General features: G+C 61.3%; 104 protein-coding genes and 2 pseudogenes (1 of these 106 cut by a window edge). 61 read left to right on the top strand and 45 right to left on the bottom strand.

The window, feature by feature from the left end:
• Positions 1–517: pseudogene (locus BTE54_RS17305) on the top strand (metallophosphoesterase); it begins 1,158 nt to the left of the window's first position.
• A 32-nt stretch (positions 518–549) separates the two neighbouring features.
• Here the strand turns inward: BTE54_RS17305 and BTE54_RS17300 are convergent.
• From BTE54_RS17300 to BTE54_RS17265, 8 genes are all read right to left on the bottom strand, one after another.
• A complete protein-coding gene (locus BTE54_RS17300) occupies positions 550–1,536 on the bottom strand; it encodes a LacI family DNA-binding transcriptional regulator (RefSeq protein WP_078053310.1) in 987 nt (328 codons plus the stop codon).
• Between the two features lie 92 nt (positions 1,537–1,628).
• Positions 1,629–1,850: a hypothetical protein gene (locus BTE54_RS17295; RefSeq protein WP_078053309.1), complete on the bottom strand. Its 222-nt coding sequence runs from the start codon at positions 1,848–1,850 to the stop codon at positions 1,629–1,631.
• A 54-nt stretch (positions 1,851–1,904) separates the two neighbouring features.
• Positions 1,905–2,990: an ABC transporter ATP-binding protein gene (locus BTE54_RS17290; protein ID WP_078053308.1), complete on the bottom strand. Its 1,086-nt coding sequence runs from the start codon at positions 2,988–2,990 to the stop codon at positions 1,905–1,907.
• Positions 2,987–3,814, bottom strand: a complete 828-nt coding sequence (locus tag BTE54_RS17285; RefSeq protein ID WP_078053307.1) for a carbohydrate ABC transporter permease — start codon at positions 3,812–3,814, stop codon at positions 2,987–2,989. Before BTE54_RS17285 ends, BTE54_RS17290 begins: the two co-directional genes overlap by 4 nt.
• Positions 3,811–4,713 (bottom strand): sugar ABC transporter permease, encoded by a 903-nt coding sequence (locus BTE54_RS17280; RefSeq protein ID WP_078053306.1) that lies wholly within the window; start codon positions 4,711–4,713, stop codon positions 3,811–3,813. Before BTE54_RS17280 ends, BTE54_RS17285 begins: the two co-directional genes overlap by 4 nt.
• A 110-nt stretch (positions 4,714–4,823) precedes the next feature.
• Positions 4,824–6,056 carry a sugar ABC transporter substrate-binding protein gene (locus tag BTE54_RS17275; RefSeq protein WP_078053305.1) on the bottom strand — a complete coding sequence of 411 codons (1,233 nt, stop codon included), beginning with the start codon at positions 6,054–6,056 and terminating at the stop codon, positions 4,824–4,826.
• Between the two features lie 62 nt (positions 6,057–6,118).
• Positions 6,119–7,021: a sugar phosphate isomerase/epimerase gene (locus tag BTE54_RS17270; RefSeq protein ID WP_078053304.1), complete on the bottom strand. Its 903-nt coding sequence runs from the start codon at positions 7,019–7,021 to the stop codon at positions 6,119–6,121.
• 12 nt (positions 7,022–7,033) lie between these two features.
• Entirely contained in the window at positions 7,034–8,068 is a 1,035-nt protein-coding gene (locus BTE54_RS17265; protein ID WP_078053303.1) for a Gfo/Idh/MocA family oxidoreductase, read from the bottom strand.
• 139 nt (positions 8,069–8,207) lie between these two features.
• Here BTE54_RS17265 and BTE54_RS17260 point away from each other — a divergent pair, with 139 nt between their 5' ends.
• The gene (locus tag BTE54_RS17260) at positions 8,208–9,236 is read left to right on the top strand and encodes a LacI family DNA-binding transcriptional regulator (RefSeq protein ID WP_078053302.1); all 1,029 of its coding nucleotides are present in this window, start codon (positions 8,208–8,210) and stop codon (positions 9,234–9,236) included.
• Between the two features lie 15 nt (positions 9,237–9,251).
• Here BTE54_RS17260 and BTE54_RS17255 read toward each other — a convergent pair whose 3' ends face one another.
• Entirely contained in the window at positions 9,252–10,130 is an 879-nt protein-coding gene (locus tag BTE54_RS17255; RefSeq protein ID WP_078053301.1) for a hypothetical protein, read from the bottom strand.
• Between the two features lie 170 nt (positions 10,131–10,300).
• Entirely contained in the window at positions 10,301–10,696 is a 396-nt protein-coding gene (locus BTE54_RS17250; protein WP_078053300.1) for a cupin domain-containing protein, read from the bottom strand.
• A 304-nt stretch (positions 10,697–11,000) separates the two neighbouring features.
• Here BTE54_RS17250 and BTE54_RS17245 point away from each other — a divergent pair, with 304 nt between their 5' ends.
• The 11 genes from BTE54_RS17245 to BTE54_RS17195 all read left to right on the top strand — a co-directional run bounded on the left by BTE54_RS17245 (position 11,001) and on the right by BTE54_RS17195 (position 22,666).
• Positions 11,001–12,023 carry a substrate-binding domain-containing protein gene (locus BTE54_RS17245; protein ID WP_078053299.1) on the top strand — a complete coding sequence of 341 codons (1,023 nt, stop codon included), beginning with the start codon at positions 11,001–11,003 and terminating at the stop codon, positions 12,021–12,023.
• Positions 12,024–12,126: 103 nt separating this feature from the next.
• Positions 12,127–13,620, top strand: a complete 1,494-nt coding sequence (locus tag BTE54_RS17240; protein ID WP_078053298.1) for a sugar ABC transporter ATP-binding protein — start codon at positions 12,127–12,129, stop codon at positions 13,618–13,620.
• The gene (locus tag BTE54_RS17235; RefSeq protein ID WP_046800969.1) at positions 13,617–14,561 is read left to right on the top strand and encodes an ABC transporter permease; all 945 of its coding nucleotides are present in this window, start codon (positions 13,617–13,619) and stop codon (positions 14,559–14,561) included. Before BTE54_RS17240 ends, BTE54_RS17235 begins: the two co-directional genes overlap by 4 nt.
• Position 14,562: 1 nt before the next feature.
• Positions 14,563–15,531, top strand: coding sequence for an ABC transporter permease (locus BTE54_RS17230; protein ID WP_078053297.1), 969 nt, complete (start codon positions 14,563–14,565; stop codon positions 15,529–15,531).
• Positions 15,532–15,534: 3 nt separating this feature from the next.
• Positions 15,535–16,557 carry a LacI family DNA-binding transcriptional regulator gene (locus BTE54_RS17225; RefSeq protein WP_065655237.1) on the top strand — a complete coding sequence of 341 codons (1,023 nt, stop codon included), beginning with the start codon at positions 15,535–15,537 and terminating at the stop codon, positions 16,555–16,557.
• A 33-nt stretch (positions 16,558–16,590) separates the two neighbouring features.
• A complete protein-coding gene (locus BTE54_RS17220; RefSeq protein WP_078053296.1) occupies positions 16,591–17,640 on the top strand; it encodes a sugar phosphate isomerase/epimerase in 1,050 nt (349 codons plus the stop codon).
• Positions 17,641–17,651: 11 nt separating this feature from the next.
• Positions 17,652–18,821 carry a Gfo/Idh/MocA family oxidoreductase gene (locus BTE54_RS17215; protein ID WP_078053295.1) on the top strand — a complete coding sequence of 390 codons (1,170 nt, stop codon included), beginning with the start codon at positions 17,652–17,654 and terminating at the stop codon, positions 18,819–18,821.
• Positions 18,822–18,950: 129 nt separating this feature from the next.
• Positions 18,951–19,805, top strand: coding sequence for a sugar phosphate isomerase/epimerase (locus tag BTE54_RS17210; RefSeq protein ID WP_198939177.1), 855 nt, complete (start codon positions 18,951–18,953; stop codon positions 19,803–19,805).
• A gap of 150 nt (positions 19,806–19,955) precedes the next feature.
• Positions 19,956–21,641 (top strand): GMC family oxidoreductase, encoded by a 1,686-nt coding sequence (locus tag BTE54_RS17205; protein ID WP_078053293.1) that lies wholly within the window; start codon positions 19,956–19,958, stop codon positions 21,639–21,641.
• Entirely contained in the window at positions 21,641–22,201 is a 561-nt protein-coding gene (locus tag BTE54_RS17200) for a gluconate 2-dehydrogenase subunit 3 family protein (protein ID WP_078053292.1), read from the top strand. Before BTE54_RS17205 ends, BTE54_RS17200 begins: the two co-directional genes overlap by 1 nt.
• Positions 22,202–22,270: 69 nt before the next feature.
• The gene (locus BTE54_RS17195; RefSeq protein ID WP_078053291.1) at positions 22,271–22,666 is read left to right on the top strand and encodes a cytochrome c family protein; all 396 of its coding nucleotides are present in this window, start codon (positions 22,271–22,273) and stop codon (positions 22,664–22,666) included.
• A gap of 58 nt (positions 22,667–22,724) precedes the next feature.
• Here the strand turns inward: BTE54_RS17195 and BTE54_RS17190 are convergent, their stop codons facing one another.
• The 3 genes from BTE54_RS17190 to nirK all read right to left on the bottom strand — a co-directional run bounded on the left by BTE54_RS17190 (position 22,725) and on the right by nirK (position 25,742).
• Positions 22,725–23,426, bottom strand: coding sequence for a Crp/Fnr family transcriptional regulator (locus BTE54_RS17190; protein ID WP_078053290.1), 702 nt, complete (start codon positions 23,424–23,426; stop codon positions 22,725–22,727).
• Between the two features lie 149 nt (positions 23,427–23,575).
• The gene (locus BTE54_RS17185; RefSeq protein WP_078053289.1) at positions 23,576–24,493 is read right to left on the bottom strand and encodes a formylglycine-generating enzyme family protein; all 918 of its coding nucleotides are present in this window, start codon (positions 24,491–24,493) and stop codon (positions 23,576–23,578) included.
• A gap of 106 nt (positions 24,494–24,599) precedes the next feature.
• Positions 24,600–25,742 carry a copper-containing nitrite reductase gene (nirK, locus tag BTE54_RS17180; protein WP_078053325.1) on the bottom strand — a complete coding sequence of 381 codons (1,143 nt, stop codon included), beginning with the start codon at positions 25,740–25,742 and terminating at the stop codon, positions 24,600–24,602.
• 236 nt (positions 25,743–25,978) lie between these two features.
• Between nirK and BTE54_RS17175 the strand changes: the two genes are divergently transcribed.
• A complete protein-coding gene (locus BTE54_RS17175; RefSeq protein ID WP_078053288.1) occupies positions 25,979–27,211 on the top strand; it encodes an NnrS family protein in 1,233 nt (410 codons plus the stop codon).
• A gap of 81 nt (positions 27,212–27,292) precedes the next feature.
• On the opposite strand, the gene BTE54_RS17170 is transcribed toward BTE54_RS17175, so the two are convergent.
• The 8 genes from BTE54_RS17170 to BTE54_RS17135 all read right to left on the bottom strand — a co-directional run bounded on the left by BTE54_RS17170 (position 27,293) and on the right by BTE54_RS17135 (position 34,024).
• Positions 27,293–27,826, bottom strand: a complete 534-nt coding sequence (locus BTE54_RS17170) for a DUF2249 domain-containing protein (RefSeq protein WP_078053287.1) — start codon at positions 27,824–27,826, stop codon at positions 27,293–27,295.
• A gap of 78 nt (positions 27,827–27,904) precedes the next feature.
• Positions 27,905–28,210, bottom strand: a complete 306-nt coding sequence (locus tag BTE54_RS17165) for a DUF2249 domain-containing protein (RefSeq protein ID WP_035257647.1) — start codon at positions 28,208–28,210, stop codon at positions 27,905–27,907.
• Between the two features lie 146 nt (positions 28,211–28,356).
• Positions 28,357–30,255, bottom strand: a complete 1,899-nt coding sequence (locus tag BTE54_RS17160; protein ID WP_078053285.1) for a nitric oxide reductase activation protein NorD — start codon at positions 30,253–30,255, stop codon at positions 28,357–28,359.
• 72 nt (positions 30,256–30,327) lie between these two features.
• Positions 30,328–31,140, bottom strand: a complete 813-nt coding sequence (locus BTE54_RS17155) for a MoxR family ATPase (RefSeq protein WP_078053324.1) — start codon at positions 31,138–31,140, stop codon at positions 30,328–30,330.
• A 64-nt stretch (positions 31,141–31,204) separates the two neighbouring features.
• Positions 31,205–32,551, bottom strand: coding sequence for a nitric-oxide reductase large subunit (locus BTE54_RS17150; protein ID WP_020811069.1), 1,347 nt, complete (start codon positions 32,549–32,551; stop codon positions 31,205–31,207).
• A 24-nt stretch (positions 32,552–32,575) separates the two neighbouring features.
• The gene (locus tag BTE54_RS17145; RefSeq protein WP_003520968.1) at positions 32,576–33,028 is read right to left on the bottom strand and encodes a cytochrome c; all 453 of its coding nucleotides are present in this window, start codon (positions 33,026–33,028) and stop codon (positions 32,576–32,578) included.
• A gap of 166 nt (positions 33,029–33,194) precedes the next feature.
• Positions 33,195–33,485: a hypothetical protein gene (locus BTE54_RS17140; protein ID WP_104679871.1), complete on the bottom strand. Its 291-nt coding sequence runs from the start codon at positions 33,483–33,485 to the stop codon at positions 33,195–33,197.
• Between the two features lie 5 nt (positions 33,486–33,490).
• Positions 33,491–34,024, bottom strand: coding sequence for a cytochrome c oxidase subunit 3 (locus tag BTE54_RS17135; protein WP_078053283.1), 534 nt, complete (start codon positions 34,022–34,024; stop codon positions 33,491–33,493).
• A gap of 138 nt (positions 34,025–34,162) precedes the next feature.
• Between BTE54_RS17135 and BTE54_RS17130 the strand changes: the two genes are divergently transcribed.
• The gene (locus tag BTE54_RS17130; RefSeq protein ID WP_003520964.1) at positions 34,163–34,318 is read left to right on the top strand and encodes a hypothetical protein; all 156 of its coding nucleotides are present in this window, start codon (positions 34,163–34,165) and stop codon (positions 34,316–34,318) included.
• 12 nt (positions 34,319–34,330) lie between these two features.
• Positions 34,331–35,008 (top strand): NnrU family protein, encoded by a 678-nt coding sequence (locus BTE54_RS17125; protein WP_078053282.1) that lies wholly within the window; start codon positions 34,331–34,333, stop codon positions 35,006–35,008.
• Positions 35,009–35,030: 22 nt separating this feature from the next.
• On the opposite strand, the gene BTE54_RS17120 is transcribed toward BTE54_RS17125, so the two are convergent.
• Genes BTE54_RS17120 through BTE54_RS17110 form a run of 3 tightly spaced genes read right to left on the bottom strand, consistent with a single transcriptional unit; the run spans position 35,031 to position 37,521 of the window.
• Positions 35,031–35,603, bottom strand: coding sequence for a UbiX family flavin prenyltransferase (locus tag BTE54_RS17120; RefSeq protein WP_078053281.1), 573 nt, complete (start codon positions 35,601–35,603; stop codon positions 35,031–35,033).
• Positions 35,600–37,114, bottom strand: coding sequence for a UbiD family decarboxylase (locus BTE54_RS17115; protein WP_198939176.1), 1,515 nt, complete (start codon positions 37,112–37,114; stop codon positions 35,600–35,602). Before BTE54_RS17115 ends, BTE54_RS17120 begins: the two co-directional genes overlap by 4 nt.
• 56 nt (positions 37,115–37,170) lie before the next feature.
• Positions 37,171–37,521, bottom strand: a complete 351-nt coding sequence (locus tag BTE54_RS17110; protein WP_078053280.1) for a DUF488 domain-containing protein — start codon at positions 37,519–37,521, stop codon at positions 37,171–37,173.
• 149 nt (positions 37,522–37,670) lie between these two features.
• On the opposite strand from BTE54_RS17110, the gene BTE54_RS17105 reads away from it, so the two are divergent.
• The 14 genes from BTE54_RS17105 (at position 37,671) to BTE54_RS17040 (ending at position 49,170) form a co-directional block, all read left to right on the top strand.
• On the top strand, positions 37,671–38,186 hold the full coding sequence (locus BTE54_RS17105; protein ID WP_078053279.1) for an SCP2 domain-containing protein: 516 nt from the start codon (positions 37,671–37,673) through the stop codon (positions 38,184–38,186).
• On the top strand, positions 38,177–39,154 hold the full coding sequence (locus BTE54_RS17100; protein ID WP_078053278.1) for a peptidase U32 family protein: 978 nt from the start codon (positions 38,177–38,179) through the stop codon (positions 39,152–39,154). The genes BTE54_RS17105 and BTE54_RS17100 overlap by 10 nt, the downstream gene beginning before the upstream one ends.
• Before the next feature lie 5 nt (positions 39,155–39,159).
• On the top strand, positions 39,160–40,098 hold the full coding sequence (locus tag BTE54_RS17095) for a U32 family peptidase (protein ID WP_078053322.1): 939 nt from the start codon (positions 39,160–39,162) through the stop codon (positions 40,096–40,098).
• The gene (locus BTE54_RS17090) at positions 40,095–40,478 is read left to right on the top strand and encodes a hypothetical protein (protein WP_078053277.1); all 384 of its coding nucleotides are present in this window, start codon (positions 40,095–40,097) and stop codon (positions 40,476–40,478) included. Before BTE54_RS17095 ends, BTE54_RS17090 begins: the two co-directional genes overlap by 4 nt.
• Before the next feature lie 147 nt (positions 40,479–40,625).
• On the top strand, positions 40,626–41,609 hold the full coding sequence (locus tag BTE54_RS17085; RefSeq protein ID WP_078053276.1) for an ABC transporter substrate-binding protein: 984 nt from the start codon (positions 40,626–40,628) through the stop codon (positions 41,607–41,609).
• A 5-nt stretch (positions 41,610–41,614) separates the two neighbouring features.
• Entirely contained in the window at positions 41,615–42,424 is an 810-nt protein-coding gene (locus BTE54_RS17080; protein WP_078053275.1) for an ABC transporter permease, read from the top strand.
• Positions 42,421–43,173: an ATP-binding cassette domain-containing protein gene (locus BTE54_RS17075; RefSeq protein WP_078053274.1), complete on the top strand. Its 753-nt coding sequence runs from the start codon at positions 42,421–42,423 to the stop codon at positions 43,171–43,173. The genes BTE54_RS17080 and BTE54_RS17075 overlap by 4 nt, the downstream gene beginning before the upstream one ends.
• Entirely contained in the window at positions 43,170–44,357 is a 1,188-nt protein-coding gene (locus tag BTE54_RS17070; RefSeq protein WP_078053273.1) for an NnrS family protein, read from the top strand. Before BTE54_RS17075 ends, BTE54_RS17070 begins: the two co-directional genes overlap by 4 nt.
• Positions 44,358–44,558: 201 nt before the next feature.
• Positions 44,559–44,744, top strand: a complete 186-nt coding sequence (gene napE, locus BTE54_RS17065; protein WP_003585411.1) for a periplasmic nitrate reductase, NapE protein — start codon at positions 44,559–44,561, stop codon at positions 44,742–44,744.
• A gap of 7 nt (positions 44,745–44,751) precedes the next feature.
• A complete protein-coding gene (locus tag BTE54_RS17060) occupies positions 44,752–45,252 on the top strand; it encodes a ferredoxin-type protein NapF (protein WP_078053272.1) in 501 nt (166 codons plus the stop codon).
• Positions 45,245–45,532, top strand: coding sequence for a chaperone NapD (locus BTE54_RS17055; protein ID WP_003520944.1), 288 nt, complete (start codon positions 45,245–45,247; stop codon positions 45,530–45,532). Before BTE54_RS17060 ends, BTE54_RS17055 begins: the two co-directional genes overlap by 8 nt.
• The gene (gene napA, locus BTE54_RS17050) at positions 45,507–48,011 is read left to right on the top strand and encodes a periplasmic nitrate reductase subunit alpha (RefSeq protein ID WP_078053271.1); all 2,505 of its coding nucleotides are present in this window, start codon (positions 45,507–45,509) and stop codon (positions 48,009–48,011) included. The genes BTE54_RS17055 and napA overlap by 26 nt, the downstream gene beginning before the upstream one ends.
• The gene (locus tag BTE54_RS17045; RefSeq protein ID WP_078053270.1) at positions 47,981–48,472 is read left to right on the top strand and encodes a nitrate reductase cytochrome c-type subunit; all 492 of its coding nucleotides are present in this window, start codon (positions 47,981–47,983) and stop codon (positions 48,470–48,472) included. The genes napA and BTE54_RS17045 overlap by 31 nt, the downstream gene beginning before the upstream one ends.
• Positions 48,473–48,474: 2 nt before the next feature.
• Entirely contained in the window at positions 48,475–49,170 is a 696-nt protein-coding gene (locus BTE54_RS17040) for a cytochrome c3 family protein (protein WP_269313700.1), read from the top strand.
• Positions 49,171–49,273: 103 nt separating this feature from the next.
• Here BTE54_RS17040 and BTE54_RS17035 read toward each other — a convergent pair whose 3' ends face one another.
• From BTE54_RS17035 to BTE54_RS17010, 6 genes are all read right to left on the bottom strand, one after another.
• Entirely contained in the window at positions 49,274–51,187 is a 1,914-nt protein-coding gene (locus tag BTE54_RS17035; RefSeq protein WP_078053268.1) for a PhoX family phosphatase, read from the bottom strand.
• A 127-nt stretch (positions 51,188–51,314) separates the two neighbouring features.
• A complete protein-coding gene (locus BTE54_RS17030; protein ID WP_078053321.1) occupies positions 51,315–52,025 on the bottom strand; it encodes a 4'-phosphopantetheinyl transferase in 711 nt (236 codons plus the stop codon).
• A 63-nt stretch (positions 52,026–52,088) separates the two neighbouring features.
• Positions 52,089–52,844, bottom strand: coding sequence for a 2,3-dihydro-2,3-dihydroxybenzoate dehydrogenase (gene dhbA, locus BTE54_RS17025; protein ID WP_078053267.1), 756 nt, complete (start codon positions 52,842–52,844; stop codon positions 52,089–52,091).
• A 13-nt stretch (positions 52,845–52,857) separates the two neighbouring features.
• On the bottom strand, positions 52,858–53,727 hold the full coding sequence (locus tag BTE54_RS17020; RefSeq protein WP_078053266.1) for an isochorismatase: 870 nt from the start codon (positions 53,725–53,727) through the stop codon (positions 52,858–52,860).
• A gap of 96 nt (positions 53,728–53,823) precedes the next feature.
• Positions 53,824–55,449, bottom strand: coding sequence for a (2,3-dihydroxybenzoyl)adenylate synthase (locus BTE54_RS17015; protein ID WP_078053265.1), 1,626 nt, complete (start codon positions 55,447–55,449; stop codon positions 53,824–53,826).
• Between the two features lie 18 nt (positions 55,450–55,467).
• Positions 55,468–56,643, bottom strand: coding sequence for an isochorismate synthase MenF (locus BTE54_RS17010; RefSeq protein ID WP_078053264.1), 1,176 nt, complete (start codon positions 56,641–56,643; stop codon positions 55,468–55,470).
• Between the two features lie 81 nt (positions 56,644–56,724).
• Between BTE54_RS17010 and BTE54_RS17005 the strand changes: the two genes are divergently transcribed.
• Entirely contained in the window at positions 56,725–61,173 is a 4,449-nt protein-coding gene (locus BTE54_RS17005) for an amino acid adenylation domain-containing protein (protein WP_078053263.1), read from the top strand.
• Between the two features lie 60 nt (positions 61,174–61,233).
• Positions 61,234–62,580, top strand: a complete 1,347-nt coding sequence (locus tag BTE54_RS17000; protein WP_078053262.1) for a condensation domain-containing protein — start codon at positions 61,234–61,236, stop codon at positions 62,578–62,580.
• Between the two features lie 308 nt (positions 62,581–62,888).
• On the opposite strand, the gene BTE54_RS16995 is transcribed toward BTE54_RS17000, so the two are convergent.
• The 7 genes from BTE54_RS16995 to BTE54_RS16965 form a co-directional block, all read right to left on the bottom strand.
• The gene (locus BTE54_RS16995; protein WP_078053261.1) at positions 62,889–65,726 is read right to left on the bottom strand and encodes a condensation domain-containing protein; all 2,838 of its coding nucleotides are present in this window, start codon (positions 65,724–65,726) and stop codon (positions 62,889–62,891) included.
• Between the two features lie 62 nt (positions 65,727–65,788).
• A complete protein-coding gene (locus BTE54_RS16990) occupies positions 65,789–66,067 on the bottom strand; it encodes a phosphopantetheine-binding protein (RefSeq protein ID WP_078053260.1) in 279 nt (92 codons plus the stop codon).
• Complete coding sequence (locus BTE54_RS16985) at positions 66,060–66,899, bottom strand: siderophore-interacting protein (RefSeq protein ID WP_078053259.1); 840 nt, start codon at positions 66,897–66,899, stop codon at positions 66,060–66,062. Before BTE54_RS16985 ends, BTE54_RS16990 begins: the two co-directional genes overlap by 8 nt.
• Positions 66,900–67,133: 234 nt before the next feature.
• Positions 67,134–68,087 (bottom strand): ABC transporter substrate-binding protein, encoded by a 954-nt coding sequence (locus BTE54_RS16980; RefSeq protein ID WP_078053258.1) that lies wholly within the window; start codon positions 68,085–68,087, stop codon positions 67,134–67,136.
• A gap of 23 nt (positions 68,088–68,110) precedes the next feature.
• Positions 68,111–69,175 (bottom strand): iron ABC transporter permease, encoded by a 1,065-nt coding sequence (locus tag BTE54_RS16975; protein ID WP_078053320.1) that lies wholly within the window; start codon positions 69,173–69,175, stop codon positions 68,111–68,113.
• A gap of 11 nt (positions 69,176–69,186) precedes the next feature.
• Positions 69,187–70,200 (bottom strand): iron ABC transporter permease, encoded by a 1,014-nt coding sequence (locus BTE54_RS16970; RefSeq protein WP_078053257.1) that lies wholly within the window; start codon positions 70,198–70,200, stop codon positions 69,187–69,189.
• A complete protein-coding gene (locus BTE54_RS16965) occupies positions 70,197–70,997 on the bottom strand; it encodes an ABC transporter ATP-binding protein (protein ID WP_078053256.1) in 801 nt (266 codons plus the stop codon). Before BTE54_RS16965 ends, BTE54_RS16970 begins: the two co-directional genes overlap by 4 nt.
• Before the next feature lie 214 nt (positions 70,998–71,211).
• Between BTE54_RS16965 and BTE54_RS16960 the strand changes: the two genes are divergently transcribed.
• Positions 71,212–72,513 (top strand): NtaA/DmoA family FMN-dependent monooxygenase, encoded by a 1,302-nt coding sequence (locus BTE54_RS16960; RefSeq protein WP_078053255.1) that lies wholly within the window; start codon positions 71,212–71,214, stop codon positions 72,511–72,513.
• A 2-nt stretch (positions 72,514–72,515) separates the two neighbouring features.
• Here the strand turns inward: BTE54_RS16960 and BTE54_RS16955 are convergent, their stop codons facing one another.
• The gene (locus BTE54_RS16955; protein WP_078053254.1) at positions 72,516–73,292 is read right to left on the bottom strand and encodes an IclR family transcriptional regulator; all 777 of its coding nucleotides are present in this window, start codon (positions 73,290–73,292) and stop codon (positions 72,516–72,518) included.
• 297 nt (positions 73,293–73,589) lie between these two features.
• Here BTE54_RS16955 and BTE54_RS16950 point away from each other — a divergent pair, with 297 nt between their 5' ends.
• A complete protein-coding gene (locus BTE54_RS16950) occupies positions 73,590–75,656 on the top strand; it encodes a TonB-dependent receptor (protein WP_078053253.1) in 2,067 nt (688 codons plus the stop codon).
• An 80-nt stretch (positions 75,657–75,736) separates the two neighbouring features.
• Here BTE54_RS16950 and BTE54_RS16945 read toward each other — a convergent pair whose 3' ends face one another.
• Positions 75,737–76,924, bottom strand: coding sequence for an acyl-CoA dehydrogenase (locus BTE54_RS16945; protein ID WP_078053252.1), 1,188 nt, complete (start codon positions 76,922–76,924; stop codon positions 75,737–75,739).
• A 96-nt stretch (positions 76,925–77,020) separates the two neighbouring features.
• Between BTE54_RS16945 and BTE54_RS16940 the strand changes: the two genes are divergently transcribed.
• The 8 genes from BTE54_RS16940 (at position 77,021) to BTE54_RS16905 (ending at position 85,659) form a co-directional block, all read left to right on the top strand.
• Positions 77,021–77,941: a LysR family transcriptional regulator gene (locus tag BTE54_RS16940; RefSeq protein ID WP_078053251.1), complete on the top strand. Its 921-nt coding sequence runs from the start codon at positions 77,021–77,023 to the stop codon at positions 77,939–77,941.
• Positions 77,942–78,076: 135 nt separating this feature from the next.
• Positions 78,077–79,138 carry a LacI family DNA-binding transcriptional regulator gene (locus BTE54_RS16935; protein WP_078053250.1) on the top strand — a complete coding sequence of 354 codons (1,062 nt, stop codon included), beginning with the start codon at positions 78,077–78,079 and terminating at the stop codon, positions 79,136–79,138.
• Complete coding sequence (locus tag BTE54_RS16930; RefSeq protein WP_078053249.1) at positions 79,135–80,157, top strand: ABC transporter substrate-binding protein; 1,023 nt, start codon at positions 79,135–79,137, stop codon at positions 80,155–80,157. Before BTE54_RS16935 ends, BTE54_RS16930 begins: the two co-directional genes overlap by 4 nt.
• Positions 80,158–80,324: 167 nt before the next feature.
• Positions 80,325–81,152, top strand: a complete 828-nt coding sequence (locus tag BTE54_RS16925; RefSeq protein ID WP_078053248.1) for an ABC transporter permease — start codon at positions 80,325–80,327, stop codon at positions 81,150–81,152.
• Positions 81,149–81,928: an ABC transporter permease gene (locus BTE54_RS16920; RefSeq protein ID WP_065655279.1), complete on the top strand. Its 780-nt coding sequence runs from the start codon at positions 81,149–81,151 to the stop codon at positions 81,926–81,928. Before BTE54_RS16925 ends, BTE54_RS16920 begins: the two co-directional genes overlap by 4 nt.
• On the top strand, positions 81,921–82,946 hold the full coding sequence (locus BTE54_RS16915; RefSeq protein ID WP_078053247.1) for an ABC transporter ATP-binding protein: 1,026 nt from the start codon (positions 81,921–81,923) through the stop codon (positions 82,944–82,946). Before BTE54_RS16920 ends, BTE54_RS16915 begins: the two co-directional genes overlap by 8 nt.
• A 2-nt stretch (positions 82,947–82,948) precedes the next feature.
• Positions 82,949–83,869, top strand: a complete 921-nt coding sequence (locus tag BTE54_RS16910; protein WP_078053246.1) for a nucleoside hydrolase — start codon at positions 82,949–82,951, stop codon at positions 83,867–83,869.
• Positions 83,866–85,659, top strand: a complete 1,794-nt coding sequence (locus BTE54_RS16905; protein WP_078053245.1) for an adenine deaminase — start codon at positions 83,866–83,868, stop codon at positions 85,657–85,659. The genes BTE54_RS16910 and BTE54_RS16905 overlap by 4 nt, the downstream gene beginning before the upstream one ends.
• Positions 85,660–85,719: 60 nt before the next feature.
• Here BTE54_RS16905 and BTE54_RS16900 read toward each other — a convergent pair whose 3' ends face one another.
• The 3 genes from BTE54_RS16900 to BTE54_RS16890 all read right to left on the bottom strand — a co-directional run bounded on the left by BTE54_RS16900 (position 85,720) and on the right by BTE54_RS16890 (position 88,761).
• Entirely contained in the window at positions 85,720–86,913 is a 1,194-nt protein-coding gene (locus BTE54_RS16900; protein WP_078053244.1) for a hypothetical protein, read from the bottom strand.
• Between the two features lie 6 nt (positions 86,914–86,919).
• Positions 86,920–87,378 (bottom strand): hypothetical protein, encoded by a 459-nt coding sequence (locus BTE54_RS16895; protein ID WP_078053243.1) that lies wholly within the window; start codon positions 87,376–87,378, stop codon positions 86,920–86,922.
• Between the two features lie 210 nt (positions 87,379–87,588).
• Positions 87,589–88,761 carry a M20 aminoacylase family protein gene (locus BTE54_RS16890; RefSeq protein ID WP_198939175.1) on the bottom strand — a complete coding sequence of 391 codons (1,173 nt, stop codon included), beginning with the start codon at positions 88,759–88,761 and terminating at the stop codon, positions 87,589–87,591.
• Between the two features lie 209 nt (positions 88,762–88,970).
• Between BTE54_RS16890 and BTE54_RS16885 the strand changes: the two genes are divergently transcribed.
• The 14 genes from BTE54_RS16885 (at position 88,971) to BTE54_RS16820 (ending at position 103,526) form a co-directional block, all read left to right on the top strand.
• Positions 88,971–89,681: a phosphoribosyltransferase gene (locus BTE54_RS16885; RefSeq protein WP_078053241.1), complete on the top strand. Its 711-nt coding sequence runs from the start codon at positions 88,971–88,973 to the stop codon at positions 89,679–89,681.
• A gap of 207 nt (positions 89,682–89,888) precedes the next feature.
• A complete protein-coding gene (locus tag BTE54_RS16880; RefSeq protein ID WP_065655284.1) occupies positions 89,889–90,944 on the top strand; it encodes a dipeptidase in 1,056 nt (351 codons plus the stop codon).
• Between the two features lie 49 nt (positions 90,945–90,993).
• Positions 90,994–92,634, top strand: a complete 1,641-nt coding sequence (locus tag BTE54_RS16875; protein ID WP_065655285.1) for an ABC transporter substrate-binding protein — start codon at positions 90,994–90,996, stop codon at positions 92,632–92,634.
• A gap of 18 nt (positions 92,635–92,652) precedes the next feature.
• A complete protein-coding gene (locus BTE54_RS16870) occupies positions 92,653–93,720 on the top strand; it encodes an ABC transporter permease (protein WP_065655286.1) in 1,068 nt (355 codons plus the stop codon).
• Positions 93,717–94,649, top strand: a complete 933-nt coding sequence (locus tag BTE54_RS16865; protein WP_078053240.1) for an ABC transporter permease — start codon at positions 93,717–93,719, stop codon at positions 94,647–94,649. Before BTE54_RS16870 ends, BTE54_RS16865 begins: the two co-directional genes overlap by 4 nt.
• Positions 94,646–95,482, top strand: a complete 837-nt coding sequence (locus tag BTE54_RS16860) for an ABC transporter ATP-binding protein (protein WP_078053239.1) — start codon at positions 94,646–94,648, stop codon at positions 95,480–95,482. The genes BTE54_RS16865 and BTE54_RS16860 overlap by 4 nt, the downstream gene beginning before the upstream one ends.
• Positions 95,479–96,228, top strand: coding sequence for an ABC transporter ATP-binding protein (locus tag BTE54_RS16855; protein ID WP_078053238.1), 750 nt, complete (start codon positions 95,479–95,481; stop codon positions 96,226–96,228). The genes BTE54_RS16860 and BTE54_RS16855 overlap by 4 nt, the downstream gene beginning before the upstream one ends.
• A gap of 177 nt (positions 96,229–96,405) precedes the next feature.
• Positions 96,406–97,308 carry a LysR family transcriptional regulator gene (locus tag BTE54_RS16850; protein ID WP_078053237.1) on the top strand — a complete coding sequence of 301 codons (903 nt, stop codon included), beginning with the start codon at positions 96,406–96,408 and terminating at the stop codon, positions 97,306–97,308.
• Positions 97,309–97,491: 183 nt separating this feature from the next.
• Positions 97,492–99,027 (top strand): ABC transporter substrate-binding protein, encoded by a 1,536-nt coding sequence (locus BTE54_RS16845; RefSeq protein ID WP_078053319.1) that lies wholly within the window; start codon positions 97,492–97,494, stop codon positions 99,025–99,027.
• A gap of 194 nt (positions 99,028–99,221) precedes the next feature.
• The gene (locus tag BTE54_RS16840) at positions 99,222–100,172 is read left to right on the top strand and encodes an ABC transporter permease (protein WP_059760891.1); all 951 of its coding nucleotides are present in this window, start codon (positions 99,222–99,224) and stop codon (positions 100,170–100,172) included.
• Positions 100,169–100,990, top strand: a complete 822-nt coding sequence (locus BTE54_RS16835; protein WP_198939174.1) for an ABC transporter permease — start codon at positions 100,169–100,171, stop codon at positions 100,988–100,990. Before BTE54_RS16840 ends, BTE54_RS16835 begins: the two co-directional genes overlap by 4 nt.
• A 53-nt stretch (positions 100,991–101,043) precedes the next feature.
• Positions 101,044–102,441, top strand: a complete 1,398-nt coding sequence (locus BTE54_RS16830) for an amidase (protein WP_078053236.1) — start codon at positions 101,044–101,046, stop codon at positions 102,439–102,441.
• A 97-nt stretch (positions 102,442–102,538) separates the two neighbouring features.
• Entirely contained in the window at positions 102,539–103,105 is a 567-nt protein-coding gene (locus tag BTE54_RS16825) for a DJ-1/PfpI family protein (protein ID WP_003523156.1), read from the top strand.
• A 70-nt stretch (positions 103,106–103,175) separates the two neighbouring features.
• A complete protein-coding gene (locus tag BTE54_RS16820) occupies positions 103,176–103,526 on the top strand; it encodes a ribbon-helix-helix domain-containing protein (protein ID WP_078053235.1) in 351 nt (116 codons plus the stop codon).
• 164 nt (positions 103,527–103,690) lie between these two features.
• Here BTE54_RS16820 and BTE54_RS16815 read toward each other — a convergent pair whose 3' ends face one another.
• The 3 genes from BTE54_RS16815 to BTE54_RS16805 form a co-directional block, all read right to left on the bottom strand.
• Entirely contained in the window at positions 103,691–104,611 is a 921-nt protein-coding gene (locus tag BTE54_RS16815) for an ABC transporter permease (RefSeq protein ID WP_078053234.1), read from the bottom strand.
• Complete coding sequence (locus BTE54_RS16810) at positions 104,604–105,614, bottom strand: ABC transporter permease (RefSeq protein ID WP_020813216.1); 1,011 nt, start codon at positions 105,612–105,614, stop codon at positions 104,604–104,606. Before BTE54_RS16810 ends, BTE54_RS16815 begins: the two co-directional genes overlap by 8 nt.
• 143 nt (positions 105,615–105,757) lie before the next feature.
• Positions 105,758–107,467, bottom strand: a complete 1,710-nt coding sequence (locus tag BTE54_RS16805) for a peptide ABC transporter substrate-binding protein (RefSeq protein WP_065655297.1) — start codon at positions 107,465–107,467, stop codon at positions 105,758–105,760.
• A gap of 305 nt (positions 107,468–107,772) precedes the next feature.
• On the opposite strand from BTE54_RS16805, the gene BTE54_RS16800 reads away from it, so the two are divergent.
• From BTE54_RS16800 to BTE54_RS16780, 5 genes and pseudogenes are all read left to right on the top strand, one after another.
• Positions 107,773–108,936 carry a M20 aminoacylase family protein gene (locus tag BTE54_RS16800; RefSeq protein ID WP_078053233.1) on the top strand — a complete coding sequence of 388 codons (1,164 nt, stop codon included), beginning with the start codon at positions 107,773–107,775 and terminating at the stop codon, positions 108,934–108,936.
• 48 nt (positions 108,937–108,984) lie between these two features.
• On the top strand, positions 108,985–110,835 hold the full coding sequence (locus BTE54_RS16795; RefSeq protein ID WP_059760882.1) for an ABC transporter ATP-binding protein: 1,851 nt from the start codon (positions 108,985–108,987) through the stop codon (positions 110,833–110,835).
• A 297-nt stretch (positions 110,836–111,132) separates the two neighbouring features.
• On the top strand, positions 111,133–112,086 hold the full coding sequence (locus tag BTE54_RS16790) for a sugar-binding transcriptional regulator (RefSeq protein WP_078053232.1): 954 nt from the start codon (positions 111,133–111,135) through the stop codon (positions 112,084–112,086).
• Between the two features lie 144 nt (positions 112,087–112,230).
• Complete coding sequence (locus BTE54_RS16785; RefSeq protein ID WP_065655300.1) at positions 112,231–113,544, top strand: sugar ABC transporter substrate-binding protein; 1,314 nt, start codon at positions 112,231–112,233, stop codon at positions 113,542–113,544.
• 174 nt (positions 113,545–113,718) lie between these two features.
• Positions 113,719–114,040 (top strand): annotated as a pseudogene (locus tag BTE54_RS16780) (sugar ABC transporter permease); the annotation flags it as partial.

Here is a 114,040-nt window from a genome sequence, read left to right as displayed (position 1 = left end):
CCGGTCAATGGCCGCATTTGCGATGGCTATGCACAGGAAACCGCACTGGCGGGCGAGGCAAACGACCGGGCTTTTGCCGCCGGCAATTACGGTGAATTTCTGCTGGGCCACAAGCGGGCGCTGATCAGGTATCGTTATTTCCCCAAGGAATGGCCGGTCGAGGTCGTCACGGCAATCGCCGATAAAAGCGTTCGGGAGGTTCTCGATCTGCTTGGAGGTGAAGGCCGATCTTCGTCTGATGCTGCTGTCCTCTCCTTGGACTTGCCGATGTTCGAGCTGATTGCCGACTGGTATTGCCTGCGCCAGGGCGCAGGCCTGGCGCTGCCGCACATCGCGCCGCAACGGCTTTCCCTTTATCGAACGCTGGCGGAGCGCTTCGGCAGGGAGCCGGATCGTCACGATGGTTCGGTCGAAAGCTTTCTCGAAATCTTCTTCGGAGCCCTCGGCCCGTTTCTCGAGCGTGCCGCGCGATCTGGAGCTTGGGCTTGTGCCGCAGCGTAAACGGGTTGCGGTTTGATCTGAAGATTTTTGCCCGGAAGGACATTTGGTCTAGCGTGCGGTGATGCGCTCTACCATGGAAACGGGCACGACGTGAAGCCGGGTTTCCGGCTCATCGCTGTCGAGTGCGGTCAAAACCTTCTCGGTCAGCGCGTCGAAAGACTGGGCAACGGTCGTCAGCTGGTAGCTTTTCCAGCTGGCCTGCGGAATATCGTCGAAACCGACAATCGAGATATCTCCCGGCACCCGGCGGCCCATTTCCAGCCGGGCGGCGTCCATGAAACCAAGTGCCAGCAGATCAGTGACACAGAAGGCGCCGTCGATGGTCCTGTCCGCGAGCAATTCTCGGCCGGCCTGATAGCCACTGTCATAGCTGGTGGGGCCGCCGCACCATGGAATTACCTGGATACCCTCCATGGTCATGCGCTCGGTGAAAGCGTTGACGCGGCGCAACTGCGCGGGCGTCTGGCTGCCGCTGGAGACAACCGCAACCTTTCTGCACCTGGCAGCTACAAGCCGCATGGCGGCCAGGTTGGCGCCGTGAGAATCGTCGCTCAGCACCATATTCGTATCGGTGCGGTCCAGATGCTGGTTGATGAGGATGAGGCGCACGCCATTGGCGATGCATTCGTCGATAATAGAGGCCGGAGGTTCACCGGAAAGAACGATGATGGCCTGCGCGCGGAATTCGAAGAGACGCTCGATGAGCGGCGCGATGTCCTTGCGCGCATCTGCCGCATTCAGCAGCAGGCATTGCAGGCCACGGCGCAGGAGACCGATGCTGAGGAAATCGAGCTGTTTCGAAATGAAGGGAGAACTGAGATTGGCCCCGACAACACCAACGAGGTTGGAGCGGTCGTTATTGAGGCCCTGCGCCAGACGGTTGACGCGATAGCCAAGTTCCTGCGCAGCTTTCAACACCCTGCGTCGGACGGCCTTGGATACGCTGCCGCCGGGAGTGAAGGTGCGTGAAACGGCGGAACGTGAGACACCCGCCTTTTTTGCTACTTCTTCGGCCGTTACGAACCCTTTCGCCATTCAGTCCCCCGTTGCGAATCCACCTGTCTGATAGCACAGGTCAGATTGCAGCGACTATTCCAATCGAAATATTTCGGGTGCTGTGGTCGCGGTCAGTTTTGCGGTTCCAGCGCGCCTGCCGCGGCCTCGGCACGCGCGGCGGCCTCTTTTGCTTCCCGCTCGGCGCGGGAGGCCGCTTCCGGGTTGCTCGAACTGTCATAACCTCCCATGGCGCGTTCCCCGATGGCGATGTGGACATCCTTGAGCTGGACTATGACGAGGCCGGCGAGGATGGCTGCGCCGATAAGGAATACTGTTTTCCCGCTTATGGTCATTCGACTCCACGCTTCGTGTTTGCCGGCGGAGGAAACAGCCGGCAAAACCGCCGCTCAGCGGGTCAGGAGGCCGACGCCTGTTTCCGCATCGAACAAATGCATATCGGACGGGTCGATGTCGAGGCCGATCGTTTCACCTGCTTTGACTGCGCTGCGTCCCTGCACCGCGATGACCAGTTCGGTGGTGGTTCCCGTGGTGAGGAAAGTGGCCGAGCCGGTCGTTTCCACCGCGGAAACCGGCAGCGTCAATGCCGCCCCGGCTGCTGCGGCCGGCCGGATATGTTCCGGCCTGATGCCGACGATCACATCCTTGCCGGGCGGCAGGGAGGCCGGATTCCTGATCGATTGCTGCGGTTCGCCTTCGCCGAAGCTGAGCTGAAGGGATGCGCCATCCGGGCTGACGGTCGCCGGAATGAAATTCATGGCCGGCGAGCCGATGAAGCCGGCCACGAAACGATTGACCGGGCGGTCGTATAGTTCCAGTGGCGTGCCCTGCTGCTCGATCACGCCGTCACGCATGACGACGACATGATCGGCCATGGTCATCGCTTCGATCTGGTCATGGGTGACATAGACCGAAGTGGCATGCAGGCGATCGTGCAGTGCGCGGATTTCCTTGCGCATGTGGACGCGTAGCGCCGCATCGAGATTGGAAAGCGGCTCATCGAACAGAAACGCCTGCGGGTTGCGGATGATCGCCCGGCTCATGGCCACGCGCTGGCGCTGGCCGCCGGAGAGTTCGCGGGGATAGCGCTTCATAAGTTTTGAAAGTCCCGTCGTGGCCGCAACTTCTTCCGCCGCCTTGCGGGCCTCGGCCTTGGCGACGCCGCGCATACGCAGCGAATAGGTGAGATTTTCCTCCACGGTCATATGCGGGTAGAGTGCATAGGACTGGAACACCATGGCCACATCGCGCTTGCGCGGCGGCACGCCGTTCATGAGCGTGCCGGCAATGCGCATGTCGCCGGCCGATATGGTTTCCAGCCCGGCGAGCGAGCGCAGAAGGGTGGATTTGCCGCAGCCCGACGGGCCGACAAGTGCGACGAAAGTGCCCTTCTCGATGGAGAGGTTGATGTTCTTCAGCGCATGAAAGGCGCCGTAATATTTGTTGACGCCGGAAAGTTCGATCTGAAGGGTCATTTGAGCGCTCCTGAGGTCAGGCCGGATACGATACGGCGCTGCAAGAGAATGAAGAGGGCGAGAATGGGCGTCACATACATGGTTGCATAGGCCATGATGTTGTTCCATTCGCTGGTGTTGGGGCCCATGAAGGAATTGAGGCCGACGCTCGCCGGCTGCAATTCGGCCGCCTGGATCATCGATTTCGAATAGACGAACTCGCCGAAGGCCTGCATGAAAATGAGGATGGCGCTGACGAGAATGCCGTTTCGGGCAAGCGGCAGAACGATGTTGAAGAAAGCGCCGACCCGGGAATTGCCATCCACAAGTGCGGCCTCTTCCAGTTCCTGCGGCACGGCCATGAAGGTGGCGCGCACAAGCACCACGAAAAAGGGCATGCTTTTCGCCGCAATGGCGAGGATGACCGACAGGCGCGGATAATCCAGAAGCCCGAATTGCGAGAAGCCGACGAAGATTGGCGTGATCATCAGCGATGCCGGCAGAACCTGCAGCATGAGGATGAGGAACAGGCCGATATCCACCCAGACATTGCGATAGCGCGCCAGCACATAGGCACAGCCGACGCCGAGAATGGTGATCAGCAGCACCGCGCTCGAAGCGATCAGTACCGAGTTCCACAGGTATCTGCCCATGTTGCGGCTGTTCCAGACATAGGCATAGGTCTGCCATTGCGGATCGCTGGGCCAGAAGGCGGGCGGATTGGCGAACATTTCCGAGCCGCTTTTGAGCGAGGTCAGATACATCCAGTAAAGCGGGAAGAGGTAGATGATGGCGAGCAGGATGGCGATGGCCAGCATCAGACGGTTGCGGGTCGTGATGCTCATCCGCGCACCTCATGCCGTGTGGAGCGCACATAAACGATGGAGGCCAGCATGACGAAAACGATCATGATGACGGAGATCGTGGCGCCCTTGCCGAAATCATATTGCCGGAAGGACAGGTCCCACGCCCAGTATTGCGCCACGTTGGAGCTGTTGTTCGGTCCGCCATCGGTAATGGCGGCGAAAAGATCGAATTGCTGCAGCGTAAAGATCAGCCCGAGCGAGACGATTGCACCGATGGTGGAGCGCATCATCGGCAGGGTGATGGTGTGGAAGCGCTGCCAGGCATTGGCGCCGTCCAGCTCCGCGGCTTCATAGAGATCGCCGGGGATGGAGGCGAGGCCGACGGAAAGCAGGATCATGTTGAAGGACGTGCCGAGCCAGATATTGGCGATGACGACGGCCCAGAGCGAAAAATTCGCATCGGAGCGCCAGAAGATATTGCCCGATATCAGGCCGCTTTCCCGCAGGAAGAAATTCAACACGCCGAAATCGCCCGAGAGGATCCAGTTCCAGATCGCGCCCACCACGAGGCCGGGCATGACCCAGGACACGAGAAAAAGACCGCGCAGCCAGGTGGCGCCGGGAAAATTGACCCAGAAGAACAGCGCCAGACCGAAGCCGATAGCGAATTGCCCGGCAATCGAGGCCACGACAAAGGTGACGGTGTTGAAAAGGATCGGCAATGTTTCCGGCTGCCGGAACAGATCGATGTAGTTCTTGAAGCCGACGAAGGGGCGCACGAAGGTGCCCAGGCTGAACATGTCGACTTCCTGAAAACTCATGACGATGTTGTAGATGAGCGGCAGCCCCGCCATGACGAACAGGAAGCCCAAAGGAAAGGCGACAAGGACGATATCGAAACCGCGACCGTCACTGACGCTGGAAAACAGTTTTTTCATGAAACATCCTCGCAAGCTCCAGTCGGGGCCGCCGCCGCTTGTCGCGGCAGGCAGCCCCACCGGGAGGAACTCCTTGGGTGGAGGCCGGAGAACCCGGCCGCCCGCCCGGATCAGCCTTCGACCAGCTTTATCTTTTCAGCGGCCTGATCGAGCGCGGCTTTCGGCGTCATCTGGCCCGAAAGCGCACCCTGAATGGCATCCTGAATCGCCTTGGAAATCTTCGGCCATTCGGGCGAGGGGCCGCGCGGCTGCGCATATTTCAGCTGTTCCACGAAGGTCTTCAGCGCCTCATCCTTCAACGCATTGCCCGTGGGCGGAACCGGAATATCCGAGCGCGCTGGCAACTGGCCGAAGTTCTTGAACATGTCCTTGTCCTTTGAGGCGAAGAACTCGATTGCCTTGAAGGCCTCTTCCGGATGTTTCGTCTTGGAGAAGATCGCCCAGTTATAGTCGCCCATGGCCGAAGATCGCGGGGCGTCGGGTGTGGGCACCGGCAGCAAAGCGACACCCCAGTCAAACTTGGCGTCCTTCAGCATGCGGTCGATTTCCCATGGGCCGGAAATGACCATGGCGGCGTTGCCGGCGTTGAAGGTAGCGGTGGAATCCCACTGGCTGCGCGTCAGCGTATCCGGCGATGCCAGCTTTTCATCCAGCATCAGCTTCCACGTTTCGAGTGCTTTGACGGCACCCTCGGTATTGATGTTCTTGTAGGTCGCGCCCGCCATCTGCGCCCAGGGCAGGAACTGGAAGGTGCCTTCTTCATTCGCCTTGGCGCTGAAGCTGATGCCGTAAATATTCTTCGAGGGGTCGGTCAGCTTGCGCGCCGCTTCCACCAGCTCATCCCAGGTCTGCGGCGGTTTTGCCGCATCGAGCCCTGCGGCCTTGAACAGGTCCTTGTTGTAATAAAGCGCAATCGTGTTCGTGGCCTTCGGCACGCCGAAATATTTGCCGTCCCACATCACCGATTTCAGCGGTCCCGGAAAATAATTCTCCGTCTTGATGACATCCGACTTGGCGATCATGTCGGTCACATCGAGAAAGGCGCCGCGTGCGGCGAACATGGCGTGGTTGGGGTTGTCGATGGCGATGATGTCGGGCGCATTGCCGGTGGAATAGGCGCGCATGGATTCGCTCACCACATCATCGAACTGCAATTGCCGGTATTCGATCTTGATGCCGTTATTCAGCGCGTTGAACTCCTTGATGAGGTTCGGCGCCGGCTGGATATCGCGATCCAGCGACCAGAGGGTCAACGTCACATCTTCTGCCTGCGCCGCAATAGCGCCGGCGGATACGCCCGCCAGCAGAAATGCGCCGGCCATCATGCATTTCGCGATACCCATAATCTCCTCCTCTTGGTTATCGTCTCTGCAATTTTCGAAAACCTTCTCCCAAAAGGCTTCCGTTATGTCGGATCGACGACGAAATCGCCGCCGCGGCATTTTTTCAGATAGTTCAGGCCATGCACCTGGCCCGTCATTTCCAGCGCATCGCGATAGACGGGGTCATGCCAGCCCTCGATATCAATGGAGCCGGACCAGCCGGCGAGGCGCAGTTCGGAAATAATGTCCGTCCAGTTGCTGTCGCCGAAGCCCGGCGTGCGCATGAAGACGAATTTTTCCTTGCCGAAAATGCCGTGCTCGCGAATGACGTCCCAGCGGATGGTCGCGTCCTTGCCGTGCACATGAAAAATCTTGTCCGCCCATTTGCGGATCTGCGGCAGCGGATCGATCAGATAGACCATCTGATGGCAGGGTTCCCACTCGATGCCGATATGCTCGTCCGGCGTTTCGTTGAAGATCAGTTCCCATGCGTCGGGATTGTGCGCGATGTTCCAGTCGCCGGTCTGCCAGTTGCCATCCATGGCGCAGTTTTCAAAGGCGATCTTCACGCCCTTGTCGGCGGCGCGTTTTGCAAGCTCGCTCCAGATTTGCCGGTATCGGGGAAGGCTTTCCGGCAGCGGCCTGCCACGAAGCCGGCCCGTGAAACCGGCAACGCAGGTCGCGCCGAAATGGTGGGCATTGTCGATGCAGTCTTTCCAGCCCTGCAATGTCTCAAGGTCGATGTCGGTCTCCTCCAGCGGATTGCCGAACATGCCGAGCGTGCTGATGGTGATGTCGCGCTCGCCGATCGCCTCGCGGCAGCGCTTGCCGAGTTCGGCAAGGTCCTGGCCGTTGGTCGTTTGCCAGAAGAACGGCTCGAAGCTTTCAAAGCCGAGATCGGCGATCTGGCCGATGCGTTCGGCCGCCTGTCCCTTGGTGGCGCTGACCATGGTGCCGATGCGGATGGATGTTGCCGGATTGCTCACGTCTTTCAGTCCTTATGCTGCAATGGAAACACGCTGGCCGAGGCGGGCGCTTTCAATCGCGCCGATCACCATGGCAAGGCTGTTGATGTTGTCGAAGGAGGCCGTTTCCGGCATCTCGCCCGTGCGGATGGACTCAAGAAACGAGAGAATGACGCTGGCATGGCCGCGCGTATCCTTCTCGGAAACGTCTTCGGAAACGTTTACGGTCTTAAATCCACGCAGAAGCCCCTGGTCGTCACCGGCCACGGAGGCGGAGAAATTGTCTTCGCCGTCCCAGACGATCATGCCCTTGGAGCCGATCAGTCGCCAGCGCGCTTCCCAGCTGGTCCGCTCGCCTTCGGCGCACCAGGAGCCGCGATAGGTGAAGACGACATCATTCGAGAACTCGAAAATGGCGTTGGCGCTTGCGCCATGGGCATACCATGAGCCGGCCGGGTTCTTCTCCACGCAGAAGACGGAGAGGGGTTTTTCATTGGCGACAAAACGGGCCGCGTCGAAAGTGTGGATCGCCATGTCGAGAAGCAGGACGTTCTTCATCTCCTCGCGGAAGCCGCCGAAATGCGGGCCGAGGAAGAAATCGCAATGGATGGCCGTCAGATCGCCGACGATGCCGTCTTCCAGTGCACGGCGCAGGCGCCGGATACCGGCGATAAACCGCCGGTTTTGTACCACGGCATGAATTTTACCGGCTTTTTTCGCCAGTTCGACCAGCGTGGCGGCTTCCTCCATCGAGGCGGCAAGCGGCTTTTCGCTGAGCACATGGCACCCGGCCTCCAGACCGGCCTCAACCACGGCGAAGCGCGCCTGCGGGATGACGATATCAAAAAGGATGTCGGCTTTCGTTTTAGCGAGAACCTCGCGCAGATCCGTGCCGATGACCGCATCGGTAAGGGCGAATTCCTCGGCAAGCGCGCGTGCCGTGTTCTCGTTCAGATCGACCAGCCCGGCGATCCTGATCGCGCCGGCGATTTCCGGCGTGGATTGAATGGCGCGCAGCCAGCCTTTGGCCATGGCTCCGCACCCGCATAAAACGGCATTGAATGTCATCTCATCTCCCCGGACTCTTTCGCAAACTCCTCTTTGCGCAGAGTGTCGTAAACGTTTACGAGACTATGCCGATGATGTTAGATATGTCAAGACCGTTAAGGGGCGCGTCGATTGCGCGCCGGGCCTGGGAGGGGAGTGCATGAAAGGAATTCGTCAGCTTGCCGATTATCTGGAGATATCGATAGGCACTGTTTCCCGTGCCCTGAACGGCAAGCCGGATGTGAACGAAGAAACGCGGCGGCGTGTTCTGGAAGCGGCGGAAAAGCTGGGTTATGTCGCCAACCAGTCCGGCCGTAGCCTCAGGCAGGGAACCACCAATGTCATCGGCCTCATGACCGGCAGCGATGCGCAGACCGTGGAGAACTCCGACAACTTCTTCCTCGGTGTGACCGACGGTCTGCAAAGCGTGTTTTCCGGGCATAATCTCGATCTCATCGTTCTGCCCTGTCCGGGGGAAGAGGATCCGGATGAATATCTGAAGCGCATGGTGGCGCGCCGGATGGTGGATGCGATGATCATTTCCGCGACGCGGCGGATAGACAAACGTGTGGATTTCCTGAAGCAGACCCGGCTGCCTTTCGTGGCGCTCGGACGGACCGCTTCCAGCGACACTCACGCCTGGATAGACCTCGATTTCGAGGGCGTCGCGAAAAACGCGGTCGATCGCCTTGCCGCTGCCGGGCATCGTTCGATTGCGGTGGCGGTGCCAGACAGCGATATCAATCTCGGTTACGTTTTTCTCGAAGGATACAGGCGCGCGCTGGAAGACAATGGCATCGTCTACGATTCCTCGCTGGTCATCCGCGCGAAATCGAGCGAGCAGGGTGGTTATCACGCCGCCAGCGAGTGGCTGCAGATGCGGCCCCGGCCAACGGCGATCGTGCTGATCTACGAATTGATGGCGGTCGGGCTTTATCGCCGGCTTGCGGAAGTGGGGCTGAAACCGGGGCGCGATCTCGCCGTCATCGGCTTCCGCGATGGCCCGCGCGGCCAGTTTCTGGAACCTCGGCTGACCAGTTTCCGCATGTCCCTGCATGATCTCGGCGTGACGGTGGCCCAGACGCTGCTATCGACCATGCCGGCCTACGCGCCCTTTTACCCCAATCAGGCCCGCCATTGCGTGTGGCCCATGCTTCTGGTGGCCGGCGAGAGCGATCCTGCCCCATAAGGCCGCAGGCGGGCGTTAAAGCTTGAGGCCATCAACGCTCACGACGCCGAAAGGATTGAATTTATATTCGTCCTCCTCATACCGTGTGTCGTCGGCGAGGGAGGCGCGACGGCCCTTCAGAGTGGCTTCAACGCCTTCACGCGCCATTTGCTCGGCGATATCGTCTATCAAGGCGGCTATCTTCAGTTGTTGGGCGTTCGTCGATGGCTGGTCTTGGTCTTTTTTGGTGAAGCGTATCTGCACATTGGGCAGGCCGATCAGGTGAAACCCAACGCTCGTCATGCCTTCGGCATCGTCTCCTATGGGGCGGCGTGCGAAAGCCAGACGACAGGTTCTGGCAAGCGCCATCCCGTCATCGGCCGCCGCCTCGCCACGCGACTGCTCGTAAAGCTGCTTCCAGCGCCTCGCGCCATGGGCGACGCCCGCACTTTCACCCTTCACGGCGACAGCGCCGTGATCGAGCATGTGCTGTACGAATCCGAGGGCCTTTGCGGATGTCTTCACGGCTGTTTCGGCATCCATGGATGGGCTGAGCACATAAAGAACCGAGCCGTGCGCGGCGACGGCTTCCTCATCCTCCGGCTGGTAGGCATCGGGGTCGACGCGATCCCAGCAGACATTGAACGAACGTTCCATCCGGTCGTCCGCCTCATCCTGTGAATAATCCTCGTCGAGACTGAAATCGGGCGCAAAATCATCGATGGCGGCGCGGGCGCTCTTCTGCAGCGCCGCCAGCCCATTTTCCGTGCCAAGAAAGCAGAGGATATGCCGGGGTTTGTATTCGGAACGGGATTCGGCAAAGGCCGCAGGCTTGCCCGATGCTGCGCCGAGAGACGGCCTTGCCAGCACAAGGCCGCCCAGAAATGCGAGAACGCCACGACGCCCGGAATTCATTCAATACCCCCAAGGTTTCCATCGACAGGACGAGGGGGTTTTACACCGGCATATATCATTCCGGCCATATCGCCGTTGATGTTTTTTAGCGTTCCAGCAGTCGCGGTGCAGGGCAGAGGCACACTCACACTCACGGTCCGCAGGATCAGCCTTCGGACTGCGCTGCCGCGTCAGCCGCCATATTGGTCATCTGTCACCTGTTCCATCCAGTCCACCACCTTGCCATCCTTGACCTCCTGAAGTGCAATATGGGTCATGGCGACATCGGGTGCGGCCCCGTGCCAGTGCCTTTCGCCCGGCGCGAACCAGACGGTATCGCCGGGGCGGATTTCCTCCACCGGGCCGCCTTCGCGCTGCGCCCGGCCGAGGCCGGAAACCACAATCAGGGTCTGGCCGAGGGGATGGGTGTGCCAGGCGGTGCGGGCGCCGGGTTCGAAGGTGACCTGAGCGCCCTGAACCCGCTCGGCATCAAAGGGGTTGAAGAGGGGATCGATGCGGACCTGACCCGTGAACCATGCCTCCGGGCCTTTCGCCGATGCCCGTGTTCCTGCGCGCAATATTTCCATTGGTCGTTTTCCTGATGGCTGACTCGAGGCGATTTGAAGCGCGAATCCTCCCATTGTCTACAGTGAAATGAAAATCGACATGATCTGCCGGGCAAGGACATTTTCCGAATCTCCGTGCTGCGCCCGGCTCGGCGCATGTCTCGATTTTTCAAGCCTTTTCCGCCGGTCGGAACTGTTCATCCGCCGCCGTTCCGCGCCCTCGGATAAAAATCATTCTCGGGATTGACTCACTTATGAAAACGGTTACATTCGCCGATGTAAACGGTTTCATTAGTTAAAAACCGTGCTTGGAGGAGCAAATTTCATGTTTAGACATTTGATGGCTGCTGCCGCGATGGTGCTGGCGGCGGGCACGTCGGCGCATGCCCAGGAGCAGAGCTTCAAGATCGGTCTTTCCAATTCTTTCGTCGGCAGCGAATGGCGCACGCAGATGATCGAAGAGGCTCAGGCTGCCGCCAAAGCCTGGGGCGAAAAGGGCGTCAAGGTTGAGGTTGTCGTTCAGAGCGGCAATGTTGATGTGCAGGGGCAAATCGGCCATATCCGCAATTTCATGAACCAGGGCGTCGATGCGATCCTGATCAACCCCGGCAGCCCGACGGCCTTCGATCCGATCTTCGCGCAGGCCAAGGCGCGCAATATTCTCGTCATCGCCACCGACGCCGAAGTGTCCTCGAAGGATGCGATCTATGTCGGCATCGACCAGAAGGCATGGGCGGCGCAATCCGCGCAATGGCTTGCGGATGCGCTGAAGGGCAAGGGAAGCGTCGTCGCCATCAACGGCATCGCCGGCAACCCCGCCAACGAAGCCCGCGTTGCCGGTTATCGCGAAGTGTTCAAGAAATACCCTGACATCAAGGTACTGAACGAAGCCAATGCGAGCTGGGATCAGGCGCAGGGCCAGCAGGCCATGCAGAACCTTCTCGCCACCTATCCCGATATCAGCGGTGTGTGGGTGCAGGACGGCATGGCGGACGGCGCATGGCGCGCCATCGAAGCCGCCGGCAAGACCAAGGACATTGCCGCGACCGGTGAAATCCGCAAGGACTTCATGACCCGCTGGGAAAAGGAAAAGTTCAATTCCGGCGCTTCGGTCAATCCTCCGGGTGTCATGGCCAGCGCGCTCAACGTCGCTGTCCTGAAGCTGCAGGGCAAGGAATTCAAGGACGGTATTTTCGGCGGCACCTATGGTAACGCCATCTATATTCCGATCCCCTTCGTCAGCAATGACAACCTTGCCGACAACATCAAGGCTGCCGATGGCAAGCCGGGCTACTGGTCCGTCACGGCGACCGTGACGCCGGAGCAGGCTGGCGAGTTCTTCAAGTAAGAGCCGTTTCGGGTCGGCGGCGAACGCCGGCCCGAACCACAATTTCGAGTGCGGACCGGGCCTTGGCCATCCGCCTGTGACAAGCATTATTCGGGGACATGCGATGGCGAACGCTTTGGAAGCGGCCGGCATAACGAAGAATTTTGGCGCGGTGCGCGCGCTTTCCGACGGCAGGCTGACGGTTGGTCGCGGTGAAATTCACGCGCTTCTGGGCGCCAATGGCTGCGGCAAGAGCACGCTCTGCAAGATCGTTGCGGGCGCGGTCGCGCCGACCAGCGGCGCAATCAGGTTCAATGGCGAAGACGTGCGCTTCAAAAGCCCGCGGGACGCCGAAAATGCCGGTATTGCGCTGTTTTATCAGGAACTCAGCCTCGTTCCGCAGCTTTCTGTCGCCGACAATATCTTTCTCGGCCGCGAGCCGAAACGCGGCATCTTTGTCGACGGCAAGGCGCTGAAGGCCGAAGCGGCGAGGCTGATCGCGCTGTTCGACGGCGTGGCTGGCGAAGGCCTGGAGCCGGATGCAATCGTCGGCAATCTGCCGCCAGATCAGCGCCAGCTCGTCGAAATCCTCAAGGTCTTCGCGCAGAATGCAAGCCTGATGATCATGGACGAGGCGACGGCGGCGCTCGATGGCCGCCAGTCCCAGCGTTTTTTCGAGATACTCCGGGCCAAGAAGGCGGACGGTGTCTCCACCATCATGATTTCCCACCGTCTCGACGAGGTTTTCGCCGTCTGCGACCGCATCACCGTGATGCGCAACGGCGCGACGATTTCCGAACTCGATACGGCAGCCACCACCCGTGAGGCCGTCGTCCATGACATGGTCGGCGATGTTCGGGCCGCTCCTGCCCGTCAAAACGGGCGTTCGGCTGCTGCGCCGAGCCTGAAGCTTACGGATGTGGCGGGTGAGGGCGTTCGCGGTGTCACTCTCGAAGCCTATCCGGGCGAAATCGTCGGTCTGGCCGGTCTGCAGGGCCAGGGCCAGTCGGCCTTGCTGAAGGGTCTTTTCGGTGCCAACCCATTTGCCTCAGGCCAAATCCGGTTTGAGGGTCGTGAAATCACCATCGGCAAGCCTTCGCAGGCGGTTCATAGTGGTTTTGCCTATGTTTCCGGTGACCGTGGCCGTGACGCTTCCCTTCAGGGCCGGTCGATCTTCGAAAATCTCGTCGCGGCGCTGATGGTGCGCGAGAAGATGCGGCTGGTCCGTCCCGCGACGCTGAAACCGCGCGTGCAGAAGGTCGCGGATTACATGAAGACGAAGTTCGCCGGCCTCGATATGCCGATCGGCACGCTTTCGGGCGGCAACCAGCAGAAAATCTTTATCTCCCGCTGGCTCGCCACCGCACCGAAACTGCTGCTGCTCGACGATCCGACCAAGGGCATCGATCTCGGCGCGAAGGCCGATCTCTTCGCCCTGATGCGGCAACAGGCCGATGCTGGCGCGACCATCCTTCTTTATTCCTCGGAGGATGCGGAAATCCTCGAATATGCCGACCGCATTCTTGTGTTCAACGGTGGACGCATTTCTGCGGAACTGACCGGAGCCGACATGACATCCGTAAACATGACCCGCGCCGCTTATGGAGATGCCGCATGAGCGCCTCCGGTTTTCTGCGCAGGCAGCCATGGGTCATCACCCTCGTCGTACTGGCGCTTCTCATCGCCGTGAACACGTTTCTGCAACCCTCCTTCGTTCAGCCCTCCGTGCTGCAATCGAACCTGACGACGTTTCTGCCGCTGATCCTGGTCGCCATTGGCCAGACCTATGTCATTCTGGCGGGCGATATCGATTTGTCGGTTGGTAGTATTGTGGCGCTTGCCAATGTCGTCACCGTCAGTGTCATCGCAGCACTCGGCGGCACGACGGGCGCCGTCTTCGCCGGCATGGCGGCGGGTGCGGCTGTCGGGTTGCTTTGTGGGCTGGTCAATGGCCTCTTCATATCCGGCCTGCGCTTCCAGCCAATCGTCACCACCTTCGCCACCGGCATCATCTTCGCCGGGCTGGCGATCTGGGTGCTGCCGCAGGCGGGCCTTCCGGTGCCGGAAGCCTATTGGCAGACCTATTCCGGCAGCTTCATCGGCTTGCCCTTCGTGCTGTGGGTGCTGATTGGGGGTATCGCCTTCACCCTTATCGTGTCGCGTATTCCGTTTCATACGCACCTTCTCGCGGTGGGCGGCAATCGCACCGGCGCCTTCCAGACGGGGCTGCGCCTTTCGGGCATCCGCATCGGCGCATACATGATCTCCGGTTTGTTCTCGGCGCTGGCAGCGCTGTGCCTGACGGGGGAGACGGCCTCGGGCGATCCGCTGCTCGGTGCAAGTCTGGCGCTCTCCTCCATCTCGGCCGTGGTTCTGGGCGGCACCGCACTTTCGGGCGGTTTCGGCAGCTCGACAGGGTCGATTGCCGGCGCGCTGGTGCTCGGCATGATCGGCAATGTGATTTTCTTTGCGGGCCTGCCCTTCGAGTACCAGACACTGGTGCAGGGTTTGATTGTGCTGACGGCGCTGGCCGGCGGTGTTCTGGTGACGAGGCGTTGATATGACCAATCCCCGCTTGCAAATCAAAACCCTCCTTACCGACCCCCTGACCATCGCGATTGGCGCATCGGTCTTCCTGCTGCTGGTCGGGGAATTGTTGTCTCCCGGCTTCGCGCAGGGCTCGCAGATCGTGCGGCTGCTGACGATTGCCGCCATTCTCGGCATTGTCGCGGCGGGCCAGAACCTTGTCATCCTCGGCGGGCGTGAAGGCATCGACCTTTCCGTCGGCGCGATGATCTCGCTGGGCGCCGTTCTTGCCGGCAATATGATGAACGGCCAGAATGCGGGCATTCCGCTTGCCATTCTCGTTGCCGGCGGCATCCCCTTCCTGATCGGCCTCATCAACGGTCTCGGCATCACCTTCGTGCGCATTCCGCCGTTGGTTATGACGCTTGGCATGACGGCGGTTATTCAGGGTGGGCTGGTCGTTTATTCGCAGGGCGTTCCATCAGGTGCGGCCGCACCCTTGCTGGCAGGTTTCATCAACCGGCCGCTCATTTTCGGCATTCCCGGTGTGCTTTTCGTCTGGCTCGGCATTGCCGCGATCATGCTGTTCGTGCTGCGCCGCACGGCCTTCGGTTTCGCCATTTATGCCATCGGCTCGAACGAGCGGGCGGCGACGCTCACCGGATTGCCGGTTTCCCTGATCCGTACGCTGCTTTATGGGCTTTCCGGCCTGTTTGCCGGGCTGACCGGGGTTTGTGTGATCGGTTACACCGGCACGTCCTTCATCTCCGTCGGTGACCAATATGTGCTTCCGTCGATCATCGCGGTCGTCATCGGCGGCACTTCGCTTGCCGGCGGTGCGGGCGGATATGTCGGAACCATGGCCGGGGCTGTTGCGCTCACCATTCTGCAAAGCGTACTGATAACGCTCAACCTCGATGTATGGGCACGGCAGATCATATTCGGTGTCACGTTGCTAGCGCTGATGCTGCTTTATGGCCGCCAAAAGCAGTTGCGTGTGTGACAGATGAGCAAAGACCAAGGTTCGAATATCAGGGAAGTGGCAGCTCTCGCGGGCGTTTCCATCGCGACCGTATCGCGGGCGCTGCAGCAACCCGACAAGGTTCGCCCGGAAACCCGAAAGAAGGTTTTCGACGCCGTCCGGCAAGCGAACTTCGTTCCCAATGCGCAGGCGGCGAGCTTCCGGCGTCAGTCCAACAACACCGTCATCCTTCTCGTTCGCGATATCGGTAACCCGTTTTATCTCGAAATCTACAAGGGCGTTGAGGAAGCGGCGGGCGAAGCGGGCTACAAGGTGCTGATGGGCGACGCCCGCAACGATGAGAACCGCGTGGCGACCCATATCGACATGGTGCGCCAGAAACATGCCGACGGCCTGATCCTGATGACCGGCCAGTTTCCCGCCGAGCTTCTCGAACAGGGCGATGCGCTGCCGCCGATCGTGATCGCGTCGGAAACGGTGCCCGGCCTCGCTCTGCCGACCGTCAAGGTGGACAACCGCGCCGCCTCCAAAAACGCCATGTGCCACCTCATCGACGCTGGACATCAAAGGATCGTGCATCTGGCCGGTCCGGTTCCGGAAAGTCTGGCGCAGGAGCGTTTCGATGGTTATCGCGCGGCACTTGCCGAAGCCGGCATCGCTTATGACGACGAACTTGTCGTGACGGGCGATTACAGCATCGAGGCCGGCCGTCAGGCGATTGCGTCTCTTCTCGAAGGTCGCATCGCCTTCACCGCGATTTTCGCATCGAGCGACCAGATGGCGATTGGCGCGATCAGCGAATTGCGTGCGCGCGGCGTTTCGGTTCCGGCCGATGTCTCCGTCATCGGCTTCGATGACATCATTTTCGCCAATGCGTTTGAGCCGCCGCTGACGACGGTGCGCCAGCCTCGCCAGGAGATGGGCCGCAAGGCCATGGCGCTGATGGTGGACCGGCTGAACGGAAAGCGGACGGCCGAGACCATCGTGCTGGATACGGAACTGGTGGTGCGCGGCTCGGTCGCGCCCTGCCGCCCGCCGCATCGGTAGCGGCCAGACTGTGAATGCAAGGAGTGTAAGGACATGAAGACGATCAAAGGCCCGGCGATTTTCCTCGCGCAATTTGCCGGAGACGAGGCCCCTTTCGACACGCTCGACAATCTCGGCCAATGGGCGGCTTCCCTCGGTTACAAGGGCATTCAGGTGCCGACCGATCCCAGACTCTTCGATCTTGAGAAAGCCGCTGCATCCAAGACCTATTGCGACGATATCAAGGGCCGGCTGGCGCAAATGGGTATCGAGATCACCGAGCTTTCGACCCATATTCAGGGCCAGCTCGTGGCCGTTCACCCGGCCTATGACGAAATGTTCGACGGTTTTGCGCCCGCTGAACTGCGCGGCAAACCGCAGGCGCGGCAGGAATGGGCGGTCAACCAGCTGAAATACGCGGCGAAAGCCTCGCAGCATCTCGGCCTCAAAAGCCACGCCAGTTTCTCCGGCGCGCTTGCCTGGCCGTTCGTTTACCCTTGGCCGCAGCGCCCGGCGGGCCTCGTTGAACTGGCTTTTGCGGAGCTGGGCAAACGCTGGACCCCCATTCTCGATGCCTTCGAGGAGAATGGCGTCGATCTCTGCTATGAGCTGCATCCGGGTGAGGATCTGCACGACGGCGTCACTTTCGAGCGTTTCCTCGAGGCTACCGGCAATCACCCGCGCGCCAACATCCTCTATGATCCCTCCCACTTCGTGCTTCAGGCGATGGATTATCTCGATTTCATCGACATCTACCACGAGCGCATCCGCGCCTTTCACGTCAAGGACGCCGAGTTCAATCCGACTGGCCGTTCCGGCGTTTATGGCGGTTATCAAGGCTGGGTCGACCGGCCGGGGCGGTTCCGCTCGCTTGGCGACGGGCATGTCGATTTCGGCGCGGTTTTTTCCAAGCTCACCCAATATGACTTCGATGGCTGGGCGGTGCTGGAGTGGGAATGCGCGCTGAAGCATCCGGAAGACGGCGCGCGCGAAGGTGCCGGCTTCATTGAAAACCATATCATCCGCGTGACCGAGCGGGCCTTCGACGATTTCGCCAAGAGTGGCATCGATGATGCCGCCAATCGCCGCCTTCTCGGACTTTGAAAGGGATAGCCATGTCCTCCGCTACAAAGAAATTCGATAGCCGCCGTATCCGTCTCGGAATGGTGGGTGGTGGTCAGGGCGCCTTTATCGGTGCGGTGCACCGTATTGCGGCCCGGCTGGATGACCGTTATGAGCTGGTGGCCGGCGCGCTCTCCTCCGATCCCGCGCGTGCAGCCGCTTCGGCGACCCTGCTCGGCATTGCACCGGAGCGGTCCTATGCTTCGTTTGAGGACATGGCGGCGGCCGAGGCTGGACGAGAGGACGGTATCGAGGCGGTCGCCATCGTCACGCCGAACCATCTGCATTTCGCCCCGTCCAAGGCCTTTCTCGACGCCGGTATCCACGTCATCTGCGACAAGCCGGTTACCGCGACGCTGGAGGAAGCGAAGGCACTGGCCGAGATCGTCAGGGCATCCGACAGCCTGTTCATCCTGACGCATAATTACACCGGCTACGCGATGCTGCGGCAGATGCGGGAAATGGTGGCGCGTGGCGACATCGGCAAGCTACGCCACGTTCAGGCCGAATATGCGCAGGACTGGCTGACCGAAGCCGTTGAAAAGACAGGCGCAAAGGGAGCGGAATGGCGCACGGACCCCAGCCGTTCCGGCGCTGGCGGGGCAATCGGCGATATCGGCACGCACGCTTTCAACGCCGCCGCCTTTGTGACGGGTGAAATCCCGACAAGCCTTTATGCCGATCTGACGTCGTTCGTTCCGGGCCGGCAGCTGGATGACAGCGCCAATATTCTGCTTCGTTATGCAAGCGGCGCAAAAGGCATGCTCTGGGCGAGCCAGATCGCGGTCGGCAACGAAAACGCCCTGTCGCTCCGGGTCTATGGCGACAAGGGCGGGCTGGAATGGCACCACCGGGTGCCGGATGAGCTGTGGTTCACACCTTACGGCGAGCCGAAGCGTCTGATCACCCGCAATGGCGCGGGTGCAGGTGCTGCCGCCAACCGTGTCAGCCGTGTGCCGTCAGGGCATCCGGAAGGATATCTCGAGGGTTTTGCGACGATCTACCGCGAAGCCGCAGATGCAATCATCGCAAAGAGGGAGGGAAAAACGGCCGCCGGGGATGTGATTTATCCCGGCATAGAGGACGGCCTTGCGGGTCTCGCATTCATCGATGCGGCCGTCCGGTCCAGTCGGACCTCGTCCTGGGTCGGGATCGACATCTAGCTCGCCCGATATCGGGCACGGACGACGCAGGGCACAGGAGGCGGTGCCCGGCATGACCCGGCCAGGCGGCCGGGAAAGGCGAGGGCACGCGTGTCGTCACATTGATCAAACGGAAAGGGAGTTACGCGTTTGAAAACGTTCAAGTCAAAATTCGCTGGCATGGCATTCGTGGTTGGACTGGCGGCCGGTTTCGCAAATCCGGTTTTTGCCGATGACAGCAAGGTGCTGCCGATAGCCGCGCAGATGTACACGCTGCGCAATTCCGGAACGCTGGAGGAGCAGCTTGCCATTCTCAACCGCGCTGGCGTCTCCGCCGTTGAAACGGTGGATATGCAGAAGGTCAGCGCCGGCGAACTGAACACGCTGCTGGAAAAGCACAAGATCAAGGTCATTTCCTCGCATGTGCCGATCGACAAGCTGCGCGGCAATCTTGATGCGGTCATCACCGAGCAGAAGGCTGTCGGCAACGCGGTCGTTACCGTGCCGTTCCTGAAGCCGGAAGACCGCCCGAAGGACGCCGCCGGCTGGACCGCCTTCGGCAAGGAGCTTGGCGGTTACGCGGACAAGCTTTCCGCAGCAGGCCTCTCCATGGCCTATCACAACCACGACTTCGAGATGGTCAAATTCGATGGCAAGACGGCGCTTGAGCTGCTGCTCGATGCCGCCGGCCCGAAACTGCAGGCCGAAGTCGATGTCGCCTGGGTGGCGCGCAGCGGCAATGATCCGGCCGAATTCCTCGGTACGTTGAAGGGCAAGGTTTTCGCCATCCACGCCAAGGATAATGCACCGGCCGGCACGGCGGAAGACGAGCGCGGCTTCGCCACACTCGGCACCGGCGTTCTCGACTGGAAAACGATCCTGCCGGCGGCCAAACATGCCGGCGCAAAATGGTTCATCCTTGAGCACGACCTTCCGCTCGATGCCGAAGCGGTGGTGACCAAGGGCAACGCGTTCCTCAATGAACGCCTTCCGACCATTCAGTAAACACTGCCAGTAAAAACCAGAACCGCTCCCCGGCGGCCGGTTTCGGCGGGGAGCATGAGGTTCGACAGACGCATGACCATTTTCCGCCGCGTCGCGACGGGAAGCGCTTTGTCCTGTCGTTTTTTCCAAGCTCACATCGGAGGAGTTATCATGGCAAACAATCATTATGATGCGATTGTTGTCGGCTCGGGCATCAGTGGAGGCTGGGCCGCAAAGGAACTTACGCAAAAGGGCCTGAAGGTCCTGATGCTGGAGCGCGGCCGCAATATCGAGCACATCACCGACTATCAGAATGCCGACAAGGAAGCCTGGGATTACCCCCATCGCAACCGCGCCACGCAGGAGATGAAGGCGAAATACCCCGTTCTCAGCCGCGACTACCTGCTGGAAGAGGCGACGCTCGGCATGTGGGCCGATGAGCAGGAAACGCCCTATGTCGAGGAAAAGCGCTTCGACTGGTTCCGTGGTTACCATGTCGGCGGTCGCTCGCTGCTCTGGGGCCGCCAGACCTATCGCTGGTCGCAGACCGATTTCGAGGCCAATGCGAAAGAAGGCATCGCCGTTGATTGGCCAATCCGCTATGAGGACGTCTCTCCCTGGTATGACTATGTCGAGCGCTTCGCAGGCATTTCCGGCAGCCGCGAAGGGCTGGATATTCTCCCTGATGGCGAATTCCTGCCGCCCATTCCGCTCAATTTCGTGGAGCAGGATGTGGCCAGCCGGCTGAAGAAGGCGTTCAAGGGCACGCGCCACCTCATCAATTCGCGCTGCGCCAACATCACCCAGGAACTTCCCGATCAGGAGCGCACGCGCTGTCAGTTCCGCAACAAATGTCGGTTGGGCTGTCCCTTCGGCGGCTATTTCAGCACGCAGGCCTCGACCCTGCCTGCGGCGGTCGCCACCGGCAATCTGACGCTCAGGCCTTTCTCCATCGTCAAGGAAATCCTTTACGACAAGGACAAGAAGAAGGCGCGTGGCGTCGAGATCATCGATGCCGAAACCAACCTGACCTACGAATACACCGCCGACATCATCTTCCTGAACGCCTCGACGCTGAACTCGACATGGGTGCTGATGAACTCGGCCACCGATGTCTGGGAGGGCGGTCTCGGCAGCAGCTCCGGCGAGCTCGGCCATAACGTGATGGACCACCATTTCCGCATGGGCGCCACCGGTCAGGTGGAAGGTTTCGAGGATTTCTATTTCAAGGGCCGCCGTCCGGCGGGCTTCTACATTCCACGTTTCCGCAATACCGGTGACGACAAGCGTAAATATCTGCGCGGTTTCGGGTATCAGGGCTCCGCCAGCCGCTCGCGCTGGGAACGGGAGATCGCCGAACTCAATATCGGCGCCGACTACAAGGAGGCCCTGACCGATCCGGGTGGCTGGATCATCGGCATGACCGCCTTCGGTGAAATGCTTCCCTATCACGACAACCGCGTGAAGCTCGATCATGACAAGAAGGACAAGTGGGGCCTTCCGGTCCTCTCCATGAATGTCGAGATGAAGCAGAACGAACTCGACATGCGCGAAGACATGGTCAATGACGCCGTCGAAATGTTCGAGGCGGTCGGCATCAAGAACGTCAAACCGTCGCGGGGCAGTTATGCCCCCGGCATGGGCATTCACGAAATGGGAACGGCCCGCATGGGGCGCGACCCGAAAACCTCCGTCCTCAACGGCAACAACCAGGTCTGGGATGCGCCCAACGTCTTTGTGACGGACGGCGCCTGCATGACCTCGGCCTCCTGCGTCAACCCGTCTCTGACCTATATGGCGCTGACGGCGCGTGCCGCCGATTTTGCCGTTTCCGAACGCAAGAAGGGGAACCTGTGATGAACAGACGCGAACTGCTGAAACTGATATCCATTGCCACCGGCCTTCCGCTGATCGGCGCGGATGTCCTCACGGCTGCCGAAAACGCCGCCAAGCCCGCCGGCGCTACCCACGTCTTCACCCCGGAGGAAATCCGCTTTCTGGACGAGGTGGCGGAAACCATCATTCCCCGCACCTCCACGCCGGGCGCCAAGGATGCTGAAGTGGGAGCATTCATGGCCGTCTATGCGGCCGATTGTTATACCGACGAACAGCGGACACTTTTCCTCTCGGCGATTTCCGACATCGAAAAGCGTAGTCAGGCCGAACACAAGAAGGGCTTTCTGGAGCTGACGCCGGAACAGCGGCAGGCATTGCTTGCCGCTCTGGACAAGCAGGCCAAGGCGGAACAGACGCCGGCAAAGCCGCACGCCTTCACGCTGGTCAAGCAACTGACGCTGCTTGGTTTCTTCACCTCGAAGATCGGGGCCACGGAAGTTCTCGTCTACGACGAGATTCCCGGCGGTTTCGAAGATCGTGTTCCCTACAAGAAGGGCACGCCCGCCTGGGGCACGACCTGAAGAGAGAACTGTTGGCCCGTCCGCATTTGCAGACGGGCCACACTCAAGCGGCAAGACAAGGATGACACGATGCGCAAGACAGTAATCATCGCGGCGGCTATGCTGACCGCAAGCACCGTTCCCGCTCTTTCGGAGGGCGATGTTGCCAAAGGGGAGGCGGTCTTCAAGCGCTGTTCCGCCTGCCACGCCATCGGCGAGGGCGCGAAAAACAGGGTCGGCCCGCAGCTTAACAGTATCATTGGCCGTGCGGCAGGCGGCGTGCCTGACTATACTTATTCGGCTGCGATGAAAAAAGCGGGCGAGGACGGTCTCGTCTGGACACCGGATGAATTGCGGGATTTCCTGAGCGCGCCGAAAAAGAAAATACCCGGCAACAAGATGGCGCTGGCCGGCATCAGCAAGCCGGAAGATCTGGACAATCTCATCGCCTATATCGAAAGCGCCGCTTCGAAGCCCGCTGAGTGAGAGCAGCACGGCTACGCGGTGGAAGTAAAACTCCTGGCGAAGGTCAGGCGCCTGCGCGCTAGACCTGGCTCACTTCGCCCTCTGCCAGCTGCGCGAGGCCCGGCAGATTGCAGACCAGAAGCTTCTGCCGCCCGCCCTGCACCAGCCCCTTGCTCTCCCAACTGCTGAGGATGCGGGAAACGGTGTGCAGTGTTGTGCCGGTCATTTCGGCTATATCCTGTCGCGAGATTGGAAAGTCGATGCGGATACCGTCCAGCTCCTTGCGGCCCGCCTGTTGGGAGAGGCGCAGCACGGCGTGGGCTACCCGGCGCTCCACTTCCTGCGTCGACATTTCGCGGATACGTGTATGGGCTTCCTCGAGACGCTGGCCGATGGTCTGCATGGCGGAGACGGCGAGGTGCGGGTTCTGTTCGACGAATTGCGGCCATAGATCGGTTTGCCAGGAGAGTATCACGCTTTCGGCAGCCGTCGTGGCGGTGCCGGGATAATCGGACCTTTGCAGCGCCCGGGCAAAACCGAAGAGATCGCCGGGATGCACCACGCGCACGATGATCTGCTGGCCGTCATGGGTCACCTGCGTCACCTTCAGGCGGCCGTGAATGAGCAGGAAAAAATGCGTGGCCGGCTGGCCCTGCTCGAAAATGGCTTCGCCCGGCGGCACCAGCCGGGATGTGGCGTGGGTCAGCAGCCCGTCCAGCTCATCGTCGGCCATCTTGGCAAACAAGGCCAGCGACCGGATGACGCTTCGGTCAATCTTCACTTGCACCCTCTCCGGTGATTGGCCGCCGCCCTGGTTCCCGCAATGGGCACCCGGGTGTCGGCCTCTTCTGTATCCTCACAATACAGCACTATCACGGGCTGAAGAAGATCAAATGATATGAATCAACCGATTGTTTTTATTGACGATTATCAAGAAAATAGAGCGGTTGCGCCAAGCTTTTCGAGAAGCGGCGCATACCAGCGCGTATCCCTCACCAGCCGGAAACCCAGATTATCCGGCGGCACGCCGACGGCGCAGCCGCCGCTCTTCGGGTTCTTGACGAAGGCGCTCATCGCCGCCCGGTGTTTTCCCGAGGCGACGGGAATGCCGCAGGAGGCGACGGTATCGACTACCTCGCCATCCTTGCCGAGTGTCACGCGGCGGCTGCAACTCGAGGTCCATTCCCAGACATTGCCGCCGAAATCAGCAAGGCCATATTCGTTTTCGCCGAAGCTGCCATAGGATTGCGGAACGGGATTGCCCGAGGCCTTGCGGCTGGTCTGCCGCTCGTAATCCGCCAGCCAGCGCAAAGCGGGGTTTTCAGTGTCCGCAGCCACACCGAGCGTCTCATCCGGGAAAAGCGACCCGGCGGCGAAGGCCAGTTCAGCGTCACTCGGCAGGCGCCAGACCTCGCCTGTCCGCTCGCTCAGCCACTTTGCATAGGCGCGGGCGTCATCCTGGCTGATGCCGGTTGCCGGTATCGCGCCACCGACCGGAGCGGCAAAGCCGGGTTCCGGCTGTTGACAGCCGCCGTCTGCGACGCAGCGCGCATAATCCGCGCTCGATACCTGATATTTCATGATCGTCAGATTTTGCCGCATCGTTACGTCAACCATCGGCGCATCGACAGCATACCCATTGCGGAAATATTCGCCCTCCGCCCGGTAGGTGAAATGTCCGGCGGGCACTGTAACGACCTGTGGTGCCGTCATGGCGGCGCGTGGATCGGCGCCGCTGCGGATGATCCCGGACTGGAAACCGATGGCCGTTGCCAGCAGCGTGGCAAGCGAGAGCGGGAGAAGAAGCGAGACGGCATTTGGGAAATGGCTGTTGCCGGGAATGCCCATGGGAACCTGCCTGCGTCGAGAAGACGCCAGAGTTCGGGCCTGCTTTCAGGCCGCAAAGCAGAAGGGGGAGCGCGCCGCACCTGCTCGCGGCGCGCTCCGGTTTGCGTCAGATGCTCGACGGGGCGAGCACCGCCTGCATCAGGTTGTTGTTCCACTCACCCGTCACCTTGAAGTGGGCGGCCGCGCCCAGTTCGAAGGCTTCGATGAGGTTGTGGTTGACATAGGCATAGATGCCGGGCTGCTCAAAGGTATAGAAGGCCGCACCCGCCGTGCCGCCGGGGATGAACCAGGTTTCCTGGTCAAGATCCGGCGGGTTGCGGAACTTGCCCGTCGCCCAGACATAATCGCCATGGCCGCCGATGAGGTGCGGACGGGTATCACGGTTTGCCTGCGAATGGACGATCAGCACCTTCTCGCCAACGGCGGCCTGAAGAGCATGTTCCCCCGTCAGGGCGCCGACTGCGCCGTTGAAGACGATGTGGCTCGGCGTCAGCTTGCGCATCACCTCCAGCGTGTCGGCCATGGCGTCGCCGGCGCTTTCATATTTCTTGAAATTGCCGTTCTCGTCGCGCGGGATGTAGAAGTCCTGCTCGCCGACATAATAAACCTTGTCATAAACAAGTTCCTTGCCGTGGCCGTCCGTCAGGCCCTCTCGCGGCAACACCATGATCGCGCCATTCATGCCCGAGGTGACGTGCCAGGGCACCATGCCGGGAGGTGCGCAGTGATAGACAAAGACGCCGGCCTTGGTGGCCTTGAAGCGCAGGATCGCTTTTTCACCGGGGTTGACGATGGTGAGCCCGCCGCCGCCGAGCGCGCCGGTGGCCGAGTGGAAATCGATATTGTGCTGCAGCTCGTTGCTATCAGGGTTGATGAGGGTCAGTTCGACATAGTCGTCCTGATGCACCACCATCAGAGGCCCGGGAACCGAACCGTTGAAGGTCATAGCGTGGACCTCGGTGCCCTTGTCGTCAAGGACCATCTTCTGCTCTTTGATCGTCAGCGTGAACTCGACGATCTTCGGTCCACCTTCGGCTTTCTGCGTGTGGGCGTGCACGAAGGGCGGTTTGACGAGATCAACCTTTACGCGAGGTAGCGCTGCAATCTCCGCGCTCGTCAATGGCTTGGCTGCGGCCTTCTTTTCCTCTGCCGCGCTCGCTGCCGATGGCATGATGACGGGAGCTATAGCCCCTGCAAATGCTGCGCCTGCGAGAATATTACGCCGTGTGATGTGGAAGGTTTCCGTCATCATTCTTCTCCTATCCCTCTTGGGGCAGAGCATGTTTCGCTCTGTCACCGCATTTGTAGCGGAGGGGCGGAAATACAATTTGAGATGGAGCAAACTTCGCTTTCGGCACCCTGCGACATTTTGGCAGGCGGCTGAAGGCCGGTGAGGAAGCGTCGCACCGCCTCTTTGCCTGTTCGCAAAGAAGCCGGACGGGCTTGCGTCTAGACATATGTCAAGACCAAGCAAGGAGCATTATAATGAGTGGCAGCGAAACCGTTCTCACCCAAGGGCGCAGCCGGCCAAAGGGCGGCATTCCAAGAGGGCTGGCGCGCACCGGCCCGGTTATCTTTTCTTACGGCTTCCGGCCGTTTTTCCTCGGCGGCGCCCTCTGGGCCATCGTGGCGATGGTGTTGTGGATCGCAGCCCTTTCGGGCTTCATCGACCTCGGCGGGGATTATGGCGCACCGAACTGGCATGCCCATGAGATGCTGTTCGGTTTCGCTTCGGCAGTGCTGGCGGGCTTTCTTCTGACCGCTGTGCCGAACTGGACGGGGCGGCTGCCGGTATCGGGCAAACCGCTGGTGTGGCTGTTTGCGCTCTGGTGCGCCGGCCGGCTTTTCCTGCTTGTGCCGGACCAGGTGGGCGTGGTCACCGCCGCAGCCGTGGACGGGCTTTTCCTGCCGGCGCTTCTGGCGATCTGCGCGCGTGAGGTCATTGCCGGGCGCAAATGGAAGGACCTGAAGGTGCTGGGCGGGCTGCTGGCGCTTTCCGTCGCCAACATCGTATTCCACGTTGCAGCGATTGGGGGCGATCATAGCCAGATCGCGACCCGCCTTGCGGTCTCTGCCTATACCGTGCTTGTCATCATCGTCGGCGGCCGCATCGTGCCGAGTTTTACCCGCAACTGGCTGAACCGTTTCGGCCGCACGGATTTTCCAGTCCCCTATAACGGTTTCGACACCGCAGCCATCCTGACCGGTATCGCGGCGCTGGCCGTCTGGACAATAGAGCCAGGGAGCATCGTGGCCGTACCAACGGCGCTTCTGGCGGCTTTCATGCACGCCGTGCGTCTTATCCGCTGGCGCGGCTGGACGACGTGGCCGGAGCAGGTGCTGGTGGTGCTGCATGTCGCCTATGCCTTCATTCCCGCCGGTTTCATCACCATAGCGCTGGCCGCGATTGACGTGATGGATACGCGCTCGGTCCTGCATGTCTTCACCGTAGGCGTTATCGGCTGCATGATGCTTGCGGTGATGACAAGAGCGAGCCTTGGCCATACCGGGCGCAAGCTCGCGGCCAGCAGGGTCACCATCGCCGCTTACGTGGCGCTGATCGCCTGCGCGCTGCTGAGACCGGCAGCCGAGTTCTTCCCTGATGCGATGATGCATCTCTACGCTTGCTCGGCGCTCTTCTGGATCGTGGGTTTCGGTCTCTTCTGCGTTGAATATGGGCCGATCCTGATGCGCGAGCGCAAACCGCTGAAAGCCTAGATTGCTTGCGACGCCGCCAAAACGAAACGCCCCGGAAGCAATTTCCGGGGCGTTTCGTTATCGAGGGATTTGATATCCGGCTTAATGCGCGCCGGCACCGGCGCGGATGAAGATGCGAAACGCCGTGCGCGCCTCGTCGAAATTGCCGGCCCATTGATGACCCCGTGCCAGAAGCTCCGGGTAAAGAAAGGTCGGCTCCTGCGGCATCAGCACGAAGATCACGGCGCCCGGCGGAAGGCGGTCGAGTGCTGTAAGCGTGCGGCTCGCCTGGCCTTCGGCCGTTTCGTCGCTGAGATCGAGATAGATGACCGGGTCTGGCCATATCTGCGGCTCCTCAGCATTGCCCGCAAGCGCCGGTGAAACAGAAATCTGCTCCGCTTCAGTGGATTGTGGTGTGAACAGCACTTCCCAGTCGCCGCCGCCGATTTCCCTCACCTGATGGTCGAAACCGCGCTCTGCCATCACCTTGAACAGCGGAACGGGCCGGAAGGTGGCGTATAATCGCAGCGCCTCACCCGGCGCAAGTCCGGCCACGGCTTCCATGATGGCCGGAAAGGGCTCGCCTCCGCTCAGCAAAAGCGGCCGGACATCGAGTTCCCTGATCATTTCCGTCATTGCATCACCTCATCTGTCGGCTGGCGGCGGCAAGGGCCGGCCGCCAGAGGTCTTTTCACCACACGGCCGGGGCAGGGGTCAATGTTCGGATCCGCAGCAGCATTCGCAGCCGGACATATCGTCCTCGGAACCTTCGGCCTGTTCTTCCAGGCGGCCGATATCGAGGCGCCAGACTTCCGGGCCCTGTTCGAGATATTCCCAGCCGAACTGACCGGGAAAATTGGTGGCCAGCTGGTAAAGCAGCGGACGGGGGTCGTGATCGCTGGTGATCTGCAGCGATTGACCCTCGGTCAACGCGCCGAGCGCACCGAAAATGCGCGGATGACGTTCGCGATGCGGAATGATGCGCACATCTATATTGGTTGCGGTTTGGGCTTCGGACATAGGCTGGCTCCATGGCCGCGGATGGAATGATGTCCGGCGGTGCGGCCGGCCGGCGGACTGGAAAAACCTATCCGCCGTGCCGTCGAGAGACATTGTCGCCGCGCAAACAAACCTGAGATTCGTCAGGTCTGTCTGCGCGACATGCGTCAGCCGGCAAGGCTGCGATAGATTGCCGGCAGCGCCGATGGCAGCTTGGCGATCCTGTTGACGATGGCATAACCGTTCTGGCCGAACATGGCCGGAATATAGGACTGCGCCTTGCTGTCGACCGTTACGCCGAAGACGCTGACGCCCGAGCGTCGCGCTTCGGAGACCGCGCGGCGGCTGTCCTCGATGGCGAAGCGGCCTTCATAGTGGTCGACATCGTTCGGTTTCCCGTCCGTCAGCAGCAGAAGCAGCTTGCGGCGCTCCGGCCTCTCACGCAGCTTGGCGCTGGCATGGCGGATGGCGGGGCCGATGCGGGTGTAGAAGCCGGGCTTCAGCGCCGCAATGCGCCGCTCGACAGCGTGGCCCATCGGCTCATCGAAATCCTTCACCGTTTCCACCCGCACCCAGGAACGGCGGCGGGAGGTGAAGGTCAGGATGGAGTGACTGTCACCACAGGCGGAAAGCCCGTGCGCAAGCACCAGCAGGGCTTCCTTTTCCACATCGAGCACCCGGCGATTGTCGAACCAGGCATCGGTCGAAAGCGATACGTCAACGAGGATCGTTACGGCGAGATCATGCGCCTGCGGGCGGCTGGCCATATGGAGGCGGTCGCTGCCCTGTCCGCCGGCGGCGATATCGCTTCTGGCGCGAACCACGGCGTCAAGATCGAGATCGTTGCCGTCAAGCTGGGCGCGCAGCATCTCGTGGCGTGGCCGCAGCACCTCGAATTGCCGCCTGACCCGGCGGATGAGGCTTTTGGTGTGCGGGTCGGGTTCCGGTACCGTCTCCGCGTCTTTCGCCGGACCGGTGATGACCCGGCAATGATCGGCGAGATAGGTAACGCTGCGATAATCCCATTCGGGATAGGTGAGCTCTGCCGTCAGCGCGGTATGGTTCAGTGCTTCGGGCGGCAGGTCCAGATCGAAGCGGAAGCGGGCGGAAGGCCGCCCTTTTCTTTCACCCAGCGTCATGTCATCCAGCTCGTCGGCTGCACTGCCATCGGCATCGTCGCTGTCGTCCCCGGGACGGTCGACATTGACCATCTCCGCCATGGCTAGGATTTTTTCGAAACGGTTGAGGATGAAGGGGCTGCGTTCGGTCTGGCGGTTCTCTGTCTTTTCGCGCACGGCGATATGACGGGCCGCTTCCGCTCCCTGTGGTGCTGCGCTCACCGCCGGCTGGTCTTCGCTTTGCCTGGCCTCGGATGTTTCGCGCAGCAGCGTGTCCGGCCAGAGCGGAACAGGCAGCATCGGCAGATAACGCGGCGGCGCTTTGGCTAGAAGACCGACGGGCGGCGGATAGCCTTCAATCCCTGCTGCATCGGCCAGCATGGAAAGCACCCGCTGTTCCACCTGCTGTTCCGCCTGCGGCAGCGGCCGCTTCTGCCGCACCGCGAGCATGGCGGCGCAAAGCCGGCGATAGCGGGTCTTCATGCCGGGAAAAGTACGGGTTACGGTCTCGGCCAGTTCCGCGGCGCGGTTGAGCCGGGCAAGATCGTTGCGCAACGGGTCGGCAGCCATGACTGGTTCAAGCGGCATCAACGCCATGGCGGCGGCGAGCCAGAGATAAAGATCGCGATTGAGGTGGCGGTCGGGAAATAGATCGAGCACTGGCGGCAGCATCAGCGTGGCATGATCGCGGCCGGGCTGAGCAAGCTTTTCTTCGCCGAGACCCATGCGCTGGCGAAGCCTCAGCCGGTGTGTGGAGGTGCGGGCGCGCGCCGGGGCGATCTGCACCGCGTGTTCACCGCCAAAACCGCGGAAACATATGGCCAGCACGGTCTGCATGTCTTCCAGCCTGACGGCGTGATCGGGAAAGCGCAGCCATGTGCCGGTTTCGCCGATCAGCCTGTGCCAGGCGCGGCCGACGGTTTCTTCCAGTTCCAGAAAATCCAGCATGGTTTATCCTCATGGCATCGAGCCGGAATGCGCGGGTAATACCGCGCATTCAGATATGGATATAAATGTGCCTTATCGGATGACCGCATCCGCGACTTCATGCAGCGCGGCCTTCACATCCGGCTCGTCGGTCAGCGGTTCGATCATCGCCGCGCGCACGGCCTGACGGGCGGGAAGGCCGGTATCGATGAGGCTGGCGCAATAAACGAGCAGGCGGGTGGAGACGCCTTCTTCCAGATCGTGGCCTTTCAGGCCGCGCAGCCGGTGGGCGAGATCGACGAGCGGCTCGACATCGCGCGCATCCAGCCCGCTTTCATGCGAAACGACGGCAATCTCCTGCTCCTTCGGCAAAAAATCGAATTCAATGGCGACGAAGCGCTGGCGGGTGCTGGGTTTCAGGCTCTTTAAAAGGTTCTGATAGCCGGGATTATAGGACACGACGAGCATGAAGCCGGAGGGCGCTTCCAGAACCTCGCCGGTGCGCTCCAGCGGCAGGATACGGCGGTCGTCGGTGAGCGGATGCAGCACAACGGCCACATCCTTGCGCGCTTCCACAATCTCGTCGAGGTAACATATGCCGCCCTGGCGCACGGATCGTGTCAGCGGGCCGTCCATCCACACGGTTTCGCCGCCTTTCAGCAGGTAACGGCCGGTCAGATCAGCGGCGGCAAGATCGTCGTGGCATGAAACGGTGGAAAGCGGCAGGCCGAGTTTCGCTGCCATATGGCTGACGAAACGGGTCTTGCCGCAACCGGTCGGACCTTTTAGCAGAAGCGGCAATTGCCGCACCCAGGCGCTTTCGAACAGCGTGCATTCATTGCCGAGCGGTGTGTAGAACGGCGCGTCCGGCAAAGGCTGCGGCGCGGGGCGGAAAATCGTATTCATCGTCATCTCCATGGTTGATGGTAAGGACCGGCTCTCCGGGGGAAAAGGAGAGCCGGTCCGTTTCTCATTCGGCGGGCTGCACGAGGCGGGCAACGTCGCCCTGTTTCTGCTTGCCCGGCACCAGGACTGCCCAGATGAACATGATTGCCGAAATGAGAACTGCGAAACCGGAGCCGAGGCGGATCCAGTAGAAGATCGCCAGCTGGTCCTGCACATCCATGAAGCTTTCGCCCATGACCCGCTGAAGCTGGATCTGCACCACGCCGGCAAAGGTCAGCGCGAAGGTCATGACCGACATGGCCGTGCACATGACCCAGAAGCTCGTCATCGAAAGCCACTGATTATACGGCGCACGTTTCTTCATTTCCGGCACGGCATAGGCCATCATGGCAAGGTTCAGCATCACATAAGCGCCGAAGAAGGCGAGGTGGCCGTGGGCGGCGGTGAGCTGCGTGCCGTGGCTGTAATAGTTCACCGAAGACAGCGTGTGCAGGAAACCCCAGACGCCGGCGCCGAAGAAGGCCATGACCGAGCAGCCGATCGACCACAGAAGCGCTGCGCGGTTCTCATGCTTGCGGCCGGCCTTCCAGGTCATGACGAAGGTGAAGATGACCATGGTGAAGAAGGGGGCCACTTCCAGCGTCGAGAACAGCGAGCCGATCCACTGCCAGTAACCCGGCGCGCCGATCCAGTAATAATGGTGGCCGGTGCCGAGAATGCCCGAGAAGAGGGCAAGGCCGACGATGACATAGAGCCATTTTTCCACCACTTCGCGGTCAATGCCGTTGAGCTTGATCATCAGGAAGGCGAGGATCGAGGCCATGATCAGTTCCCACACGCCTTCCACCCACAGATGGATGACGTACCACCAGTACATCTTGTCGAGCGCCAGGTTCATGGGGTTGTAGAAGGCGAAGAGGAAGAAGATCGCCAGACCCCAGAGACCGAAGAGCAGGATATTGATGACGGTGGTCTTGCGGCCCTTCAGCGCCGTCATGGTGATGTTGAACAGGAACATCAGCACGACAAGCACGATGCCGACCTTGATCGCAAAGGGCTGTTCGAGGAATTCGCGGCCTTCGTGGATGCGGAACATATATCCGACCACGGCAACGGCGGCGGCCACCAGGAAGATCCAGAACTGCGCGATGGCGAGTTTCGGGCTGTAAAGCTCGGTTTCCGTTTCTTCCGGCAGAAGATAGAAGGTCGAGCCCATGAAGCCCATCAACAGCCACACGACCAGTGCATTGGTGTGGATCATACGCACGATGTTGAAGGGCAGAAGCTCGGAAAGCGTATTGGGCAGTACGTAGATCGTGGCGGCGACGACGCCGAACAGGATCTGCGCCACGAACAGCCCGATTGCGCCGTAAAAATACAGCATGGCGACTTTTTGCGTCTGGTATTTCATCTCGTCATCTCCTTGCCGTCAGCCTCAACCCGCATCGTTCGGCGGCCAGTTCTGTGTCTTGATCCGGCTCGTCCATTCGAGGAAGTCGACCAGATCATCGAGTTCCTGTTCGGTGAGATTGAACTGCGGCATCTGGCGGCGGCCTTCGATGCCGGTGGGCTGGGCGGCCATCCACGCCTTGATGGAATCGCGCGCCGCCTCCTTGTCTTCCACGCCGCCATAGCGCTTCCAGACATTGCCGAGTTCGGGCGCGAAATAGGCGCCTTCGCCGAGCAGCGTGTGACAGTTGATGCAGGAGTTTTTCTCCCACACATGTTTGCCGCGCGCGACGCTTTCCGTCAGCGTGCTTTCATCCGTCGAGGTGGTGCGCATGTAATAATGGCTATGGGCCGTCAGCCCGACGAATATGGCGAAGAAGAAGATGGAGCCGCCGTAAAAGACGTTTCGCGCTCCTGTTTTGGTCAGGCGTTCTGCCATGCCAATGGTCCTTTCCATCCGGAAGACCGCTTATGCGGACTGGCTTGATCGAACCCTCTTGCCGGGATTTGCCAGCATGCTTCGGGTCTCGCCCCTTTCTAGCCGCTGGCCGCCGGCGTTCTTTGCCATTTGGCAAACAAGTGGAGAGGTGGTGTGGTCCGCCTTTTCAGAGCGACAAAATGCCCTGCAGAAACGCCCGCAACAGGGCTGCGGCGGCAAAGATGGCCGGCCATGCCAGAAGTGCTGTGCGCAGCAGGCCTCGCTCTTCGCCAAAACCCAGAAAATCGTCGATGACGCGTCTGGATTTCAGGAGCGCGAAAAGCAGCATCAGGCAGGCGGCGGCGACCGGCGGCAGAAGCGCCGCTTTCCAAGATGTCACGACGGCCGTACCGGCAAGAACAAGAATGGCGAGTGCTGCAAAACTTCTTGCAAGCTGGCGGGAGGTGCGGTGGATCATGATTGTCAAACCAGATAGACGATGGGAAAAATGACGATCCAGACCAGATCGATCACATGCCACAGCGTCGTCACCAGCGTGACGTTCTCGTTTTTGGGGAAGACTGCGACGAGAAACAGCAGCGCGGCCACGAAGACGACATGCAGCAGGTGGAAGCCGGTGAGCAGAAAATAGAGCTCGAAGAAAGCGCCATAGGCGGGATCGGAGGCGAAGGCGATTTCGGTGGAATATTCATAGAGTTTTACACCGACGAAAGCGAAGCCCAGCAGGCCGGCAAGCACAAGTGCCCGTCTTTTGCCCGCCAGCGCGGTGTAGCGGCTGGCCGCAACGGCCGCCTGCCAGCCGCTCGCCAGCAAAATCAGCGTATTGAGACCGGCAAGCTGCGGCTGCAGATGTTGGCGCGCGGCGGCGAAGGCCTCGGGATTGAGGGCGAAGGCAATGATGAAGGCGCCGGTCAGCGCGCCGAAAGCGGCAAGTTCGCTCCAGACCAGAATCCACAAAAGCAGGTTTCCGCTTTCCTCTTCCGTATTTATCGCCATGGTCTTGTCCGTAATTGTAAAACAGCAAGCCACGCTTAGGCGTCCTCAAACCCCGCTTCTTTGCGGTCGGTCAAAGAAGGGAGCGTGCAAAGCCCTATTGTCATGACAAAGCGCAACTCTCAAAAAATGGAGCTTCCCATGAACGACGCGCAGGTCGGGCTGATTGTCGCAACCCCTATTATCATTGGCTTTGCGGTGCTGTTGTACCGTATGGGAGTATTGCAGCGCATGGGCGCGGTCTCCGCCGTGCTTGCCTCCGTGGCCATTGCTTCTGTGCTGTTCCTGAACCAGTGAGAAGGCAGTCGCATGCTTGAACTTGTCGCCGCTCTTTCGCTTTTCGTGGCGCTGCATTCCATTCCCGCCGTCCCTGCCGTGCGCGGCCGTCTGATCGCGGCACTCGGCAGGCCCGCCTATTTCGGGGCTTATTCCGTGGTCTCGCTTCTGACGCTGGGCTGGGTATTTTATGCCGCGCTGTCGGTCGATTATATTCCGCTTTGGGATGTCGCGCCCTGGCAGGCGCATGTCACCTTTCTGGCGGCGCCGATTGGGCTGTTTTTCGTGCTGGCCGGTCTTCTCAGTGTCAATCCGCTCTCCATTTCCGTGCGGCAGGGAGATAGACCGGGGGCAATCGTGCGCATCACGCGGCACCCGGTACTCGTCGGCTTTCTATGCTGGTCGTTGGGGCATGTCGTGCCGAATGGCGATCTGCGCTCCGTCATCCTGTTCGGCGGCTTTGCACTGTTTTCGCTCGGCGGAATGGCCATGACCGCGAAACGCGCCCGGAAAAGGTTGGGGAATGCGTGGAACTTGGCGGCTGCCGGAAGCGGTACGATTCCCTTCGCGGCGGCTCTCACAGGCAAAACGCGCCTCGCCGTGGACGGGCCGATGCTGTTAGCCGCAGCGCTGACAGGGTTGACGGTGTGGTGGCTGCTGGCCGGCGGCCATGCCGCGCTCTTTGGTGCTGACCCGATGGCCTATCTTTGATGGCTCACGACGTCTTCACCACTTACGGCTGCCATATCGGCGCCTGCGGCGCGGAAGCGATGCCGAGCTGGTCGATGGCGCGGGCGGCGAGCTGGTCGACAATATCGTCGACGCTTTGCGGCCTGTTATAAAAGGCCGGCACCGGCGGCATGACGATCGCACCTGCCTCCGTCACCGTGCACATGTTGCGCAGATGGATGAGATGCAGCGGCGTCTCGCGCGTCATCAGCACAAGTTTCCGACGTTCTTTCAAATGCACATCGGCGGCGCGGGTAAGGAGATTGTCCGAAAGCCCGGTTGCAATGGACGCAAGTGTGCGCATGGAGCAGGGGGCGACGATCATGCCGGCCGTCGGGAAAGAGCCGCTGGCAATCGCAGCGCCGATATCGTCGACGGCATGATTGACGCTGGCGAGCGAAAACATCCGCCCCATGGCTTGCGCCCCTTCCTCGTGGAACACGGTGCGTCTGGCGGATTGCGACAGGACGAGATGGATTTCGACGCTTTTCATCCCGGCAAGGCGCTCGATAATGCGCAGGGCGATGCCGGCACCCGAGGCGCCGGTGACGCCGACCACGACGCGGCACGGGATCATGGCCGTTCTCCAAGGCCGAGATCACGCCACATCAGATCCACCTGTGCGATGACGTCAGGTGTCATGGAGAGCGCGCGGCCCCATTCGCGCTCCGTTTCCGGCGGCAGCTTGCGGGTGGCGTCCAGCCCCATCTTGCCGCCGAGGCCGGTTTTCGGTGAGGCGAAGTCGAGATAATCGATCGGCGTATCGTTGATGATCGTTGCATCGCGCGAGGCGTCGAAGCGGGTCGAAAGCGCCCAGATGACATCCGCCCAGCTGCGTACATTGATGTCGTGATCGACCAGAATGATGAGCTTCACATAGCTGAACTGCGGCAGCATCGACCAGAGCCCCATCATCACCCGCTTTGCCTGACCGGGATAACGCTTGTCGATGGAGGCAACCATGACGCGGTAGGAACAGGCCTCCGGCGGCATCCACAGATCGACGATTTCCGTAAACTGCTTTTTCACGAGCGGCAGGAAAATCTCGAGCATGGCTTCGCCGAGAACCGAAGGCTCATCCGGCGGCCGGCCGGTATAGGTGGAAAGATAGATCGGATCGCGACGCATGGTGATGGCCGAGAGCGTCATGACCGGAAAGGATTCGACCGAATTATAGTAGCCGGTATGGTCGCCATAGGGGCCTTCGAGTGCCGTTTCCGTTGCCGAAACGGTGCCCTCCAGTACGATCTCGGCATTGGCCGGCACCGGCATCGGCACGGTTAAAGCTTTTGCGATGCGGCTTTTCGAGCCGCGCAGCAGGCCGGAGAAGCCAAGCTCGCTGATTTGGTCGGGAAGCGGCATCACGGCGGAAAGAATGGTGGCAGGGTCGGCCCCAATGGCGACGGTAACGGGCATATCCAGCCCGCGCGCCTGCCACAGCCGGTGGTGATGCGCCCCGCCGCGATGCGCCAGCCAGCGCATGATCACCCTGTCCGGCCCCAGCACCTGCATGCGATAGATGCCGACATTGATATCGTCGGGATCGTCAGGCGCACGGGTGATGACCAGCGGCCAGGTGATGAGCGGGGCCGGCTCGCCCGGCCAGCACCATTGCACCGGCAGGCAGGCAAGGTCGATTGAGTCACCCGTCAGTACCCTTTCCTGCACCGGCGCGCGCGAGACGTTTCGTGGCCGCATGGAAAGTGCTGCTCTCAGAAGAGGCAGCTTACCCCACGCTTCGGCCATGGATTTCGGCGGTCGCGGCTCGCGCAATTCGGCGAGCTTTCGTCCAAGTGCGGGCAGGCCGTCGGTCTCAAGCCCCAGCCCCCATTCGATACGTTGACGCGTGCCGAAAAGATTGGCAAGCAGCGGTATCGCCCGCACCTTGCCCTCATGGTCGACGGGTTGCTCGAACAGCAGCGCCGGCCCGCCACCGGCAAGCACGCGGCGGTGGATTTCGGTGATTTCGTGCACCAGCGAGACCGGCTGGCGAATTCGCCGCAGCTGCCCACGTTCTTCCAGCAGCCGGATGAAACCGTGCAGATCGGCGGTGCGGATGGGTCTCGTTTCTGTTTCTTCGTCTCTCATGCCGCCTGTTTGCAGGCGGCAATGCGGCATGTCCTTGCGCTGCCGCAAATGCGGCTTCAGTGCAAACGAAGATAGTCGGCGAGAACGATGGCGTGGTTGTGTTCGGTATCATGGGCGGCATAAAGCAGCGTGACGCGGCCTTTCGCCATCAGCTCCTTCATGCGCGCCACGGCATCGGGATTGGCGGCCAGCTCTTCATGATAGTGTTGGGTGAATTCCGCAAAACGTGACGGCATATGCGAGAAACTCTTGCGCAATACGTTGCTGGGCGCGATTTCCTTCATCCATAGGGAAAGCTGTGCGGTTTCCTTGCGCATGCCGCGTGGCCACAGCCGGTCCACCAGAACGCGCGTGCCGTCATCGTCGCTGGCGGGTTCGTAAATCCGTTTGATCCTTATATCGGACATGGGCGGCCTCCTTCGCTTCGCAAGTGAATGATTTATAGCGGCTTTTGTGAAGCCGCACCCGAAAATCTCTCTGTCTTTGCGTTCGCTCAAACCGGTGCCGGCGTGCTGCGGTTAGGTTCCTGCCCGCAACTGACCTGACAGGACCATCTATGAGACCGTTTCCCGCCGCCATCGCTACCCCCATGAATTTTCTGCCCCTTGCCGTGGTGCAGCGAGCGACGGCGGCGATGCTGGCGCAGATCATGAAACGGCACCCGGATATGTTCGGCCGGCTCGGTGAACATAACGGCAAACGCTATGCCTTTCTGCCGGTCGATCTGCCCTTCGCCTTCATGGTCGAGCCGGCGCGCCCGGCCATCACCGTCAGCAGAAAGGGCCGCCTGCCGAAGGTGGATGCGGCGGTGGAAGGGCCGCTTTTCATGTTGCTGGCGCTGATGGAGGGGCGGCAGGATGCCGATGCGCTGTTCTTCTCGCGTGATCTCATCGTGACCGGCGACATGGAGGCGATGCTGGCGCTGCGCAACGCACTTGATGATAGCGGCATTGATCTGCCGCGCGATCTCGGTGCCTTTGGCGGGCCTTTCGCGCCAATGGTAACGGGCCTTGCGAACCGCCTGCGCGGCCATGTTCTATCCGAAACGCGTGGAGGTGCGGCATGGAACTGATCTGTCCTGCGGGAACGCCCGCCGCCTTCCGAGAGGCCGTGGATGCCGGGGCGGATGCCGTTTATTGCGGCTTTCGTGATGAAACCAATGCCCGCAATTTCCCCGGCCTCAATTTTTCCCGCGAAGAGCTGGCCGACGCCATAGCCTACGCGAAAAAACGCGATGTCCAGACCTTTGTGGCGCTCAACACCTTCATGCGTGCTGGCAATGAGGATATCTGGTATCGCGGTGCGGCCGATGCGGTGAAGGCAGGTGCCGACGCGTTAATCCTTGCCGATTTCGGCCTGATGGCGCATGTGGCGGAACACCATCCGCAGCAGCGCATCCACGTCTCCGTACAGGCCTCTGCCTCCAATGCGGACGCGGTGAATTTCCTCGTCGATGCCTTCGGCGCGAAACGCGTGGTGCTGCCGCGCACCCTGACTATCCCCGACATCGCCCGGCTGGCGCGGCAAATCCGCTGTGAGATCGAAATCTTCGTGTTCGGCGGTCTCTGCGTCATGGCGGAGGGGCGCTGCTCGCTATCTTCCTACGCCACAGGCAAGTCACCCAACATGAACGGCGTCTGCTCGCCGGCAAGCCACGTCCGCTACCGGCAGGACGGGCAGGCGCTGGTGTCGGAACTTGGCGATTACACCATCAACCGTTTTCCGGCCGGCGAGGCGGCGGGTTACCCCACGCTGTGCAAGGGCCGTTTCGAGATCGCCGATGACAGGTCCTATGCCTTCGAGGATCCGGTGTCGCTTGATGTGATGGACCAGATCGATGCCTTGCGCGAGGCAGGGGTCAGCGCGCTGAAGATCGAGGGCCGCCAGCGCGGCAAGGCCTATGTGGCGGAAGTGGTTTCCACCCTGCACCGGGCGCTTGCCGCCGGTGCTGAGGAGCGCGGCAGAATGCTTTCCCGCCTGCGGCTCCTGAGCGAAGGCCAGCGCACTACCGTCGGCGCTTATGAGAAACGCTGGAGATGACGCCGATGGCAAAACCCGCAAAAGCCACATTGGCGCTCGGCCCGGTCCTCTATCTCTGGCAGGGGGAGAAATGGCGCGATTTCTATTTCCGCATCGCCGATGAAGCGCCCGTCAGCCATGTCTATCTCGGTGAAACCGTCTGCTCCAAACGGTTTCATTTCACCGAGCCGCATCTGGCAGAGGTGATCGAGCGGCTGGAAAGTGCGGGAAAACAGGTGATCCTCTCGACGCTTTCGCTGGTGACGCTGGAGCGGGAAAGCCGCCACCTGCGAGGCCTGATCGCCGATAGTCCCTATCCCGTCGAGGCGAACGATCTTTCCGCGCTCGGCATGTTGCACGGCACGCCGCATGTCGTCGGGCCGATGGTGAATGTCTATAATGCCGCGACCGCGCGGTTGCTGTCGTCTCGCGGCGCGAGCGCCATATGCCTGCCGCCGGAACTGCCGATGACCTCGGTGGAGCGCATCGTGGCGCAGACGCCGGATGTGGACTTCGAAATCTTCGCCTTCGGCCGCCTGCCGCTCGCCATTTCGGCGCGCTGCGCCCATGCCCGCGCCAAGGGCAATATCAAGGATAATTGCCAGTTCGTCTGCGGGGACGATCCGGATGGATTGCCGGTACGCACGCTCGACCGGCAGTCGTTTCTGGCGCTGAACGGCGTACAGACGGTGTCGCATACCTGCCAGTCGCTGCTTGGCGAATTGCAGGATCTGGCCGCCGCCGGCATTTCCCGCTTCCGGCTGTCGCCGCAGGACTGCGACATGGTCGCGGTGGCGCAAATCCATGACGATGTCCTGGCCGGCAGGCGGGAGGCGGAAGACGGTCTTGCACGTCTCGGGCACATCTATCCGGACGTGCCCTTTTCCAATGGTTTTCACCACGGGCAGGAGGGGGCGGCCTGGATCGCCCGTGCCCGCAACACGGCGCATGGGGTGAATGCATGACGACGAACGGGCAAAGCGAGCAAAAGCTGCCCGCAGCCGCACCGGGCGGAGCGGATATCGCGGCGGCAATCCATCTGGTGCGCGATATTGTCTTGCAGAGCGCGCTTGATTGCAGCTGCCGCGACAGGGTGCACGAGGCGCTGCGCGAACTCGAAGATTTCGAGCGCCAGCGCAATATCGTCAAGCTTCTGGCCGCCGCCCGCGAGGAGCGTCGCAAGATCGCGCTCTTGACCGAGATGCTCTGCGATTTCGCCGAAGACGACACGGTGGATCAAGGCGTGGTTGAAACCGCAAGCCTGATGTTTCTCGATATCGCCGCCGCCGCTCAGGAGGGCTCGCGGCTCCTGCGGGACGCGCGCTCACTCAAGAAGGGTGAATAATCCCTGTTTTTGGCCCTGTTTGATCCTGCGCAAAGAGCGGGCGCTTGCAAAATGTCATTTCCGGGGTGGTGACGCGCCGGGATCGGAAAACGGTCTGAGCGGGCGTCACGCGCATCATGGCGCTTCCGGCGCGAAAGGATCAGGACCATGGCCCATCTCACCCGTCGTCAGGCTCTTTCGGCCTTTTCCGGGCTCGCGGTCGCGACACTTGCCGCACCGCATGTTGCGAAGGCGGAAGCGCCGCTCACCTTTTATGGCCCTCCGGCCGCACCGTCGGCCGTGCTGGCCCATGCGGTAAAGGGCGGGTTCCTGAAGGATGTCGCACCCGGCGCGGTTTTCAAAGCCTGGAAAACGCCGGACGAAATGCGCGCCGCCGTCGCCTCCGGCTCCATGGGAGCGGTGGTGATGCCGAGCTACGGCGTCGCCAATCTCCATAATCGCGGTCTCGGCCTTGGGCTGTTGAACGTGCTGACCACGGGCCTGCTCTATATCGTTTCGAAAGACGGGACGCTGAACTCCCTGCAGAGCCTTTCCGGCAAGACGCTCGCTTTGCCGTTCAAGAACGACATGCCCGATTTCGTGCTACGCCGCCTTGTTGCCGAAAACGGCCTGAAGCCCGGCGACATCACGCTGGAATATGCCGCCTCGCCGCCGGAAGCCGTGCAATTGCTGCTGACGGGACGGGTGGATGCCGCCCTGCTGAGCGAGCCGGCCGCGACCGCCGTGCTCATCAAGGCGAAGTCTTTTTTCATGACCGTCCATCGCACCATCGATATTCAGCGGGAATGGGCGAAGGTGGCCGGCAAGGCTGAAATTCCGCAGGCTGGCCTCGCCTTGACATCGCCGGTCCAGCAAAAACTCGGCAGGGCCGGCATCGAGGCTTTGCAGGACGCCATGGAGACGGCGCTTGCCAGCGCCATGGCCGATCCGAAGACGGCGGCTGATGCGGCCGCCGATGCCTTGGGTTTCCCGCCGGAAATCATCGCCGCTTCCTTTCCGACAAGTCATCTTTGCGCCCTTAAGGCGAGCGCTGCGCGCGCCGATCTCGAGGCGTTTTACGATGAGCTTGCCAGGGCCGACCCGGCAATTATCGGCGGCCGGCGGCCGGATGACGGGTTTTATCTGGTGTAGCAGGCATGAACCGCATTCTCGAAAGTCTTGGCTGGATGGGCCGCTATCTCTGGGCGGGCTGGGCCGGGCTTTCAGGCATTTTCTGTTTTCTCGCCGCCTGGCAGGCCGGGCATGAGATTTATGGCTCCTTCATCCTGCCTTCGCCGGGAGAGACCTTCGCGGCAATGGGGCTTCTGGCGGCGCGGCCGGATTTCTTCGCCATCCTGTCGCAGAGCGCCGTCAGGGCCCTGACCGGTTTCGCCATCGCCGCCGGCATCGGCACGGTGGCGGGCGTGCTGGCGGGCTATTCCTTCGCGGCCATGCGTTTGATGAAGCCTGTCGTCACCGTTCTGCTCGGCGTGCCGCCCATCGGCTGGATCGTCCTTGCGCTCATCTGGTTCGGCTCGTCGGGGGGCACGGCTGTCATGACCGTCATCATCGCCTCGGCTCCCGTGTCTTTCGCCGGTGCGCTGGAAGGTGTCGCCAAGCGGGACCGTCAGCTGGAGGTGATGGCGCAGGCCTTCGGCGCTCCGTGGTTTTACCGGCTGCGCACCGTCACCATGCCGCATGTGCTCTCCTACCTCTTCCCCGCCTGGACGACGACGGCGGGAAGCGCGTGGAAAGTAACCGTCATGGCCGAGCTCCTTTCGAATTCCGGCGGCATTGGCGGCGAACTGGCCACCGCACGCGCGCTGTTCGATATCGCACAGGTCAGCGCATGGCTCACCATCACCGTCGCGCTGGCGCTGCTGACCGATTACGGCCTGCTGCATCTGCTGCGCGAGGCGCTGGAACGCTGGCGCGCCGCCGGGCTGCCATGGGGTGTCAAACGATGAGCGACCGTTCCATCCTGCGTTTCGAGCATGTTGGCCACGCCTTTCTCGGCCGCAGCCTGTTCGAGAATTTCGATCTCGGCATAGCGCCGGGGGAAACCGTTGCGCTGCTCGGCCCCTCCGGCAGCGGCAAGACGACGATTTTACAGATCGCGGCTGGTATCATCGATCCTGTTCGCGGCCGCGTGCACCGCCATTATCGCCGGCAGGGTCTGGTGTTTCAGGAGCCGAGGCTGCTGCCGTGGATGACATTGATCGACAATATTGCCTACGGCCTTGCGGCGGCCGGCATGCCAAAACGGGAGCGGCGCGAAAGGGCGGGCCTTTTTGCGCTGGAGGTCGGTCTGGAGGCGGCTGATTTCGGCAAATATCCGGTGGAACTCTCCGGCGGCATGCGCCAGCGCGCCGGCGTGGCGCGGGCGCTCGCCGTGGAGCCGGACATGCTGTTTCTGGATGAGCCCTTCAGCGCCGTCGATGTCGGCCTGCGCCGTCATTTGCAGGAGCTTCTGGTGGGCGCCGCCCGTCGGCGCGGTTTTTCCACGCTTCTCGTCACCCATGATCTTCATGAGGCGTTGCTTGTTGCCGACAGGCTGATCGTGCTCTCCGGCGTCGATGGCCGAGTCGTTGCCGCGCATAAGCCCGCGGGTTCGCCGGGCCGGCGCATGGCGCGTGCGGTTTTCGACGAAGCGGAACGCCTGTCCGAGAGCCCGGCCTTCGCCGAACTGTTTTCAGCAAGGGAGCGGGTGCGATGAGGCAGCCCCCCATCCTTTCCGAAGCCCTGCGGCTGTTTTTCCCTCTGGCCGCCCTGCACGGCGCGGGCTGGCCCTTCCTGTGGATCGTCATCGGTGGTTATGCACTGCCTTTCGCCGATACGGTGCCTGCATCGCAATGGCACGCCCATGAAATGATCTTCGGCACCTATGGCATGGCGCTTGCCGGTTTTCTTGGCTCGGCGGTGCCGGAATGGACGGATACGAAGCCCGCGCAGGGACGAACGCTGCTTCATCTCGCCGGTCTCTGGCTGCCGGGCCGCCTTATCGGCCTTCTCGGGATGGAGGCATGGAGCCTGTTTGCAGGTTTTTTCGATCTCGCCTTTCTGCTCGCGCTCTCTGTTCTCATCGGCAGGGCGATGCTGGCGCGGCGCACGATGAAACACCTGGCATTCCTTATCTGGCTTCTTCTGTTTACGGCGGCTGAAGCGGGTGTGCGTTATGCCTGGTGGAGCGGCGATCTCGAACTTGCATCCCGCTTGCTGGAGGCGGCGCTGTGCATTTTCACCGTGCTGTTTTCGCTTTCCGCCGCGCGTATCAATGTGGTTGTCATCAATCTGGCGCTCGATCCGAGCGGCGAGACCACGCCTTACCGGCCCCATCCCGGCCGCCAGCATATGGCGGGCGCCATGGTGACGCTTTACATGGCGGCGAAACTTTTCTTTCCGCAGAGCGATGTCTGCGCCTGGCTTTCGCTTGCGGCCGGCGCCGCCTTTTTCGACCGGCTGGCCGAATGGTTCATCGGGCGTGCCGTCTTTAAGACCGAGGTGCTGTTGCTTGGCCTCGGCAACGCCTTTGCGGGCGCGGGTTTTCTGGCGCTCGGCGCGACACGGCTCGGTTTTTCCGTCACGCCCGCCGCAGGGCTGCATCTGCTGTCGGTCGGGGCGCTGGGATGCGCCATCATGGCCGTCTTCATCATTGCCGGGCTGCGGCATACGGGCCGCAATCTGACGCATCTGCCATGGCAGGCGCATGTGGCCGCCCTTCTGATGGCGATGGCCGGGCTGGTGCGCATCCTGCCGGAATTCGATTTTGCCGCAACATTATCGCCCTATCACCATGGCCTCAGCGCCGCTTTGTGGGCGGCGAGCTTCTGGGTCTGGTTGCAGGGCTTCCTGCCTTTCATGCGCGCGCCAGGCGTCGATGAGGCGGGCGCATGCGGATGAGACAGACCTTGCCCCGCTGCGTCGACATCACTGTTCCGACGATTTTGTTTATTTTTTCGGCAAAAGCACAATGTGAAATCAGTGGCTTAGAGAAGGGATATTGATGAATGTTAGTTTTAATAAATAATCAATAAAATCAAGTGGTTGAACATATTTTCTTTTTGGTCGATTATAACTCCAACCGAATAGGGAACCGCGAATATGCCTAAAATAGTCGCGCCTCAACACGCAGATGAAAAGCCAAGCCGGACGAGGGAACTTGTGACCTTCGCCGTTCTGGCCTTCGGAATCTGGCCCATTCTGGCGGTCGGATTTGTCGGAGCCTATGGTTTTATTGTCTGGATGTTCCAGATCATTTACGGCCCGCCGGGGCCGCCCGGCCATTGAGGGCGAGATGATGATGGAAATCTCTCTCAGCCGGCGCGATTTCCTGCGCGGCGGGCAAAAAAATAGACCACGCATCTGTCCCCCCGGGGTCGCGTTGAGCGACCTCGCCGCGTGCAGCGGTTGCGCAAAATGCGTGGAGGCCTGTCCCACCGGCATCATTGCCATGGCGGACGGTTTGCCTTGCGTGGATTTCTCCGCCGGGGAATGTACCTTCTGCGGCAAATGCGCGGAGGCCTGTCCCGAACCGGTCTTTGCCGCCCCCGCGGCGCAGCGCTTCGATCATGTCATGGCGATCGGTGAGGGGTGTCTCGCCTTCGGCAATATCGATTGTCAGGCCTGCCGCGATGCCTGCCCGACCGAGGCTATCCGGTTTCGGCCCCGCCGTGGCGGCCCCTTCGTTCCGGAACTGCGGGAAGATGCCTGCACCGGTTGCGGAGCTTGTGTGTCCGTCTGTCCCGCCAGTGTGATCGAGATCAAAGAGAGAGCCACGGAGATGCAATATGCCTGAAAATACAGGCCGGTATCATGTTTCAAGCGCCGTGGTGGCGGTGATGCCCCAGATGCGGGACGCCGTGCTGGCAACGCTTTCAACGCTCGACAATGTCGAGGTTCATGGCGAGGGCAACGGCAAGATTGTCATTGTCATAGACGGCACGAGCACCGGCATGCTGGGCGATACGCTCACTTATATTTCGACACTCGACGGTGTGATTGCCGCCAACATGGTTTTCGAACACGTCGACACAGAGGAGACAAGCGGCGATGAGCAGCGAACTGACGCGGCGTGATCTATTGAAGGCCCATGCCGCCGGCATTGCGGCGGCAACGGCGGGCATTGCGCTGCCGGCCGCCGCCCAGCCGGTGCCGGGCGGGGTTTCCGCATTGCAGATCAAGTGGTCCAAGGCGCCCTGTCGTTTCTGCGGCACGGGCTGCGGCGTCATGGTCGGCGTCAAGGAAGGCAAGGTCGTCGCCACCCATGGCGACATGCAGGCGGAGGTCAATCGCGGTCTCAACTGCATCAAGGGCTATTTCCTGTCCAAGATCATGTATGGCAAGGACCGCCTGCAAACCCCGCTTCTGCGCAAAAAAGGCGGCGTCTACGCCAAGGACGGCGAGTTCGAGCCGGTGAGCTGGGATGAGGCTTTCGACGTGATGGCGCAGCAGTGCAAGCGCGTGCTGAAAGAGAAGGGGCCGACGGCCGTGGGCATGTTCGGCTCCGGCCAATGGACGATCTTCGAGGGCTATGCGGCCACCAAGCTGATGCGCGCCGGCTTCCGCTCCAACAATCTCGATCCCAATGCCCGCCACTGCATGGCATCCGCCGCTTACGCCTTCATGCGCACCTTCGGCATGGACGAGCCGATGGGCTGTTACGATGATTTCGAACATGCCGATGCCTTCGTGCTCTGGGGCTCGAACATGGCGGAGATGCATCCCATTCTGTGGACGCGCATTGCCGACCGGCGTCTGGGCTTCGACCATGTGAAGGTGGCGGTACTTTCGACCTTCACCCATCGCAGCATGGACCTTGCCGATATTCCGATGGTCTTCAAGCCGGGCACGGATCTCGTCATCCTCAATTACATTGCCAACCACATCATCAAGACCGGGCGCGTCAACGAAGACTTCGTGAAGAACCACACGAAATTCGTGCGCGGTGTCACCGATATCGGTTATGGCCTGCGGCCCGACAATCCGGTGGAAGTGAATGCCGCCAATTCCGCCGATCCGACCAAGACCGAAGCGATCGATTTCGAGACCTTCAAGGAATTCGTCTCCGAATACACACTGGAAAAGACCGCCGCTATGACCGGCGTGGAAGCCGGTTTCCTGGAGGAGCTGGCCGAGCTTTATGCGGACCCGAACCGCAAGGTCATGTCGCTGTGGACCATGGGTTTCAACCAGCATGTGCGCGGCGTCTGGGCCAACCAGATGGTCTACAACATCCATCTTTTGACCGGCAAGATTTCCGAGCCTGGCAACAGCCCGTTCTCGCTCACCGGCCAGCCCTCGGCCTGCGGCACGGCGCGCGAGGTGGGCACCTTCGCCCATCGCCTGCCGGCCGACATGACGGTGACCAACCCGGAACACCGCAAACATGCCGAGGAAATCTGGCGCATTCCGCACGGCATTATCCCGGAAAAGCCGGGTTACCACGCCGTGCAGCAGGACCGCATGCTGCATGACGGCAAGCTGAATTTCTACTGGGTGCAGGTCAACAACAACGTCCAAGCCGGTCCCAACACCAAGAACGAGACCTATCAGGGCTATCGCAACCCGGAAAACTTCATCGTTGTTTCGGATGCCTATCCGACCATCACGGCCATGAGCGCCGACCTTATCCTGCCCGCCGCCATGTGGGTGGAGAAGGAGGGGGCCTATGGCAATGCCGAGCGGCGCACCCATGTCTGGCACCAGCTTGTCGAGGCCTCGGGCGAGGCGCGCTCCGACCTCTGGCAGCTGGTGGAATTTTCCAAACGCTTCACCACGGATGAGGTGTGGCCGGCGGAGATACTGGACGCCAATCCCGCCTATCGCGGCAAGACGCTGTACGAGGTGCTCTTCAAGGACAGCGATGTCGGCAAATTCCCGTTAAGCGAGATCAACGGCGAATACGAAAACCAGGAAGCAAAACACTTCGGTTTCTATCTGCAAAAGGGTCTCTTCGAGGAATATGCCGCCTTCGGGCGCGGCCACGGCCACGATCTGGCGCCTTACGATGCCTATCACGAGGTGCGCGGCATGCGCTGGCCTGTGGTGGATGGCAAGGAAACGTTGTGGCGTTACCGCGAAGGTTATGACCCCTATGTCAAACCGGGCGAGGGCGTGAAATTCTACGGCAACAAGGACGGCAAGGCGGTCATCATCGCCGTGCCCTACGAGCCGCCGGCGGAATCCCCGGATGCGGAATTCGATACCTGGCTGGTGACGGGCCGCGTGCTGGAGCACTGGCATTCCGGCTCCATGACCATGCGCGTGCCGGAACTCTACAAGGCCTTCCCCGGCGCCCGCTGTTTCATGAATGCCGACGATGCGCGCAAGCGCGGGCTCAATCAGGGCGCGGAAATCCGCATCGTTTCGCGCCGTGGCGAAATACGCTCCCGCGTGGAAACGCGCGGCCGCAACCGCATGCCGCCCGGTGTCATCTTCGTTCCCTGGTTCGATGCCAGCCAGCTCATCAACAAGGTGACGCTCGACGCAACCGATCCCATCTCCAAGCAGACGGATTTCAAGAAATGCGCAGTCAAGATAGAGCCGGTCGCATGATCAGGAAACACGGATGGATGATCGCCGCTTTCGTCGTTGCGACGGTGGCGACGGGGGCCGTTGCGCAGATGGTGGCGGAATTGTCCGGTCCGCGCGGTGACGCCATGCAGACCGAACCTGCGAAACCCCTGCCGAAATGGGTGATCGACGATTTCAGGCGCATGCGCGCCTATCCGGAGCAGCCGCCGGTCATCCCGCATTCGATCGACGGTTACCAGCTTTCGGTCAATGCCAATCGCTGTCTCTCCTGTCACAAGCGCGAATTCACGCAGGATTCCGGCGCGCCGATGATCAGCGTCACCCATTACATGACGCGCGAAGGCCAGATGCTGGCGGATGTTTCACCGCGCCGCTATTTCTGCACCGCCTGCCATGTGCCGCAGGCCGACACACGGCCGCTCGTGCCCAACACCTTTCAGGACATGAGCGAAATGGGCGTCAAACCGGCGGGTAGCGAATGATGATCGCCCGTGTGAAAAAACTTCTCGCCTGGCTCTGGGCGGTTCTGACGACGCCGGCCGGCACGCTCAGCCTCGCCTTTCTCACCCTCGGCGGTTTCGTCGGCGGGGTCATGTTCTGGGGCGCCTTCAACACCGCACTCGAAATGACCAACAAGGAAGCCTTCTGCATTTCATGCCACGAGATGAGGGCGAATGTTTATGAGGAACTGACCCGGACGGTGCATTTCTCCAACCGCTCCGGCGTGCGCGCCTCCTGTCCGGATTGCCATGTGCCGCATGAGTGGACGGACAAGATCGCCCGCAAGATGCAGGCCTCGAAGGAGGTCTGGGGCAAGATTTTCGGCACCATCGATACGCGCAAGAAGTTCCTCGACAAGCGGCTGGAGCTTGCCCAGCACGAATGGTCGCGCCTGAAGGCCAATGACAGCCTGGAATGCCGCAATTGCCATTCCTCCGCCGCCATGGACTTTACCAAACAGACACAGCGCGCCGCCGATATTCATTCCAAATATCTGCTGACGGGCAAGGCCACCTGCATCGATTGCCATAAAGGCATCGCTCATGAATTGCCCAATATGGAAGGCATAGACCCCGGCTGGAAAATGCCGCCGGCGCTCAACGACCAGCCGGGGCCGACGGCCTCTGCCGTCGACGACCTTAGGCGTGCGATGACGGATGTGCACCGGAACGTTTTCTGATCGCCTGAAAAAACGCCGTGCATCCCTTCGGGCGCACGGCGTTTTCGTCAGTAGAACCGGATCGCGGCTGTCGTGACGATCCGGTTGCCAATATGTCTGTGGCTTAGCCGATCTTCACATTGTCATCGCGCTTGATGGCGATGATGGTCGAGCGCGGCAGTTTGCCTTCGCCATCCGGGAAGGGGGCGTCGGGGTGCTGGATGCCGACGAAGTGGGTGCGCTTGTCGCCGGACCATGTCTGGCCGGTGACTTCGGAACCCTTCGGGGCGGTGAGGAAGCGCTCGATACGGCCGGTGGCCGGGTCGCCCGCCAGCATCTGGTTGTTGCCCTGGCCGGCGAAGTTGCCTTCATTGGTGTCCTCGCCATCGGTCTGGATCCAGAGCAGACCGGTGCTATCGAACATCATGCCGTCAGGCGAATTGAACATGTTGCCTTCGTTGATGTTCGAAGAACCCGCATAGGCGTCCTTGTGAACGGAAGGGTTGCCGGCCATGCAGAACAGGTCCCACTTGAACTTGCCGTCCGCGTGGTCGTCATTTTCCGGATACCAGCGCACGATCTGGCCGTATTCGTTCTTTTCGCGCGGGTTGGCGGCATTGATCGTCATGGCGTCGCCGCCGGCATTGGCGCGCAGCTTGCCGTCCTTCATTTCGCCACGGCGGCTGTTGTTAGTCAGCGCGCAATAGGCTTCGATGGCGACCGGGTTGATGGCGACCCATTCCGGTCGGTCCATCGTCGTTGCGCCCACCTTGGAAGCGGCCTGACGGGTGAAGACGCAGATTTCGTCGATCTTCATGCCGGTGGTTTCAGGCGTCAGGGCGAGCCATTCGCCGGCGCCGTCGTCGGAAAACTTCGCGACGTAGAGCGTGCCTTCGTCGAGTAGCTTCGAGGTGTCGCCGCCCGGCACGTAGATGCCGTTGGAGACGAATTTGTAGAGGAATTCGCCACGCTCGTCGTCACCCATGTAAACGACGACGCGGCCATCGCGGGCGATCACCACGGCGGCGTTTTCGTGCTTGATGCGGCCAAGCGCGGTGCGCTTGATCGGGGTGGAGGAGGCGTCCGAAGGATCGATCTCGACCACGTAACCGGCGCGGCGCGGTTCGTTGGGGTTCTTGGCGACGTCGAAACGCGCGTCGAACTTCTCATAGGCGTAGCGCGTCTCGGCGACGATGCCGTAACGCTTGTAGTCGTCAGGCAGCTTGAAGGCGGCATCGGTGGTGCCGAAATAGCCGTTGAAGTTTTCTTCGCAGGTGAGATAGGTGCCCCACGGCGTGCGGCCGGCGCCGCAATTGTTGAAGGTCCCGAGACAGTCGACACCCTTCGGGTCGGCGGCGGTCTTGACGAGATCGGAGCCTGCGGCCGGGCCGGAAAGCTTCATCGGCGTATTGTGGTGGATACGGCGGTTGAAGGGGCTGTCGAGAACGATCTTCCAGCCATCCTTGTCTTCCGCGACTTCCATGACGGTGACGCCCTGCATGTTCTGCAGGATCTTCACATCGTCAGCCGTCTTCGGATTGCCTTTGTCAGTGTGCGGCAGGTTGATTTCGGGGTTCACATATTCATGGTTGACGGCGATTAGCTGGTGGCTGCCGACCACGAAGAGTTCCATGCCGTCGGTGTTTTCGCCGAAGACCTTGTCGGAGTTTTCAACGCTGACGCCCTTGGCGGGGTCGAGATCGGGAACGTTGGAGAACAGCGGCTGGCCCCATTTCGCCAGCGGCTTCCAGTTATAACCTTCCGGGACATGGATGGTGTTGTCGGTGGCGGCGGCAATCGGCTTGAACGGGAAACGGCCAACGGCGGCTTCCTGCGCTTCGGCCGAGGTGCTGCTCATCAGGTTGCCGAGCGTGCCCATGGCGGCCGCGGCCGAACCGAAGGCAAGCACGCCGCCGAGAAAGCCGCGGCGGGAAATCGCGGTTTCGACAACGCGGTCGAAATCGGTTTCGGCCGGCGGCGGGTTCTGCAGTTCGTCCCACTCGTCCCAGGACAATTTGCTCGTATCGATGTCGGTCATAGTCTGTCTCCACCGTTGCTTGTTTGGAATCATTCCAGCAAGGTGCCTACCGTCCCAATATTTCATTCGGATGACGGAAAGGGCAGTATCGGCGGTCATTTTCCCTGCGCCGGGGCGGCGTTTTTCGTCAGCGCCCGATCAGGATGCGGGTGACAAGGAAGCCGTCGAAGCGGCAGAAGCGGAAGGGGATCTCCGTTCCCCTGCGCCATTCGCCTATGTCGGCGGTCAGCCGCAGCGAGGCCGAACCGTTGTCGTCGAAGCCGGATAATTCCGCCGCCTCGAAAAAGAAAAACCGTTTCACTGTCGGATAAAGCGCCTTGAACAGGCTTTCCTTGGCTGAAAAAATCAGGCCGGTCATGAAGGGGTCGATGGCGTTGCCGAGGTTGTGGCGTTCATGCGCCGTCAGGGCCTGCGCGGCGATATCGCAGGCCTCTTCCTCGGTCAGAAGCCTTTCAATATCGATGCCGATGCCGTGGAACCGCCCCGAAGAGCCGGCAAGGGCAATCGCCCGCTCATGGCTGTGGGAAATCGCGCCGATCACGCCTTCGGGCCAGATCGGCGCGCGGTCCTCACCCATACCGGGAAAGCTGGAGCGGCCGGTGAGACGGCGGATGGCTTCGGCCGCGCATCTGCGCCCGGCGATGAACTCCGCCTTGCGTTTGGGCAGGGCGTGTAAAAGCTGCGGCGGCAAGGGAGGGACCTCGCCGCCGCAACCCTCATCGGCGCTGTAATGAAGGGTGAGGCAATGGCAATCGCAGCTGTCGTCCGGCCAAGGCCAGATGGCCTCCGGTGGATCGCCGGAGACGGCTTTGCGATGAAACGCCGTTGCAATGGCCATGTCCGTCACCTTCATCCAGCGGCCTAGATCATGCGCTCACGCTTTTCGCCATCCCGCGTCTGTTCAGGCCGCAAGCGTTGCGCCGCCATCGACGACGATCTGCTGCATCGTCACGTGGCCTGCCTGATCGGAGGCGAGGAACAGCACCGTATCGGCGATATCGTCCGGCCTCGCGATCTTGCCGAGCGGAATGCCGAGCTTGAACTGATCGGGCAGGCCGGCGACCAGCCGGTCCTTGCCGGAAGGATCGCTCAACATGCCGGCAAGCATCGGCGTATCGGTGGAGCCGGGGGAAACGACATTGCAGCGCACGCCATAAGGCGCAAGCTCAAGGGCGGCGCAATGGCTGAGGCTGACCAGCGCCGCCTTGGAAGCGCAATAGGCCATCATGCCGATGCGCGGCACGACGGCGGCATTGGAGCCGACATTGACGATGGCGCCGCGCCCCTGCCGCTTGAAGGTGCCGCTCCATTGCCGCAGCATATAGAACGGCCCGGCGGCATTGACATCCATGCAGGCCTTCCAGTCCTCTGGCGTCAGGCTTTCGCTGTCGCCGAGCCGTAAAATTCCGGCGGCATTGACCAGAATATCGAGCCCGCCCCATTCGCTCTCTATCGCCTTGCAGGCCGTCTCCACCGCCGCCGCGTCAGTGATGTCGAGCGCGATCTGGCGGAAGGGGGCCTCCGCCGTGTCAGCCAGAAGGTCGAGGCCGATGACCTCGGCCCCTTCCTCGATGAAACGTTCGGCGATGCGGCGGCCGATGCCCTGGGCCGTGCCCGTCACCAGCACGCGCCGTCCGGTAAATCTCTGTTGCGTCATCTTGTCCGTCCGCTCAGGCTGCGAGCCGCTTTTCTTCGATCAGCGTCCACCAGGCGGAAAGTGTCGGCACACGGGCCAGCTCATCGAAGCCGACGGTGACACCGCGCTCCTTCAATTCGCCGGCGAGCTTCATCACCTGCAGCGAATCCAGCCCGTAGAAGATCAGGTTTTCATCGGGGTCGATATCGCTTTCATCCTCCACCATCTGCAGGACGCGGGCTTTCAGCCATTCGCGGGTGCCGGTGGCCTCGCCTGCGCCGACAAGGCTTGCGGTGTCGATCACCACGCCGCAGCGCGTCGCCACATATTGCAGCGCCATGCGGTGTTCGGCCTCGGAAAAATCGGCGACACCGTCACCGATCATGAAGGGCTGAATATCCTTCATGAAGGCTTCAACCGCCGTCATCATGCAGCCGATATGGGCGTAAACGCCGCCGACGATGATCTGGTCGCGGCCCCAGCCTTTCATGCGCTCAGCAAGATCGGAACGCTGGAAGGCGCTGTAGCGCCATTTGGTCAAAACCACGTCGTCGGGCGTCGGCGCGAGCTTGTCGACCACCTTCTGCAATTCGGGATCGACGACAGTAAGACCCGGTCCCCACATGTCGTTCAGCAGCGCGCGGTCGCCGGGCGGCTGGTTATGCGGCTGGGCGGTATAGATGACCGGCACGCCGTTCTGAACGGCCCATGCCTTCACCTTGGCGAGATTGTCGATGAGGGCCGTGATCAACTTGCCGTCCGCCTCGTAGAACCGCAGGAAATAACGCTGCATGTCGTGGATGAGAAGCACGGCGCGTTTCGCATCGGGCTGCCATTTTGTCTTGTTGGCCGGAAAGCTCGCGGCGACCGGCATCGGATAGTCGGAAATGGTGGGGATCGTCATGATGACCTCGGTTTTTTGCTGCGCCGGCTCGGGCGGCGCGTAATCTTTGGAATTGGGGACGCCCTTTTGAGCGTCCCTTTCGGTTGGCGCTGCCTGTCAGGCGCTGATGGCGACGGGGGCCATCAGCAGGTCGCGCAGGCGCTTCTTGTCGATCTTGCCGACGGCGGTGAGCGGCATGGCCTCGATGAAGCGCACGCGGTCCGGCAGCTTGTAATCCGCGACGCCGAGACCGGCGAGATGCTGGCGGATGGCCGGCGCCCTAAGCGCGGGATTGCGCGACACGACGAAGACGCAGCTTTTTTCGCCGAGAAGTTCGTCCTGCATCGCCACCAACGCCGCGTGCGTCACATCCGGATGCCGCAGGATCAGGTTTTCCACCTCTTCCGAGGCGACCTTTTCGCCGCCGCGATTGATCTGGTCCTTCACCCGGCCAACGACCCGCAGATAACCTTCGGGCGTGCGCTGCACGACGTCGCCGGAATAATAGAAGCCGTCCTTATCGAAGACCCGGGCGCTGTGTTCGGGGGCGCGGTAATAGCCCCGGAACGTGTAGGGACCACGGGTCGCCAGCATGCCGGCTTCGCCCTCGGGCACGTCGTTGCCGTCCTCGTCAACGATGCGGATTTCGTCGTCCGGGCTGATCGGCCTGCCTTGCGTGGTGAAGACGATATGGTCGGGGTCACCGAAGCGGGTGTAGTTCACCAGACCTTCCGCCATGCCGAACACCTGCTGCAGATCGCAGCCCAGCACCTCCGGCACCTGGCGGGCGAGCGCTTCGGCGAAGCTTGCGCCCCCAACTTGCAGGAGCTTGAGGGATTTCAGCCGTTCGCGATGGGCGGGAGCCGCCTGCAGCCACAGCGCCACCGCCGGCGGCACCAGCGGCACAATGTCAACGCGATGTTTTTCGATCAGATCGAAGCAGGCAAGCGGCTCCGGATTGGCGGCCATGACCACGGCACCGCCGGCGTGGAACACCCCAAGCGCGCCGGGTGAGCTCATCGGGTAATTATGCGCCACCGGAATGGCGCAGAGGAAGCGGGTCTGCGGCGACAGTTCGCAAATCTCCGCGCTGGCCCGGGCGCTGTAGTCGTAGTCGTTATGCGTCCGGGGGATCAGTTTCGGCGTTCCGGTGCTGCCGCCGGAAAGCTGGAACAATGCCACCTCATCGGCGGCGGAAGGGGCGTAAGCCGGTGGATTTTCGGCCGGGGCGGCCAGCTTCTGCTCCAGGCTGCGCTGCGGATCGGTTTCGCCGAGCAGCAGGGTCACGGCAAGCTTTGGAGAGACCGCCTTCAGCGCCTCCACAAATGTGTCATCGGCGAAAAGCTCGTGGCTGCGTGAGGCGATCACCAGCTTCGGCGCGATCTGCTCCGCATAGGAGGTCATTTCCAGTCGGCGATGGCTGAAAAGCGCATTGACGGGGGCGGCGCCGATTTTGATGAGCGCGAAAAAGACGAGATAGAACTCGGCTATGTTCGGCAATTGCACCAGCGCCGTATCACCCCTGCCGATGCCTGCGGCGGAGAGATGTCCGGCCAGATTGGAGGATTGCCGGTCGAGGTCGGCGTAGCTGAAACGACGGTCGCCGCAGATCAGCGCTGTGGCGTCCGGCCGGCGCTCCACCTGTTCGGCGAGAATGCCGCTCAGCGGCCGGTCGATCCAGTAGCCGCGTTCGCGGTATCGGCGAACGAAATCCTCGGGCCAGCGTTGGAATTCGATTGTCATGGTTTGTCCCTGGAAAAATTAGGCCGCAAGACCGCAGGCGTTCAGCATGGTCTTGAGCTTGGTCTGCACCTCGGCCCATTCGGATTCGGGCTCCGAGGCCTCCACGATGCCCGCGCCGGCGAAGAGCCGCACGGTTTCCCGCTGCACGGTGCCGCAACGGATCGTCACCACCCATTCGCCATTCCCTTGCGAATCCGTCCAGCCGACCATGCCGGTGAAGAGGCCGCGCTCGAAAGGCTCGACGAAGCGGATGAGGCGATGGGCGCGCTCGGTGGGGAAGCCGCAGACGGCTGGCGTCGGGTGCAGCAGGCAGGCAAGCTGCAGCGCATTGGTTTCCGGATCGGCGAGACGGCCTTCGATGCGGGTCGAAAGATGCCAGAGCGCCGCCGTATTGATGAGGGAGGGTTTTTCGGGAACATCGAGTTCCGCGCAGACCGGCGAAAGCAGCGAGCGGATATCCTCGATGACGAGGCTATGCTCGTAATGATCCTTTTCCGAGGCCGAGAGCCGATGCGCATTGGCCTTGTCCGCCGCCGGATCGACCATGCGTTTTGCCGATCCCGCCAGCGGGTTCGAGGTGATTTTCTCGCCCTGCTTGCGAATAAGAAGTTCCGGGCTGACGCCGATCAGGTCGCCGCCATCGGGCAGCGGAATGCGGAACTGGTAACCTTCGCGGTTCTGTTTGGCCAGACTCGCCAGCAATCTTTCGACATTGACCTCGGAGGCGAAAGTCAGTTCACGCATGACGGAAAGCACCGCCTTGCGGACTTCGGAATGGCGGAAATTGACGATGGCATGTTCGACGGCATGCTTGAAACCGCTCTCGTCCGGCAGGCTGTTCTGGCCGACAAGTGCAGGCATGGCCGAATCGGCGACGATCGGCTCCGCATCCTTGGAATTCCATTCATAGTTGTATGGGATATATAGGCATGAGGGTTCGCTGACATCGAAGGGGATCGCGCCGATGGCGATTGGGTTCTCCTGTCCCTCCCGCTGCGCACGCTCGAACGCGCCGGCCAGTGCCTGCTGCAGCGGGCTGGCAATGTCTTCGCCGCCGCGGGCAGGAATCGCTATCTTTTCGCGAATGCCCTTGGCGCGCAATTGCCCGTTGCCGGACGTAAACAGAAATTCTCTATTAAATTCAGTAATTTCGTCGGATTCGACGTCATTCGTCCTGAGTGCTCCCGTTTTCATGGGATGCCTCCTGTGCGAGTGGTTGACGATGGCTTATACTTGAGTATGCTAATCATGTTTTGTCAACCGGTACAAACTCACATGCTAAATTTAACCCCGATGCAGGTGGCCTATTGGGTCGGCCGCGAGGCGGATGGAATACTCGGGAAAGTTACGCCGCATCTTTACCTCGAATTCGACGGGCAGGCGGTGGATGCGGAAAAACTGGCCGTTGCCGTGGAAAGGCTCTGCCGGCGTCACCCCATGCTGAGCCTCAGGATCGATGCTGAAGGGCTTCAGTCCGTCGATCCTGCCGGCCGGCCGCTCCGCCTCGATGTGGAGGACATGGCCGCGCTTGATTCGGAGGCGCTTGCACGCCGTCTTGAGGCGAAGCGCGAGGAATGGAGCCATCGCCGGGCCGATTTACGCATTGCCGCACCGGCGGCGATCTCGCTCAGCCTGTTGCCGGGGGGACGTTGCCGTCTGCATGTGGACACAGACATGCTGGCCGTCGATCCGGCCAGCGTGCGGATGGTGATGGAAGACCTTGCCCGTTTTTACGAGACGGCGTCAGGCGCAGCCGAAACCCGGACTTTCGAACCGGTAACCCCGTCGTTTTTCGACTGGGCGGAACGTCTAATGTCCGATCCGGACTTGAGGGGCCTGCGCGAAAGGGACCGCCTGTGGTGGCGGCAACGGCTTGCCGATGTTCCGGACGCGCCGCCGCTGCCGTTTCTGTCCGATGACCCCTTGCGCGCCGTTCACACGGACCGGATCGCCACGCTGCTTTCAGCGGCGGAGCGCGGCAGTCTGGAGCGGACAGCGCGGCGTTTTTCCGTGACGACGTCGACCCTTCTGCTCGGTGTTTTCGCACTGGCGCTGTCGCAGGCGTCGGGCGCGGAAAAATTCCGGCTTTCCGTGCCGGGTTTCTGGCGCGCGCCGCTGGTGGAAAGGGTCGATGAGATCGTCGGCGAGTTTTCCAACGTGCTCGTGCTCGGCGTCGATATCAGGCCTGAAGAAATGCTTGAAGCGCTGCTTGGTCGGCTGTTCGATGAGATGAACGGGCTTCTCGCACACCAGTCCTATCCGGGTGTCAGCGTGATGCGCGATCTCTCCCGCCAGCGCGGTGGTTTGCAGACCTCGCCGGTGGTTTTCACCGCCGGGGTCGATCTTCCGGGCGGGGAGCTGTTTTCGGAACGGGTCGGGCGGGTGTTCGGTCCGATGGTCCACACCGTCTCGCAGGGGCCGGGGGTGGCGCTGGATGCGCAGGTGGCGGCGTTGGATGGCGGGTTGCTGATCAACTGGGATGTGCGGCTCGATGCGCTGCCGGAACGCTGGCTGCGCGCCCTGTTCGAAACCTACGTCACTCTTCTCCGCCGGATTGCGGAAAGCCCCGATCTCGCTTGCGAAAGCGTGGAGCGATTGGTCGCGCAGCGGTCGGAAACGGCAGCCGAGGCAAAAGGAAAACCCATGGAACGTCCCCTCTCACCCCTGCAACAGGCCTATCTGCTCGGGCGTGGCACCCATCTGCCGCTGAGCGGCGTGGCGATGCAGGAGTTCCGCGAATATCGCGGCGATATCGACCCGGAACTGCTGCGGTCGCGGCTTGCCGCGATGGTCGCGAGACATGAAAGCCTGCGCACCCGCATCGATGAGCGACGGCTGGTGCAGATGGTTGCCGATGAGCCGAAGATCAATCTCGATCTCGTCGATCTTTCGGCCCTGTCTCTTTCGCAAGCCGAGGCAAGGATCGACACGGTGCGACGGGATTTTTCCCATGCACATTTCGATCTCGCAGCCTCGCCATGGCAAGTCACGGTGTTTCTTATGCCGGATGGAGGGCCGACGGGGCATAAGATCGTGGTCTTCCTGCGTTTCGACGCGCTTATACTTGATGGACGGGCCATTGCCAGCCTCGCGGCGGAACTCTTCGATGGCGTCGTGCCGCCGGAAGCCGCCGCAACGGCCGAAACGCCGAAGGAGGATATTTCGGCGGCCCGTTCCGGGGATGCCGCCTATTGGGCTGAAAAGTTGAAAGATGCCGAGGTGCCCTCGCAACTGCCGTGGAAAGCACCGCTCGAAACCATTCCCACCTCGCGTTACAGCCGCCAGAGCCTGACTGTCGAAAAACAGCGTTTCACCGCCTTTTCACGCATCGGTGCGAAAGAGCGGCTGTTCAAAAATTCGGCGCTGACGGCCGTTATCCTCGATGTGCTCTCGCTCTGGCTCAACGAAGGCGCGCTCGTCGTCGGCATTCCCGTCGCGCCGCAGGTGGAAGGCGCCTTCGCCAACCGCTCCAGCTTCATCGCCGTCCAATGGGATGCGGCCAGGAATAGCTTTGCGGAGCGGGCGGCGGGCCTCCAGACGGATGTGCTGGAAGGGCTGAACCATCTCGCCTTTTCGGGTATCGATCTCAATCGTGTACTTCTCAATGCCAATCCGGGCGGGCTCGCCTTGCCGGTGGTGATCACCAACGGTCTGACCTGGCCGACGCTTTCATCCGAATCGACGATGCAATGGACCGGCGGGCTTACCCAGACGCCACAGGTGGCGCTGGATTTCCGCTTTTCGCAGAATCCGCAGGGCGATCCCGTGCTCGATATCGACTATGCCGAGCAGGCGATCGATGCGGCGATGGTGGCGGATATTCTCGCCGCCATCGAGCGTGCGATTGCCTGGATCGCCAATAACGGCGCTTTCTCCTTCAACGCACGCGATATTGTCGACCTGTCCCACTACCGGCTGAACGGCGACGAGAGAAACTTCGCCTGCCCGCCATTTCTGGAACGGATCGCCGGCCATCTTTTCGAGGGCGACCCGTCGCGCACGGCGCTCGTCAGCGGCAAGCGACGTATCTCCTATGGCGAACTCGGTCAGATGGTGGCAGGGGCGATGGCGGGCCTTAAGGCGCGCGGCATCGGCCGCGGTGATGTCGTGGCCGTGTGCCTGCCGCGCAGCCCGGAACATACGGCCATCACGCTCGCCGTAGCGCTGATGGGTGCGGTCTGGGTGCCGGTCGATGCCGGCTCGCCGGAAGATCGCCTGCGCTATCTGCTGACCAATTGCCGCCCGGCGATCATCGTCGCCCGCAGCGTTCCGCAGGGTTTCGACGCTGTCGATCCGGCGGCGCTTCTGTCCGCGCCCGCACCGGCTGGCGCACCCGTTACCATGGCGGAGGTGGCGGCGCTCTCCCAAAGCGAGGAGCCTGCTTACTATCTCTATACCTCCGGCACGACAGGCAAACCGAAATGCGTCGTGCTTTCCAACCGCGCCACGGCCAATGTCATCGGCAGCACGCTTGCGGAATGGGCGGTGACGGATAGCGATGTGTTCATCTCCGTCACGCCACTTCATCACGACATGTCCGTCTTCGATGTTTTCGGTGCGCTCGTCGCAGGAGCGACGCTGGTGCTGCCGGAACCGGGCGAGGAAAAGGATGCTGTGCGCTGGAACGAGCTGGTGGCCGAACATGGCGTCACCCTCTGGTGCTCGGTGCCGGCCATCCTGGAAATGCTTCTCGCCTGCCGCCGTGGCGACCAGCTTGCGTCGCTGCGGCTCGTGGCGCAGGGCGGCGATTACATCAAGCCGATGATTATCGAAGAACTTCGCCGGCTGAAGCCCGGCCTGCGGCTGATATCGCTCGGCGGCCCGACGGAAACCACGATCTGGAGCATCTGGCACGAGATCGTTGCGGAAGATGTGGCGGCCGTGCCCTATGGCCAACCGCTGCCCGCCAATCGTTACTTCGTCCTCAACGATCAGGGCGGCCATTGCCCGGCCGGTGTCGTTGGCCGCATCCATACGGCCGGCGTGAATGTCGCCATCGGTTATCTCGAAGATGGCGCGATTACCCAGACGGATTTCGTGACGGTTGCCGATCCGGAAGGAAACCCCGTGCGGGCCTTCCGCACCGGAGACCGGGGCCGTTACCGGCCGGATGGCAAGATCATGTTTGCCAGCCGCGTCAATGGTTACGTCAAGGTGCGCGGCGTGCGCGTTTCTCTGCCGGATGTGGAAAACGAGCTTATCCGCCATCCTTCCATCCAGCGCGTTCTGGTGGTGGATTACGGCGTCGAACAAAAGGGCGAGGCGGCCATCGGCGTGCTTTACGTCGTTGCACCGGGCCTTGATCTGTCGACCGCCGATCTGCGCAATTTTGCCCGCCAGCATCTGCCGGAATCGCATGTGCCCGGCCGGTTTCTCAAGGTCGACGATCTGCCGCTCTCGGCCAATGGCAAGCCGGATCGCCGTCGCGCCCGTGAATTGCTGACCGGTGCTGCGGAAGCGGCAAAAATCTCCGCCCCTGCGGCTCCCGCCGTCGATCAGGGCGACCGCCGGGTGCTGGATATCTATCTCGGCGTGCTGGGTAAAAAACCGGCTAATGTGGATGCGAACAGCGACCTGCTGGCGCTCGGTCTTCTGCCTTCGCATCTGAAAACCGTCTCGGCTGAAATCCGCACTGCCTTCGGCGTGGAGCTCACACCGCAGCAGCTTTTGCGGTGCCGCAACGCCAGACAGGTGACTTCGCTCCTGGCCGCCCGGGCGGCGTGAACCCAATCATTTCGGGCGGCACTTCGCGCCCGATAACGGAAATTGTGCAAGGAAAAACAGATGGCGCATATCGATCCTGCCGGCGGCTGGCTTCCACTGACGCAGCCGCAACTCGATTTCTGGGAGGAGTTTTCCTTCCATCCCGACGAACCGGTTTCCACCGTCGCCCATTACATCGATCTTTCCGGTGCGGTGAATGAAAGCGCGCTCATCGAGGCGATCAAACGCACCATGCGCGAATCCGAAGTCCTGTCGATCCGTTTCCGCATCGGCGAGGACGGCGAGACGCCGCAGCAATGCTGCGACCCAAACCGTACCCCGGTGGTGGAACTTGTCGATCTCCGCGGCGATTCCGCTCCTCTGGAAGAGGCGCTGCGGCGCATGAACGCGGATGTGGAAGCAAGGCTCGATCTCAGAACCGACAGGCTTTCGGCGCAGCTGCTCTACCGTATCGCCGACGATCGTTATCTCTGGTACATCCGCGCCCATCATATCGTCGTTGATGGTTATGGCCTGACGCTGGTGGAGCAGCGCTGCGGCCAGCTTTACGGGCACTATTGCGGCAAAGGCGAAGCGGGTCCGGATTTCCACCCCTTCGGCGATTTCCTTGCCGAAGAGGATGCCTACAAGCAAAGCCGGCGTTTTGAAAAGGACCGCGATTTCTGGGCGGCCTATCTTGCCGCACCCGCCGATCTGCCGGTGCTGGACAAGGATTGCGAGGACTATGGCGGCGGTGGCCTGCATACGGACGCGGCCTTGCCGCAGGGTTTCAGCACGCGGTTGCAACAGGTGGCCGGCGCAACGGAGATAGGCTGGCCGGACCTTCTGGTGCTGCTATCCGGCCTTTATCTCCACCGTGTCCTGCCGCGGCCGGATCGCGATGTGCTGACCTTGTGGCTGCCCTTCATGAGCCGTTGGGGCAGCGTCGGCGCGCATATGCCGGCCATGCTCGTCAATATTTTGCCCTTCCATCTCACCATCGAGCCGGGAGAGAGCCTCGGCGCATTTCTCACGCGCAACGCCGCCAATCTGCGAAAGCAGCGCCTGCATGGCCGCTACCGCATCGAGCAGATCGCCGCCGACCGGGAAATCCCGAAGGGCCGGCGCTTCTTCTTCTCGCCGCTCATCAATGTCCTGCCTTTCAGCGCGCCGGTCTTTGCCGGGCTTACCGTTGTCAGGCACATCCTCGCCAACGGTCCCGGCGACGGTTTCAACCTGACCTTCCGTGGCGAAGATGACGGCAGCGAGCTGAACCTGCATATCGATGCGGATTCAGCACTGACGCAAGCGCAGGATTTCGCCCGTTACCGCGAGGAACTGCCATTGTTCCTCGATGCCATGCTGCGCGAGGAGGCGCGGACGCTTGCGGCGGCTGAGGCGTCCATGGCGTTCCGTCTGGCGGTTTGAGGGGGGTGACGACTGTGGGTGAATGCCAGGCCGGCTTCAGAGTGTGAGGCCGGGCATATGTTGCCGATAAAGACGGACAATCCCTTTTCCGTCATGCCGGACTAGATCCGGCATCCAGCGACGGCGCGTCTGCGCCGCGAAAGGACTCTCTCGCGATCAAGGACTTGATCGCACTTGACCCCGGACCAAGCCCGGGGTGACGGCGTGCGGATGCAGCGGCCGCGGCAATACATTCTCATCAGCATTCACAGGCAAAAATAACCCGGCTCTGCTAAGGCGAAGCCGGGTTTTTCCTGCCCAAGTCCAGCTCAGGCGAGTGTCGTCAGCACGCGGCTCGAAGCGCCGGCTTCGGCAAAGCGGCTGAAGACGCCGCTGGTGGTGTTGCGCAGCCGCTCGACGTCCTGCGGACCGTAGCGGTCCGAACGGTAGCTCATCAGCACACGAATGGAGCGCTCGCCGCCGATCGTCTCTTCCATCACCTCGAATTGCAGCCCCAGCATGGATTCATGCTTGTCGGGGTCGATCTGGCGGAACTCCACCGGTTTGCCATCCGGCCCGGCAAGGGTGCCGTTCAGCTTGTTCTTGGCGTGGATCTGGATGAATACCTCGAACAGATGGTCGCGGCCGGGCGTCATGCCCAGCGCTTCCTCGACGAGATCGATCGGGATTTCGCTATGTTCCAGCGAGCCGTTGATCGTGTTCTTCACCGAAGAAATCAGGTCGCCGACGGTCATGGTCTCACCGAAACGCACGCGATGGGCGACAACCGTGGTGAAGTAACCGATCGTATCGAAATAACCGCTATCGGTGCGGCCTGAAGCCGAGGTGCCGACCACGAGATCGCTCAGCCCGCCGAGATGGCGCAGCGATGCGGCAATGGCGGCGTAAACCACGTTGAACAGCGAGGCGCTGTTCTGCTTGGCAATGGCGTAAAGCCCGTCGCTGACATTTTTTTCCAGCTTGAATTCGATCCAGCCGCCTGCCGGTGCTTCGTCCTGCGATGCCTCGTGCGGCGTGCCATCCTGTCCGTTGAGGGTAAGGCCTTTCGGCCCATCCCGCAGCATATCGGTCCAATAGGCAAGGTGGCCGGCATTGACGCCTGACGCGACCTGTTTTCTCGCAAATTCATGGAAGGGCGCCGGCTTGGTGGCAAAGACCGGAGCCTTGCCCGCCGCCCTTGCCCGGTAGGCTTCGGTCAGCTCGTCCATCATCAGGTTCACCGACCATTCGTCGAGTACGATGTGATGGAAGAGGAAGGAAAGCACCTGGCGGCCGGTCTGCGCATCCTTAAGGAAGCGCAGCCGCATCGGCAGTTCACGCGCAAGATCGAACCGCCAGCCGGCCTCCGCGTGCCGGTCCACACCTTCGCTTTCTTCGCTGGTCCAGAACCATTTGTAACCGGGCAGGTCGTGCATCGGCACGATCTTCTGCAGAACCGTATCGTCTTCGACGTAGAAATGGGTCCGCAGGCCGGGATGGCGCTCGATGATATCGAGGAAGGCGCATTCGAAGGCATTCTCATCCACCGGATCGAGGAAATCGAGCGCGAAGGGAATGTTGAAGATTTCGCCGAAGCCGAAGGCGGCATAGGCCTTCCAGAGCGACATCTGCGCCAGCGAAAGCGGCGCGGTGAGCGAGCCGCTAGCGGTCGCCTCGGCCTGCGCGGGTGCTGCGGTTTCGAGCCGGGTCGCCTGTTTTGCGAGCGAAGCGGCGGTCGGGTAGCTGAACAGGTCGTTGAAGCGCAGCTCGATGCCGTGGTTGCTGAGAAGACGTCCGATGATGCGCGTCGCAATCAGCGAATGGCCGCCGAAATCGAAGAAATCGTCATCCGGCCCCATCTCGGGCGAGACGAGCGCTTCACGGAATTCCGCAAGGATCGTTGCGACGGTGTCGTCGTCGTTTTCACCGGAAGCAGCGGTCGAAAGGGCTGCCTGCTGCGTTGCTGCCACGGTGTTTTGAGGGACGATGCCAGAAAAATCCGCGCCGCCTTCGAGATGGCTGACGAATCGTTCCAGCAGGAAGGCCGTAGCATGCGGCGATGTCTCCCTGCCGCCCGTCAATTCGAGGCGGATATCGCCGGCGGCTGTCGGACCGGCGGCAAGCGTCAGGCCGAGACCGGATTGCAGGGAGGGCAGGGGCAGGTGCTCAAACTGGAGCCCATGCTCTGATATGGCCTGAACGGGTGTCGCAAGCGCCTGCAGCGTGAAGGTGGCGGTTCCGCCTTCATTGTCGTTTCGCTGCTCCAGACCGGACAGCACGGCTTTTTCAGCCTGTTCGGGCGATTGGTCGCGGGAGATCGCTACCCGTGCCGCAGCTTCGGCTGACATCGGCATCGAAGCGCCGACACCGGGCTGCAGGCGCAGGGTTACGGTCTCGGGACCGCCGTTTTTCGCCAGAAAAAGGGCAAAACGCGATCCGGCGCGGGCCAGAAGCGCATTCGTCGCCGTGGAGCTGTTGAGGCCGAGCAGGGTGGCGGGAAGATCGACGCCGTGGCTGTGGCTCGCCGGCCTGTCGATTCCGTTTTGCCGCAGTGCCACGACGGTCGAGCCGGAGGCCGGACGTTGCAGCCAGCCGAGCGGAAGCGGGTCGACACTGTTACTTTCGACCGCGCGCGGCGAAAGCGGTTTCGGTGTCTCACCGGCATAGGCCGCCGTAATGCCTTCCAGCAGGATTTGCGGCGAGAGGACTTCGCCGAGCAGGCCGTGGACCAGAAATGCCAGCAGGATTTCTCCCTCGCTCAAAAGCACGACGGCCTGAAACGGCGGGTCGGTTTCGGCATCGAAGGGCCTTGCCTGCAGGTCGTGCAGCAAGGTCAGGGCCTCGCCCGCCGATGGAACATGCAGCAGTTGCACGATGGATGCTGACGGGGCCTCGATGCTCTTGGCAAGCGTGCCGTCCTCGCCGAAGGCAAAGCGCGCACGAAGCTCGGGCCAGACCTCGCAAACCGTCTTCAGCGCCGAGGTCAGACGCAGCAGATCGCATTCTTCACCGATGCGATAGGCGAGAAGGGCGCGGAAGACCTGATCGGGATCCTGAAACTGCTCGAACCAGACCCGTTCTTCGTATTGGCTCGGCGGGGCTGCATCTCCCCTGTCGAAAGTTTCTTCGATGCGACGTGCGAGCATACGCGTATTGTCTGCTGCCATGGTCCTCTCCTTGGAAATATTCGGGAATCGCGCTCCGGCGCGAAAAGTGCTGTGTCGTGGGATCAATGTCCCGCGCGCGACCGTTCTATGAGCGCCTGCCAGGCGGCAAGCGTGGGCTGCCGGGCCAGATCCTCATAATCGAGCCGCGTCCCGGCAAGCTGGGAAAGCGGTGGCATCAGCCGCATGAGGGCAAGCGAATGAAGCCCGCGACCGAACAGGTTGTCCCCCGGTTCGATGTCGCGCACTTCATCGTCGAGAACCCTGGCGATAAGGGCCTTGAGTTCCGTCATCATCGTTTCCGCCTCCGGCATGGTGTCCGCCGCGATTGCCGGTTCACTCATCGAAATGATCGTGAACGCCGCTGGCGCCGCGCCGCCAGTAACCGGAAGCGCGAGTCCATTTGGGGTTGGCGCCGAATTCTTCGACCAGAAGGGCGCGAACCTCCTTTGCAGCCTTCGATTCGCAGGCGACCCAGCTGAAGAAATCGCCCTTCGGCAGTTCGAGCTTGCGCAGGGCGCCCACCAGCGCGTCGTGGTCGGTTCCGTTTTCCGTCTTCTGCGTCACCCAGACAATAGACGCATCCGCCTTCGTCGTGAGTTCCAGCCGGTCGGCATCCGTCTCTACCTCGATCAGCGCCACGACGCGGGTGCCCTCAGGCATTTCCTGCAGCCGCCGCGCCAGCGCGGGAAGGCCGGTATCGTCGGCAATCAGCAGATGCCAGTCGTAGGTGAAGGGGACGGTGAAAGAGCCGCGCGGACCGGCGATCCACGCTTTGTCACCCGCTTTGGCGGCTTTCGCCCAGTTGCTGGCGGGGCCGTCGTGATGGGTGGCGAAATCGATGGCGAGTTCGCCCTTTTCGGCGTCGAAGCTGCGCGGCGTGTAGTCGCGCGCCAGCGGGCGTGGTGCGCCTTCCGGGAATTCAATGCCGTTCGGGCCGATCACCGGCAGGCTCGGTTCCGTTTCGCCGGACTGGGCAAAGAACATCTTGACGTGGTCGTCGAAACCGAGGCTCGCAAAGCCCTCCAGTTCCGGCCCGGTCAGGACGATGCGGACCATGGACCGGCTGAGCTTTTCGACGCGCGCGACATTGAGCGCGCGCAGCGCGACGGGGTGGCGATGGCGTTTGGGAGTGCGGTCCGGAATGGGGGAATCTATGGTTTCTGGCATGCTCATGCTGTTGTCTTTCCTGGGATATCGCCGACGGGTTCGGCGGTTTCGCTGTCCCGGGTCGGCGTGCCGGACGATCGCGCGTTGGGAATCTCATCCGGCGCGATATTCCGGCGTCGTTGCGTCAAGATGCGCGAACCATAACAGGCGGTTTCGGCCCCGGCAATATAACTTTCTCCAAAAACTCAAGTTTATACCCGGCACATAAATCGTGCCGGGATTGGCTTGGGAGAACGCCGTTCAGCGGCGGCCTGCCCAGCTTTCCACCTCATTCAATGTGTGCAGGGCGCTCGGGATTGAAGGCGTCGTGACCCTGGTGGAATCGAGGAAAACGATCCTTTTCTCGCGCGCCGGTTTTACGAAACGCTCCCAGCCGGGAATGATCTTTTCAAGTGCGGCGCGCGTTCCGGCCTGGCCGCGGGCTGTGCTGGTATAGCTGTTCATCACCACCAGCAGATCGGGATTGAGCTTGCCGAAGGCATCGGCGCTCAGCGGCATCATCAGGGTCGAGCCCATGCCGCCCGAAGAGGCAGCGTTGTCGATCTTCAGGCGGGTATAACCCAGATCCTCCAATGCCTGCACCGCGCCGGACATGTCACCCACCGCATTGATCTGGTCGGTCAGCAGGATCGCGAGATAAGTCTTGCCCTTGATATCGTCGCCCAGCGTCTTTTTGACGGCGGCGAGCTTCGTGTCATAGGTCTTCCGGCGCTCGGCAAAGACATCGCTTCGCCCGACCAGGGCGGCAAGGTTTTCTTCGACGCTGAAACCGTAGGCATGGCCGGTGCTGACTTTTTGCAGATAGACGGGGGCGACGGTGGAGAGTTGTTCGGCCTTGCCGCCATCCATTTCCGTGGCGACGATCAGGTCCGGTTGCAGCGCCCGCAGTTTTTCAAGGTCGATCTGGCCGACCGCGCCGAAACCCTTCGGTTTCGTGCGGCCTTCACCGAGAACGGTGTCGACGAAATCGACGGCGGTGGCGAATTTGCCGTCGCTGTTGCGGCCATAGGCGCCGACCACATTGGCGTCGAGATCCATCAGCGGCACGCCGAGCAGCGGCTCGTGCATGACGACGATGCGTTGCGGCTTTTCCGGAACGGAGACGGTGCGGCCGGCGGCATCGGTCACGCTGCGCTCGGCGGCGAGGCTCGTTCCGGCGGCCAGAAGTGCGGCGATGAGGATGGCAATTCGCATGGCATTCCCTTTATTCGATGTCTTCAGTGGCTGTTGGTTCTGCGCAGCGCCTGAAGGCGCAGCGTGAGGATGAAAAGCGGAACGCCGATCAGCGTCAGCGCAAGGCCGATCGGCATCGGCGTATCGGCCACCAGCCCGCGCGACAGCGTATCGGCCGTGACGACCAGAATGCCGCCGGTAAGCCCCGACAGGAAAAGCCTGGCGCGCCCGACGGCGGGGGAAACGAAGGTGGCCAGATGCGGGGCGATAACGCCGAGAAAGGTCAGCGGGCCGACGGCGGTAACCGAGGAGGCGCTGAGGATGACCGCAAAAACAATGACGAGCGGGCGCGAATGCCTGACGGTTTCACCGAGCGCCATGGCCATTTCATTGCCGAGATCGAAGACCGCGAGCGCCCGGCCGATGAGAAAAATACCCACGAGGCTTGCGCCAAAGAGGGGCGCGAAAACGAGGATGGTCGACCAGCTTGCCTGAAACAGCGAACCCGCCATCCAGTCGGCCAGCGACAGCGAGGTTTCGGCCGGCGTGTAGAGCAAAAGGACGGAGGAGACGGAGGAAAGCGCCGATTCAATTGCGATGCCCATCAGCAATATGGCAAGGCCGCTCGAGCGTTCCCTTCCGACGAGGGCGATGAGAAGGAAGGCGACGGCCAGACCGCCGCCGACGGCCGCAAGCGCCACCAGTGTCTTGGGTGCGGCCGGCACCAGCACCAGAAGCAGCATGATGGTGGTCATCGACCCCTGGCTCAGACCGAACAGGCCGGGATCGGCGAGCGGATTGCGGGCGACGGATTGCAGCATGGCGCCTGCCAGCGCCACGCTCCAGCCGGCCATGAAACCGATGAGGATGCGCGGCAGCCGCACCGTCCACAGCGCATAGGCCTGATCGTCGCCGAGGTGCCCGCCCACCAAGCCGCGCAGGAGATCGGCGAGGCCCGTTTCGGTATTGCCGAGGCTGACGGACAGGGCGGCGAGCGCCAGCGCCAGCACAAGCAGCGCAAGGCCGGCCTTCAGATTGCCGATGCCGATCTGCAGGCCGCTCGGAAGCCGGAGGACGGCTTTGCCGTCGGTAGCGAAATGCCGTTTCATGAAAGCCCCCTTCATGACAGCCCCCTCGCCGAAGGCGACAGATAGAAGCGCTTGACGATGACGATGAAGACGAGGCCCCCGAGCAGGTCCATGAACAGCCCGGTATTGACCACATAGGGCGCAAACAGGGTTTGGGCGCCAAGATCGGCCAGCACGCAGAGGCCCGCGCCGACAAGCGCGGAGGCCGGCAGGGCAAGCGTGAAGTTCACCCCGACCAGCGGCCGGATCATATGCGGCACGATGAGGCCGACGAAGCCGATGGGGCCGCAGATCGCCACCGCCGAACCCGAGGCCAGCATGGTGGCGAAGAGCGCGACCCGGGAAATACGCGCGACATTCACACCGGCGGAGGCGGCCTTTTCCGCGCCCAGCAGAACCAGCGTCAGCGGCCGGGCGACCGCCCACAACATGACGAGCGCAATTGCGCCGATCCACCAGAAATCGGTGAGGCGCTCGGCATAGACGTGGTTGATATTGCCGCCCACCCAGCTGAGGAACTCGGCGCGGCGTGTGGGGTTGGAGAGAAGCAGGGCGTTGGTCACGCCGATCAGCAGCATGGAAACCAGCGCGCCGGAAAGGATGAGCGACAGACCGCGCGGATCGTTCGCCCGCCCGGCGAGACGCGCGACGACGAAGCAGGCGGTAAAACCGAAGCCGGCGCCCGCGAGCGCGGCAAGGCCCTGTATTTCCGGAGAGAAATCGAACACCAGCGCGCCGGCAATCACAAAAAGCGTCGCGCCGGCATTCAGCCCCAGGGTGGAGGGCGAGGCGAGGGGATTGCGCACAAGCCCCTGCAGCACACAACCGCTGACGGCCGTCGTCGCCCCCACATAGATCGCAATCAGCGAGCGTGGGATTTGCTGATAGAGAAGCACCGACTGCTCATAGCTGTCGGCCTCGCTGCGCCAGAGCGTCGACAGGATTTCGGCAGGCGGCATGTCGCCTGACATTACCAGCAGATTGATGGCGAGGATGGCAGCCAGCAGCAGCGCGGCGGCGAAAATCAGCGTTATCTTCGGGGTCATGCCGGGATGGCCTGTTCCTGCCGCTCCAGCCGGGGCACGCAGATGAGCCGCCCCTGCCGGGAGAAGATATCGGCTTCGAGATCGAAGACCTCGGCGACATTTTCGGGCGTTACCGTTGTTTTCACCGGCCCGGACGCCAGAACCCGCCCGGCTTTCAGCATGATGACATCATCGGCGAAGGTGGAGGCGAGGTTGAGATCGTGCAGCACGACGATGACAGTCTTGCCATGCCTGTCCGTCAGTTCGCGCACGAGGCTGAGAACGGCATATTGATATTTCATGTCGAGATGATTGACCGGCTCGTCCATCAGGATCATGTCCGTATCCTGCGCCAGCACCATGGCGATGAAGGCGCGCTGGCGCTGGCCGCCGGAAAGCGTGTTGACCTGCGCTCTCGCCTTGTCTTCCAGCCCGACGGTCTTCATCGCCTCGGCAAAAAGCGCGCGGTCGCGTTCGGTCGGGCCGCCCGCAAGACCGTAGCGGGCATAACCGGCAAGCTCGATCAGCTCACCGAGCGTCATATAGTCGGGGCAATGGCACTCCTGCGGCAGATAGGCGATGCGCCGCGCCAGTTCGCGGCGTCCGATCTCGCCGATCGAACGCTCGCCGAGCCTTATCGCGCCCGATGACAAAGGCACGAAACCCATGATGGTCTTCAACAGCGTCGACTTGCCGCAGCCATTGGGGCCGACCAGCGCGGTGACGCGGCCTGATCTGAAACGGGCGGAAAGCCCCCGCAGGACGGGAACATGTCCATAGCTGGCGTGAAGGTCCGTGGCGTCAAGCACCGGATACAACTCCTGTTATTCATACGTCCATGCGTCGAGACGCCGCACGGTCTTTATAAGTATTTGAATTTAAAAGTCTAACCCGTGGAAAAAGCATTTCTTTCCGGCAGGCGCGACGGTGTGGTCTTGAAGCGACACTAAACTATAGTAAAACTCTCCACAAATCGAAATTTGCCGATTCAACGTGCAGATTTCCTGCCGGTTATTTCAGTCGAGGTGCATCATGTCAGTCGCAGCCAAGCTTCATATCGGCATGTCGCTGGCCCCAACCTGGCTCAGCGGCGAGGCATGGCGGCGCGCGGACAGCGATATAAACATGGTGTTTTCCAGCGACTATTTCGTCGATCTGGCGCAGCTTGCGGAAGCTGCCCATGTGGATTTTGTGTTTCGGCCGGATACACTTTTCCTGCGCAGCGAGGGGCTGGAGACCGGCGGCGGATTTGCCAGCATGGACCCGACGATGCTTCTTGCGGCCATTGCGCGGGAAACCAGCCATGTCGGGCTGTTGTCCACCGTTTCGACCACATTTCTGCCGCCCTATGTGGTGGCCCGCCAGATCCAGTCGCTGAACTGGCTGAGCAATGGCAGGGCGGGGTGGAATATCGTGACGGCGCTTGAGGGGCACGAAAATTTCGGCCTGAAAGAGATGCCTTCGCCGCAGGAGCGTTACGAGCGCGCCGCCGAATTCACGCAGGTAGTACAGCGGCTCTGGGCGAGCTTTCCGAACGAAGCTCTCAAACTCGACCGGGAAAGCGGTCGGTTCGCGGATTCCTCGTTGGTGCGGCCGGTGGCGCATGAGGGTAGGCATTTCAGCGTCAAAGGCCCGCTCAACCTGCCGTCCCATGCCAGCCGCATTCCGCTGGTGCAGGCGGGCGCTTCTCCCGAGGGCCGTGATTTCGCCTCGTCGGTGGCCGATGCTGTCTTTGCCTCGACGCCGGATATGCAGGCGGCCATCGAACTCAGGGCGGATTTGCGGCGGCGTGCCGAGGGGCATGGCCGAGACCCCAACGGCGTGAAGCTGATGCCGGGCCTCAGCCTCTATCTCGCGGAGACCGGCAGGGAGGCGCTGGAACTCTTCGCGGAGACCCATGCCCGCGCCAACCGCGCCCGCGCTTTTGCCTCCATCCGCGATATGACGGGTCTTGATCTCACGGACTGGCCGCTCACGCGGATCGTTACCGCCTCCGACCTGCCGCCGCCGCCGGAGACACCGAGAAGCCGCACCCATGCCGGCCTGCTACGCCGGCTGATCGAGCGGGAGACGCTGAGTGTTGCGGAATTATTGCGGCGTCCGGAAGTGATGGGGTCGGGCCATTGGCAGATCATCGGCACCGTTGAAGATGCCCTTGAGGCCATCCGCGAATGGGCGGCTGCCGGTGCGATCGACGGTTTCGTCGCGGTGCCCGGCGGTTCGGTGGCGTCCATGCGGCTGGTGCCGGAGCGGCTGTTGCCGAAGCTCGCCGATGCCGGGCTTTTCCGCACGGCCTATTCCGGCCGCACCTTTGCGGAGCATCTGGCCGAATAGGCTTACGCTCCGCCGGATTCGGCCGTCGCCTGTCTAGCTGCTTCGATCAGTCGGGAAAAATGCCGTTCGGTCTCGGCGGTGGCCACGAAGGATACGGTGGTGACGACACAACAGAGTTCGCCCTGGGCGTCGAAAACCGGCGCGGCCTTGCCGGTCAGGGCGGAGAACAGATGTTCATTGAGTTCCGCGCCACCCGCTTCGCGGATGGTTTCCAGAATGCCGGCATCGGGACGGGAGCCGCGAAAGGCGGCCGGTTGCAGCCTGCGCACGGCGGCTATCCTGTCCGGTGGCAGGTAGGCCTGAAAAACTAGCCCGCAAGCGCTGTTGTCCAGCGGCAGAACATCGCCGAGCGCGACGGTGCTGATGGAAAAGCTGGCGCTTCTCGCCCACCGCACCACGGTCGGGCCGCGTTCGGTCCAGATCGCCACGCCGCAGCTGGCGCCGATCTCGGAGGCAAGCGCATTCATCTGGCGGCCGGCGGTTTCGACCGGATTGATTCGCCTGAGCGCGCTGATGCCTATGCCCAGCGCCGCAGGTCCGAGATCGTAACTGCCGCTTGCAGGGTCCTGTATCACCAGCCCCTCCCGCACGAGGCTTTGCATGTAGCGATGCGCCGTGGAGCGGCCGGTGCCGGCGCGTTTGGCCAGTTCGCCAAGTGCCAGCGCCCTGTCCGATCTGGCGAGAAGATTGAGGAAACGCGCCGCGATCGACACCGATTGAATGAGGGCAGAGCGCTTTTCGCCCTCGTTTTCCGGCAGATTGTCAGAATCGTCATCCATGGCGTTCAAGCGCGTTCCCCCGTTTTGTTGAGCATGCCTAACGCATCGCACCGGAAATCGGAATGGATTTCTGCGGACGGAACTATGCTGTTTCCTTTCGAAACGCTGCGGGTGAGCAAATGGCGGTCGGTAAACTTTGTTGTAAATATGGCACATCCCGTTACGGAAGCCTTTTTGTCCGCAATACAGAACGCATTCTCTATTGCGAAACGGATAACGCTTCCGTTACTTGAATATGACTTTAATACTCATGTTTATTAGGGGTGTGTGATGGGGTTTAGCTCTAACGGTCGTTTGATGAGCGGGGTCAGCGCTCTGACGCTGGCGACAATGTTTGTGACGCCGGTTCTCGGTCAGGATCAGCAGGCAACGACGGCGGGCACCACCGTCCTGAAGCCGATCGTCGTGACCGGTGAAAAAGTGGCGCGCGACATGAAGAACACGGCGTCGTCCGTTTCGGTCATATCCGGGGATAAAATCAAGAAGGAAAAGACCGGCGACCCGACCGTATCGGAAGCGATCAAGGATATTCCGAACGTCGTTTACACCGACAATGTCAGCGCCCCGATTATTCGCGGACAGGACACGCAGGGACCGAATACCGGCTCCATCGCCTTCTTCACCGGCACGGTGCCGCGCGCGACGATCAATGTCGACGGCCATTATCTCGGTTATAACGAGTTCATCTATGGCGCGAGCTCCATCTGGGATGTCGAAAGCATCGAGGTGTTCCGCGGCCCGCAGACCACCTCGCAGGGCGCCAACGCCATTGCCGGCGCGATCCTCGTCAACACCAAGGACCCGACCTTTACGCCGGAAGCCAGCTATCAGGCGGAAATCGGCAATTATCACCAGAAGCGCGGTTCCTTCGCCTTTTCCGGTCCGCTGATCGAGGATGAACTGGCGGCGCGTGTGGCAATCGATTATTCCGGCCGCGACACCTTCATCGACTACATCAATTCCGCCTTCGCCCATACCGGTACGGACCAGAATTTCAAGGAGTTCAACGGTCGCTTCAAGCTTCTGTGGGAGCCTTCGGAAATACCTGGTCTTTCGACAAAGCTAACCTATTCCTACAATGCCTCTAACCGGCCGAGCCAGGAAGCGGCTTCGCGCCCATTCGAGGACCTGAACCACGTCACCACAACCATGCCAAGTTTCGGCCAATACACCAATACTGGCATCCTCGACGTCAATTACGATTTCGAGAACGGTGTGAAGCTGTTCAACCAGACGCAGTTCTCCTCTTCCTCCGCCGAGCGCCGGGTTGGCATTGCGAATAATGGTGACGCCGAAATCGATCTGAAGAACACGTCTCACGAAACACGCGTGACCTTCGGTGATCAGGAAGACGTGCTGAGCGGTGTCGCGGGTATTTATTACGCGCATACGAAAGCCGACGAGGTGCTTTATCTGCGCGGAACCTCGCGCTTCAACGATACCAAGGATAATCTCGGCCTCTTCAGCGAATTGAGCTATCGCCTGACCGATCAATGGACCCTGACCGGCGGCCTGCGCTACCAGCAGGACCAGATTCAGCGCGCCGGCTACCGGACGCTCTCCGCCACCAGCAGAAGCTCGGTCAATTATGACGAAACCTTCTCGGAAATCCTGCCCAAGGCGTCGCTGGCCTACGCCATCAATGACGACTGGACGGTGGGCGGCCTGATCAGCCGCGGTTACAATCCCGGCGGCGTCGCATTCGACCTGACGACCAGCAAATGGCGCAGCTTCGACAAGGAAACCATCTGGAACTACGAGCTGTTCACCCGCGCCAGCCTGCTGGACGATACGCTGACAGTGAACGGTAACCTGTTCTACATGGACATGAAGGACGCCCAGTTTAACGTGCCGGTCGTCGTCTCCACGGGCATCAGCGAGTCCTACACCGTCAATGCCGAAGAAGCTCATGCTTACGGTCTGGAAATCGGCGTGGATTATCAGGTCCTCGACAATCTGACACTGAAGGCCAGCGCCGGTCTGCTGAAGACGAAGATCGACGAGATTTCCAGCAATGCCGCCTATGTCGGCAAGGAATTCGCCAAGTCGCCGGGTTACAGCTTCACCGTCGGAGCAAGCTGGGACGTGACGGATAAATTTACCGTTTCGGGGCAGGTGCGCCATCTCGACGGCTATTATTCCGACACGGATAACAAGGCCGTTTATGCCATCGATCCTTATACGATTGCAGATGTGCGGGCGAGCTACAAGTTCCAGGAGGAGCTTGAATTCTACGCTTACGTCAAGAACGTCTTCGATGAGCGCGCACCGACGCTGATGAAGGAAAACCGCGGCATTGGCGGCATCGAGGCAAGCATGACCGAACCGCGCATGTTTGGCGTCGGTATTCGCGGCACGTTCTGAGCGATTGCCGGATTTGAAAAGCAAAAGGCCTTCGAAGTGATCTTCGAAGGCCTTTTTGATGAAACGACGCGGATAAAGTCTCAGAAAAACGCCTGAATGCCCGTCTGCGCCCGGCCGAGGATCAGCGCATGGACGTCGTGCGTGCCCTCATAAGTGTTGACCGTCTCAAGGTTCTGGGCGTGGCGCATGACGTGATATTCGATCTGGATGCCGTTGCCGCCATGCATGTCGCGGGCCTGGCGGGCGATATCCAGCGCCTTGCCGCAATTGTTGCGCTTGATGATGGAGATCATTTCCGGCGCCATCTTCTGGTCGTCCATCAGTTGGCCGACGCGGAGCGATGCCTGTAGGCCGAGCGCGATTTCGGTCTGCATGTCGGCGAGCTTCTTCTGGTAAAGCTGCATGCCGGCGAGCGGCTTGCCGAACTGCTTGCGGTCGAGACCATATTGCCGGGCGCGGAGCCAGCAATCTTCCGCAGCCCCCATGACCCCCCAGGAAATGCCGTAACGGGCGCGGTTGAGGCAGCCGAACGGGCCTTTCAGGCCGGAAACATTGGGCAGCAGCGCGTCTTCGCCCACTTCCACACCGTCCAGAACGATCTCACCGGTGATGGAGGCGCGCAGCGACAGCTTGCCGCCGATTTTGGGAGCGGAGAGGCCCTTCATGCCCTTTTCCAGCACGAAGCCGCGGATCTGGTTGTCATGCGCTTCCGATTTCGCCCACACGACGAAGACATCGGCGATTGGCGCATTGGAAATCCACATTTTCGAACCGCGCAGGCGATAGCCGCCGGCAATTTTCTCGGCGCGCGTCTTCATGCCACCGGGATCGGAGCCGGCATCCGGCTCGGTCAGGCCGAAACAGCCGATCAGCTCGCCGGAGACGAGGCCGGGCAGGTATTTCTTCTTCTGCTCGTCAGAGCCATAGGCGAAGATCGGATGGATGACGAGCGAGGACTGCACGCTCATCATCGAGCGGTAACCGCTGTCGATCCGCTCCACCTCGCGGGCGACGAGGCCGTAAGCCACATAGCTGGCATTGGCCGCGCCATATTCTTCCGGCAGGGTGACGCCGAGCAGGCCGGTGCGGCCCATCAGGCGGAACAGTTCCGGCTCGGTGGTCTCGGAAAGATAGGCTTCGGAGACACGCGGCAAGAGTTCGGATTTGCCAAAGGCGGCGGCGGCGTCGCGGATCATCCGCTCGTCGTCGGTCAGTTGGTCTTCGAGCAGAAAAGGGTCCTGCCAATTGAATGCTGCGTGTTCGCTCACGTGATGCCTCCGGATTTGGTGGCCGGATTATTGGTATTCGAGCCAGTCGGCACAAGCCATGTTTACTCATTTTTGCATTACATATAGTAATGGCTGATGACGTCTCTCAGCCGCAAACTCCTGCCTTCCACCAGTGCGCTCGCCGCCTTCGATTCCGTGGCCCGGCTCGGCAGCTTTTCCGCGGCCGCCGATGAGCTTGCCCTGACGCAGGGGGCGATCAGCCGGCAGGTTATGTCACTGGAAGAACAGCTTGGCGTGCGCCTTTTCGAACGCGGCGCACGCGGCGTGGCGCTGACGGCGGAAGGCCGTGTCTATGCAAAATCGATTGCCTCCGCCCTTGGCGAGATACGCTCTGCGTCGCTGCAGATCATGACCAAAACGCATGGCAATACCTTGAACCTCGCCATGCTGCCCACCTTCGGCACCCGCTGGCTTCTGCCGCGTATCCCGGATTTCGTGGCGAACCACCCCGAAATCACCATCAATTTCGCCACCCGCATCGGGCAATTCGATTTTGAGCGTGAGCAGCTGGATATGGCGATCCATATCGGCCAGGCCGATTGGCCGGGGGCGGAAAGCACCTTTCTCATGCATGAAATGGTCGCGCCGGTGTGCAGCCCGCAATTCCTCAGCGCCCACCCGGTGGAAAGGGGCGAGGATATCGCCGCCCTGCCGTTGCTGCACATGGCCTCGCGGCCCGGAGCATGGGGCCACTGGTTCGAAAGCCTGGGACTGTCGCTCGCCTTGCCGCAGGGCATGCGCTTCGAGCAGTTCTCCAGCGTGGCGCAGGCCTGCATCGCCGGGCTCGGTGTGGCGCTGATGCCGCTGTTTCTGATCGATAACGAGCTGAAATCCAAGCAGCTGGTCAAAGCCTTCGATCATCAGGCGAGAAGCCCCAGTTCCTATTATGCGGTGGCGCCGCTTTCGCGTGCCAATCACGTCCCGGTCGTGCTGTTTCGCGATTGGCTGGTGCGCCAGGTTGAGGCTTATCGCGCCGCCAGCACTCAGGCCCTGTAAAAAATAATCGCTCTTTTTTCGGGCATTTAACCTTTGTGCCCAGCTTTTCGCCGTATTTCGCCGGCGCAGGACTCGACAGCGGGCCGCGCCTCGCTTATTCTGATTAAACGTTTAATCAGCCTTCCCGGACCATCCATGGCGTCGTCACGGCCTGCCACCAATCTGAGCGCGATAGCAGCGGCACTAGGCGTGTCGGTTGCAACCGTGTCCAATGCGCTGTCGGGTAAAGGCCGTGTTTCACCTGATCTGGTAGAGCGTATCCGCAAGACGGCAAGTGAACTGGGTTATGTGCCGAGTTCGGCGGGCAGGGCGTTGCGCACCGGCAGAAGCGGTGTTCTGGGGCTGGTTCTGCCTGACATTGCTAACCCGCTCTTCCCGCAGATCGCGCAGGCCATTGAAAAGGCTGCCGTTACTGCCGGTTACGGCGTGCTGATCGCCGACTCCCGCGGCGATATCGCCATGCAGACGGATGCGATCAACCGGCTGATCGAGCGCGGGGTGGATGGTATGGTGGTCGTTCCCCGCCGTGGCACGCGCATTTCCGATGTCGATTGCCCGGTCGCCGTCATCGACAGCCCGTCAACACCGGGCAATACTGTCGCCGCCGACCATTGGGATGGCGGCCGGCAGGTGGGTGACTATCTGGCAGGCCTTGGCCACCGCAAGGTGGTGCTGGTGGGCAAGAACCGCGATTCCAATGTGCAGAACGACCGTCTCGGCGGCATTCGGGATGGTCTTGGCAAGGCCTGCGTGACCCGGACGCTCTGGATCGACAGCATCGAAGAGTCTGACGGTGCGGGTTGCCGGCTGGGGCTTGCCGATCTGGTGGCGGATGGTTTTACCGGCTTTGCCGCCATTTCCGACCTGCATGCGCTGCGGGCGCTGACCGAGTTGCAGCGCGAGGGCATCGAGGTGCCGGAAGAAGCAAGCGTCACCGGTTTCGACGATCTCATCTTTTCCGCCGTGGTCACCCCACCCTTGACGACCATGCGCATGGATATGGGCCGTATCGCCGATCTCGCCGTGGCCGCGCTGCTGCGCGCGATAGACGGCGCCACTGAAAATGGCATCGCGGGCGAAGTGACCGCGGATATTTCGAAAGTACCGATGGCGCTGATCATGCGCGGTTCCACCGGCAAGGCAAAGCATGATGCGATTGAAGCCAAAAAAACGACAGCAGGAGAACTCACACCATGAAAAAGATCATTCTCGCATCGGGCAGCGCCCTGATGCTGACGATGGGGGCCGCTGAGGCGCAGGACAAGACGCTGACGATTTCCGTCTATGCCTTCGCGCAGGACGAATTCAAGGAACTGGTCTATACGCCGTTTGAGCAGAAATGCGGTTGCAAGCTGGTCGTCGAGACCGGCAACAGCGTCGAGCGTCTGGCCAAGATGGAGGCCAACAAGGCCAATCCGGTGGTCGATCTCGCCATCGTCTCCATGGCGGATGCGCTTTCGGCCACCCGCAAGGATCTGATCCAGAAGATCGATGCTTCCAAGGTTCCGAATATCGAAAAGCTCTATGACATCGCCAAGGATCCGAATGGCGACGGCATGAGCGTCGGCGTCAATTTCTACGCCACCTCAATTGTTTACCGCACCGACAAGATGAAGATCGACAGCTGGGCCGATCTTTTGAAGGACGATATCGTCGACCACGTCGCCTTCCCGAATGTTACCACCAATCAGGGCCCGCCGGCGCTTTATATGCTCGGCAAAGCTATCGGCAAGGACACGCCCGATCTTTCCGGCGCCATCGAGGCCGTGGGCGAAAAGAAGGACGACATCGTCACTTTCTACGTCAAATCCTCGCAGTTGGTGCAGTTGATGCAGCAGGAAGAAATCTGGGCAGCCCCGATCGGCCGCTTCTCCTGGGCGCCTTTCACCAAGCTCGACCTGCCGCTTGCCTGGGCGACGCCCAAGGAAGGCCAGACCGGCGGCATGAACGTGCTCGTGGTGCCGAAGGGCACGAAAAACGAAGATCTGGCGTTGCAGTTCATGGATTTCTGGCTATCGACCGACGTTCAGAAGGCGCTGGCCGAAAAGCTGGTGGACAGCCCGACCAACAGGGAAGTCAAGGTTTCCGATGAGGTGGCGAATAACATCACCTATGGCGACGAAACCGCAAAAAGCCTCCAGCTCATTCCGTCCGACGTGACGCTTGATAACCGCGACAAGTGGCTGTCGGAGTGGAACGCGAAGGTGGGCCAGTAAGCCCATTCACCGTTTGGAATGGGGCATTTAAATGTCCGCAAGGGCGGCTCCATTCCCGGAAAAGCGGTTCGGTCGTCCCCTGACCGCTTTTCCACCCTTTTTGATCGTAGGCCGGCGCGTCTGGCTGCCGTAACAACCGGCCCTCAGGCCGTTCAGGGAATAAACCCATGTTTCAGAACCGGGCCGAAGCGCTGGCGCTTGCCTTGCCTGCCGCAATTTTCGCGGCGGCGGTCTTTCTTGTGCCGGTCTTCATCCTGCTGTCGGAGGGCTTCCGCACCGCCGACGGCTGGACGTTGTCGGCTTATGCCGATTTCTTCACCGATCCGCTGAACCAGACGGTTTTCCTGCGCACCCTGAAGCTCGGCGCGCTTGTCACCATCGTCTCGGCGGTGGTGGGTTATGCGGCGGCCTTCGCCATCGTCAACCTGTCGCAGGGCGCGAAGGGGCACGTCGTCAATCTGGTCGTGCTGCCGCTGATGATTTCGCCTGTCGCCCGCACCTATGCCTGGATCGTCATTCTGGGTCGAACCGGCATCGTCAATCAGGCGCTGCAGGCTGTCGGCCTGAGTGACGGGCCGATCCGTATCCTGTTTTCCGAAACAGCCGTCTTCATCGGCCTTCTGCAATTGTTCCTGCCATTGATGATCATCTCGCTCATCAGTGCGCTTGAGAATATGCCGAAGGATACGATTGCGGCTGCCCGAGTGCTCGGCGCAAGCTGGCTGCAGGTGTTCTGGAAGGTCATCCTGCCGCTCACCAAGGAAGGGTTGGTCGTCGGTGGCACGCTGGTCTTCACCGGTTCGCTCACGGCCTATATCACGCCCGCCATTCTCGGCGGCTCGAAGGTGCTGATGCTGGAAACCCTGCTTTACCAGCAGGTGACGGTTTCCAACAATTTCGTCTCCGCGAGCGTCATCGCCTTCATCCTGATCGTCATGAGCTTTGCCGCCAATATTCTGCTGAAGCGCATCGCCACCGCAAGGAACAAGAAATGACCCGGCAGCTCTTCATTCCGCTCACGCTTCTGCTTGTCGTCGGTTTCCTGATCGGGCCGTTCCTCATCATCGTCGCGGCCTCGTTTTCGGCCGGCGATACGCTCGCCTTTCCGCCGCAGGGCTTTTCGCTGAAGTGGATCGCCAAGGTCTTTACCGTTGAGAGCTTCCGGGAAAGCTTTGCCATGTCGATGTTCCTCGCCATCGGCGGCACGTTTGCGGCGCTCATCCTCGGCATCCCCGCTTCTTACGCCATGTCGCGCTACAAGCTACCTTTTGCCGAGACGGTGCGCACCATCGTTTCCGCGCCGATCATCGTGCCCGGCATCATCGTGGGTCTCGCGCTGCTGCGTTATTTCGTCGTGCCTTTCGGCATCGGCATCACGCTTGCGTTGTTCCTCGCCCACACCGCGCTCATCCTGCCCTATGCGGTGCGGGTGGTGTCGGCCAGCCTCAACAATCTGCGCTCGGATATCGAGGAGGCGGCGGTGCTGCTCGGCTCGTCGCGGGTCGGGGCGTTTTTCCGCGTCGTGTTGCCGAATATTCGCGGCGGCATTCTCTCAGCCTTCATTCTCGGTTTCGTAACGAGCTTCAACCAGGTGCCGGTGTCGCTGTTCCTGTCAGGCCCCGGCGTTCGCACGCTGCCCATCGACATGCTGGGTTACATGGAAATCGTCTTCGATCCTTCCGTGGCCGCACTCTCCTCGCTGCTCGCCTTCCTTTCCATCGGCATCGTCTTCATGGCCGAACGTTTTCTGGGGTTCTCCCGTTATGTCTGACGCAAATTACCTTTCGCTCAACAAAGTCTCGCTCGCCTATGGCGGCAATGTCGCCGTCAAGGACCTCGATCTCGATATCCGCAAGGGCGAGCTGCTCGCGCTTCTCGGGCCTTCCGGCTGCGGCAAGACCACGACGATGCGCGCCATTGCCGGGCTGATGCCGGTGGCGGGAGGACGTATCGATCTCGATGGGGCAGACATTACCCGGGTGGCCGCGAACAAGCGTGCCGTGGGTCTGGTGTTCCAGTCCTATGCGCTCTTCCCGCATCTGACGGTCTATGAAAACGTCGCCTTCGGCCTGAAGCTCAAGGGCATGAACGGCAAGGCGCTGGAAGACAAGGTCGCCTCCGGCCTGAAATCGGTGGGCTTGTCCAGCTTCGCCTCGCGAAAGCCTGCGGAGCTTTCCGGCGGCCAGCAGCAGCGCGTGGCGCTGGCGCGCTCCATGGTCATGGAGCCGAAGGTGCTCTTGCTCGATGAGCCGCTCTCCAACCTCGATGCCCGCCTGCGCCTTGAAATGCGCACCGAATTGCAGCGCGTGCAGAAGGAAACCGGCGTGACGATGATCTTCGTCACCCATGACCAGATCGAGGCTTTGGCGCTCGCCGACCGCATTGTCGTCATGAAGGGCGGCAAGATTGAGCAGATCGGTACGCCGGAAGAGATCTACAACGCGCCGGTTTCATCCTTCGTGGCGGATTTCGTCGGCTTCGAAAACATCTTCGCGCTGGAAGGCGGCGCGCTCAAAACCGCAAACGGCGCAACACCGCTTCCCGGACCAGTCCTTTCAGCATCCGGACTGGCCTGGCGGCCGCGCATGGTCACCCTCGGTTCAGGTCCTTTCCAGGGAACCGTGCGCGGCACCTCCTTTGCCGGCAACAGCCGCGAATATCTGCTCGATACGCCGCTTGGCCCCATCAAGGCGGAAACGGACGCCGCCCTGACCTCCCACGCAATCGGCGATACGCTCGCCTTCGACCTGCCGGTCGAAAAAGCGGCGAGCCTCAAGGTGTTCAACTGACCATGGGTGTATGGATCGATACCGATATGGGCTTCGACGATATCGCCGCCATCATGGTGGTGCAATCGTCGGGCCTTGCCATCGACGGCATTTCGCTGGTCTTCGGCAACGCGACACTTCAGGCCGTCTGCCGCAATGCCGCAGGCGCCGTCTCAGCCTTCGGCTGGTCGATGCCGATCCATCAGGGCCGCACCATGCCGGTGCTCGGTGCACTCGAAACCGCGCAATGCATTCTGGGCGATAACGGCATTCCGACCGTCGGCCAAAACTTGCCGGATGCGCCGATCTTGCCGAAAAGCGATGCCTTTGCCGCCCTGTGCAACTGGCTTGAGGGTGATGGTGAGAAGCGCATTCTGGCACTCGGCCCACTCACCAATATCGCCGCGCTTTGCCTTGCCCGGCCTGATCTTGCCGCCAGAATTTCCGATCTCACCTGGATGGGTGGTGGCGTGACCAGCGGCAACCACACGGCCTCGGCCGAATTCAACGCCTTTGCCGATCCGGAAGCGCTGGCCATCGTGCTCTCCCACGGCCTGCCGTTGCGCATGGTCGATCTGGACGCCTGCCGCAAAGTCACCGCCTCGCCGGCCGATGTGCTGCCGATCCGTAATGCCGGCGGCAAGAATGCCGGGCTGATCGCCGATCTGCTGGAAGGTTTCATCGGCATCGCCACCAGCCGTGGCAGAGCTGCCATGGCGCTTTACGATCCCGTTGCCGCCGTCGCATTCGTCTCCGGTCTCATCGGTTGGCGTCATGCGCGGATCGATGTCGAGCTTCAGGCGACGCTGACGCGCGGGCGAACCGTGGTCGAGACGCGCGCTGAGAAAGCTCACGCCTTCAACGCGCATTTCGCCGAAACGGTGGATGCCGAAGGTGCGAAGACGGCGATTCTCGAGGCGTTGCGCCGGGAGGCCGCCCGATGAGCGCGAACTTTCCGACACGCGAGCCTGCCGATCTCACCGATGATGCGCTGCGCAGCCGCGCGGTCGCCGCCGCACGCGGCGATGCACCTTTCGATGTTCTCGTCAGCGGCGGAACATTGGTGGATGTGGTGACGGGAGAGCTTCGCGCCGCCGATATCGGCATTGTCGGCGCTTTGATCGCCAGCGTGCACGAGCGAGCAAGCCGCAGCGACGCTGCACGGATCATCGATGCGGCAGGCGCCTATGTCTCGCCCGGCCTCATCGACACACATATGCATATCGAAAGCTCGATGGTCACGCCGGCCGCCTATGCGGCAGCCGTGGTTGCCCGTGGCGTCACCACCATCGTCTGGGACCCGCATGAATTCGGCAATGTGCATGGGGTGGAAGGGGTGCGCTGGGCGGCGAAATCCATCCAGAACCTGCCCCTGCGCGCCATTCTGCTCGCGCCCTCCTGCGTGCCTTCCGCACCGGGGCTGGAGCGCGGCGGGGCGGATTTCGACGCTGCCACTCTCGCCGATATCCTGTCGTGGCCGCAGGTCGGCGGTGTCGCGGAAATCATGAATATGCGCGGCGTCATCGAGCGCGATCCGCGCATGAGCGGCATCGTGCAGGCCGGGCTTGCCTCGGAAAAGCTGGTCTGCGGCCATGCACGCGGCCTGAAGGGCGCCGATCTCAACGCCTTCATGGCGGCGGGCGTTTCTTCCGATCACGAGCTGGTCTCGGGCGAAGACCTGATGGCGAAACTGCGGGCAGGAATGACGATTGAGTTGCGCGGCTCGCACGATCACCTGCTACCGGAATTCGTGGAAGCGCTGAACGCCCTCGGCCACCTGCCGCAGACGGTGACACTCTGTACCGACGACGTCTTCCCCGATGATCTGCTACGAGGCGGTGGGCTTGACGATGTGGTGCGCCGCCTCGTCCGTTATGGCCTGAAGCCCGAATGGGCGCTGCGCGCCGCAACGCTCAATGCCGCGCAAAGGCTCGGCCGTGCCGATCTCGGCCTCATCGCCGCCGGCCGTCGCGCCGATATCGTCGTCTTTGAGGATTTGAGCGGTTTTGCCGCCCGCCACGTTCTGGCCGAGGGCAGGGCGGTTGCGGAAGGCGGGCATATGCTCGTCGACGTTCAGGCCTGCGATGCGGCGGCGCTCGAAGGCTCGATGAAGCTGCCGCTGCGCGCAGCCGATGATTTCCGGGTTGCCTGCGAAGGGGCAAAGGTACGCCTCGCCACCATCGACCGCCCGCGCTTCACGCAATGGGGCGAGGCGGAAGCCGAGGTGAAGGACGGTTTCGTCGTTCCCCCTGAGGGCGCCACGATGATTTCCGTCACCCATCGCCACGGCATGGCCGAGCCGATCACCAGAACCGGCTTTCTCACCGGCTGGGGAAACTGGAACGGCGCCTTCGCCACCACCGTCTCGCATGACAGCCACAACCTCACCGTTTTCGGCGGTAATGCGGAGGACATGGCGCTCGCCGCAAATGCGGTGATAAAGGCCGGCGGCGGCATGGCTGTCGCTTCCGAAGGCAGGGTGACCGCACTTCTCCCGTTGCCGCTTTCCGGCCTCGTTTCCGATGCCCCGCTTGACGACGTGGCAAAGGCTTTCGAAGAATTGCGCGAAGCCGTCGGCAGGCTGGTGGAATGGCAGCCGCCCTATCTCGTCTTCAAGGCCTGCTTCGGCGCCACACTCGCCTGCAATATCGGCCCGCACCAGACAGATATGGGCATTGCCGATGTGTTGACGGGCAGGGTGATGGAAAGCCCGGTGATTTCGGTGGTGGGGTGAGCGCAGGCGTTTACTGCGCGCTCTTTTCCGACCCTGTGAATGGGTTCAGGCGAGCGGCGGTTAAACAGAGAGGGAGCCGCCTACCTGCTTTTCGGCCCAGTCATGCGCCCAGCTGGCGCGCGAGCAATAACCCCGGCTGCCATCCTCGCCGAAAAACACGCCGGCCCAGAGCGGTGTCGCATCGTCCGTCAGAACCCAGCCGCCTGAATCGCCCTGCGTCGGCATGGGCGTGACGAGATGCCCGAGCGCGCCGCCGATCGGGATGACGGGCTGCGGCTTGAGTTCGATCTGGTCGCGAAAACAATAGGTCGAGGTGCCGTCCGTGAAGGCGTAGCTGATCGCCAGCGAGCCGAGCTTGCACTTATAGGTGCCGCTTTTGCCCCTGAGGGTCACGTTTTGCCCCGGCGTCAGGCTGGCGGCCACCCCGCCCAATGAAGACGCTGCCGGTGCTTTGGTCAGTTCGATCAGCGAGAAGTCGAACATATTCACAGGCGGATCGTTGCCGGGATAGGGATTGGGTATCGGCAGTACCACAGGATCGCAGACCGTCTGCGCCGGTAAGGGATGGAGCTTGGTATGATGTATCACCGTGCCGATCCGTTTTCCCGATACATCTAAAATATCGTCGCCGGTGTTGGCGACATGGGCGCAGGTCATGCCGTATTGTTTTTTGCGCGCGTTGGTCAGCGTCCCGCCATAGGTGCCGGTTTCGCCGGCGCTGGTGGTGATTTCATCGCCGGCCGCAAAGGCAAGCCTTGCCCTTGGACGTTCCTCTATCCGGGCGGAAGCGACACTCCCATTAATGAGAGCGGTTAATTGGCGAAGCGCCGCAATGTCGCTACCGTCCTCCAGAGACTCGGGCGCAGCTTTTGCCGGGGTCTTGAGTGGACCGTAAACGATGGTCATCACGACAGGACCGCTTCTCGTTGGGCGCGGGATCGCGTCCCACAGCGAAACGTTGCGCTTGAGGTCGCGGCGCCTATATCCTTGATAGGGCGTCTGGAACGGCCATTCCGGAAAAGCGAGGGGCAATCTCCACCAGTCGCGAAAAGGGCGACCGTCGAGAAGATACTCATACCGGTAGCGTTCGCCTTCCGGCAAGACGCCATCTTCTATATCGTAAAGCAGCATCCATAACGGATCCACGTCGAGGGTGAAGCCATGCACGATGGGGATTTCCGAGGCCGCCCGTGCCAATTGCGTCATGGCTTCGGAAGCGTCGAAATAGGCGCGCAGGTCCTCATAGGTCGGCATGGCCGCTTACTCCGGTTTGGGTTCGAAAAACCCGGCCACAAAGGTGAAGATTGGCGCGAGCAGGCCGGCCGCGAAAACGCTGTACCACTGGTGGACGAGAAAGACGGAGCCGCTCAGCGTATAGGCCCAGAGCACGAAGGCGATGGTGGAGATGATGGCATTCAAGACCCATGGCTGGCCCGAGAGTTTACGGCGGTAGAGATAGATCGGAGTACCGATGATGCCGAGGGCGAGAATTGCCCAGCTGACGATCACGGCCTGCGTGGGGACGACGCTGTCCGCCGTCAGCATGCTCAACCCGTAATGGGAATTGACCATTTTATCGACTGCAACATATAGGGCCACGGACTCTGCCGGAATATATTTGATAAGACGGTCGCGATAATCGTCAGGCGGCAGGTTTTTTAGCGACTTGGAGGCCAGACGCCCGTTGATCGCACTTTTTGGCACAACAAGTCTCGTCATGATGCTTGCCCGTTTGAAAAATTAGACCGGAAATAAATAACAAATGCGACTATACCGTGTATGTATACTAAATAAACGGTTGAGTCTATTGGATGTCGATGTATATGGGGTAGAATTATTGCGCGTAAGCAGTATTGTTTCGCCCCGATGCCGCGGGGCGATTATTGATCGGACGCTTCACATCTGAAAGCTGTGCCGGAAAGGCCACTTTCACTCCGCCGCCAGTTCCTGCTCCACCAGCGTCGCCCAGAACGCCACGCCCGGCACGATGGCCGCATCGTTAAAGTCGTAGGAGGTGTTGTGGTGCAGCGCGCCATCCACCGCCGGACCGTTGCCGAGCCAGACATAGCAGCCGGGCGCTTCGCCTGCGAAGAAGGCGAAATCGTCGCCGGCGGTCGAGGGCGGGAAGGCGTTGCGGGTCCTGTTGCCGAAGACGGTTCTTGCGGCGCGCAGCGCCCGTTTCGTCGCATCCGCCTCGTTGATGACGGGTGGAATCCGGCGGATGAACTCATAACTTGCTTCGATGCCGAACATCGCCGCCGTGCCCTTGGCCAGCCTGCCGATTTCCGCCTCCAGCTGGTCTCGCACTTGAGGCGCATAGGCGCGCGCGGTACCGCCGATTTCGATGAGATCTGGGATCACATTAAGTGCCTTGGGGTCGCCTGCCTGCACCGAACAGGCACTGACGACGGCCGGCTGCAATGGGTCGACCACGCGGCCGACGATAGTTTGCAGCGAGGCGAGGAAGGTGCCGGCCGCCGTTACCGGATCGCGACCGAGATGCGGCTTGGCGCCGTGGGTGCCGACGCCTTTGAAGGTGACGCGCCAACTGTCCGACGAGGCAAGCTGCGGTCCTTCCACCACCGCCATTTCGTCGATGCCCAGCCCCGGCATGTTGTGCAGGCCATAGACCGCATCGCAGGGGAACAGCTCGAAAAGCCCGTCCTCGACCATTTTTTTTGCGCCGCCACGGCCTTCTTCGGCCGGCTGGAAGATGAAATGCACGGTGCCGGAAAAATCGCGGGTCTTTGCCAGATAACGCGCCGCACCCAGCAGCATGGCGGTGTGGCCGTCATGGCCGCAGGCATGCATCTTGCCGGGGAATTTCGATTTGTAGGGGCGGTCTGGAACCTCAGGCATGGCAAGGGCATCCATGTCTGCGCGAAGACCAATGCTGCGCGTGCCGTTGCCCACCTGCAGCGTGCCGACCACGCCGGTGCCGCCGAGACCGCGATTCACCTTCAGCCCGGCGCGCTCGAGAAGATCGGCGACGATGGCGCTCGTTCTCTCCTCTTCGAAACCCAGTTCCGGATGCGCGTGCAGATCATGACGGAGTTCCGTCAGGAATGGCAGGTCCTCGCCGATCCGGTCCAGCAGTCTCATGGGAAGCTTGTCCTTGAATGTGGGAAAAACCCGCGTCATAGGTGGGTTTGTCCAAATGCCTGTTGCTTTTTTCTCTTCTAACGGAAAAAGCCAATGAAATGAACCCGCAGCGTCTCTGTGGTTGCTAAAATGATGAATCTGCCGAACGGGATTGGCGTGGCCGAAAACCGTCTCCGCCATGCGCCATCCCTGTTCTGAAAGGAAAACAGATGCCGTCACCAGCATCGCCCGCCATCGCCCCGTCTCCCTCCGCGCCGCATGAGTTCTGGCAGCAGATCCATCCGCCCCGGAGCTTCGAAACAGCAGGCGCATATTCCACATTCTTTCCGGCGGAACTGGATGATGGAAGGCAGATCTGTCTGCCCATACGGCCGCTTGCGGACGGAGAGCACGCGCTTGCATCGCTCATCGTCAACCAGGCTTCCTTTGAGGTTCTGGAGGCGCTGGCCGCCGATCTTGCCGCAAAGCTTCTTCCCTTCAAGCCGGATGTCGTTATCGGCCTGCCGACGCTCGGCCTGACGCTTGCGGCCGCCGTTGCCCGCCATCTTGGCCATTCCCGTTACGTGCCGCTCGGCACTTCACGCAAATTCTGGTATCTGGAGGAACTGTCGGTGCCGATGTCCTCCATCACCACAAGGCAGGAAAAACGGCTTTATATCGATCCGCGCATGCTGCCGCTCATCGAGAACCGGCGGGTGGCGCTGGTGGATGATGTGATCTCCAGCGGCAGCTCCATCATAGCGGGTCTTTCCCTTCTCGCCGCCTCCGGCATTCGGCCCGCCGTCATCGGCGCGGCCATGCTGCAATCAGATCGCTGGCGGGAAAAAATCGCCGCTTTCGGGCCGGAATGGCCGGAGCGGGTGAGGGGTGTTTTTTCAACGCCGCTGCTCACCAAAGCGGAAGGCGGCTGGCGCGCCTGACGAAGCGCAAATTCCGGCAAAAGGCAAGTGGTGATAATTTCACCGCTGCCTAATTTGTGTCTTGCGAAGCTCGAAGAGATCGTCCTAAGATCGCCCCCGACAGACAATAGCGGTCGGCGAACAATGCGCCGGTTTGCTTTCGCGCGGTGTCATCCCGGCGTCTGCCCGCCCCCGTTTTGTTCTTTCCGATGACTGGAATTTCTTCCCATGCATGCAGTATTCGACGGTCATAATGATGTGCTGCTTCGGTTGTGGCGCAACAGCAAGGCCGGTGCCGATCCGGTGGCCGAATTCAGGAATGGCACGCGCGAAGGCCATATAGACGGCCCGCGTGCGAGGGCAGGCGGTCTCGGCGGCGGCATATGCGCGATCTATATTCCCTCCGGCGATCTCATCCTGCAGGAACCGGATGAAAGCGGCCACTACAACACGCCGCTCGCTTCCCCACTGGAGCGCCAGCCTTCGCTCGATATCGCCATGGAAAAGGCGGCGATTGCGCTGAGGCTCGACCGCGCCGGCGCGTGGCGGCTTTGCCGCTCCACGGCCGATATCCGCAAGGCCTTTGCCGAGGATATCTTCGCCGCCGTGCTGCACATGGAAGGCTGCGAGGCGATCGACGCCGATCTCGATGCGCTTGAGGTGTTTTACGCCGCCGGCCTGCGCTCGCTCGGCCCGGTCTGGAGCCGGCACAATATCTTCGGCCATGGCGTTCCTTTCTCTTATCCCATGTCTCCCGATACGGCGCCCGGCCTCACCGATGCCGGTTTTGCGCTGGTGAAGGAATGCAACAGGCTCGGCATTCTCATCGATCTCGCGCATATCACCGAAAAAGGCTTCTGGGATGTGGCGAAGACCACCAACCAGCCGCTGATCGCCAGCCATTCCAATGCGCATGCGCTTACCCCCGTGGCCCGCAATCTCACCGACAGGCAGATGGATGCCATCAAGGAAAGCGGCGGGCTGGTGGGTCTCAACTACGCTGTGACCATGCTGCGGGCGGATGCTCGCGACATTGCCGATACGCCGCTTTCCGACATGGTGCGCCATATCGATTACATGGTGGAGCGCATGGGCATCGATTGCGTGGCGCTGGGATCGGACTTCGACGGCGCGACGATACCCGTCGGCGTTGCCGATGCGAGCGGCAATCACAATCTGGTTGCGGCGCTGAAATCGGCGGGCTACGGTGATGGAGAACTTGCTAAAATATGCCGGGAAAACTGGCTGCGTGTTTTGTCTCAGGCCTGGCACGAGGCGGCCTGAGAAGAGCTGAAGCGAACCAAATCAAGCTTATAACAAAAGGGGAGATCCTATGATCAAATCGCTCAACAAATCCATGCGTATTCTGAGCACCAGCGCCGCTTTGTCGCTAATGATGCTGGCCGCGCCCCATGCTTTTGCCGCAACGCCGGCCGATACGCTGGTCGAAGGTTTCGCCATCGATGACATCATCACGCTCGATCCGGGCGAGGCATTCGAGCTGTCCGCAGCTGAAGTCACCGGCAACACCTACAGCAAGCTGGTTTCCATCGATCTTAACGACACGTCCAAGGTTATCGGCGATCTGGCCGAAAGCTGGACGACCTCCGACGATGGTCTCACCTATACGTTCAAGCTGAAATCCGGCCTGAAATTCGCGTCGGGCAATCCGGTCACGGCCGATGATGTGGCTTTCTCCTTCGAACGCGCCGTGAAGCTCGACAAGTCGCCGGCATTCCTGCTGACGCAGTTCGGCCTCAGCGGTGACAACGTCACCGAAAAGGCGAAGGCCGCGGATGCGAACACCTTCGTTCTGACGGTCGACAAGCCCTATGCGCCGAGCTTCGTGCTGAACGTGCTGACCGCAACCGTCGCTTCGGTGGTCGACAAGAAATTCGTGACGGAAAAGGCCAAGTCGGTCACGCCGAGCGCCGACTACAAATACGACACGGATTTCGGCAACGAGTTCCTGAAGACCGGTTATGCCGGTTCCGGCCCTTACAAGATTCTCGGCTGGAAGGCCAACGAAGCCGTCATCCTCGAAGCCAACCCGAATTATTACGGCGAGAAGCCGAAGCTGAAGCGCGTCGTCTATCGCCACATGAAGGAAAGCTCGGGCCAGCGCCTGGCGCTTGAAAACGGCGATATCGATGTGGCCCGCAACCTCGAGCCGGGCGACATGGAAGCCGTTTCCAAGAAGGAAGGCCTTGCCGTCACCTCCGCGCCGAAGGGCACAGTCTATTATTTCAGCCTCAACCAGAAGAACGAGAACCTGAAGAAGCCCGAAGTCATCGAAGCCTTCAAATATCTGGTCGACTACGATGCCATCGGTGCGACGATCATCAAGGGCATCGGCGAAGTTCACCAGACCTTCCTGCCGAAGGGCCAGCTCGGCGCGCTTGACGAGAACCCCTACAAGCTGGACGTCGCCAAGGCGAAGGAGCTTCTCGCCAAGGCCGGCCTGAAGGACGGCTTCACCGTGTCCATGGATGTGCGCAACACCCAGCCGGTAACCGGCATTGCCGAAAGCGTGCAGCAGACGCTGGCGCAGGCCGGTATCAAGCTGGAAATCATCCCCGGCGACGGCAAGCAGACGCTGACCAAATATCGCGCCCGCACGCATGATATCTACATTGGCCAGTGGGGTTCGGACTATTTCGACCCGAACTCGAATGCGGAAACCTTCACCATCAACTACGACAATTCCGACGAGGGCAAGAACAAGACGCTCGCCTGGCGCAATGCCTGGGACGTTCCTGACCTGACCAAGGAAACCCAGTCGGCGCTTCTGGAGAAGGACAGCGCCAAGCGCGCCGCCATCTATGAAAACCTGCAGAAGGAAGTTCTGGCGAAGGGTCCCTTCGTCATCATCTTCCAGCAGACGGAAGTGGCGGGATATTCCGCCAAGCTGAAGGGCCTGAAGCTCGGACCGAGCTTCGACACCAACTTCGTCTACACCATTTCCAAGGAATGATCCGGAAGGATCGGTCTCTTGAGCATGGTTGAAAGCAACAGCAGGGCGAGGCACGGCAAACGCCGTGTCAATGCCCGCGTGAAAGCCGTTCTCGGCTTCGCCGTCACCGTCATCACCACCTTTCTGGGGCTGATGGCGGTCACATTCTTCATTGGCCGCGTCGTGCCGATCGATCCCGCGCTGGCGATCGTCGGTGACCGTGCGCCTGCGCATGTGGTCGAGCGGGTGCGTGAGCAGCTCGGCCTCAACCTGCCGCTCTGGCAGCAGTTCTTCCTTTATCTGAAACAGGCGCTATCGGGCGATTTCGGCACCTCCGTCCTCACCACCAATCCGGTGATGGAGGATATCAAGCGGGTGTTTCCGGCGACGATAGAACTCGCCACGCTCGGCACCATCATCGGCGCCGTCTTCGGCATTCCGCTTGGCGTGCTTGCCGCCGTCAAGCGCGGCAGCTTTGCCGACCAGGTGGTGCGCGTCATCGGCCTCATCGGTTATTCGGTGCCGATCTTCTGGCTCGGCCTTCTGGCGCTGCTGGTGTTTTACGCCCGGCTGCAATGGGTGGCTTATCCCGGCCGCATGGATATCGTTTATGAATTCACCTTCACGCCGGTCACGGGCTTCTTCCTGCTCGACGCGATCTGGCAGCGGCAATGGGACGTGTTGTGGGATCTCTTCCGCCACATCATCCTGCCCGCCTCTCTGCTCGGCTATTTTTCGCTGGCCTATATCAGCCGCATGACGCGTTCCTTCATGCTGAACGAGCTTAGCCAGGAATATATCGTCGCGGCGCGCGCCAAGGGGCTTTCGGAAACCCGCATCATCTGGTTCCACGCGCTGCGCAACGCCGCCGTGCCGCTGGTGACCGTGATTGCCCTGTCTTATGCCGGTCTCTTGGAAGGTTCGGTGCTGACCGAAACCATCTTCGCCTGGCCGGGACTCGGCCTCTACATCACCAATTCCCTGCAGAATGCGGATATGAATGCCGTTCTCGGCGGCACGATCGTGATCGGCGCCATCTTCGTTGGCATCAATCTCTTCTCCGATCTGCTTTACCGGACGCTCGATCCAAGGACGCGCAGCCGATGACCCTTTCGACCGATACGATCAAACCCTATAGCCGCGAATGGCTGCTCTCTGACCGGCCGGCCTCGCGCAGGCAGGCGCGGCTTGGCCGTGCCTATGTCATCTGGCGGCGCTTTTCGGAAAACCGTCTGGCGCTGCTTGGGCTCGGCATCATCATCGCGCTGCTGTTCGTGGCGCTGTTTGCCGATGTTCTGGCCCCGCATAACCCGGTGCAGGGCGATCTGCGCAATGCCCGGCTGTTGCCGCCCGGTACGGAAGGTTATCTGCTTGGCACCGACGATCAGGGCCGCGATATTCTCTCGCGCCTCATTCACGGTTCGCGGCTGACGCTGTTCGTAGTTCTGCTGGTCGCCATCATCGCAGCCCCCGTCGGCCTCATCGTCGGCACGGTTTCCGGTTATGCCGGCGGCTGGGTGGATGCGGTTTTGATGCGCGTCACCGATATTTTCCTTGCCTTTCCGAAGCTCGTTCTGGCGCTGGCGCTGGTCGCGGCGCTTGGGCCGGGCATCGAAAACGCGGTGCTCGCCATCGCGCTTACCTCATGGCCACCCTATGCGCGCATCGCGCGCGCCGAAACCATGACTTTCCGTAATTCCGATTTCATCGCCGCGGTCAAACTCATGGGCGCGTCGCCCTTCCGTATCGTGCTGAAGCACGTCATGCCGCTCTGCCTGTCGTCGCTCATCGTGCGCGTGACGCTGGATATGGCCGGCATCATCCTCACTGCCGCAGGCCTCGGCTTCCTCGGTCTCGGCGCACAGCCGCCGCTGCCGGAATGGGGCGCGATGATCGCTTCCGGCCGCCGCTTCATTCTCGATCAATGGTGGGTCGCGGCCATGCCCGGCGTGGCGATCCTCATCGTCAGCCTCGGTTTCAATCTCCTGGGCGACGGTCTGCGCGATGCGCTGGACCCCAAGGAGGCGGGCCAATGAGCGCGCCGCTTCTGACCGTTCAGAACTTGCGCGTGTCCTTCCCCACCCGCACCGGGCTGGTGGAGGCGGTGCGCGGCGTGTCCTTCACGCTCGGCCGCGAGCGTCTCGGCATCGTCGGCGAATCCGGTTCCGGCAAATCGCAGACCGGCCGCGCCATCATGGGGCTGACGCCCAAAAATGCGCGCATCGAGGCCGATGCGCTGCGCTTCGGCGATATCGATCTGCTGAAGGCGTCTGCAAAAGAGCGGCGGATCATGCGCGGCAAGCGCATGGCCATGATCCTGCAAGACCCGAAATATTCGCTGAACCCGGTCATGACCATCGGCCGCCAGATCATGGAAACCCTGCGCACCCACGAAAAGATCGGCGGCGGCGAGGCGCGCCAGCGCACCCTCGCCATGCTCGAAGCCGTGCAGATACGCGATCCCGAGCGCGTCTTCGATCTTTACCCGCACGAGGTTTCGGGCGGCATGGGCCAGCGTGTCATGATCGCCATGATGCTGGTCTGCGGCCCCGAACTGCTGATCGCCGACGAACCCACTTCGGCGCTCGACGTGACGGTGCAGCTGGAAGTGCTCGACATTCTCGACAAGCTGGTGCGCGACCGTGGCATGGGGCTGATCTTCGTCAGCCATGATCTCAGGCTCGTCTCCTCTTTCTGCGACCGTGTTCTCGTCATGTACGCCGGCAAGGTGGTGGAAGAGCTGTCTTCCGCCAATCTGAAGGAAGCGAAACATCCCTATACGCAGGGCCTGCTGAACTGCCTGCCGGAAATCGGCGGCCACCGGCATCCGCTGCCGGTTCTGGAACGTAAGCCGGAGTGGCGCGTATGAGTTCAGTTCTTTCCGTTCGCGACATGGTGGTCGATTTCGACGGTTACATCGCGCTCGACCGCGTCAGCATCGATGTGGCAGAGGGTGAATCCTTCGGCATCGTCGGCGAGTCCGGCTCCGGCAAATCGACGCTGCTGCGCGCCATTGCCGGCCTCAACCATTTCGATGAAGGCTCCTTGATGGTGGCCGGACGCTCCTATACCGGCAAGCACCGCGACAAGAGCTTCTATAGCGACGTGCAGATGGTGTTTCAGGACCCCTATGGCTCGCTTCACCCGCGCCAGACGGTGGATGCGCTGCTGCTCGAGCCGCTGGTCATCCACGGTCTAGACAATCGCGAGCAGCGCATTGCCCGGGCATTGGACGAGGTGGGCCTCGGTTCCGGCTTCCGCTTCCGTTATTCGCACCAGCTTTCCGGCGGCCAGCGCCAGCGCATCGCCATTGCGCGTGCGCTGATCGTCGAGCCGAAAATTCTGCTGCTGGATGAGCCGACTTCGGCGCTTGACGCCTCCATTCAGGCGGAAATCCTCAACCTGCTCGAACAGGCACGCAAGGATCGCAATCTCACCTTCGTCATGGTCAGCCACGATCTCGGCGTCATCAGCCACATGTGCGATCGCCTTGCGGTGATGAAAAGCGGCAGGGTGGTGGAAATGCTGGAGGCCGAGGCGCTGGAAAGCCGGGAATTCAGCGCGGATTATACAAGGCAGCTGCTGGTGGCGAGCGAGGGCTTCAAGCGCGCTTGAGGTGCCGCTATAGTCGGGTCAAATGACATCTTCCGTCATTCCGGCCTTGAGCCGGAATCCAGCGACCGCGCGTCTGCGCGGTCAGAGACTATATTGCGATCAAGGACTTGATCGCGCTGGATGCCGGGTCAAGCCCGGCATGACGGACGGTGTCGGCCAAAACAAGGTATCCAGACGATGCAACTGCGCGCCCTGATGTATTTCGACGAACTGGTCCGTACCAATTCCATGCGCGCCGCGGCGGAAAATCTGAATGTCGCGCCGACAGCGGTGAGCCGGCAGATTGAGAACCTCGAATATTATTTCGGCTCGCCGCTGGTGGAGCGTTCCAGCCGGGGCGTGAAACTGACGGCTGCGGGAGAGCTGCTAGCTGCCCGCGCCGGCAAGACGTTGCGGGAACTCGACCATGTGCATCAGCTGATCGACGATCTGAAAGGCCTGCAGCGCGGCCGGGTCACGGTCTATGCCAATGGTGCGACGGTGGCGAACCTTCTGGCGCCGGTGCTGGCGCAGTTCAGCCTGAAATATCCAAAACTGCGCTTCGAGGTGCATATTACCAGCGCCCGCCAGGCAATGGAGGCGCTGGGTGCTGCGGAGGCCGATCTGGTCGTCAGCCTGTTTGCCCCTAAGCTTTCTGGCGTGAAAGTGCGCTCTCGCACCCGCATCAGCTACGACGCGATCTTTCCGGCCGGCCATGCGCTCGCGGCACAGCCGGAAGTCTCGCTGAAGGAACTGGCCAGCCTGCCGCTCGCCCTGCCGGACAAGAGTTTTGCGGCGCGTCAGGCCTTCGACACGCTGTTTGCCGATGCGGGCATCGAGCTTGATCCCGTCTTCATCACCAGCTCTTTGGAAATGCTGAAGGAACTGGTGCTGGGCCGCGCCGCCGCCACGCTTTTGCCGGCGCTTTCTGTGGCGCGGGAAATCCGCAGCGGGCAGATGGTCGCCGTTCCGCTCTCCGGCAAGAAGGGCATCCACACCCAGATCGATCTCTGCGTTGCGCCCGACCGGCAATTGTCCTTCGCCGCCTCCAAGCTCGCCGATTTCATCGAGCGCTTCATGCGCGAGGCGACGGCGGGATAAGCGGGACAGTTTGGTCTTTCCGCCCGGAAGGTTGATTTCCATCTGCATTTCCGTGTAGCCATTTCAGCTACACGGAGCACACAAAAATCGAGATTGTGTGTGCGCCTGCAACATGACACTCTTTTTGCAACGGGCGGTCTTCGGAAGGGCAAAAATGCCCCGGCCGCCAGACAGGGGACAATGATGCCACGCACTTATCTTTCGCAGGCGGCAACGCTTTCGCGCCGTACCGCGCTGACCCTTGCATTGGGCACGGCGCTCTGGCTGCCGCTTTCGGCAACGGTTGCCGAAGCCGCGGCGAAAACCGCGCTGACGCTTGGCATGGCGGTGGAGCCGGCCGGTCTTGATCCGACCATCGCCGCCCCCGTCGCCATCGGCCAGGTCACCTGGCAGAATGTCTTCGAAGGTCTGGTGAAGATCGACCGCGAGGGCAAGGTAAAGCCGCAGCTCGCCGAAAGCTGGGAAATTTCCCCTGATGGCAAGACCTATACGTTCAGGCTGCGCAAGGGCGTGACCTTCCATGATGGCGAGGCTTTCGATTCGTCTGTCGCGAAATTTTCGCTGGATCGGGCGCGTGGCGAAAGCTCGGTCAATCCGCAGAAACGCTTCTTTGCGGCGATAGAAAGTATCGAGACACCGGATGCCGCAACGCTGGTGCTGAAGCTTAAGCAGCCGGCCGGCAGCCTTCTCTACTGGCTCGGCTGGCCGGCCTCCGTGATGGTGGCGCCGAAAAGCGCGGAGAATAACCGCACCACACCAATCGGCACCGGCCCGTTCAAATTCGTGGCCTGGGCCAAGGGCGACAAGGTCGAGCTGCGGAAGAACGACGCCTATTGGGACAAGGCCGTGGCGGTGAAGCTGGAGAAGGCGACCTTCCGTTTCGTCTCCGATCCACAGGCGCAGGCCGCCGCACTGAAGTCTGGCGATATCGATGCCTTCCCGGAATTCGGCGCTCCGGAACTGATGACCTCCTTCGATGGCGACGCGCGCCTCGGCACCTTCGTCGGCAATACCGAGCTGAAGGTCGTGGCGGGCATGAACAATGCCCGCAAGCCCTTCGATGACAAGCGCGTGCGTCAGGCGCTGATGATGGCGGTGGATCGCGGCACTGTCATTGAAGGCGCCTGGTCCGGCTTCGGCACGGCCATCGGCAGCCATTACACGCCGAATGACCGCGGCTATATCGATACGACCGGGGTACATCCTTACGATATCGACAAGGCCAAGGCGCTGCTTGCCGAAGCCGGTTATCCGGACGGTTTCAGCTTCACCATCAAGGCCCCGCAAATGGCCTATGCCCAGCGCACCTCGCAAATCCTGCAGGCGATGTTTGCCGAAATCGGCGTGACCATGACCATCGAGACCACCGAGTTTCCGGCGAAATGGGTGGCGGATGTTCTTAAAGGCGCGGATTACGACATGACCATCGTTGCCCATGCCGAGCCGATGGATATCGATATCTATGCGCGCGACCCCTATTATTTCAATTACAAGAACCCGACCTTCAACGAGGTCGTGGCGAATGTGGAAAAGACGGCGGATGCCGGCGAGCAGGAAAAGCTCTATGGCGAAGCCCAGAAAATCCTCGCCAAGGACGTGCCGGCTCTCTTCCTTTTCGTCATGCCGAAACTCGGCGTCTGGGACAAGAAGGTGAAGGGGCTGTGGGAAAACGAGCCCATTCCCTCGAATGTGCTGACGGATGTGCATTGGGAAGAGTGACGTTTGTCGATAGCCGTTTCTTCCGTCATGCCGGACTTGATCCGGCATCCAGCCAGCCCAAGTCCTTGGGCTGAGAGGGCTCTCTCCGCCGCGCAGACGCGCGTCGGCTGGATTCCGGCTCAGGGCCGGAATGACGGGAGGGAGATAACTGGACTTTCGACCGCAGGCGAAACAAAGCAAGGAGAAGATGCCAGATGTTAGCCGTCCTCATCCGGCGTCTTTTAAGCCTCGTCATCACCCTGTTTGCCGTTTCCCTCATCATCTATGTCGTCATGGGCCTGCTGCCGGGCGATCCTGCCGCCATCATGCTCGGAACCTCGGCGAGCCCCGATACGCTCGCGGCGCTGCAGAAGCAGATGGGCCTCGATCAGCCGCTGCCGCTGCGTTATCTCCACTGGCTGGCCGGTGTGTTTCATGGCGATCTCGGGCAATCCTATACCTATGGTGTGCCGGTGGCGGGGCTGATCCTGGAGCGGCTGGCCGTTACCTTGCCGCTTGCGCTGCTGGCCGTTTGCCTTTCGGTGGCCATCGCCATTCCGCTCGGCGTGGCGGCGGCGAGGAGCCGCAACGGGGCGCTGGATTTTGCAGCCGGGCTGTTTTCGCATGTGGGAATTGCCGTGCCCGGTTTCTGGGTCGGCCTGCTGCTTATCATCGTCTTTTCCACCACGCTCGGCTGGATGCCGGCCGGCGGTTTTCCCGGCTGGACGCCGAGCTTTTCAGCTGGTCTTACAGCGCTCATCCTTCCGGCGGTGGCGCTGGCGCTGTCGCAGGCCGGCGTTCTTACGCGCGTCTGCCGCTCCGCCGTGCTGGAAGTGATGAATGAGGATTTCGTGCGCACCGCGCGCGCCAAGGGTCTGAGCGAGCGGGTGGCGTTGTGGCGCCATGCGGTGCCGAATGCGATGATCCCTGTCGTCACCATGATCGGCCTGCAATTCACCTTCCTCATTGCCGGCGCGGTGCTGGTGGAAAATGTCTTCAACTTGCCGGGTCTCGGGCGGCTTGCCTATCAGGCGCTGACCCAGCGCGATATCGTCGTCATGCAATCCGTAGTGCTGTTTTTCTCGGCGCTGGTGATCGTCATGAATTTCGTGGTCGATATCGCCTATCTTTTCATCGATCCGAGACTGCGGGCAGGTGCGCGATGATGCGATTGATCCGCCGCCGCCCCGCCTTTGCCGTCGGCATCGCCGTCACGGTCTTTCTGGTCGCAGTCGCCCTGCTGTCGCTGGTCTGGACGCCGGTGTCCCCCACCAAGATGCAGATCGTCCAGAAGCTGAAATCGCCCTTGGTTTATGGCGGCCTCGGCACGGATCATTTCGGCCGCGACGTGCTGTCGATGCTGATGGCCGGTGCGTGGAACTCGCTTTCCACCTCCATCGCCGCCGTCGCCATCGGCGCATTTATCGGCACGACCATTGGCGTTGCGGTTGCAGCGCTGCGCGGTTTCACCGAAACCATGGTCATGCGCATCTGCGACATCATCTTCGCCGTGCCGCCCATCCTGTCGGCGATGATGCTGGGCGCCTTCATCGGCACGGGCCGTTTTACCGCCATCATCGCCATCGCCACCTTCATGGTGCCGGTCTTTGCCCGGCTGACGCTGGGGGCGGCGTTGCAGATATGGTCGCGGGAATATGTCACCGCCGCCACCAGCATCGGCCAGAACCGCGCCAAGATCACGCTTTTCCACATCGTACCGAATATATCCAACCAGATCATCGTGCAGGTGACGATCCAGCTCGGTCTTGCGATATTGACGGAAGCAGGCCTTTCTTTCCTCGGTCTCGGCATGCCGCCGCCCGCCGCCACCTGGGGGCGGATGCTGGCCGATGCCCAGACCTATCTCGGCACAGCACCCTGGCTCGCCATCATGCCCGGCCTTGCGATTGCGCTCGCCGTCTTCGGCCTCAATCTTCTCGGCGATGGCCTGCGCGACCTGCTGGACCCGCGCGATACCAGCTGACCGCTCAAAAAAGCTGTCGCCCCCATTTCCTGTTTTTCTGACGAGACGATGCCATGACCGATCTCATAGACCTCAACACGCTCGAAATCCTGGCGCTTTACCGGGAGAGGAAGCTTTCGCCATCGGAATATTGGCAGGCGGTGGAGGCGCGCATCGATGCTTTCGAACCGTTGGTGAACGCGCTTTACGCCTATGATCCGGAAGATGCACGCAGGCAGGCGCTGGCCTCGACGGAACGTTGGCAAAAAGGCGAAACGCTCGGGCCCCTCGATGGCATTCCGGTCTCTTTGAAGGAATTGATCGCCACGAAAGGCCATCCCGTGCCGCTCGGCACCAAAGCGGTGGAACTGGTGCCTGCGGTTGAGGACGCGCCGGTGGCCGCCCGCTGCCGCGAGGATGGCGCGATTATTTACGCCAAGACGACCTGCCCGGATTACGGCATGCTTTCCTCCGGCCTTTCCAGTTTCCACAAGCTGAGCCGCAATCCGTGGGACCCCACCCAGAACCCCGGCGGCTCCAGCGCCGGTGCGGCTTCGGCCGGGGCTGCGGGTTACGGCACGCTGCATATCGGCACGGATATTGGCGGCTCGGTGCGGCTGCCGGCGGGGTGGACCGGGCTCTTCGGATTCAAGCCAAGCCAGGGCCGCATCCCGGTCGATCCCTATTATACCGGCCGCTGCGCCGGACCGATGACCCGCACCGTTGCCGACGCCGCCTATGCCATGGCGACGCTTTCGCGCCCCGACTGGCGCGACGGCACATCGCTGCCGCCCAATGATATCAACTGGATGGACCTCGATATTAATGTAAAGGGCCTGAAAATCGGCCTGATGCTGGATGCCGGCTGCGGCCTGCCGCTGGACGAAGAGGTGCGCGACGCCGTGCTCTCCGCCGCGAAACTGTTCGAGGCGGCCGGCGCCATCGTCATCCCTGTCGAGCCGGTGTTGACACGGGAAATGCTGGATGGGCTGGACGATTTCTGGCGGGCGAAGTTCTGGGGCGATATGGCGGCGCTGAGCGCGGACCGTCGCGCCGCGATCCTTCCCTATATTCATGAATGGGCGCAGGAGGGGGCGGATGTTTCCGGCGCGCGCGCCGTTTTCGGTTTCAACCAGACCATGGAAATGCGTAAGGCTTGCGGGCGGTTGATGCAGTTCGTTGATGCGGTGATTTCACCCGTCAATCCCATCGTGTCCTATCCGGCCGACTGGGCCTCGCCCACCAATGATCCCGAGCGGCCCTTCGAACATATCGCCTTCACGGTGCCGTGGAACATGTCGGAACAGCCGGCATCCTCGATCAATTGCGGCTTCTCCAGATCGGGAATGCCCATCGGCTTGCAGATCGTCGGGCCGCGTTACGAAGATTTGTTCGTGCTCAAACTTTCAAAGGCCTTTGAGAGTTGGGGCGGTGGTGTGAGACGCTGGCCGCAGCCGCCGCAGGCCCGCTGATCCCAGCTTTATCGACCCTGTAGTATTGCCATAATACCCGCATCTCGATCCCGCCTGTTAGGGTGCCCAAAGGCATTCGAAAACGGGAGGAGCAGACATGCCGAAGAAGATTTTGATGATCGCCGGCGATTTCGCCGAGGATTATGAGACCATGGTGCCGTTCCAGACGCTGCTCGCGGTCGGCCACACGGTACATGCCGTCTGCCCGGGCAAGAAGGCGGGCCAGACCATTGCCACGGCCATCCATGATTTCGAGGGCGACCAGACCTATTCGGAAAAACGCGGCCATAATTTCGCGCTCAACGCCACCTTCGCCGATATCAAGGTTGCGGATTACGATGCGCTGGTCATTCCCGGCGGTCGCGCGCCGGAATATCTGCGGCTCAATGCGGATGTGCTTTCTGCGGTGAAACATTTCTTCGAGGCCGACAAGCCGGTGGCCGCCGTCTGCCATGGTGCGCAACTGCTGGCGGCTGCGGGCGTCCTGAAGGGCCGCACCTGCTCGGCCTATCCCGCCTGCCGCCCTGAAGTGGAACTGGCGGGCGGCACCTATGCCGATATCGCCATCGATGCGGCCGTTACTGACGGCAAGCTGGTGACGGCGCCCGCATGGCCGGCACATCCGGCCTGGCTTTCGCAATTCATGGCCGTGCTCGGCAAATGAGACCGGCGAAACGGGGCTTTTTCCGGCCTCGTTTTCCGCCTATCTTTCAGGCGTGGTGAGGGAGGAAACCATGTGCAAGCTTTTCATCAAGGCAGACCCGACGCTTTGGGAGAGCCATACGCGGTCGCTCAGGATCGATGGCATGGTCACCAGTGTCAGGCTTGAAAACTTCTTCTGGTCGACGCTGGACGAGATCGCGCGGCGTGACGGCATGAACAGCGTGCAGCTCATCGCCAAGCTTTATAATGAATCGATCGATGCCGGGCACGATCTGGGCAATTTCACCTCGTTCCTTCGGGTCTGCTGCGGGCGTTATCTCGCGCTTCAGCTTTCCGGCGATATTCCGGCGCGCAGCGATATTCCGATTGCCGCGCTGGATGCGGACAGCATCCTTGAGGCGGAAAAGGTGAATTATCACTAGGGCACGTCCCGCTTTTGTTCCGCGAAACCCCTTCGCCTCATTCCTGTGCTTGTCACAGGAATCCAGCCGACGCCCGTCTGCGCGGCGGGGAGAGTTCTTTCAGCCCAAGGACTTGGGTTGGCTGGATCCCTGTGACAAGCACAGGGATGAGGGAAGGGGAGCGCTCAACTCTTAAGCGCTCTTGGATCAAGCGCATCGCGCACCGCATCACCGATGTAGTTGACACTCAGAACCGTGAGCGAAATCGCCAGCCCCGGCCACAGCACGCGCGAGGGCGTCAGTTGCAGGAAGTTGGCGCCATCGAACAGCAGCCGTCCCCAGGTCGGGAAATCGGAGGGGAAGCCGAGGCCGAGGAAGGACAGCGCGGATTCCGTGATGATGGCGGCGGCGATGCCGAGCGTGGCCGAGACCATGATCGAGCTCAGCACATTCGGCAATATATGCCTGAGGATGATGCGGTATTCGCGCATGCCGCTCGATTTCGCCGCCATGATGAATTCCTGGCTTTTGATCGTCAGCACATCGCCGCGCACGATACGGGCCGTATGCATCCAGCTCGTTATCCCGATCACGAAAACGATCAGGATGAAGATGCCGGTTTCCGGCCCGAAGGCCGCGCGCAGCGTATCGCGAAACAGCATCAGGATGACAAGCAGCAGCGGCAAGAGCGGCAGCGCCAGGAACAGGTCGGTCAGCCGCATCAGCGGGCCGTCGAGCCTGCGGAAATAGCCGGACAGCACGCCCACCAGCGTTCCGAGAAACAGCGCCAGCAGCATGGCGGTGATGCCGACGGCAAGCGAAATGCGCCCGCCGGCCAGAACCTGCGCCAGCATGTCCTTGCCGAGATTATCGGTGCCGAAAGGATGCGCAAGCGACGGCCACTGGTTGCGCGCCTTCACATTGATGGCGTTGGGTGCAACGGTGTGGATATAGGGGCCGACATAGACCGCCAGCAGGATGAAGACGAAGACGATGAGGCCCGCCACGCCGCCCTTGTGAACGCGGAACTGTTTCCAGATATCGGCAAGGGCGGATTGCGTGGGGGTGGCCGCAACCGTCGGCGCTGCGATGGTGGCGTCAGTCATAGCGGATCCTCGGGTCGAGAATGCCGTACAGCACGTCGGCAATCAGGTTGAAGAGCACGATAAGCACCGCGAAAATGAAGGTGAGCGTCTGCACCAGCGGAATATCCGCGCCCTGAACGGCGGTGATCAGCAATTGGCCAAGCCCGTTCACGCGGAAGATTTGCTCGGTGATGATGGCGCCGGAAAAGATCGTCGGCACGCCGAGCGCAATCACGGTCACGACCGGGATCAGGCTGTTGCGCAGCACGTGGATGAGCAGGACGGATTTTTCCTTCACGCCCTTGGCGCGCGCGGTGCGCACATAATCCTGATGCAGATTGTCGAGCATGGAGGCGCGCACGAAGCGGCTGATCTGCGAGACATTATAGAGCGTCAGCACCAGTACCGGCAGGAACATCTGTTTCACCTGCGCCACGAAACTTCCCCAGTCGGTCACCTGAAGGTTGGTGTCATAAACGGAAGGGAACCATTGCAGGTAGGAGCTGAAGATGACGACCAGCAGCACGCCGGTGAAGAAGGTCGGCACCGAATAACCGACCATCGAGACGAAAGTGCCGATCTGGTCGAAGATCGAATATTGCTTATAGGCGGAGATGACGCCGATCGGGATCGCCAGCAGTGCACCGAAGAGATAGGCGAGGCCCACCACCCACAACGTCTGCGGCATGCGCTGAATGACGAGATCGACCACCGGGCTGCGTGTCGCCCAGGAGAGCACCCGCATGCGGCTGCCATCGCCGATCTGCCAGCCGGTCAGCCTTTCAATGAGGTTCAGCGGTTCGTTGATGAAGAATTGCTGCAGCCACATCAGATAGCGGATGAAGAAGGGCTGGTCGAGGCCAAGCGAGGCGCGGATTTGCTCCCGCACTTCCGGCGGGATGGTGAGCGGCAGGTCGCCGGTCGGGTCGTTCGGCGCAAGATCGAGCAGCGCGAAGATGACGAAGCTGATGACAAGCAGCGTCGGTACGGCAAAGGCAAGCCGCCGGAGCGTAAAGGTAAACATCTGAAACTCTCCAGACCCAGAGCGCGACAGGACGAAAATTGGGAGCGTTTTCGCCTTAACGCGGCAAATGTGTCTTCAGATCATGGTCCAGGGGCATGCAGAAGGCCGGCCTCTCCGGGGGGAGAAGCCGGCGCATCCGCGTGTTACTTCTTGCGGGACCAGTCCGCGACGTTCCAGAGTTCCGAATCCCAGGCATTCATGCGAACGCCTTCCAGCGTCAGCGAATGCGAGGAAACGCTGCCGCGGTGGATGAGCGGAATATGCGCGCCTTCCTCCGTCAGCATGTCGTTCAGCTGCTTGGAAATCTCCGCGCGCTTGGCAAGCTCGGCGGTCTTGGAGAGTTCACCCACCAGCTTGTCGAATTCCGGGTTGCAATAACGCGGAATATTCTGGCCCTGCCAGCCGTTTTCCGGGGCCGGAATCTTGTCGCACAGCCATTCCGCCAGATATTTTTCCGGGTCCGTGCCGTCGAAATTGTTGGTGTACATTTCGACGTCGGCATAAAATTTCTGGAAGGTATCCGGGCTTGCCGGGTCACCGCCGAAGAAGACCGAAGCGCTGACATTGCGCAGTTCGGAGGCAACGCCGATCTGCGACCACATGTCCTTCACCAGTTCCTGCGTGGCCTGGCGAACCGAGTTGGTGGAGGTCTGGTAGAGGAAGGAGAGCTTCACGCCATTCTTGGCGCGGATGCCGTCTGCACCCTTTACCCAGCCGGCATCGTCCAGCAGCTTGTTTGCGCCTTCCACATCCTGCTTCAGGCACCAGCTGTCATTCTTGGTGGAAGCGACGGCTTCCGGAGCCGGCACGATGTTGCAGGTCGGCTTGCCCGCTTCGCCATAACCCGCTTCGTCGATGACATCGCGGTCGATGGCGAGCGACAATGCACGGCGCACGGCGGGATCGGAAAGGGCCGGGTGCGGGCCGGCCTGCTTGGTGGAGCGCTTGTCGCCCAGCGAAGGATCGGCATTGTACCAGTTGAGATTGATACGCTCGACCTGGGTGCCGAAGGCTGTCTCAAGCTTGCCCTTACCGGCGGCCACCATGGTCGCGAGGATTTCCGGCTCCACCTGCATGTTCCAGGCATAGTCGAATTCGCCGGTTTCAAGAACGGCGCGCGCGGCGGAAGCGGCATCGCCGCCGCCCTTCAGGGTCGCCGTGGCGAAGGCGGGCTTGGCGGGGTCGCGGTAATTGGTGTTGGCGACGAAGCTGATCACGTCATTCGGCTTGAAATCCTTGACCACGAAGGGGCCGGTGCCGATGGGACCGAAATTGGCGGAAGTGCAGCCGGGTGCGGCAGCGCCGACGCATTTTTCAAACTGCTTCTTCTGGATGACCGGCGACTGTGCGCCGACGAATGCGGAATAGGGGTAAGGTTTCGGTTCGGTGAAGCTGACCTTGACGGTGTGGGCGTCGACGGCCTCGACATTCTTCACGCCCTCATATTGCGCCGCCTGCGCGCAGCCGCCATCCGGTGCGGTGCAATATTTCCAGGTGAAAATAACGTCCTCGGCGGTGAACGGCGTGCCATCCGACCACTTCACGTCGCTTTTCAGCTTCCAGGTCATGCTGAGCAAATCCTTCGCGACGCCGCCATTGTCGATCGTCGGAATTTCGGTGACCAGCATCGGCACCAGCTCGCCCTTTTCGTCGTAGCGCGCCAGCGGCTCAATCACCATGGACGAGCTGTAGACTTCCTTCGTGCCACCGGAAAGATAAGGATTAAGTGTCGATACTGCTTGCCAGAACAGGATTTTCAGTTCGCCGTCACTGCCACGCTCGGCATGGGCGGCGGAGCCTGCGAGAGCCATGGCCGCCACCGTGCTGGCAAAGAGAACGCTGCGCTTCTTCATTGTAGTTTTCCCCTTTTTGGATTTTATCTGTTTGAATGTTTGACGCTTTTCCCGTCGTCATGTGCAAGGTCTGTTATTCTAAGTATTTGACTTTGCTAAGGAATATTCCTCCATTCCCGATGATGCTATTGTCAGTTTTTTTGAAAAGCAAGTCCCAATGTTCCTTTGATGAACAAAAATTGAGCCATTCAGTTTTGGGCCTATTTTTCGCTCATGCAGCAAATTTCATGCTTGCAAAACGAGAAATTCCAAACGCAATATGGCGTCCGACAACCCGGCGGGGAACAAAAAAAGGGAAAAAGAGAATGCCGATATTGAACCGTGTGGCTGAAATGCAGGAAGAAGTTGCCGGCTGGAGGCGCCATCTGCATGAACACCCGGAACTGCTCTACGATGTCTTCGAAACGTCGAAATTCGTGGCCGAAAAACTGAAATCCTTCGGCTGTGACGTCGTCGAGACCGGCATTGGCAAGACCGGCGTCGTCGGCATCATCAAGGGCCGGCACGGGGATGGCCCGACCATCGGTTTCCGTTCCGACATGGACGCGCTGCCGATCCTTGAGACGAGCGGTAAGCCCTGGGCTTCGAAGACGCCGGGCAAGGCCCATTCCTGCGGTCATGACGGGCACACCGCCATGCTTTTGGGTGCGGCGCAATATCTGGCCGAGACCCGCAATTTCAGGGGCTCCGTAGCGGTGATCTTCCAGCCGGCGGAAGAGGGCGGCGCTGGCGCGCTCGCCATGCTGAACGATGGCATGATGGAGAAATTCGGCATTTCGCAGGTCTATGGCATGCATAACGAGCCGGGCATTCCGGTCGGCAATTTCGCCATCCGCAAGGGATCGACCATGGCGGCGGCGGATAGTTTCGAAATCGTCATCACCGGCAAGGGCAGCCATGCGGCCGCCCCACATCTTTCCATCGATCCGGTGCTGACCTCGGCGCATATCATCATCGCCCTGCAATCCATCGTCTCGCGGGAGACGGACCCGCTGAAATCGCTGGTCGTCACCGTCGCCACCACCCATGGCGGCACGGCCGTCAATGTCATTCCCGGTGCGGTGACGCTGACGGGAACGGTGCGCACGCTGCTGCCTGAAACCCGCGATTTCGCCGAAAAGCGCCTGAAGGAAGTGGCCACCGCCACCGCCATGGCGCATGGCGCCACCGTGGAGGTGAATTATCATCGCGGTTATCCCGTCACCTTCAACCACAGTGACGAGACCGAATTCGCGACCGGCGTGGCGATGGGCGTGGCCGGTGCGAACGCCGTCAACACCAATCCGAACCCGCATATGGGGGCGGAAGATTTCTCCTACATGCTGGAAGCGCGCCCCGGCGCCTTCATCTTCATCGGCAATGGCGATACCGCCGGGCTGCACAATGCGGCCTATGATTTCAACGACGATGCGCTGCCTTACGGCATCAGCTACTGGGTTTCGATGGCCGAAACCGCACTTGCTGCGTAAGACATCCGGCGGCCTTCATGGCCGCCTTTTGCTTTTCAGGAGATCGGCATGCTTTTGGCGGCAACGTCCATGGAACAGACCGGCGGTTCGGTAAGCCCGGTTTTATCGGTTCAAAATCTCACCACATCCTTCCGCGTTGATGGCGGCTGGAAATCCGTGGTCCGTAATATGAGTTTCGAGATCGCGCCGCGCGAAACGGTGGCGATCGTCGGCGAAAGCGGCTCCGGCAAGAGCGTTACCTCGCTCTCCATCATGCGGCTGCTCGATAAAAAGACGAGCCGCATCGAAGGCAAGGTCATGCTCGGCGGGCGCGACCTGCTGGCGCTGCCGGAAGAGGAGATGCGCAAGGTTCGCGGCAAGGACATTTCGATGATCTTCCAGGAGCCGATGACCAGCCTCAACCCGATCTTCCCGATCGGCAAGCAGATCGCCGAGGCGCTGACCGTGCATCAGGATATTTCCTCTTCCGCCGCGCGCGCCGAGGTCATCCGCCTGCTTGAGAAGGTCCGTATTCCCAATGCGAAGAACCGTTTCGACGATTATCCGCACCAGTTTTCCGGCGGCATGCGCCAGCGCGTGATGATCGCCATGGCGCTTGCCTCCAAACCGAAGCTGCTGATCGCCGACGAGCCGACAACGGCGCTCGACGTCACCATTCAGGGCCAGATTCTCGACCTCATCAAGACGTTGCAGGAAGAGGAGGGCATGTCGGTCCTGTTCATCACCCATGATATGGGCGTGGTGGCGGAAGTCTCGGACCGCACCATCGTCATGTTCCGCGGCGATGTGGTGGAAACCGGCACCACCGACGACATCTTCCATCGCGGCCGCCATGCTTATACGCGGGCGCTGCTTTCGGCGGTGCCGAAGCTCGGCTCGATGAAGGAGAGGGTGCTGCCGGCCCGTTTCCCGATCATCGATATCAAGACCGGCGAAAGCCAGCCCGTCGCGGAGGTGAAGGATACGGTCTCCGGCGGCCGCACGCCCATTCTTTCGGTCAAGGACCTCACCACCCGTTTCGATATCCGCACCGGCCTTTTCGGCCGCAAATCCGGCGCCGTGCATGCGGTGGAAAAGGTCTCCTTCGATCTCGCCGAGGGCGAAACCCTGTCTCTCGTGGGTGAATCGGGCTGCGGCAAGTCCACCACGGGCCGCTCCATCACCCGGCTGATCGAGCCGACATCCGGCAATGTCATGCTTGACGGTTACGAGGTGCTGAAGCTCGACAAGACGACGCTGCGCACCATGCGCCGCAGCGTGCAGATGATCTTCCAGGACCCCTTCGCCTCGCTCGATCCGCGCATGAGCATCGGCACGGCGATCATGGAGCCCTTTATCGAGCATCGCCTCGGAACCAAGCAGCAGGCCCGCGAAAAGGCGGCCGATCTTCTGGAGAAGGTGGGCCTCAGCCCGGATATGATGCGGCGCTTCCCGCACGAATTTTCCGGCGGCCAGCGCCAGCGCATCGCCATTGCCCGCTCGCTGATGCTCGACCCCAAGGTCATCGTCGCCGACGAGGCGGTGTCAGCGCTCGATGTCTCGATCAAGGCGCAGGTCTGCAACCTGCTGCTCGACCTGCAACAGAGCCTAAACCTCGCTTTCCTGTTCATCAGCCATGACATGGCGGTTGTGGAGCGTGTCAGCCATCGTGTGGCGGTGATGTATCTCGGCGAGATCGTCGAGATCGGGCCACGTGCGGCGGTTTTCGACAATCCGCAGCATCCCTATACGAAAAAGCTCATGTCCGCCGTTCCGGTGCCGGACCCGGCGCGGCGACAGATCCGGCGCAACATGGCGACCGACGAGATCAAAAGCCCGATCCGGCCGGTGGATTACGTGCCGCCGCAGCGCCATTACCGCGAGGTTTCCGCCGGGCATCTGGTGCAGGAAGCGGCTTGATTGAGGGTATGGGCGGAGAGCTGGTAAGGAACCGAGCGGTCGCCGCGCATTTCTTCTCCCCGTGGGGGAGAAGGTCGCGGCAACGGGATGAGGGGGCAAGTTCTCCGTATATCGCTAACGTTGCCCCCTCATCCGACCCTTCGGGCCACCTTCTCCCCGGGGGGAGGAGAAATTTGCCGCATCGCCACGTCAGATGATTTTAGGCCCGCCGCACGCCCTCTTCCGAATCCGCCGTTTGACAGCCGACGCAAAAAAATGCCAGCAAATGCGCAAGCATAATTCTTAAAGGGCAGCGGCATGGCCAGACGAAACGACGCACATGGACGGCTGGACGATGCGGCCCGTGCCGGCTGGCTTTATTATGTCGCCGGCCGCACGCAGGATGAGATCGCCGCCGCCATGGGCATTTCCCGGCAATCGGCGCAGCGGTTGGTGTCGCTCGCAGTTGCCGAGCGGTTGATCAAGGTTCGGCTCGATCACCCCATCGCCGCCTGTCTCGAAAAAGCCGAACGGCTGAAAGAGAAATTCGGCCTGAAATATATCGAGGTGGTGCCGAGCGATCCGGCCGGCGTCTCCTCCACTGTCGGCATTGCCGAGGCCGGGGCGGCGGAAATCGAGCGCTGGCTGAAGAATGCCGATCCCATCGTGCTCGCCATCGGTACCGGCCGTACCTTGAAGGCCGCCGTCGACCAGCTGCCGCCGATGGAATGCCCCCAGCATCGCATCGTGTCGCTGACGGGCAATATCGGGCCGGATGGCTCGGCCGCCTATTATAACGTCATCTTCAGCATGGCCGATGCCATCAAGGCACGGCATTTCCCAATGCCGCTGCCGGTCCTGTGTTCTTCTGCGGAAGAGCGCGAATTGCTGCACGACCAGTCCATGGTGCGTTCCACGCTGGCGCTGGGTTCTGCGGCCAATGTCACCTTCGTCGGTGTCGGCGAACTTGGCGAAAACGCACCGCTCTGCGTCGATGGTTTCCTCGGCGTGGATGAGATGAAGGCGCTGATGGCAAGCGGTGCCGTCGGCGAGATTTGCGGCTGGATGTATGATGCCAATGGCCGCATTCTCGAACATTCCGTCAACGAGCGCGTCGCCTCCGTTCCTATCCCTTCAAGAGAGACCTGCACAGTCATCGGCATGGCGCAGGGCGCACGCAAGAACGCCTCGATTCTGGCGGCGCTGAGGGGCGGTCTGCTGAACGGCCTCATCACCGATGAAGTCACAAGCGAATATTTGCTCATGCACTGAGCAAAAATTAAACACATAAAATCAAAGGCTTGGTTTTTCCATGTGCGTCGCAGCACAGGATGTCGCTTGACTTTTTTGCTGATGAGGTGAGTAAATGCCCTAGAGCAAAGCGAATGCTCATCATTTTTCTTCTGGGAGGAAGATATGACATTGAAGACCATTTTGCTGGGCGCATGCTCGGCACTCGCCTTTTCGACCCTTGCTTCCGCCGAGACGCTGACCATCGCGACCGTGAACAACGGCGATATGATCCGCATGCAGGGTCTGACCTCGGACTTCACCACCAAGAACCCCGACATCAAGGTCGAGTGGGTGACGCTTGAAGAAAACGTCCTGCGTGAGCGCGTGACGACCGATATCGCTACCAATGGCGGCCAATACGACATCATGACCATCGGTAACTACGAAGTGCCGATCTGGGCCAAGCAGGGCTGGCTGCTGCCGCTCGAGAAGCTCGGCGACAAATATGACGTCGACGATCTGCTGCCGGCGATCCGCGGCGGCCTCTCCAGCGAAGGCAAGCTTTACGCCGCGCCCTTCTATGGCGAATCCGCCATGATCATGTATCGCAAGGACCTGTTCGAAAAAGCCGGCCTGAAGATGCCCGATAACCCGACCTGGGAATTCATCGGCGACGCCGCCCGCAAGATTACCGACCGCAAGGCCGATATCAACGGCATCTGCCTGCGCGGCAAGGCCGGCTGGGGCGAAAACATGGCCTTTATCAGCGCGCTGACCAACTCCTTCGGCGGCCGCTGGTTCGATGAAAACTGGAAACCGCAGTTCGATCAGCCTGAATGGAAGAGCTCGCTGCAGTTCTACGTCGATCTGATGAAAGATGCCGGCCCTTCCGGTGCATCCTCGAACGGCTTCAATGAAAACCTGACGCTGTTCCAGCAGGGCAAATGCGGCATGTGGATCGACGCCACGGTCGCTGCTTCCTTCGTCTCCAACCCGAAGGATTCCACCGTTGCCGACAAGGTCGGTTATGCCATTTTCCCGACGCATGGCGAGCTGAAGAACCATGGCAACTGGCTGTGGTCCTGGAACCTCGCGATCCCGAAGAGCTCGCAGAAGGCGGAAGCGGCCGAGAAGTTCATCTCTTGGGCAACCAGCAAGGAATATACCGAGCTCGTCGCTTCCAAGGAAGGCTGGGCAAACGTGCCTCCGGGCACCCGCACCTCGCTTTACAAGAATGCCGAGTATGAAAAGGCCGCCGCCTTCGCCAAGCCGACGCTTGCCGCAATGGATGCCGCCGACATCACCAAGCCGACCGTAAAGCCCGTGCCTTACACCGGCGGTCAGTTCGTGGCGATCCCTGAATTCCAGGCGCTCGGCACCACGGTCGGTCAGCTGTTCTCGGCGGTCGTTGCCGGTCAGTCCAGCGTTGACGATGCGCTTGCGGGCGCCCAGTCGACCGCGACGCGTGAAATGACCCGCGCCGGCTACATCAAGTAATCCTCCCGAAGATCGCTGCCCGGCGCCAATGCCGGGCAGCGAACCTTGGGGACGGCAAGCCGCCGGTCTGTATGGTGGCGTTTAAGCCTTTCAAATCAAAACAAGAATGAGCCGGTTCTTCCGGATATGCCGGGCGCATGTCGTGACGCCCAGGCCCAAGGGGAGGTGAGTGCAATGGCAACCCGAAACACGAGCGGATTAGCGCGGGTCATGCTTGCGCCATCGGTGCTGTTGTTGCTGGTGTGGATGATCGTGCCTCTGGCGATGACGCTCTGGTTCTCGTTCCAGAACTACAATCTCCTCAATCCGGCCAATGTCAGCTTCGCTGGTCTGTTCAATTACCAGTATTTCTACACCGACCCGGCCTTCTTCCAGTCGATCTGGAACACGCTTTTGATCGTCGGCGGCGTGCTGTTGATCACCGTCATCGGCGGCATCGCCATTGCGCTGCTGCTCGACAATGACATTTTCGGCCAGGGCATCGTGCGTATCATGA

The sequence above is a fragment of the Agrobacterium sp. YIC 4121 genome (assembly GCF_002008205.1).
Lineage (GTDB): Bacteria > Pseudomonadota > Alphaproteobacteria > Rhizobiales > Rhizobiaceae > Agrobacterium > Agrobacterium leguminum.
Note: the sequence above shows the minus strand (reverse complement) of the source record. Positions and strands in the feature narration are given on the sequence as shown.

What these genes read in the sequence shown, in the direction of transcription:
- BTE54_RS17300 (WP_078053310.1), bottom strand. Translation starts at nt 1,536, where the DNA reads ATGGCGAAAGGGTTCGTAACGGCCGAAGAAGTAGCAAAAAAGGCGGGT.
- BTE54_RS17295 (WP_078053309.1), bottom strand. Translation starts at nt 1,850, where the DNA reads ATGACCATAAGCGGGAAAACAGTATTCCTTATCGGCGCAGCCATCCTC.
- BTE54_RS17290 (WP_078053308.1), bottom strand. Translation starts at nt 2,990, where the DNA reads ATGACCCTTCAGATCGAACTTTCCGGCGTCAACAAATATTACGGCGCC.
- BTE54_RS17285 (WP_078053307.1), bottom strand. Translation starts at nt 3,814, where the DNA reads ATGAGCATCACGACCCGCAACCGTCTGATGCTGGCCATCGCCATCCTG.
- BTE54_RS17280 (WP_078053306.1), bottom strand. Translation starts at nt 4,713, where the DNA reads ATGAAAAAACTGTTTTCCAGCGTCAGTGACGGTCGCGGTTTCGATATC.
- BTE54_RS17275 (WP_078053305.1), bottom strand. Translation starts at nt 6,056, where the DNA reads ATGGGTATCGCGAAATGCATGATGGCCGGCGCATTTCTGCTGGCGGGC.
- BTE54_RS17265 (WP_078053303.1), bottom strand. Translation starts at nt 8,068, where the DNA reads ATGACATTCAATGCCGTTTTATGCGGGTGCGGAGCCATGGCCAAAGGC.
- BTE54_RS17260 (WP_078053302.1), top strand. Translation starts at nt 8,208, where the DNA reads ATGAAAGGAATTCGTCAGCTTGCCGATTATCTGGAGATATCGATAGGC.
- BTE54_RS17255 (WP_078053301.1), bottom strand. Translation starts at nt 10,130, where the DNA reads ATGAATTCCGGGCGTCGTGGCGTTCTCGCATTTCTGGGCGGCCTTGTG.
- BTE54_RS17250 (WP_078053300.1), bottom strand. Translation starts at nt 10,696, where the DNA reads ATGGAAATATTGCGCGCAGGAACACGGGCATCGGCGAAAGGCCCGGAG.
- BTE54_RS17245 (WP_078053299.1), top strand. Translation starts at nt 11,001, where the DNA reads ATGTTTAGACATTTGATGGCTGCTGCCGCGATGGTGCTGGCGGCGGGC.
- BTE54_RS17240 (WP_078053298.1), top strand. Translation starts at nt 12,127, where the DNA reads ATGGCGAACGCTTTGGAAGCGGCCGGCATAACGAAGAATTTTGGCGCG.
- BTE54_RS17235 (WP_046800969.1), top strand. Translation starts at nt 13,617, where the DNA reads ATGAGCGCCTCCGGTTTTCTGCGCAGGCAGCCATGGGTCATCACCCTC.
- BTE54_RS17230 (WP_078053297.1), top strand. Translation starts at nt 14,563, where the DNA reads ATGACCAATCCCCGCTTGCAAATCAAAACCCTCCTTACCGACCCCCTG.
- BTE54_RS17225 (WP_065655237.1), top strand. Translation starts at nt 15,535, where the DNA reads ATGAGCAAAGACCAAGGTTCGAATATCAGGGAAGTGGCAGCTCTCGCG.
- BTE54_RS17220 (WP_078053296.1), top strand. Translation starts at nt 16,591, where the DNA reads ATGAAGACGATCAAAGGCCCGGCGATTTTCCTCGCGCAATTTGCCGGA.
- BTE54_RS17215 (WP_078053295.1), top strand. Translation starts at nt 17,652, where the DNA reads ATGTCCTCCGCTACAAAGAAATTCGATAGCCGCCGTATCCGTCTCGGA.
- BTE54_RS17205 (WP_078053293.1), top strand. Translation starts at nt 19,956, where the DNA reads ATGGCAAACAATCATTATGATGCGATTGTTGTCGGCTCGGGCATCAGT.
- BTE54_RS17200 (WP_078053292.1), top strand. Translation starts at nt 21,641, where the DNA reads ATGAACAGACGCGAACTGCTGAAACTGATATCCATTGCCACCGGCCTT.
- BTE54_RS17195 (WP_078053291.1), top strand. Translation starts at nt 22,271, where the DNA reads ATGCGCAAGACAGTAATCATCGCGGCGGCTATGCTGACCGCAAGCACC.
- BTE54_RS17185 (WP_078053289.1), bottom strand. Translation starts at nt 24,493, where the DNA reads ATGGGCATTCCCGGCAACAGCCATTTCCCAAATGCCGTCTCGCTTCTT.
- nirK (WP_078053325.1), bottom strand. Translation starts at nt 25,742, where the DNA reads ATGACGGAAACCTTCCACATCACACGGCGTAATATTCTCGCAGGCGCA.
- BTE54_RS17175 (WP_078053288.1), top strand. Translation starts at nt 25,979, where the DNA reads ATGAGTGGCAGCGAAACCGTTCTCACCCAAGGGCGCAGCCGGCCAAAG.
- BTE54_RS17170 (WP_078053287.1), bottom strand. Translation starts at nt 27,826, where the DNA reads ATGACGGAAATGATCAGGGAACTCGATGTCCGGCCGCTTTTGCTGAGC.
- BTE54_RS17165 (WP_035257647.1), bottom strand. Translation starts at nt 28,210, where the DNA reads ATGTCCGAAGCCCAAACCGCAACCAATATAGATGTGCGCATCATTCCG.
- BTE54_RS17160 (WP_078053285.1), bottom strand. Translation starts at nt 30,255, where the DNA reads ATGCTGGATTTTCTGGAACTGGAAGAAACCGTCGGCCGCGCCTGGCAC.
- BTE54_RS17155 (WP_078053324.1), bottom strand. Translation starts at nt 31,140, where the DNA reads ATGAATACGATTTTCCGCCCCGCGCCGCAGCCTTTGCCGGACGCGCCG.
- BTE54_RS17150 (WP_020811069.1), bottom strand. Translation starts at nt 32,551, where the DNA reads ATGAAATACCAGACGCAAAAAGTCGCCATGCTGTATTTTTACGGCGCA.
- BTE54_RS17145 (WP_003520968.1), bottom strand. Translation starts at nt 33,028, where the DNA reads ATGGCAGAACGCCTGACCAAAACAGGAGCGCGAAACGTCTTTTACGGC.
- BTE54_RS17140 (WP_104679871.1), bottom strand. Translation starts at nt 33,485, where the DNA reads ATGATCCACCGCACCTCCCGCCAGCTTGCAAGAAGTTTTGCAGCACTC.
- BTE54_RS17135 (WP_078053283.1), bottom strand. Translation starts at nt 34,024, where the DNA reads ATGGCGATAAATACGGAAGAGGAAAGCGGAAACCTGCTTTTGTGGATT.
- BTE54_RS17130 (WP_003520964.1), top strand. Translation starts at nt 34,163, where the DNA reads ATGAACGACGCGCAGGTCGGGCTGATTGTCGCAACCCCTATTATCATT.
- BTE54_RS17125 (WP_078053282.1), top strand. Translation starts at nt 34,331, where the DNA reads ATGCTTGAACTTGTCGCCGCTCTTTCGCTTTTCGTGGCGCTGCATTCC.
- BTE54_RS17120 (WP_078053281.1), bottom strand. Translation starts at nt 35,603, where the DNA reads ATGATCCCGTGCCGCGTCGTGGTCGGCGTCACCGGCGCCTCGGGTGCC.
- BTE54_RS17115 (WP_198939176.1), bottom strand. Translation starts at nt 37,114, where the DNA reads ATGAGAGACGAAGAAACAGAAACGAGACCCATCCGCACCGCCGATCTG.
- BTE54_RS17110 (WP_078053280.1), bottom strand. Translation starts at nt 37,521, where the DNA reads ATGTCCGATATAAGGATCAAACGGATTTACGAACCCGCCAGCGACGAT.
- BTE54_RS17105 (WP_078053279.1), top strand. Translation starts at nt 37,671, where the DNA reads ATGAGACCGTTTCCCGCCGCCATCGCTACCCCCATGAATTTTCTGCCC.
- BTE54_RS17100 (WP_078053278.1), top strand. Translation starts at nt 38,177, where the DNA reads ATGGAACTGATCTGTCCTGCGGGAACGCCCGCCGCCTTCCGAGAGGCC.
- BTE54_RS17095 (WP_078053322.1), top strand. Translation starts at nt 39,160, where the DNA reads ATGGCAAAACCCGCAAAAGCCACATTGGCGCTCGGCCCGGTCCTCTAT.
- BTE54_RS17090 (WP_078053277.1), top strand. Translation starts at nt 40,095, where the DNA reads ATGACGACGAACGGGCAAAGCGAGCAAAAGCTGCCCGCAGCCGCACCG.
- BTE54_RS17085 (WP_078053276.1), top strand. Translation starts at nt 40,626, where the DNA reads ATGGCCCATCTCACCCGTCGTCAGGCTCTTTCGGCCTTTTCCGGGCTC.
- BTE54_RS17080 (WP_078053275.1), top strand. Translation starts at nt 41,615, where the DNA reads ATGAACCGCATTCTCGAAAGTCTTGGCTGGATGGGCCGCTATCTCTGG.
- BTE54_RS17075 (WP_078053274.1), top strand. Translation starts at nt 42,421, where the DNA reads ATGAGCGACCGTTCCATCCTGCGTTTCGAGCATGTTGGCCACGCCTTT.
- BTE54_RS17070 (WP_078053273.1), top strand. Translation starts at nt 43,170, where the DNA reads ATGAGGCAGCCCCCCATCCTTTCCGAAGCCCTGCGGCTGTTTTTCCCT.
- napE (WP_003585411.1), top strand. Translation starts at nt 44,559, where the DNA reads ATGCCTAAAATAGTCGCGCCTCAACACGCAGATGAAAAGCCAAGCCGG.
- BTE54_RS17060 (WP_078053272.1), top strand. Translation starts at nt 44,752, where the DNA reads ATGATGATGGAAATCTCTCTCAGCCGGCGCGATTTCCTGCGCGGCGGG.
- BTE54_RS17055 (WP_003520944.1), top strand. Translation starts at nt 45,245, where the DNA reads ATGCCTGAAAATACAGGCCGGTATCATGTTTCAAGCGCCGTGGTGGCG.
- napA (WP_078053271.1), top strand. Translation starts at nt 45,507, where the DNA reads ATGAGCAGCGAACTGACGCGGCGTGATCTATTGAAGGCCCATGCCGCC.
- BTE54_RS17045 (WP_078053270.1), top strand. Translation starts at nt 47,981, where the DNA reads ATGCGCAGTCAAGATAGAGCCGGTCGCATGATCAGGAAACACGGATGG.
- BTE54_RS17035 (WP_078053268.1), bottom strand. Translation starts at nt 51,187, where the DNA reads ATGACCGACATCGATACGAGCAAATTGTCCTGGGACGAGTGGGACGAA.
- BTE54_RS17030 (WP_078053321.1), bottom strand. Translation starts at nt 52,025, where the DNA reads ATGGCCATTGCAACGGCGTTTCATCGCAAAGCCGTCTCCGGCGATCCA.
- dhbA (WP_078053267.1), bottom strand. Translation starts at nt 52,844, where the DNA reads ATGACGCAACAGAGATTTACCGGACGGCGCGTGCTGGTGACGGGCACG.
- BTE54_RS17020 (WP_078053266.1), bottom strand. Translation starts at nt 53,727, where the DNA reads ATGACGATCCCCACCATTTCCGACTATCCGATGCCGGTCGCCGCGAGC.
- BTE54_RS17015 (WP_078053265.1), bottom strand. Translation starts at nt 55,449, where the DNA reads ATGACAATCGAATTCCAACGCTGGCCCGAGGATTTCGTTCGCCGATAC.
- BTE54_RS17010 (WP_078053264.1), bottom strand. Translation starts at nt 56,643, where the DNA reads ATGAAAACGGGAGCACTCAGGACGAATGACGTCGAATCCGACGAAATT.
- BTE54_RS17005 (WP_078053263.1), top strand. Translation starts at nt 56,725, where the DNA reads ATGCTAAATTTAACCCCGATGCAGGTGGCCTATTGGGTCGGCCGCGAG.
- BTE54_RS17000 (WP_078053262.1), top strand. Translation starts at nt 61,234, where the DNA reads ATGGCGCATATCGATCCTGCCGGCGGCTGGCTTCCACTGACGCAGCCG.
- BTE54_RS16995 (WP_078053261.1), bottom strand. Translation starts at nt 65,726, where the DNA reads ATGGCAGCAGACAATACGCGTATGCTCGCACGTCGCATCGAAGAAACT.
- BTE54_RS16990 (WP_078053260.1), bottom strand. Translation starts at nt 66,067, where the DNA reads ATGAGTGAACCGGCAATCGCGGCGGACACCATGCCGGAGGCGGAAACG.
- BTE54_RS16985 (WP_078053259.1), bottom strand. Translation starts at nt 66,899, where the DNA reads ATGAGCATGCCAGAAACCATAGATTCCCCCATTCCGGACCGCACTCCC.
- BTE54_RS16980 (WP_078053258.1), bottom strand. Translation starts at nt 68,087, where the DNA reads ATGCGAATTGCCATCCTCATCGCCGCACTTCTGGCCGCCGGAACGAGC.
- BTE54_RS16975 (WP_078053320.1), bottom strand. Translation starts at nt 69,175, where the DNA reads ATGAAACGGCATTTCGCTACCGACGGCAAAGCCGTCCTCCGGCTTCCG.
- BTE54_RS16970 (WP_078053257.1), bottom strand. Translation starts at nt 70,200, where the DNA reads ATGACCCCGAAGATAACGCTGATTTTCGCCGCCGCGCTGCTGCTGGCT.
- BTE54_RS16960 (WP_078053255.1), top strand. Translation starts at nt 71,212, where the DNA reads ATGTCAGTCGCAGCCAAGCTTCATATCGGCATGTCGCTGGCCCCAACC.
- BTE54_RS16955 (WP_078053254.1), bottom strand. Translation starts at nt 73,292, where the DNA reads ATGGATGACGATTCTGACAATCTGCCGGAAAACGAGGGCGAAAAGCGC.
- BTE54_RS16950 (WP_078053253.1), top strand. Translation starts at nt 73,590, where the DNA reads ATGAGCGGGGTCAGCGCTCTGACGCTGGCGACAATGTTTGTGACGCCG.
- BTE54_RS16940 (WP_078053251.1), top strand. Translation starts at nt 77,021, where the DNA reads ATGACGTCTCTCAGCCGCAAACTCCTGCCTTCCACCAGTGCGCTCGCC.
- BTE54_RS16935 (WP_078053250.1), top strand. Translation starts at nt 78,077, where the DNA reads ATGGCGTCGTCACGGCCTGCCACCAATCTGAGCGCGATAGCAGCGGCA.
- BTE54_RS16930 (WP_078053249.1), top strand. Translation starts at nt 79,135, where the DNA reads ATGAAAAAGATCATTCTCGCATCGGGCAGCGCCCTGATGCTGACGATG.
- BTE54_RS16925 (WP_078053248.1), top strand. Translation starts at nt 80,325, where the DNA reads ATGTTTCAGAACCGGGCCGAAGCGCTGGCGCTTGCCTTGCCTGCCGCA.
- BTE54_RS16920 (WP_065655279.1), top strand. Translation starts at nt 81,149, where the DNA reads ATGACCCGGCAGCTCTTCATTCCGCTCACGCTTCTGCTTGTCGTCGGT.
- BTE54_RS16915 (WP_078053247.1), top strand. Translation starts at nt 81,921, where the DNA reads ATGTCTGACGCAAATTACCTTTCGCTCAACAAAGTCTCGCTCGCCTAT.
- BTE54_RS16910 (WP_078053246.1), top strand. Translation starts at nt 82,949, where the DNA reads ATGGGTGTATGGATCGATACCGATATGGGCTTCGACGATATCGCCGCC.
- BTE54_RS16905 (WP_078053245.1), top strand. Translation starts at nt 83,866, where the DNA reads ATGAGCGCGAACTTTCCGACACGCGAGCCTGCCGATCTCACCGATGAT.
- BTE54_RS16900 (WP_078053244.1), bottom strand. Translation starts at nt 86,913, where the DNA reads ATGCCGACCTATGAGGACCTGCGCGCCTATTTCGACGCTTCCGAAGCC.
- BTE54_RS16895 (WP_078053243.1), bottom strand. Translation starts at nt 87,378, where the DNA reads ATGACGAGACTTGTTGTGCCAAAAAGTGCGATCAACGGGCGTCTGGCC.
- BTE54_RS16890 (WP_198939175.1), bottom strand. Translation starts at nt 88,761, where the DNA reads ATGAGACTGCTGGACCGGATCGGCGAGGACCTGCCATTCCTGACGGAA.
- BTE54_RS16885 (WP_078053241.1), top strand. Translation starts at nt 88,971, where the DNA reads ATGCCGTCACCAGCATCGCCCGCCATCGCCCCGTCTCCCTCCGCGCCG.
- BTE54_RS16880 (WP_065655284.1), top strand. Translation starts at nt 89,889, where the DNA reads ATGCATGCAGTATTCGACGGTCATAATGATGTGCTGCTTCGGTTGTGG.
- BTE54_RS16875 (WP_065655285.1), top strand. Translation starts at nt 90,994, where the DNA reads ATGATCAAATCGCTCAACAAATCCATGCGTATTCTGAGCACCAGCGCC.
- BTE54_RS16865 (WP_078053240.1), top strand. Translation starts at nt 93,717, where the DNA reads ATGACCCTTTCGACCGATACGATCAAACCCTATAGCCGCGAATGGCTG.
- BTE54_RS16860 (WP_078053239.1), top strand. Translation starts at nt 94,646, where the DNA reads ATGAGCGCGCCGCTTCTGACCGTTCAGAACTTGCGCGTGTCCTTCCCC.
- BTE54_RS16855 (WP_078053238.1), top strand. Translation starts at nt 95,479, where the DNA reads ATGAGTTCAGTTCTTTCCGTTCGCGACATGGTGGTCGATTTCGACGGT.
- BTE54_RS16850 (WP_078053237.1), top strand. Translation starts at nt 96,406, where the DNA reads ATGCAACTGCGCGCCCTGATGTATTTCGACGAACTGGTCCGTACCAAT.
- BTE54_RS16845 (WP_078053319.1), top strand. Translation starts at nt 97,492, where the DNA reads ATGCCACGCACTTATCTTTCGCAGGCGGCAACGCTTTCGCGCCGTACC.
- BTE54_RS16840 (WP_059760891.1), top strand. Translation starts at nt 99,222, where the DNA reads ATGTTAGCCGTCCTCATCCGGCGTCTTTTAAGCCTCGTCATCACCCTG.
- BTE54_RS16835 (WP_198939174.1), top strand. Translation starts at nt 100,169, where the DNA reads ATGATGCGATTGATCCGCCGCCGCCCCGCCTTTGCCGTCGGCATCGCC.
- BTE54_RS16830 (WP_078053236.1), top strand. Translation starts at nt 101,044, where the DNA reads ATGACCGATCTCATAGACCTCAACACGCTCGAAATCCTGGCGCTTTAC.
- BTE54_RS16825 (WP_003523156.1), top strand. Translation starts at nt 102,539, where the DNA reads ATGCCGAAGAAGATTTTGATGATCGCCGGCGATTTCGCCGAGGATTAT.
- BTE54_RS16820 (WP_078053235.1), top strand. Translation starts at nt 103,176, where the DNA reads ATGTGCAAGCTTTTCATCAAGGCAGACCCGACGCTTTGGGAGAGCCAT.
- BTE54_RS16815 (WP_078053234.1), bottom strand. Translation starts at nt 104,611, where the DNA reads ATGACTGACGCCACCATCGCAGCGCCGACGGTTGCGGCCACCCCCACG.
- BTE54_RS16810 (WP_020813216.1), bottom strand. Translation starts at nt 105,614, where the DNA reads ATGTTTACCTTTACGCTCCGGCGGCTTGCCTTTGCCGTACCGACGCTG.
- BTE54_RS16805 (WP_065655297.1), bottom strand. Translation starts at nt 107,467, where the DNA reads ATGAAGAAGCGCAGCGTTCTCTTTGCCAGCACGGTGGCGGCCATGGCT.
- BTE54_RS16800 (WP_078053233.1), top strand. Translation starts at nt 107,773, where the DNA reads ATGCCGATATTGAACCGTGTGGCTGAAATGCAGGAAGAAGTTGCCGGC.
- BTE54_RS16795 (WP_059760882.1), top strand. Translation starts at nt 108,985, where the DNA reads ATGCTTTTGGCGGCAACGTCCATGGAACAGACCGGCGGTTCGGTAAGC.
- BTE54_RS16790 (WP_078053232.1), top strand. Translation starts at nt 111,133, where the DNA reads ATGGCCAGACGAAACGACGCACATGGACGGCTGGACGATGCGGCCCGT.
- BTE54_RS16785 (WP_065655300.1), top strand. Translation starts at nt 112,231, where the DNA reads ATGACATTGAAGACCATTTTGCTGGGCGCATGCTCGGCACTCGCCTTT.